Source organism: Thermomonas carbonis (assembly GCF_014396975.1).
Taxonomy (GTDB): domain Bacteria; phylum Pseudomonadota; class Gammaproteobacteria; order Xanthomonadales; family Xanthomonadaceae; genus Thermomonas; species Thermomonas carbonis.
In genome coordinates, this window is sequence record NZ_CP060719.1 from 57672 (window position 1) to 169368 (window position 111697).

Genomic DNA, 111697 nt, shown 5'->3' on the forward strand with positions numbered 1-111697 from the left:
CGCGGTGCGCTGGCCGGCGACCATGCGCAACGATTCCAGCGACGACGACAGCGCCTGCACCGGCACGTCCAGGCTGACCATGCCGATGCGCCTCGCGTCGCGGTCGCGCAGCGGCAGGTTGAGCGTGGTCATGTAGCGCCCGCCGGCGGTCTCGTTGAAGTACGGCTCCGACCACCATGGTGCAGTCGCCTGCAAGGTGCGCTGGTACCACTCACGGCCGGCCAGGTCGTAGCCATCGGCCAGCAGGTCGCGGTCGGGTACGCCGCGCGCAGCGATTCCGACGTACTGCGCCAGCGGCGCGCGGTCGGCCAGCACGCCCGGTTCCAGCGCGACCAGGCCGCCCACCGTGGCCGGGTTGGCGTCGAGCATCGCCTCCATCGCCTCCAGCAATTCGGCGCGGGTCAGGGTCACTCGATTGCTGAGTTCGATCATCGCCTCGCCGGAGACCCTCACCGAGCGCATGGTCGCGTCCAGCCGATCCGCCGCCTGCCGCGCCTCGTAACGCGTACGCGCCTCGGCATCGGCGATCACTCGCTCGCGTGCGGCGTAAAACGCGGTGGCGAACCCGGCCAGCAGCAGCAACGCCAGCAGCAGGCCCACCCAGAGCATCAGCCGCGTGCGCAGGCTGGCATGCCAGGGCACGCGCACATCCGCCGAGGAGGCGGGTGGCGCGGCCGGCATGGGCATGGGTTCCATCGCCGCAGCGTCCGATGCCCCCTTGCCCGCGTCAAGCGTCCGGCGCGGGCCTGCGTGACCTACGGCTCGGTATGGCCGGCCCGCTGGGCTAAACTTCGGCCGATGAACCCGAATTACCTCGATTTCGAACAGCCCATCGCCGACCTGGAAGCGAAGATCCAGGAACTCCGGCATGCGAGCAACGGCCCGGCGGTGAACGTCGACGCCGAAGTCCACACGCTGAAGGAAAAGCTGCGCAAGCGCACTGCGACCATCTTTCGCGACCTCACCCCGTGGCAGGTCTCGCAGCTGGCCCGGCATCCGGCGCGGCCGTACACGCTGGATTACCTGCGGGTGATCTGCGACGAATTCGAAGAGCTCGCCGGCGATCGTGCCTTCGCCGACGACAACGCGATCGTTGGCGGACTTGCGCGCATCGACGGCCGCCCGGTCATGGTCATCGGCCATGAGAAGGGCCGCGACACCAAGGCCAAGGTCCGCCGCAACTTCGGCATGCCCAAGCCCGAGGGCTACCGCAAGGCGCTGCGGCTGATGAAGATGGCCGAGCGCTTCGGCCTGCCGATCCTCACCTTCATCGACACCGCCGGCGCCTGGCCGGGAATCGATGCCGAAGAACGCGGCCAGTCGGAGGCCATCGCCCGCAACCTGCTGGAAATGGCCGAACTCAAGGTGCCGATCATCTGCACGGTGATCGGCGAAGGCGGCAGCGGAGGCGCACTGGCGATCGGCGTCGGCGACCGCACCCTGATGCTCGAGTACGGCACCTACTCGGTGATCACCCCGGAAGGCTGCGCCTCGATCCTGTGGCGCGATGCCGGCAAGGCCAAGGATGCGGCCGAGCAACTGGGCCTGACTGCCAAGCGCCTGCTGGGGCTGGGCCTGATCGACAAGCTGGTGCGCGAACCGACCGGCGGCGCGCATCGCAACCCGGTGCAGATGGCCAAGCGACTGAAGGCCGTGCTGCTCAACGAACTGGATGCGCTTGAAGGCATGCCAATCGACGACTTGCTGCAACGCCGCTACGAGCGCCTGCGCGGCTACGGCGCCTACGACACCGCTTCCTGACGCCGATGCGCGCGCCGTTGGCCGATGTGGTCCGGCGCGACGATCGTCGTGGCGTGCTGGTCGGCTTCAGCGGCGGACTGGATTCCACTGTCCTCTTGCACCTGCTCGCAGCGAATGCCGACATTCGCCGCAAGGGCCTGCGCGCGATCCATGTGCATCACGGATTGCATCCGCATGCCGAGGCATGGGCTGCGCACTGCCAGCAAACCTGCGATGCGCTGGGCGTGCCGCAGTCGATTTTCCAAGTCGAGGTAGATCGCGCATCGGGACTCGGGCTGGAAGGCGCGGCGCGTGACGCGCGCCATCGTGCATTCGCAGAGGCATTGGACGATGACGAAATCCTCGCCCTCGCCCACCATCGCGAGGACCAGGCCGAGACCTTCCTGCTGCGCGCCTTGCGTGGCTCCGGCGTGGACGGTCTGGCGTCGATGCGGCCGTGGCGCGCGCATGCGAACGGCTGGCTGTGGCGGCCGTTGCTGGATGTCCCGCGCGATGCGCTCACCGCTTATGCGCACGAGAACGGGCTGCAATGGATCGAGGATGCAAGCAACGGCGATCCACGCTTCGATCGCAACTTCCTGCGCCATGCGGTGATGCCGCTGCTGCGCCAGCGCTGGCCGCAGGCGAGCGACAGCCTGGCGCGCTGTGCGGGATTGAATGCACAGGCCGTCGAACTGCTCGACGCAGATGACGTATCCGCATTGCTGCGTACGATGCGCGATGAATACACGCTCGACATCGACGCGCTGCGTGCGATCCCGCGCGAGCGACGCGCACGCGTGCTGCGTCGCTGGATCGGCGGGCTCGGCTTGCCGCCGCTGCCGGGCAACGGCATCGCCCGCATCGAAGCCGACCTCCTCGACGCACGACGCGATGCCGAGGCCTGCTTCACATGGTCCGCCACGCGCATCCGTCGCTGGCGCGCGCTGCTGCATGTCGACTCCATGCGCGATCCGGTGCTCGCGCACTGGACGCAGCCATGGGACGGCGCGGTGCCACTGCGGTTGCCGACCGGCGACACACTTTCGCTGCTCGGCGCTGATCGCTTCGACCAGCCATTGCAGGTGCATGCGCGGCAAGGTGGCGAACGCATCGTGTTGCCGGGCCGCGACCATTCGCATGCATTGAAGAACGTCCTGCGGGAGGTCGGCATCCCGCCCTGGCAGCGCGAACGCCTGCCGCTGCTGTCAGCGGCCGACGGCACGCTGCTGGCCGCCGGCGACGCCATTCTCTCGGCCCCCTTGGCCGACTGGTTGCACGCACGCCAAGCGCGGCTGCACTGGTCGGTGCTGGCGTAAACTTCGCGCATGGCCCGCAAAACGACTCCGCCGCAAGACACCTCGCCGGTTGCCGACTTCGAGCAATCGATGCAGTCGCTGGAAGACCTGGTCGCGCGCATGGAAAGCGGCGAGATGACCCTGGAGGAATCGCTGGCCGCCTACGAGCGCGGCGTCGGCCTGTATCGCAGTTGCCAATCCGCGCTGGAACAGGCGGAACTGCGCGTGCGCCTGCTCAGCGACCCGGCCAACCCCGACGATGCCCGCCCGTTCGACGCCAGCGAAGATGCCTGACGCGGCGTTCGCGGCTTGGCGCGCGCGCGTCGAGGTCGCGCTCGACCTCGCCCTGCCCGATCCTGCGACCTCGCCCGAACGCCTGTACGCGGCGATGCGCCACGGCGTTCTCAACGGCGGCAAGCGCATGCGTCCGTTGCTGGTTTTCGCAACGGGCACGGCCTTCGATGCCGATGAAGCAGCACTCGACGATGCCGCGGTCGCGGTCGAACTGATCCACTGCTATTCGCTGGTCCACGACGACCTTCCGGCGATGGACGACGATGTTCTCCGTCGCGGCCAGCCCACGGTGCATGTCGCCTTCGACGAAGCCACCGCGATCCTCGCCGGTGATGCGTTGCAGGCACTCGCCTTCCAAGCGCTGGCCGACGCACCGCTGGCGGCGGATCGTCGTGTCGGGATGCTGGCTGAACTCGCGCGCGCGGCCGGCGTGGCCGGCATGTGCGGTGGGCAGGCGCTGGACATCGATGCGACGGGAAAGTGGGGTCAGAGTGGCCTTTCACAGGAGAAAGGCCACTCTGACCCCACTTTCCTTCTCGCCGACCTGGAACGCCTTCACGCGCTGAAAACCGGTGCTCTCCTGCGCGCATCGGTTCGTCTCGGCGTGATCGCCGCCGGGGCCGACGCCGCCAGCCGCGACGCGCTGGATCGCTACGCCGATGCCCTCGGCCTCGCCTTCCAGATCCGCGACGACTTGCTCGATGTCGAAGGTGACGCCGCCACCCTCGGCAAGACCGCGGGCAAGGATGCGGCGCAGGACAAGGCCACCTTTCCTGCATTGCTCGGCATCGACGCCAGTCGCGCGCGCCTGGCCTCGCTGGCGGATACGATGCAGCAGGCGCTGTCGACGCTCGATGTCGATACCACCGCGTTGGCCGCGCTGGCCCGCCTCGTCGTCGAACGCGACCGCTGAGCCGCCGGCATGGCACGCCGCGCCTTCAAGCACCTGCAGGACCGCATCGACGCCGTCATGGCATCGGCCGCAGTGTGGTTCATGGACGCGTGGACGGTGGTCGAACGCGGCTGGCGGCGGCCGTTGTCGAAACTCGCACTGCGGCTGAAGTTCGCCTTCTATCCATTGCTCGCGGTCGCCGCGCTGGGCTGGCTGGGCTGGGACTGGACTCACGGGCGCAGCCTGGACGCGGCGGAAGACAGCCTGTTCGACAGCGTGGTGAAGCTGCGGCCGGTCGAGCCGAAACCGTCCGGCAAGACCGTGGTGGTGGAGATCGACGAATGCTCGATCGAATGGACGCGCGCGCAGGGGCTGGGCGGCTGGCCGTGGCCGCGCTCGGTGCATGCGGATCTGCTGGATGCGCTGGACCGCGCCGGGGTCAAGGCCGTCGGTGTGGATGTGCAATTCATCGACCGCGATCCTGACGATCCCGACGGCGATGGCATGCTCGATGCCGTCGCTGCTGGTGGCGAAGGCCGCTTCCTGTTCGCCGCTGAGCGGCAATCAGCCGACTTCGATGAAGGTGCGCAACTGCGGGCCTCTGCAGTTCCCGGTGCATTCCCTCTGGGAACAGATCCGACGGCGCAAGCGCAAAATCCGCTGGTCGCCATCTTGCCTCCCTACGGTGAAGCGATGGCACGGCACTCCGCGCTGGCCAATATCAGCCGGGGGCAGGATGGCGTACTGCGCGATGTCCCCCTGCACGAGGTGGCCGGCGACTGGGCGTTGCCCACTCTGCCATCGCGGGTGGCTGCGCAGGTGCAGAACAAGCCCACCTCGATCTACCCCGCGAAGCTTCGGGTGAACTGGCGCAAACACAACCGACTGCCCTACATCAGCGCGGCCGATCTACTGGCTGGCGAAGCGGTGTGCGACAAGGGCGCGAAACTGCCCAATCTGCGCGGCGCAGTGGCTTTGGTGGGTTACACCGCCGCCGGCATCAGCGACAGCAAGCCGACCCCGCTGAACCCCGCGATGCCGGGTGTGGAAATCTGGGCCGAAGCGACCGAGGCCTTGCTGCAGGACAGTGCGATCTGGATGCCGCCAACGTCATTCAAGTACCTGCTCGCGGCGCTGCTGGTCCTGCTCACCAGCTACGCGTTCTGGCGCGGCGAACCGCACGAGGATGTCGATGGCGTGTTCGTGGCCACCAACGTCAGCCTGCTGCTGATCGCCTTCCTTGGCCTGAGCTTCTTCGGCGTGTTCGTGGACATCTTCGCCAGCATCGGCTTCGTCAGCCTGTGCTTCGGCCTGTGCCGGCTGTACGCCGCGGTGCAGCGTGGCCGCGCGATCGGCAACAACGACTACCGCGACGAATACAACCCGCAGCGGCATCCCTGGCTGCTGATGGCGCGCCTGCGTTTCGTGCCGAATGGCGACATCGGCGAGTTCGCCGCGGTGCGCGGCAAGCGCGAGTACCGCCGCCTGCTGCGCCGGCAGCTGTATGCCGGCGGCGAGGCGGTGATGATCGAGGGCATCGTCGAGCGCAAGAGCTGGCTGCACGACATCCTCGACGACCTGATGCTGCTGATCTGGACCGGCACCGAGCGCACCCAGGCGCTGCATGCGGCCAAGCGCGAACTCGACCAGCTGTATCGCGACCTGAACGAAGGCGACCTGCGGCTGGAGGATCATGGCCGGGTCATGGTCTGCATTTCCGTTGCCGAGATCGACGACGACAACGACCTCACCAACCGCGGCGAGCGCATGCGCCTGCGCGAGTTGCTGGGACAGGACCTGAACGCGACCGACGAATGGCTGCTGGTCGCGGACAATCGCTATATTCTGCATCCGTCGCACACGCTGGAATTCAGCGAGGACGCGACGGACACCACCCACGCGGAAGGGGAAGATCGATGACGCGCAACACGATGCGATGGAGTGCCGCCGCACTGGCGGTGGCGGTATCCGGCCTGCTGCTGGCCGCCGATCCGATCACCCCGGCGACCGTGGCCAAGCCCTCGATCGAGGCTCATGCCAAGCCGGATTTCGCCGCACCCACCGTGGCCACGTTCAAGAAGAACGCGCCGGTCAAGGTCAGCGGCCAGCAAGGCCTGTGGTTCCAGTTGGCGCTGGACGGCGGCAAGACGGGCTTTGTGCGAGTCAATGACGTGCGCGTCGCCTACGGCAAGACCGAGACCGGCGGCGCCGCGAAGGCGCTATTCACCGGCAAGGCGGGCAAGGGTCGCGTCAGCGAGACCGCCAGCGTGCGCGGCATCGACGAAAGCGATCTCAAGGCCGCCAGTTTCAACGCCGTACAACTGAAGCTGATGGAGTCCTACCGGGCCACCCCGGAAGCCGCCGAACAGGCCGCTGCCAAGCGCGGCTGGACCGCGACGCAGGTGCCCTACGCGATCGAATACCAGCCGGGCAAGTCGAAGGGCAAGGGCGGCGCCACCCAGGCCGAGAAGCGCGAGCGCTTCGGGATGGCGCGCGGGCTGCTGTCTTCGGTCGGGGGCAGGCTGGGCTCTACCGCCGCCGCATCCGGCGACAAGCTGATCGGCAAGTCGGAAGACGAAGTCGCCCAGGAAGAACTGGAACTGGGGCCGATGATCGCCGGGCGCATCCTCGGTGCCGCGCCGCTGGTCAAGGATCCGGCGATGCAGAAGCGGGTCAACCTGATCGGCCGCTGGCTGGCCTCGCGCAGCAGCCGCCCGGAACTGCCATGGACCTTCGGGGTGATCGAGGATGGCGAGATCAACGCCTTCGCCGCGCCGGGTGGCTACATCCTGATCACCCGCGGCCTGTACCAGCTGCTTGGCAGCGACGACGAAGTGGCGGCGGTGCTGGGCCACGAGCTCAGCCACGTGGTCCAGCGCGACCATTACGAAGTGCTGCGCAAGCAGGAACTGCAGGGCGCGGGGCGCGATGCCGCATTGAGCCAGGTCAACACCGGCGGTGGCGTGGCCGGCAGCCTGGCGCGCGGCTACATCGAACGCAACGGCGCGGCGATCATGCTCACGCAGCTCGACCGCAACGCCGAATATCGCGCGGACCAGGCCGCCGGGATCTACCTGGCGCGCGCCGGCAGCAATCCGCTGGTGTTCTACGCGGTGCTGCAGAAGATGACCTCGCTCGGGTCGTCATCGGAGCGGCTGACCCAGCTGTACAAGACCCATCCCTCGCTGGACAAGCGCCTGGATGCGCTCGACAAGCAAGGCTACAAGGGCATGGAACCGTATCTGGACCGCTGATCGCGGCATGCTTTGCGGATGCAGAAAGGCCGGCTTGCGCCGGCCTTTCTCATTTTGCAAGGCACCGGCGAACCGGCGCATGCCACTCATCACTGGAACAGGCGGATCGTGACTGGATAGCGGTACGACTGGCCGTCGTAGGCCCTGAACGCGGCGATCAGCGTGCAGACGATCCACACCAGCGCCAGGATCCCCCACAACGGCAACGCCACGATGATGCCGATTCCCAGAGTGAAGATCACCAGCACGGTCAGCATCGCCGAGTACAGGAACATGCTGAGGTTGAAGTTCAGCGCTTCCCGCGCGTGTTCGGCGGCGAAGGCCGACTTGTCGCGCACCAGCATCCACACCACCATTGCTGCCACCGCACCGGCCACGCCGGCGACCCAACTGGTCAACAGCGCAGCGAGCAATGCCGCGACATGCGCGGCGGCCGCCCACTGGCGGTCGGTGAGGCTCGGGGACAGGGTCTGCACGCCGGTGGCGTTGCCACTTGATTCGTAGGTGCTGGTTTCCATCGTCGACTCCCACCGGAAACAGTCCGGCATGGGAGGGATGATGGAGGCACCGCGAGGGGTTGCAAGCCATCCGATGGCCCAATGCGGGCCACCGGCGACGAATGGCCGCCGGCGCGCGACGAACCGCGCAACACCGGCGACGAACGCGGCTTACTTGATCAGCCGCAGCGCGAACGGGTAGCGATAAGCCACGCCTTCATTGGCCTTCAGGCCGGCCATGATGCTCAGGATGATGCAGGCGACCCACGCCGCCAGGTTGATCAGCGCGCCGATCAGGATCACGGTCAGCACGATGCCGATCACGTAGACGATCAACAGGGTGATCTGGAAGTTCAACGCTTCCTTCGCCTGGTCGTTGAGGAAGCCCTTGTCGGCCTTGTCCTTGTTCACCAGCCAGATCACCAGCGGCACGATGAAGCCGAGCACGATGCCGGACAGGTGGGTGATCAGCGCCAGCGTCCGGTCTTCCTGCGAAGCGGCAGAGCTCGGCGGCGGCGGCGGCGGTACGGCGGTGGCGTCGTTGTGTTCCATCTGGCTTCCCCGGTGTTGCGCGTGCGCGCGGTTCTCGAAGCATAACGCGGGTTCGCGACGCAGCCGGCCACTCAGGCAGCCGTTGCGCGGCGCAGCAGCCCGGTCATCGGCGCGGTGCCGCGGCTTTCAGGAAACACCTGGTCGACCAATGCGGCATCGGCAATGCCGAGATGGTCGCGGAGGACGCCCTTGAACAGGCTGCGCATGTCGGTGGTGGCACGCAGGTCGCGACCGTCGTTGAGCTGCGCTTTGGCGATGCCGGGCCAGTCGCCGGCAATGCGCCCGCCCTGCACCGCGCCACCGGCCAGGAATGCCACGCCGCCGGTGCCGTGGTCGGTGCCACCGGTGCCATTGATCGCGGCGGTGCGGCCGAATTCGGTGACGATGGCGACCACTGTGTTGTTCCAGGTCGACAGCGCGCCGTCACGGAATGCCTTCAACCCCGCATCCAGTTCGCCGAACTTGCGGTTGAGCACGCCGAGCGCGTTGTTGTGGGTGTCCCAGCCGGTGTCCTCGACGAAACCGATGCGCGGGCCGTCGGCAGCGGACATGAAGCGCGCAGCCGACGCCATCGCCTGCGGCAAGCGCAGGCCGGCCTGGCCACCGCGACCCGCGGCCATGTCGCCCACGTCGCTGTCGATCGCGGCAAACGTCGCGGCCAACGCCGGATCCGCTGCATACAGCAGTTGCAATTGCTGCCACAGGATCGGGTCGAGTCGTTCCGGCATCGGCGGCGACCAAGTGGCGACCTCGGCCTTGCCGCGCATCGCCAGCGGCAGCACCGACGAGATCGCCAGGCCCTTGCTGCCGGGCACGCCCGCCACGCAACGATTCAACCAACCGGTGCTGCCGCCGCTGCCGGACGTGCCGTTCTCCACGCAGTCCTGCGCCTCGAAATGCGAGCGCTGGCGATACGGCGGCGCAATCGCGACGACCGGCAGCAGCGACTTTCCGGCGTAAAGCTGCGCCATGAACTCGAGTCGCCCGTGAAGCGCGAAATCCGCATCCAGCCGGTGTGCCGCTGGCTGTCCGTCGGCACGCGCGAACGCGCCGCGCAAGGCCGCAAAGCCGGGATCGCCAAACGGTTGCAGCGCGTGCAGGCCGTCCATGCCGCCGCGCAGCAGCACCAGCAGGAACCGTGTGTCGGTGGTGGACGATGCCGCCAGCGCGAATCGCGGCAGCAACGAAAGCATCGCGACCGAGCCACTCAGTGCCAGGAACCTGCGTCGATCGAGGGTCATCTCATCGCCTCCATTGAAATGAGGGACTGGCCAGCAACAAGGCGACGCCCTGTTGCACGGATTCGGCACGGCGCAGGGCCGTGGCGGTTTCATCATCGAGTGCCGGACCCAGGGCAGCGACACCGAGCGCCTGCGGCGTTGCGTCCCGCGATGCGGGCAAGCGCTCAGCCAGCGCCTGCGCCGCCTGCACGCGCTTGAACAACGCATCCGGGCCGCCCCAGTCGGCAGCCACATCGCCGAACCCGGCCGGCGAACGCGGCTGGAACATGGGTTGCCCCAATTGCGCCTGCAAGCGCAGGCTCAAGGCGAGATCGCCGTCGGCGCCCAGCTGGCAGGCGCGCAAGGCGGAGACGATGAAATCCTCCGGCGACTTGAACTTGCCGGCGCTCGGCGACCACGCGGCATCGTCCTCGGCCATCGCCCGGTACAGGGCAGCGAGTTCGCCGCCACTGGCGAGGTAGGCCTTGGCCATCCGCTCCACCAAGGCCGGCGATGGCTGGTCGGCAACGAAATGCCGCGCGAGTTTCAGCGACAGGTGCCGGGCCGTTGCCGGATGCAAGGCAAGGTCGCGCAGGATCGCTTCGCCCTGTGCCTCGCCGGCTTCCGGATAGGCCTTGCCGAGCACGCGGCGCGCGCCCGGCTCGTGCGCGACGGCACGGAACACGAACGCATCATCGCGACGGCTGCGCTCGCGATCCGCGGGCCGCGCCACGCTCCAGCCGGTAATCGCGCGGGCCAACTCGGCGACATCGCCTTGTGCGTAACCGCCATCCACGCCGAGCGTGTGCAGCTCGAGGATTTCGCGCGCCAGGTTCTCGTTGAGGCCGCGCTTGCGCGCCTCCGGGTTGCGCTGCGCGCGCCGCGCGGACTGCGCGCCGAGCCGAGAGTCAACGCCGATCGACTGCGCATTGTCCAGGTAGACCAGCATGCCCGGATGGCGCTCGACCGCGAGCAACATGTCGGCGAAGCGACCGATCAGATGCGGGCGGATCGCCTCGCGCTCCATCGGCGCGGCGAACAGCGAGGCCTGGAACTTGTCGATCGAAATCGCGAAATGGTTCGACCAGAACCGCACCAGGCGTTCTGCGAATGGGCGCGTGGTCGTCGCCGCCACGCCTTGGCGAATCGCGAGTTCGCGTTGCAAGCCACGGCGCAAGCCACGTCGATCCATGGCGGGTCGCGCCTCTTCGGCTTTGCCCGCCTCGCGTTGCGCGCGCAGTTCGCGACGCTGCCGCAGATAGTCGTGGTACTGGTCGAGATAAGCGCCGCTGTCGGGCAAGCCAGCGAACGAATCGTCGCGTGCATCGCCCGCGATTTGCGCCAGCAACCAGCCGCGCGGATCGCCACCAACGACGGCAATCTCGTCGCCGCGCCCGCCCAATCCGAAGCGGTTCACCGCACTTGCCGCAGCTTGCGCCATCATCGCCACCCTTCGCCGATCACCGGACCGGTAACGTCGGGCAGCACGATGCGGTTGACGCGATCAGCCGCGCATTCAGCCGGTACCGGCCACGGTCATGCGTCCCAGCAACATCGAACCCATGCGCACGTGCGAGCGCGGGTCGATGTCGCCGCCCACCGCCTCGATCGAACCGAACATCGTTTTCAGGTTACCGGCAATGGTGATGCCATCCACCGGGTGGGCGATCCGCCCGCCCTCGATCCAGAAACCTGCGGCACCACGCGAGTAATCGCCGGTGATCGCGTTCACGCCCTGCCCCATCAACTCGGTGACCAGCAGGCCGCGGCCCATGCGCTGCACCAGTTCCGGCAGGCCGCCGGCATTCGCCCGCACCTGCAGGTTATGCACGCCGCCCGCATTGGCCGTGGTCTGCAACCCCAATTTACGCGCCGAATAACTGCCCAGTACGTAGCGCTGGACGATGCCGTCGCGGACCAGCGGCGACTCACGCGTGGCGACGCCTTCGGCATCGAACGCGGCGGAACGGAAGCCGCGCGGCAGGAACGGCAGTTCGTCGATGTCGAACCAGTCCGGAAATACCCGGGTGCCCACGCTGTCGAGCAGGAAGCTCGCCTTGCGGTAGAGCGCGCCACCCGACACCGCGCTGAGGTAATGGCCGATCAGCGAGCGCGCCATCTCGGCCGCGAACAGCACCGGCACCTCGCCGGTCGGCAGCGAGCGCGGGTCCAGCCGCTCCAGGGTGCGCTGCGCAGCCTTGCGACCGACCAACTCCGGCGCATCGAGATCGCCTTCGGCCAGCGCCACGCTGTACCAGCTGTCGCGCTGCATGTCCTCGCCTTCGCCGGCAATCAGCGCGCAGCCGATGCTGTACGAGGTGCTGCGTTCGGCACCGAGGAAGCCATGCGAATTGGCGTAGACGCTGATGGTCGCACCGGCATTCGCGGAAGCGCCATCGGAATTGCCGATGCGTGCATCCACTTCGCGGCCCGCGGCCTCGGCGGCCAGGGCGATGCCGATCGCGCGATCGGCGTCGAACGCGGCCGGATGCCAGCTGTCGAATTCGCGCTGGGTCTTGGCCATCAGTTCGGCGTCGGCCAGGCCGGACGCGGGATCGTCCTCGGTGTGGCGGGCGATCGCGCAGGCCTGGGCCACGGTCGCCTGCAGGCTGTCGTCGCGCAGGTCGGCGGTGCTGGCGCTGCCCTTGCGCGTGCCGAAGTACACGGTGACGGCGATGCCGCGGTCGCGGGTGGCCTCGACGGTTTCCACCTCGCCCATGCGCACGTTGACCGACAGCCCGCTGTCCTCGTTGCAGCTGACCTCGGCCTGGCTGGCACCGGCCGCGCGGGATTGGGCCAGCAACTGCTCCGCGATGGCGGACAGGCGCTGCATGCGCGCATGGCTGTCATCGGCAATCTGGGCGGCGCTCGCGATGGCGGAATCGTGGGTCGAAAGGCTCAATGGCTTATCCTGTTGCAATGCGTGGACGCGATGAAGACACCGGCGAATTCCTGAGCCCCAGCCGCAGCCAGAACCGGCGCGATGCGCTGGACGTGCTGGCGCTGGGGGAAACCCTGGTGGCATTGAGCGCCGCGCAACTCGCGCGGCTGCCGATCCCCGAAGAGCTGCTGCCGCATATCCGCGAGACCCAGCGCATGACCTCGTACGGCGCGCGCAAGCGGCAGCACGCGTTCCTGGCCAAGCAGATGCGCCGCCAGGACGACGAGGCGCTGGACGCGATCCGCGATGCGCTGGCGAAAGACGGCGATGCCTCCAAGCGCGAGACCGCCGCCCTGCATCGCGCCGAAGTGCTGCGCGACGCTCTGATGGGCGAGAACGGCGATGCCGCGATGACCGAGTTGCTGACCGCGCATCCCGATGCCGACCGCCAGAAGCTGCGCCAACTGGTGCGCAATGCGCACGAAGAACAGAAACGCAACAAGCCGCCGCGTGCGCATCGAGAATTGTTCCGCGAATTGCGCGAGCTGCTGGCGGGTGGCGAAGATCCGCTGGATGACGACGCACCCGCGAACGAATGACCCGGGCATCGTCCTGGCAGGCATCGCGCTCACGCCTGCGTCCCACCCACCGTCAATTCCGAAATCAGCAGCGACGGCTGGCCCACGCCGACCGGCACGGACTGCCCGTCCTTGCCGCAGATGCCGACGCCGTCGTCCAGCGCCATGTCGTTGCCGATCATCGCGACCCGCTGCATGGTCTCCGGGCCGTTGCCGATCAGGGTCGCGCCCTTGACCGGCGCGGTGACCTTGCCGTCCTCGATCAGGTAGGCCTCGGTGGCGGTGAACACGTACTTGCCGCTGGTGATGTCGACCTGGCCGCCGCCGAAATTCACCGCGTACAGGCCGCGCTTCACCGAGCGGATCATCTCCTGCGGATCAACGGTGCCGGCGCGCATGTAGGTATTGGTCATCCGCGGCATGGTCAGGTGCGCGAACGATTCGCGACGGCCGTTGCCGGTGGGTGCCATTCCCATCAGCCGCGCGTTGAGGGTGTCCTGCATGTAACCGACCAGGATGCCGTCCTCGATCAGCGTCGTGCACGAGGTCGGCGTGCCTTCGTCGTCGATGTTGAGCGAGCCGCGACGTCCGTCGAGCGTGCCGTCATCGACGATGGTCACACCCTTCGCCGCCACGCGCTGGCCCATGCGGCCGGCGTATGTCGACGTGCCCTTGCGGTTGAAGTCGCCCTCCAGCCCGTGGCCGACCGCCTCGTGCAGGAGCACGCCCGGCCAGCCGTGGCCGAGCACCACCGGCATCGTGCCGGCCGGTGCATCGATCGCATCGAGGTTCACCAGCGCCTGGCGCAGCGCCTCGCGCGCGAACTTTTCCGGCTTGTCGTCGGCCAACAACTGTTCGTAGGAATAACGACCACCGAAACCGGCGAACCCGGATTCACGCCGTCCGTTCTGCTCGACGATGACCTGGATGTTCATCCGCACCAAGGGGCGGACGTCGCCGGCCAGCACGCCGTCGCTGCGCGCCACCAGCACGGTGTCCACACCCGCGCTCACGCTCACCATCGCCTGTTGCACGCGCGGATCCAGCGCGCGCACCAGCGCATCCACGCGCCGCAAGAGCGCGACCTTGGCCTCGTTGGCGAAGGCATCGACCGGATCCAGTGCGGGATACAGCTGCCTTCCGCCAATCCGCGCCAGCGACTGCCCGGCATGCTGGCGACCATCGCGCGCGATCGCCCTCGCCGACTGCGCCGAAGCGAGCAATGCGCCGGCATCGAGATCGTCCGAGTAGGCGAAGCCGGTCTTCTCGCCGGAGATCGCGCGCACGCCCACGCCCTGCTCGATCGCATGCGCGCCATCCTTGACGATGCCGTCCTCCATGCTCCAGCTCTCGCGCCGCGAATGCTGGAAATACAGGTCGCCGAAGTCGATGCCCGGGCCCAGCAAGGTACCGAAGGCGCGTTGCAGCGCGTCGGTGTCGAGGCCGGTCGGCGCCAGCAAACGGGATTCGGCGATGGCGAGTGCGTTCATACGTCCTGCTATTGAAGTGCGTTGCAACGAGATGGCGGCGATGCGACCCGAATCAATGCAGCGCGCTCAATCCGGCGCGGCCGGCTTGGCGGCCGGTCGCGGCGGTGGACCGCCGCGCGCACTGACCTCGACCTTGGGCGACGCCCACGGCCCGGTGATGCGATAGGTCTTCGCACCGAGGCCCTGCAGCGGCTTCTCCAGTACCGCATTGGCGACCGCCCCCACCGCTGCGCCCACCGGGCCACCGGCAAGCGCACCGACCGCGGTCAGCAGGCCGCCGGACTTCGGCAGCACGTCCACGGTCTGGTCGAAACGCTGGGTGCGCAGGTCGGCGCTGCCGCGCAAGTGGATCTCCGCTGCAGGCCCCTTGATGGCGATGTTGTCGCTGCGCGCGCTGCCGTTGGCCAGGCGTACCTCGCCGGTGATGCTGTCGAAGGCGAAGCCCTTGTCGAAGAAGTCGCGGAAGTCCAGGGTCAAGCGCCTCGGCAACTGGCCGATGCCGAGCAGGCCGAGCACGCGGCCTGCGCCGGGTTCGATCTCCAGCAGCCGGCCATCGCGCGCATCCAGGCGCAGGTTGGCCTGCAGCGTGAGCGGATCCAGTGCATCCGGCCCACCGCGCCAGTCGGCATCGATCTGCAGCGTGCCCTTGCCGCCACCGACCTGGCCGCCCAACGACAGACCCGTCAGCAACGCGCCGATGTCGTCGCTGTCCACGCCCAGTGCCAAGCGCGTGCGCGCTGCCGTACCGCGACCGCTCCAGGTACCGGTCGCGGACAGCCGCTGCTTGCCGCCGCGGGTAGTGAATTCGTCCATGCGCAAGCCGCCCGCCACCGGCGTGCTGCGGAAGCGCGCCTGCCCGAGCGCGGCCTCGCCGATGCGCAGGTCGCCAACATCGAACAGCAACGGCGGCAGCTTGCCCGGATCGAATGCGGGAACCTCGGTGGGCGCATCGCTTGCGACCGTCGCCGATGGGCTGGCAGTCGCAGCGCGCAAACCGCCGAATCCGGGCCCGCTGCGCGGCGGCATCGTCCAGTGCAGGCGATCGAAACGACCGGCCACGGTCGCGCCCTCTTCCTTCGGCACCAGCAGCGATCCCGTCAGCGTGTCCGCCTCCACCAGGACGGCGGTGCCGCGCGGTGCCGGCACCACCAGCACGCGCGCATCCGCGAACTGGGTGCCGAGCAGGCGCAACTGCGCTGCATTGACATCGATCCGGCGCAGCGGCAGGCCATCGCCGCCGCGATCGCCGGCGATAACCCCGATCCAGTCCAGTGCATCCACGCGGGTGGCACGCCCGCCGACCATCAAACCCTCCGCAGGTGGAGCCTCGGCACGCGCGCCACCCAATTGCACGGCAACACCGGTCGAAGTCGCGCGCGTTCGGCTGCGCAGCGACAGCAGGTTGCCCAGGGTCACTTCGACCTCGCCTTCTTCCAGCGGCAGGCGCAAGTCGACGCTGGCCGCCAGTGCCTGGCCGCGCGGCTTGCGCATGGGTTCCGGCAGGTCGAGTTCGGTGCCGGCCAGGTTGGAGCGCAATTGCAGGCGACCGGCCATCGCGCCCTGCGCCGCATTGCGCGGAATGCCGAGGGTCACCGTCCATGCCGAACTGCCGGCCACGTGCGGCTTCAGCCAGGCCATGCTGCCGGCCTTGTCCAGCAGTCCGTCGATAGCGATTTGCGCGTCCAGCTCGCCCTCGAACGCGTGCGCCGGATCGCGCACATGCGGGCCCGCCCGCAGGGCCAGCACGCCGGGCGTGCCCTCGTGGCGCACCTGCAGGTCCTCGGCGGCGAACCCGCCCTTGTCGTAGCGAATGTTGCCGCGGACCTGGTCGAAAGCCAGCTTCCAGCGCTCGTCGCGCAGGGTCGCGCCGGCCAGCACCACGTCGCCATACAGCTCCTGCGGCGGTGGCTTGTCGCGGTGGAACGGCAGCCGCAGGTGGAACTGCGCCTGCGCCGGGCCGGCCACGCGCAGGCTGTCCATGCTCGCGCCGTAGGATTTCTGCAATGGGCTGGCGCGCAGCAGGCCGAGGAAGTCCCTGGCATCTCCCGCTGCCGCGGCATCCACGGTCAGTTCGGCCCGTCCGAAGCGGGTGATCCCGGCCTTGAACGCCGGCACCGGCACCCCGGCGATGCGGCTGCGCCCGGCCACCGTGAAACCGTCGGCCTCGAAGCGGATGTCGGCTTCGAGGTTCTCCGCTGCGGGCCATTCCGGCTGGAACTTGAGCACGCCGCCGCGCATCCGCGCATCGACCCGGAACACGCCGGCACCGTGGCGATCGCCCTCGGTGCGGAACGGCCAGTCGTCGAGGTCGCCGGCGACCACCGCATGGATGTCGTGCAGGCGTCCGCCCTGCAAGGCCGCGTCCAGCCACTTGACCGTCGATTTCGGCATCAGGTGGTGCACCCAGAACTCGTGCGCCAGCGAGACATCCGCCTCACCCAGGTCGGCAGCCAGGTCCATCCGCGGGCGGGTGCCATCATTCGGGAATCCCAGGCCGCCGCGCAGCTTGATTTGCAGGTCCGGATTGACCAGCGACAACCCGGGCGTGCGCACGCTCCAGCCCTTGCCGTCGCGCCAGGCCACAGCTTCGCCGTCGACGTTGAAGTCGTGGACCACGCCGAACCCGACCGGCCAGTCCAAGGCCAGCGTGGCCTGCGGGTCGAATCGCAGGCGCACGCCGTCGGCATCGCCTTGCAGCCAGCCATCCACGCCGCGCAGCCCCGGTGCGTTGCCGACCGGGGCGAAATGCAGGCCGCGGATGCGTGCAGTCGCCGAGACCACACCACCGCGCGCGCCATGCACGTCCACGTCTTCCAACACCGCACCGGCGGACGAGGCCTGCAACCAGGCGCGCATCCCCGCCGGTAACGCATCGCCCAACGCGAGGAGTTGCAGCAGCGGCGCCGCATCGATGCGCTGCGCCTGCAAGCCGAAACGTTGCCCGCCACTGACGGCGACACCGTCCATCACCTGTTCGGCATCGCCCGCACCCAGGCGCAGGCGTGCGGCGCGCGCCCGCCATTGGCGCACCGTGCCGCGCCAGCGCGCGTCCAGCGCGACCTTGCCCAAGCTTTGCGTCGGTGGCGGTTGGCCATTGGCCGATGCCGCGCCACGCACCACCACGTCCTCCAGCGCGGCATCGGCGCGGATGCCGACGATCCGGTGCGCCTGCAGCTGGCCCCAGGCCTGCAAGCGTCCACTGCCCGACGCCGGCACAACACCGGCCAGGTCGAAACTGCCGGCGAATTCGCGCAGGTCGGCACGGCGGGTGCCCGCGTACACCCGGCCATCACCGCTACCCCGGTCGTAATCCAGCGCTGCCGACAGCGGGGTCGCGCCGTTGCGCAACCAGGCCTGCGCGCCGACGCGGATACGCGCGCCATCCACGCGCATGCGCAGGTCGATGCGCGGGACCCGCAGGTCCAGTCCGAGCTCCGGTGCCGAGACATGCAGCCGCGCGTGCGAGACCTGCAGTTCGCCGAGTCGTTCAAGAGTTGCAAAGGGATCGCCGCCCGCCTGCTGCTGGCCCGGCAAGCCGCGCACGCTCCACGCACCGCCGGCATCGCGCTGCAGCAGCAGATCCAGGCCGCGCACCCGCAATTCGGTGAACGAACGCCCGGGCAATAGGCCCGCGTATTGCGCCACCAGGATTTCGGCATCGCCGATGCGCAATGGATTCGCTGCATCGCCGATGCGCAGATTGTCCAGTCGCAGCAAGGGGCCGCGACGGGTCCATTCGGTTTCGACCGCGTCGAACGCAACCTGGCTCTTCACCCGCACGCCAAGCCACGCGGCGATCTTGTCCGGATGTCGTTCGATCAGCGGCAGCAGCTGGCTGCCGATGCCGTTGCCCAGCGCCAACAGGACCAACGCCGCGGCCAGCGCATACCCGGCACCGCGGCGCAGCAGACGCCAGCGTCGGCGGATCGGTGTGGTCATCGATCTCGCCGATGTGACCGGAGCGACAGCGTGTCGCCGCCGCTCCGTCCAGTCATCCAGGACTGATCTCGCGGGCGCGGCCCATCCGTGGGCCGCTCGGCGACACGCTGTCGCACCACTCCCATCGGTCCGGCATTCATCGCGCCTGCGTCAAAGCAACACGACATCGAACTGCTCTTGCATGTACTGCGTGTCCGCCTGGAAGCGAATCGACTTGCCAAGGAACTCCTCCAACTCCGCAACCGCGGTGGATTCCTCGTCGGTGATGCGCGCGACGACTTTCGGCGAAGCGATCACCAGCAGCCGCGGGGCATCGAACTGGCGCACCGCGCGGACGATCTCGCGGAACACTTCGTAGGTCACCGTCTCCGCCGTCTTGACCGTGCCGCGTCCGCTGCATTCGTGGCAGGGCTCGCTCAACTGGCGCTCCAGGCTTTCCACCGTGCGCTTGCGGGTCATTTCCACCAGGCCCAGCGGCGAGAAGTCGTAGACCGTGGTCTTGGCGTGGTCGCGTGCAAGCGACTTTTCCAGCGTGCGCAGCACCTGCCGGCGATGCTCGGCATCCACCATGTCGATGAAGTCGATGATGATGATCCCGCCCAGGTTGCGCAGGCGCAGCTGGCGCGCCACCGATTGCGCCGCTTCCAGGTTGGTGCGGTAGACCGTCTCTTCCAGGTTGCGCTGGCCGAGGAAGCTGCCGGTGTTGACGTCGACCGTGGTCATCGCCTCGGTCTGGTCGATCACCAGGTAGCCGCCCGACTTCAGCGGCACTTCCTTCTCCAGCGCATGCTGGATCTCGTCTTCCACGCCGTACATGTCGAAGATCGGGCGCGCGCCGGAATAGTGTTCGATCTTCTCGGCCAGGCCAGGCATGTACTGCGCGGCGAATTCGCGCAGGCGCTCGCAGGTCTCGCGCGAATCGACCTTCACTTTCTCCACGTCGCGGCGGATCAGGTCGCGCACCGCGCGCAGCGGCAGGCTCAGGTCTTCGTACACGCAACTGCCGACCTTGGCGGTGGCCGACGTCGCTTCGACCAGATCCCATGCGCGCTTGAGGTAGGCGATGTCCTCGGCCAGCGCCTCGGCCGGCTGGCCCTCCGCATTGGTGCGCACGATGTAGCCGTAGCCACCGGGCCGGGCCAGTTCGGTCATCAAAGATTTCAGGCGGGCGCGCTCGTCGTCGTCCTCGATGCGCGCGGAAATGCCCAGCACGCGCGAACGCGGCAGCAGCACCATGTAGCGCGACGGAATGCTGATCTGGGTGGTCAGCCGGGCACCCTTGCTGCCGATCGGATCCTTGACCACCTGCACCACGATCTCCGCGCCGTCGCGCAAGAGCTCAGTGATCGGGATCTGTACCTGCATCGGGGGCGCGGCGGGCGGGTCGTCGACCTCACCGGCATCCAGCTGCGCACTGCGGAAGATGTCGTTGGCATGCAGGAATGCGGCGCGATCCAGGCCGATGTCTACGAATGCCGCCTGCATGCCGGGCATCACCCGCTGCACCTTGCCCTTGTAGATGTTGCCGACCACGCCACGCTGGCTGCCTCGCTCGATGTGCAACTCCTGCAGCATGCCGTTCTCGACCACCGCCACGCGGGTCTCGCGCGGGGTCACGTTGACCAGCAGTTCCTCACTCATGCGCAGGCGCTCACGCGGCGACGCCGAAGTCGCGCAGCAGCCGCGCGGTCTCGAACATCGGCAGGCCCATTACTCCGCTGAAACTGCCGGACAGATGCTGGATGTGCGATTCGAAGCGGCCCTGGATCGCATACGCACCGGCCTTGCCCTGCCATTCGTTGCTGGCGAGGTAAGCCACGATCGCATCCTCGTCCAATGCTGCCACCGTCACCTGCGAGCTCGAGACCGCCTGCACCTCGCGCGCGGCGGAGACCAGCGAGATCGCGGTGATCACTTCGTGGGTGCGACCCGACAGCGTGCGCAGCATCGATGCGGCATCGTCGGCATCGACCGGCTTGCCGAACACGCGACCGTCCAGGATCACTTCGGTATCGGCACCCAGCACCACCGCACCCGGCACCGAGACCACCTGCAGCAGACCGGCACCCGCCTTCTCGCGGGCGACCCGGCGCACGTAGTCGGCGGCGGCCTCTTCGGCGCCCTGGCGTTCGGGGATGTCGAGGTCGATGGTGCCGAAGTCCAGCCCGAGACGGGCAAGCAATTCGGCGCGTCGTGGCGAGCGCGAGGCAAGATGCAGCATGCTGGAAGTCTAACCCGCGGCCTTGTCGCGGCCACGCCTGCAACCCCGTTCCGGCTCACCACGCGTTCACTCCCGCCACGAGCGTTCACCTGGCACCCACCATGCCTCGCGCACGCTTCCCCCGCACCGATTCGGAGTCCACCATGATCCTGCGTCCCCTGTTCCTCGCCCTTTCCCTGGCCATCGCATTGCCCATGACCGCCAACGCACAGACGCCCGCCGATATCGCCATCGCCGCACCGCAGGGCACGCTGCTGTCGGTCTCGGCCTCCGCCGACGCCACCCGCGTCCCGGATGTCGCCACCATCTCCACCGGCGTGGTGACACAGGCCGCCGACGCCAACGCGGCGATGCGCGCCAACGCCGTGCAGATGGACAAGCTGATGGCCGCGATCCGCGCCGCCGGCATCGCCGAGCGCGACATCCAGACCGCCGGCATCAACCTCAACCCGCAGTACAAATACGTCGAGAACCAGCCGCCGAGCATCGTCGGTTACCAGGCCAGCAACACGGTCAACGTGAAGGTGCGCGACCTGTCCAAGCTGGGCAAGGTGCTGGATGCGTTCGTCGCCAATGGGGCCAACCAGATCAACGGCCCGAGTTTCGAGGTGGACAAGCCGGACGAGGCCTACGACGAAGCGCGCCTGGGCGCATTGAAGAAGGCGCAGGCACGTGCCGATACCTATGCCGCCGCGCTTGGCATGAAGGTGCGTCGCATCGTCAGCATCAGCGAGGGCGGTGCCAGCTTCCCGCGGCCGATGCCGATGATGCGTGCGATGGCCAGCGACGGTTTCGCCAAGGAGACCACGGTGTCGCCGGGCGAGGCCTCGCTGTCGGTGAGCATCGACGTGGTCTTCGAGCTGGGTCGCTGAGATGAGCACGCGCAAGGAGAACGAACCGTCCAGCGTGCCGACCGCGCATCCGGAGTCCGAGTGCAACACCGGCTATGCCGAACCGAAGCCGAAGGACAAGGCGCAGGCGCAGATCCCGGGGGCCAAGCCCGAACCGGATGCCGAGGAAGGCGGCCTGGAACACGATCCCGACCCGACGCCCTGATCCACTGACACGTCGCCGACGATGCCCGCCGCGTGCGGGCATCGTTGTATCCGGGGCAAAAACACGAACGAGAGTCATTGCCATTTGTCGGCGACACGCTGCCGGTCGTCGCCCGCCGATTGCCAATGCGCAGGCGTACGGCGCAGCGTCGAAGCGTGCATCGGATCGGCCTCGACCCCACTGCCGGCACTGGCCCGTTGCATGGACTACCCACCTGACAGGAGGTTGACCATGGCTCGCTCGCATTCCATCGCATCGTTCCGCCCGGCCGGTTTCGCGCTGCTGAAGCCCGCCTCCAAGCCGCAACTCGACACTGCCCGCATCCTCACCCTGAGCGGGACCATCGCAGTCAACACGCTGGCCTTGGGCCTGTTGATGATGCCGCTGACCTTGCCGGCCCCGTTGCCGTTGCCTGATGAAGCGCCGGTGACACCCCTCCCAGACTGGATCAGGCGGGATCCGCCACCGCCGATCAAGGTTCCGGTCGTCCAGCGGCAACCGACGCCTCCCACGGCGCAACCGGTGCGCCAGCGGACCGTCGCCGAGCAGCCGACCGCCATCGCGACGCCGGTGCTGACCGAAAATGCGACGGAACAGGCGATCGAAAGCACCATCGATCCCGGCCCGGCCATGGACATCGCGCCGGTTGCTATCGGGCCGGCACCGATGCAGTTGCAGTACCGCTCGGCCCCGGCACCGGTCTACCCGCGGATGGCCAAGCAGCGCGGCCTGACCGGCACCGTGCTGCTGCAGGTGCTGGTCGGGATCGACGGGCGTCCGCTGGACGTGACGGTGGCGCAGAGCAGCGGCCACCGCGAGCTGGATGAAGCGGCCCGCGCACAGGTGTTGAAGCGTTGGAGCTTCCAGCCGGCGACCAGGGACGGCCAGGCCGTGCAGGCGATCGGCATGGTGCCCATCGAGTTCGCGCTGCGCTGACCGCGCCGCCACGGAAGACAAGACGCCCGCATCATCGATGCGGGCGTCTTTCGTTCAGGCGCGATGGTAGGGATGGTTCGCCAGCAAGGCCGCCGCCCGGTACACCTGCTCGGCCAGCACCAGCCGCACCAGCATGTGCGGCAGCGTGAGCGGCCCCAGCGACCAGGTCTCGTCGGCGCGTGCGATGACCTCGGGCGCATGGCCCTCGGGACCACCGATCAGGAACGCGAGATCCTGGCCGCGCCCTCGCCAGTGTTCGAGGCGCACCGCGAGTTGTTCGGACGAATACGGCTTGCCGCGCCCGTCCAGCGCGACCACGAATGCATTCTTCGGCAGTGCCGCGAGCACGCGGGCACCTTCGTCGGCCATGGCTTTCGCGGTATCGCGGCCCTTGCCGCGTACGCCGGGCTCGACTTCGACCAGTTCCAGCGGCAGCCAGTGCGACAGGCGTTTCTGGTATTCGGCGAAGCCCTGGGCGACCCAGGCCGGTGCGCGCTCGCCGACGGCGATGAGGCGGGCTTTCATGTCCTGCAAAAACCCTTCAAGGGGAAGGATTCAAGAACGCTGCGGGTCTTACTCGTCCGACGCGATGTAGTCCGGGTGCTGGTCGCCGACGGTCCACAACCGCTCGAGCGCGTAGAACTCGCGCACCCGCGGCAGCATCACGTGGACAACCACATCGCCCAGGTCGACGAGCACCCATTCGGCCTCGCGCTCGCCTTCCACGCCCAGCGGCATCACGCCCAGCTTCTTGGCGAAGCGAACCACTTCATCGGCCACGGACTTCACGTGGCGGGTGGAGGTGCCGGATGCGACCACCATGTAGTCGCAGACGCTGCTCTTGCCGCGCACGTCGATTTCGACCGAGTCCTTCGCCTTCAGCTCCGCCAGCGCGTCGTGCACGGTCTTGAGCAGCGTTTCCACCGGCGGTGGCGGGGTGGGCAGGCTGGTCTTGATGACGTGGGCTGTGGTGGTCAAGGGTGCGGGCTCGATGAGGGGCGGAGGGGCTACGGCGGGCAGTATAACGGCGGGGTCGCGGTACAGGCCGTGACGGACGATATAGCCCGCGACTGCGGGCGCGACCCAGTCCGTCCAGACCTCCCCATTGGCGATGCGACGACGCAGCTCGGTCGAGGACTCCGGGCGCAGGCCCGGCAGCGGCAACATCGCGATGCCTCCATGCGGCGATTCCGCCAACTCCAGTGCCGGCCGCTGGCGCTGTTCGACCAGCGCCGCCACTTCGCGCGCGGCGGCGCGCAGGGCGGGCAGGTCGATGTCGGCACCGGGCCGCTGCACTACGAGCAGGTGGGCGCGCTCGAGCAAGTCGCGCCAGCGATGCCAGGTATGCAACTGGCGCAGCGAATCGGCGCCGACCAGCCACGCCAGCGGCGTTTCCTGGCCGATTTCGCCGCGCAACTCGCCGAGCGTATCCACGCTGTACGACGGGCCGTCACGATGCAGTTCGCGGCGATCCACGACAAGGCCGGGTTCGTCGGCGATGGCAAGCTCCAGCATCGCCGCGCGCTGGTCGGCATCCGCACCCGTCACTGCCTTGTGCGGTGGGTCGCGTGCGGGCAGCAGCGCGACCTCGGCCTGCAACGCATCGCGCGCAGCGCGGGCGATGGCGACATGCCCGTTGTGCACCGGGTCGAAGGTGCCTCCGTAGAAGATTCGCAGCGCTGGCGCGTTCACGACGCCAGCAGGCGCACTGCGCCCGGTTCGGCCACGGCCAGCAGCAGGCGTTCCAGCTGCTGCCAGGCATCGGTGGACTCCTCGCCGAGGCGGACCCGGCCCTTGGAGATGCGATCGACCTTGCCGGCTTCGACCAGCATGCGTTGCCAGCGCTCGGGCGGATGCCGCTTCAGCGCGCGCGTGTAGACCGCCTGTTTCGATTCCCACACGCGCTGCGCCTTGAACTCTGCGGCAAGGTTGCGCGCACGCGCCAGCGCCGCGACGGTATTGAGTTCCTTCACCACCATGCCCATCAGCGCGGGGATCGCCTCGCCCTCTGCGCGCAGGCCGGCGAGCATCCGCGAAACCTGCGCGGACTGACCGTTCAACGCGGCATCGGTGAGTCGGAACACGTCGAAACGCGCGGAATCGGCGACCAGCGATTCCATCTTCGCCACGTCGAGCACGGCAGGCGCACCGGCCTCGCGATCCAGCAGCAGGGCGAGCTTGTCGACCTCCTGCGCCGCAGCCAGCAGGTTGCCTTCGACCCGTTGCGCGAGCCGCGCCACTGCATCCGGCGCGGCCTTGACCCCGCGACTGCGCAGACGCTGGCCGATCCAGCCGGTGAGTTCGTGCGGCTTCACCGGCCAGGCAATGCACGCGTGGCCGGCGCGGGTGATCGCCTCGCTCCATTTGCCGCCATGCGAACGCGACCAGTCGCCGGCCACCACCAGCAGTACGACGTCCGACGGCGGCGATGCGCACAGCCCGGCGATCAGCTTCGCGCCTTCGGTGCCCGGCTTGCCGGTAGGCAGGCGCACTTCGACCAGGCGCCGGCTGGCGAACAGGCTGGGTGCGTTGATGGCCGCATCCAGCGCGTCCCAGTCGGCGTCGCGGCCTTCCATGTCGTGCACTTCGCGCTCGTCGATGCCTTGTCCGCGTGCGGCGCTGCGGACGGCGTCGGCAGCTTCGAGGACCAACAGGGTTTCGCTGCCGGCGACCAGGTAGGCAGGACGCAGCGGTTCGCCGGCAAGTTGCGCGGCGAAGCGATCGACGTTCAGTTCCATCGCATCAACCGCGCAACACGATCACTGCGCAGCGGCGGCCGGCTTGGAGGCGGCATCCACCCGGCGCAGGATCGCCGCGGCCATATCGCGGCGCAGCTCGCGCACCAGCAGTTCGCGCTCGCTGGCCTTGCCGATCGAATCGACGGCCGGGGCGAGATAGTCGCGCGCCAGTTCGACGGCCTGTTGCGGTACCGCCGCGCTGCCATCCGCGCGACGCATGCTGAAGATCACCGCGTAGCGCAGCGAGAACTCCTGCGCACGGCCGAACTGGTCGTGGCTGATCGGGGTGTCGGCCCACTGCTCGGAGATCACCTGCAGGGTCGCCACGTCGGCGGTGGCATCGGCCGCGGCGGCCTCCGCACCGGCGCGCTTGAGGCCATCGGCCAGCAATTCGCCCAGCGGGCTGTACGGATCGGAGGCCAATACCCGCACCGGCCCGAGGTCCTCCGGCAGGTTCAGGGCATTGCGCAGGTGGAAGCCGCAACCGGTGAGAAGAGTGGCGGCGAGTGCGAGTACGGCGAGGCGTCGGGTCATGGCGGCAGTCTAAGCGATCGGGTTGGCGAAGTCGGCGGGCCTCAGCCCGCCACCACGATATTGACGATCTTGCCCGGTACCACGATGACCTTGCGGACCTCCTTGCCTGCCACGAAGGTCATGACATGCGGGTCGGCCAGCGCCGCGGCCTCGACGACCTCACGCGCGGTATCCGGGGCGACCTCGATGGTGCCGCGCAGCTTGCCGTTGACCTGCACCGCGATGGTCAGTGCATCGCGGACCAGCGCGGCCGGATCGGCGTTCGGGAACGGCACGTCCTCCAGCAGCGTTTCCGGGTGGCCCAGCGCCTGCCACAGCGCATGGCTGACATGCGGGGTGATCGGATTGAGCAGCAGGACGATGGCCTCGAACGCCTCGTGGCGCACCGCGCGGCCCTGGTCACTCATGTCGGCGAACTTGTTGACCGCGTTGAGCAGTTCCATCAGCGCGGCGATCGCGGTGTTGAAGCTGTGGCGGCGGCCGTAATCGTCGCCGACCTTCTGGATCGCCTCGTGGATCTGCCGGCGCAGGGTCTTCTGCGCGGCATCCAGCGCATTCGCGTCCACTTCCGGATGGTCGGGCTGGGCCACGTGCGCGTGCACGTCGCGCCACAGCCGGCGCAGGAAGCGCGCCATGCCTTCCACGCCGGCGTCGCTCCATTCCAGCGACTGTTCCGGCGGCGCGGCGAACATCGAGAACAGGCGCACGGTGTCGGCACCGTACTTGTCGACCAACACCTGCGGATCGACGCCGTTGTTCTTCGACTTCGACATCTTCTCGGTGCCGCCGATCGAGACCGGCAAGCCATCGACCAGCGACTTCGCGCCGCTGACGCGCATGCGCTCGTCGTGCTCGAGTTCGACGTCGACCGGATTGATCCACTCCTTCGCGCCGAGTTCGTCCTCGCGATAGAAGGTGTCGGCGATGACCATGCCCTGGGTCAGCAGGCGCGTGGCCGGCTCGTCGCTTTGCACCAGCCCGGCGTCGCGCAGGAGCTTGTGATAGAAGCGGAAATACATCAGGTGCAGGATCGCGTGCTCGATGCCGCCGATGTACTGGTCGACCGGCAGCCAGTAGTTCGCGCGTTCGTCGACCATGTCGCTCGCGCCCGGCGAGGTGTAGCGCGCGTAGTACCAGCTCGACTCCATGAAGGTATCGAAGGTGTCGGTCTCGCGTTCGGCGGGTTTGCCGCAGTCCGGGCAGGTGGTCTTGCGCCAGTCGGGATCGGACTTGATCGGCGAATGCACGTCGCCGGAGGCGAAGGCATCGGCCACGTCTTCCGGCAGCAGCACAGGCAACTGGTCCTCCGGTACCGGCACGCTGCCGCAATCCGCGCAGTGGACCACCGGGATCGGGCAACCCCAGTAGCGCTGGCGACTCACGCCCCAGTCACGCAGGCGGAAGTTGACCCGGCGCGCACCGGTCCCGTCGGCCTCGAATTTCGCGGCCAACGCACCGAACGCGGCATCGAACTCCATGCCGTTGTAGTCGCCGGAGTTGACCAGGAAGCCGCGCTCGGTCTGCGCGCCTTCTTCATCGATGCGACGGAAATAATCGCGCACCACTTCGACCGCGGCATCGACCTCGACCACGTCGATCGCCGCGTGTCCGCCCAGCGCGACTGCCATCGGGTCGTCGTGCTCGGCCAGGTGCGACGACATTTCCTGCAGCGCGTCGCGCACGGCGGCATCGACGATCACCGGCTTCACCGGCAGGCCGTAGGTCTTGGCGAATTCCCAGTCGCGCTGGTCGTGCGCCGGCACTGCCATCACCGCGCCGGTGCCATAGCCCATCAACACGAAGTTGGCGACGTAGACCGGGACGTCCTCGCCGGTGACCGGATGGATCGCCCACATGCCGGTGGCCATGCCGCGCTTTTCCTGGGTCTCCAGTTCGGCCTCGGACACGCCGCCCTGCTTGAGGTCGGCCAGGAACGCAGCCAGTTCGGGATTGCCCTGCGCCGCCTTCAGCGCCAGCGGGTGCTCGCCGGCGACGCTGATGAAGGTCACGCCCATCAGCGTATCGGGTCGCGTGGTGAACACCGTCAATGGCTCAGCCTCGCCATCGACCTTGAACTGGATTTCCAGACCCTCGCTGCGGCCGATCCAGTTGCGCTGCATGGTCTTGACCGAATCCGGCCAGCCATCGAGCGTATTCAATTCATCCAGCAACTGCTGCGCGTAGTCGGTGATGCGCAGGAACCACTGCGGGATCTCGCGCTTCTCGATCAGCGCGCCGGTGCGCCAGCCGCGGCCGTCGATCACCTGCTCGTTGGCAAGCACCGTCTGGTCGACCGGATCCCAGTTGACCACGCTGTTCTTGCGGTAGGCCACGCCCTTCTTCAGCAGGCGCACGAACATGCGCTGCTCGTGGATGTAGTAGTCCGGCTTGCAGGTGGCGAACTCGCGGCTCCAGTCGATCGCGTAGCCCAGCGACTGCAATTGCGCGCGCATGTGCTCGATGTTGGCGTAGGTCCATTTCGCCGGCGCGGTCTTGTTCTTGATCGCCGCATTTTCCGCCGGCAGTCCGAACGCGTCCCAACCCATCGGCTGCAGCACGTTGTGCCCGGTCATCCGCTTGTGCCGGCTGATCACGTCGCCGATCGTGTAGTTGCGCACGTGGCCGACATGCAGCGCGCCGGACGGGTACGGCAGCATCGACAGGCAGAAATACTTCGGCTTGCTGCTGTCCTCGTTCACCTCGAAGGCACGGGTGTTCGACCAGAACGACTGGGCGGCGGTTTCGGTGGCGCGGGGATCGTAGGACACGGGTTCGGACACGGCGGAAAATCTTGCGAAAACGGGCCGGACAGCCTACCGCACCCCCCTTCCAGCCGCCATGCGTGGCACCATCCGGCAACGTCCAGGGGAACCGCCATGCGCCATCGACTGCTTGCCGCCGCCGTGCTGTCCACACTCGCCATGCCTGCCTTCGCCGAGGACTCAGCCCTGCACTGCGGCAAGCTGTTCGACAGTCGCAGCGGCAAGCTGCTGGGCGCGCATACGGTGGTCGTGCGCAACGGCAAGGTGGCCGAAGTGCTGGCCGGCCGCGTGGAAGCGGTCGCGAACGCAACCGCCATCGACCTCTCCGATCGCACCTGCATGGCCGGCTGGACCGACCTGCACGTGCACCTCGGCAGTCAGTCCAGCCCGGCAAGCTATTCCGAGGGTTTCCGCCTGGACGATGTCGATTTCGCCTTCCGCAGCGTGGGCTATGCCGAAAAGACCCTGATGGCCGGCTTCACCAGCGTGCGCGACCTCGGCGGCGAAGTGACCCCGCACCTGCGCGACGCTATCAACCAGGGGCTGGTGAAGGGACCGCGGATCTGGGCCGCCGGCAAGGGCATCGCCACCACCGGCGGCCATGGCGATCCCAGCAACGGCCTCAACGACCGGCTGGCCCACCTGATCGGCCCGCCCGGCCCGACCGAAGGCGTGATCAATTCGGTCGACGACGCCCGCCAGGCCGTACGCCAGCGCTACAAGGACGGCAGCGACGTCATCAAGATCACCGCCACCGGCGGCGTGCTGAGCTATGCAAAGTCCGGCGACGCGCCGCAATTCACCATCGATGAAGTCAAGGTCATCGTCGAGACGGCCAAGGACTACGGGTACAAGGTGGCCGCGCACGCGCACGGCGAGGAAGGCATGTACCGCGCCGTCGCTGGCGGCGTCACCAGCATCGAGCACGGCAGTTACATGAGCGATCGGGTGATGGCGCTGATGAAGCAGAAGGGCACCTGGTACGTGCCGACCCTGTACGCCGGCCGCTTCGTCGCCGACAAGGCGAAGATCGACGGCTACTTCCCGGAGATCGTGCGGCCCAAGGCGGCGCGCATCGGTGCGCAGATCCAGGACACCGCGGGCAAGGCCTACCGTAGTGGCGTGAAGATCGCCTTCGGCACCGACCAGGGCGTGGGCCCGCACGGCGACAACGCGCGCGAGTTCCAGTACATGGTTGAAGCCGGCATTCCCGCTGCGTACGCGCTGCAGGCCGCGACGATCCACGCAGCATCCGTATTGGGTGTCGACGACCAGGGCGTGGTCGAAGCCGGCAAGCGCGCCGACATCATCGCCATGCCCGGCGACCCGCTGGCCGACATCGGCAACGTGATGAAGGTCGACTTCGTGATGAAGGACGGCACCGTGTACCGGACGCCAACGCGATGAATCTGGAGTGGGTCGGCTTTCTCGCGGCCGCCTGCACCACCTTGTCGTTCGTGCCGCAGGCGGTGAAGACCATCCGCACCCGCGACACCTCCGGCATCTCGCTGTGGATGTACGTGGTGTTCACCTTCGGCATCGCCTGCTGGTTCGGCTACGGCGTGTACCTCATGTCGTGGCCGATGATCCTGTCTAACATGGTCACCTTCGTGCTGTCGTCGACGATCCTGGGCTTGAAGCTGAAATACAAGTAAGCCGCCAGGCGGCCAGCAGCCACCAGCCAAACCACAGCGCGAACGCGAACCGCTGGGCCAGGCCCACCCACGAGCCGATCGGCGCCAGCACCGCGATCACCGGCACCAGCACGCCTATCGCGAGGCTGCACAGCGCGAACCCGATACCGCGCCGCGCACCCGCGGCCAGCAACAACGCGCCCGGCACGAACGCGATCCACCACAACATCCAGGTCATCACGTGCAACCGGCTTGGGCGCGAATCCGCATCGCTCGGGTCCAGCGGCAACAAGCCCTGCGCGGCGAACGCCAGCGCCGACAACTGCGCCAGGACGATGCCGATCCGCGCGGGCCATCCTCTGCAGGTCAAGCCGTTTCGCAACGACACACCTGCGATTGCCAGCAACACACCTGGCAAGACGAAGGCCAGCAGGTTGAACGCGAACGCCCAAGGCAGGCCGGCGGTGCCGCGCAACGCGACCGGATGCACGCGATGCGAGTACTCGGGCACGCCGACGTTGGCGAGAAGCAGCGCCATCGCGAACAGCGCGGCAGCGGCGCCGGCGACGAAACGCACGTGCGGATCGAGCCTCACGTCGCCAGGCTTACTTGCCTTCCCAGCCAGTCGGCCCGCCCACCGCTTCGGACTGGTTCGCCTTGAGATAATCCAGCGACATCGACGCCGTGCGGATCAGCATGTTGTTGTCGGCCACGCCGAACGTCCACGCACCCGCCATCGCTTTCGCATGCTGGTAGAACTCCGGTTCGGCGATCACGGCACCGGTCGCCTGGTCGACGAGGCGCAACTTCACCAGCACCCGCGAACTGCCCGCGAATGCGCCAGCCCACACCCGCGCACCACCGCTGATGAAGCGGATCTTGTCGATGCGGGGCTCGATCACCAGCGTGCGCAGCGGGTCATGCCGCGCGGGCTTGGCATTCTGCTCGGCAACCCATGCGCCCACACGCTCGTCGAAGTTGCGCTGGAACGAGGCCAGCGCGGTCTCGTTGATCTCCTGGCCTGCATACACGCCGGTCAGCACCGCGGGTTTCACCTCGTAGCGGTCGAACCCCGACAGCAGTTCGGCAGGCGCAGGATTGGTCTTGCCTGCGGGCCTGATCTCGTCCTTGTCCTTGGCGAATGCCAGCGCGCACAACGTCGACAGCATGACCACGGCCAGGCACTTCCAGATGCGCATCTGCATTCTCCTGTTCTCCGCGGCGGCTGCCGCGCGGCGACGATATCAGACCCTCTTGTGGTTCAACCGCATTCCGCGCGGAAGCGACGCTGCAGGAAAGCCTCCATCTTCGGGAATTCATCCAGCGGCTCCGAATGTCCACCCTGAACCACCAGGTGCTCGAACGGATGGCGGAATCCGCTGGCCTTCAGCCGCTGCATCATCGCGTCGGCCATTTCGCGCGAGGGCCACATCTCGTCCTGCGCGGCGGACACGAACTGCACCGGGCCGTTGATCTTCTCCACCGCGATGGCCGCGCGTTGCATTGCTGGCTCGTCGCGCATGATCGTCTCGAATGCGCCACGCAAATTGCCGATCAGCAGGTCCGGTGTTGCGCCCCACGTCATCGGAACGAACGGTAGCGGCTTGTCGTGGTGCGAGAAGCCCGGCGTGGTCATCGCATCGGTCAGCGCCGGGAACACCGCGCTGCCGGGCACGATCGCGACCACCGCATCGATATCGGGATAGTGGCTGGCCAGCAACAACGCGAGTTCGCCACCGCGCGAACCGCCGATGATCGCGATGCAGCGGCCATCCACGCGTGGATCCTTCGCCGCTTGCATGATCGCCGCATGCACGCCATCCAGCGAAATGCGATCGAGCTTCTCCGGCGAATTCGGTGTGCCGAAATAGCCCAGCGCCAGCATCGCGTAACCCTGGTCGAGGAAGCGCTCGCGCTGCGGCTTCCAGCGGTCGCTGGCCCAGGCATTGCCACCCTCGCTGCCGCCCAGGCCGACGATCAGCGGATGCTTGCCGCCCTCGCGCGCGAACAGTTCGACATCGACCTGCCCGTGCCGTGGCGGCAACGTCTTGGTGTCGAAGCTTTCCACCACCCACCACATGTACACGGCGAGCAGCGCCACCAACCCGACCGCGATGCCCAATGTCCATCTGACGAACCGCACTCCCTTGCCCGTTGCCTTGCTCATTCCGGTCTGCTCCAGTGGAAAACGTCTTCGATGCGCACGCCGAGCGCGTCGGCGATGCGGAAACCGAGCTCGAGCGATGGCGCGTAACGCCCCGCTTCCAGCGCGATGATGGTTTGCCGGGTGACGCTGCATGCATCCGCCAATGCCTGCTGGGTCATCTCGCCGCGGGCGAAACGCAGGCGGCGGATTTCGTTGCTGATGGTGGTACGGGTCATGCCGCCGCGCGCCGATCCCGCCAATACAGCAACGCCGCGATGAGCTGGTCGAACCACAGGCCCCATAGCAGGGTCAGCATCAGCATCTGGGCGATGAAGGGGTAGCTGAATTCGCGCAAGCGGTCGGTATCGCTGAAGCCCAGCAGCACCGCGATGCCGATGACGGCGAACGCGGTCGCGCCGCGGCCCCACTGACTGGCGGCCAGTTCGATCTGCGCGTCGCGTTCGTCGGCCTGCACCTTGCCCGCCCAGCGCTGCCTGAGCACATGGGCAAGCACCAGCCAGGCCACGAACAAGGTGCCGATGGACTGGCCCGCCTTGTTGGTGTCCGGGTTTTGTCCGATCGGTACCTGCGGCAGAAACACGTCCGCGTGCAGCAAGCTGGCACCGATGATCGCGCCGACGAAGGCCACGCCGATCCAGGCCTGCCACTCGCCTGGCGCGACGAGTGCCTCTTCCTCGCTCGACGGAACGCGATACAGCGCGTCCACGCTGAACCAGGTCGCGACGACGAACAGGAACGTGCCGATCCAGCCCAGCGGCAGGTCGAGGTCGCGGTATTCGCCGGTGAAGAACAACGCCAGGCCGATGCCGGCGGCGAACAACCACAGGATGAGACGGGTGCGTGCCGAGAGCGCTGCCATCGATGTCATCTCCACCAGACCAGATGTAATGTGTAATTTACATCTACGAATATCGATGTCAAGTATTTTTTACATTGCCTTGTTAACCTGCTGATCAACCGCCATCTCGGCGACATCGCACAGAGCAAGCACGCCATGAACGACGCCCCCAATCCGCATGTGTTCGACGCCACCGCCGCCACTTTCGAGGACACGGTGATCCGCGCGTCGCTGGAGACCCCGGTGCTGGTGGATTTCTGGGCGACCTGGTGCGGTCCCTGCAAGACGCTGGGCCCACTGCTGGAGAAACTCGCGGCCGACTACAACGGGGCTTTCCGGCTGGCCAAGGTCGACGTGGACCAGGAGCAGGAGCTCGGCGCCGCGTTCCAGATCCGCTCGGTGCCAACGGTCATGCTGGTCAAGGGCGGGCAACTGGTGGACGGCTTCCCCGGCGCGTTGCCGGAAGGTCAGTTGCGCGAATTCCTCACCCACCACGGGATCGCTCCGGCCGAGCCCGCGATCGAGGACGAAGCGCCTGCCGAAGCAACAACGCCGATCGATCCGCACGCCGAAGTCATGCGCCTGCGCAAGGCGATCGAAGCCGAACCGGACAAGTCGGAACTCAAGCTGGATCTGGCGCTGGCGTTGTTGCAGACCGGCGCTGCAACCGAATCCGAACAGTTACTCGATGCCCTGCCCGCCAACTTGGCCACCGACGACCGCACGATCAAGGCGCGTGCGCGCCTCGGTTTCGCCGCTTTGCTCAAGGACGCACCACCGGCCGAGGTGCTGCAGTCCGCAATCGCCGCCGATCCCGCCGACCTGCGTGCGCGCCACTTGCTGGGCGTGCGCGAACTCGTATCCGGCGATGCCGAGGCCGGCCTGCAACATTTCATCGAAATGCTGCAGCGCGACCGCGCGTTCGGCGACGGATTGGCACGCAAGTCGCTCATCGACGCCTTCCGTGTCGTCGAGGATGAGGATCTCGTAAGCCGCTATCGCCGCAGGATGTCGTCGCTGCTGCTGGTGTGATCCGCCAAGTCAGACAAACCATACTTTTGCGTATGGTAGATTGGCCTGCCCAGCGATTTGCGCCTCGATGAAAGCCAGCACCCTCCGCATCGGCATGAACCTGTGGCCGCCCTTCCTGTTCAGCGGCATCCGCATTCGCGAGATCAGCCCGGACTGGAAGCGGGTGCGGGTGGAACTGCGCAGCCGGCCGTGGAACCGCAATTTCGTCGGCACCCACTTCGGCGGCAACCTGTTCGCGATGACCGATCCGTTCCGGATGATCCCGGTGCTGCAATGCCTGGGCCGCGACTACATGGTCTGGGATCAGGCCGGCAGCATCGAGTTCGTGAAGCCCGGGCGCGGCACCGTGCATGCGCTGTTCGAGCTGGACGACGCCATGCTCGACGAGCTGCGCACGGCGGCCGCAGGCGGCGACAAGGTGCTGCGCTGGTTCGACACCGACGTGATCGATGACCAGGGCGACGTGGTCGCGCGGGTAAGCAAGCAGCTGTACGTGCGTCGCAAATCGGGCCGCTGAGGTTCCATCGGCGGGGCTCTCCTCGTATGCTCGGGACGCACCTGCATGGGAGTTTTCCTTGTCCGGTAACGCGCACCCCGACGTCGACGGCTATCGCATCCACCGCGTGATCGGCCACGGCGGCATGTCCACCGTGTACCTGGCCGAACAGACGTCGCTGGATCGCAAGGTCGCACTCAAGATCATGCTGGCCGAAGCGCTGGCCGATGAAGTCAGCCGCGCGCGCTTCGAGAACGAAGCACGCACCATCGCCCGCCTGCAGCACCCGAACATCGTCGGCATCTACGAAGTCGGTCGCACCGAGGACGGCCTGCCGTTCTATTCGATGCCGTTCCTGGCCCGCGGCCACCTGGCGCAACGCCACCTGCGCGGCGACCAACCGAAGGTCGCGGCGATCGCGCGCCAACTGCTGCAGGCGCTCGACTATGCGCACGTCCGTGGCGTGGTCCACCGCGACGTGAAAGCCGAAAACGTGCTGTTCGACGAAGCCGAGCGGCCGATGCTGGCGGACTTCGGCATCGCCCTGCGCCGCGGCAGCAACCCGCGCCTGACCAATGCTGGCCTGGCGGTGGGCAGTACCGCCTATATGCCGCCCGAGCAGGCGCGCGGCCAGGAAGTCGACCGCCGCGCCGATCTCTACAGCATGGGCGTGCTGACCTGGGAAATGCTGGTTGGACGCCTGCCCTACAACGCCGGCGATGCGCTGTCGATGGCGCTCAAGCATGTGCAAGACCCGATCCCGCGCCTGCCCGCGCCGTTGAAGCAATGGCAGGACTTCATCGACCGAACCATGGCCAAGCGCCCGGAGGATCGCTACGCCAGCGCGCAGGACATGCTGGTAGCGCTGGATCAGTTGGAAGCACGCACCGGCAAGACCTTCGTCGCGGTGGAAGTGCCGACCGCCGTCGAGATGGATCCGCAGGCGAAGCCTCCGCGGAGCAGCTGGAAACCCTGGGCCGTGGCCGCCGCGGCGCTCGCAGTTGCCGGCATCGCCGCTTTCCGCTTCTATCCGGTCGAACGCGACGTGATCCACGCGCCCGCTGCAGGCACGGTCAGCGGCACGCCCGGCGGCGGCCTGCCGTCGCCGCAGGCAGACGCGCGCACCGGCCTGCTGGCCGGCATCGGCGAAGGCGAAGGCAACGCCGAAGGCCTGGCCGCCTACCTGGCCAACGCCGAACAGCAGATGCGCGACGGCAATTTGCTGTCTCCACCCAACGCGAATGCCTGGGATAGCCTGGATGCGGCATGGCGGGTCAATGCCACCCATCCGCAGACCCAGCAACTGACCGCGCAACTGTTCGACGCACTTGCCGAGGCCTCCGATCGCGCGCTGCGTGCGGGCGATGTCGCGATGTCGCGCACCTCGTTCGAACGCGCCCGCCAGCTCGACAGCCGTCGCGGCGGCGAAGGCAGCGCCATCGCCCTGCTGCGCAGGCGCCTGGATACTGCGCTGGACACGCGCCTGCAGGCCTTGCTCGGCAAGCGCGACATCCAGGGGGCACGCCAGTTGCTGGCGGACACCCGCTGGCTGGAACTGGATCCGCTGCGCAGTCGCGCCTTGCTTGCGCGCGTCGATGTCGCCGCCAAGTCGGCGCCCGCCGCGACAACCGCGGCGACCGTGGTCACCGCCACGCCTGCCGCGCCGCCCGCGCCGGTGGCGACCATCGCGGTCAGCAGGGAGGACTATGCACGTTTCGCCAATGCCACCGGGCGCGCTGCGGCGGACTGCGGCAAGGGCGTGTTCGGCCGCAAGCGCAGCTGGAACAACACCGGCAACGACCGCAAGCCAGTGGTCTGCGTCTCCGCGGCGGATGCGCAGGCATACGCCGCTTGGTTGGGCAGCCAGGATCAGCGTCGCTACCGTCTTCCCAGCGCGGGCGAAGTGCGGGCACAACCGACCACGCCGGTATCGGGCTGGCTGACCCTGTGCGCGAACCGCGAATGCAGCCAGCGCATGGCCAGCGGCAAACCACGTGCGCTCGACGCCGGCCGCGGCTTCGAGGACGTCGGCATCCGCCTGGTGCGCGCTGACTGACCGACCATGCTCCGCGCGCCCTAGAATGCGCGCATGTCGACATCCCCCACGCTCGGTCATCGCCTGCAACGCCTGTTCCTGACCGGCCTGCTCACCCTGCTCCCGCTGTGGTTGACCTGGGTGGTGGTGAAATTCCTGTTCGTCCTGCTGGGCGATCTCAGCAAGCCGCTGATCGGGCCCAGCCTGCAGGGCATCGCGGCGCGCAGCCCGCAGGCACTCGGCTGGCTGGGCGATCCGTGGGTGCAGAACGCATTCGCGCTGGTCGCGACGGTGGCGGCGGTCCTGCTGGTGGGCTGGCTGGCCCGGCGGGTGATCGGCCAGCGCCTGCTGGGCTGGTTCGAAGCGCTGGTCGCGCGGATCCCGCTGGCCAGCACCATCTACGGAAGCGCGCGCAAGCTGCTCGACATCCTGCAGACCAAGCCGGATGGCACCCAACGCGTGGTGCTGGTCGATTTCCCCCACGCGGAAATGAAGTCGATCGGCTTCGTCACCCGAGTGATCCGCGAACAGGGCACCGGGCGCGAACTCGCCGCGGTCTATGTGCCGACCACGCCCAACCCGACCTCGGGTTACCTGGAAATCGTACCGGTGGAGAAGATGACCCCGACCGACTGGACGGTGGATCAGGCGATGAGCTTCATCATCAGCGGCGGTGCAGTCGCCCCCGACACCATCCCGTTCACACCGCCGGTCCGCGAAGGCTGACGGCGAATCCAGCGCGCGGGCTCGGCAACCACCAGCGCAGCGCAGGCAACAAAAAACCCGCCATCGTGGCGGGTTTTTGCTGGGTACTGGTCGTGCTGCACCGGACCTCATGATTGGTCGGGACGGCCGGATTTGAACCGACGACCCTCTGCCCCCCAGGCAGATGCGCTACCAGGCTGCGCTACGCCCCGACATCGCGATCATTGTAACCGCTGCGATGGCGGTTTAGCGCCTCAGCAACTGCAGCACTTCTTCCAGCTCCATCCGCACCTGCTTGGCGATCTGGTTGCTCAGCGCGGACTCCTGCTTCGCGCCCTCGCCTTCCAGGCGCAGACGCGCGCCACCGATCGTGTAGCCCTGCTCGTACAGCAGGCTGCGGATCTGCCGCACCATCAGCACGTCGTGGCGCTGGTAGTAGCGGCGATTGCCGCGGCGCTTGGCCGGTTCCAGGCTGGGGAACTCGGTTTCCCAGTAGCGCAGCACATGCGGTTTGACGTCGCAGAGCTCGCTGACTTCGCCGATGGTGAAGTAGCGCTTCGCCGGGATCGGCGGCAGTTCGCGGTTGCTGCCCGGGTCAAGCATGCGCAGTTCCCATGGTGCTGGAGCCGCTGTACGCCTCGACGCGTTCCTTCAGCTTCTGGCCTGGCCGGAAGGTGACCACCGTGCGCGCAGAAATCGGGATCTGCTGGCCGGTCTTGGGGTTGCGCCCCGGCCGCTGGTTCTTGCGGCGCAGGTCGAAGTTGCCGAAGCCGGACAGCTTGATCTGGCGACCCTGCTCCAGCGCCTCGCGCAAGGCGTCGAAGAATGCGTCGACGAATTCCTTCGCCTCGCGCTTGTTCAGGCCCACGTCTTCGTAAAGACGCTCCGCCATTTCCGCCTTGGTCAATGCCATTGCCGCCCCCTTCAGCGCCGGATGGCCGCGCCGTGTGTCCCCTCCAGCGCGGCGACCACATCGGCCACCACCGCTTCCACGTCGCGGTCGATCAGGGTGCGTGATTCATCCTGCAAAATCAAGGCCATGGCGAGACTCTTGAATCCGTTTTCCACGCCCTTTCCGGCGTAGCGATCGAACAGCCGGAGGTCGCGCAGGACCTCGCCCGCGGCCTGTTTCGCAGTGGCGCGCATGGCATCCCAAGACACCCATTCCGCGACGACGAACGCAAGGTCCCGGCGGACGGACGGATACTTGGACAGCGCATTGGCGCGCGGCAATGGACGCGCCTGCAGGGCGTCGAGTTCCAGCTCGAAGCCGTACACATCGACATCGAGATCCAGCGCCTGCTGCAAGCGCGGATGCAATTGCCCGATCCAGCCGATGCAAACGCCGTCACGCATCACGTCCGCGGAACGACCCGGGTGTGCGAACGGATGCGTCGAGACGCGATATTCCAGCGTCGCATTCGACAACGCGGCCAAGCTGTCGAGGTCGCCCTTGAGGTCGTGAAAATCGAGCTTGCGCGCGGCCTCACCCCATTGCTCCGCGGCAGCATCGCCACAGGCAACCGCCGCGATGCGACGCGTCTCGATCGGCGCATCGTTCGATGCGGCGAAGGTCTTGCCGATCTCGAACAGGCGGATCCGCGATTGCTGGCGCGCGGCATTGCGGCCAAGCGCAGCGACCAAGCCCGGCAATAGGCGCGTGCGCATCACGCCCAGCTCCGCACTCAACGGATTGGCCAGTGCCACGCCGCCATCGGTCAACTGCCACTTCGCCAGCAAGTCGGCATCGACGAAGGCGTAGTTGATCGCTTCCAGGTAGTCGCGGGCGACCAGTTGCCGGCGCGCATCGTGCTCGCTGCTGCGGGTTTCGCTGGGCGACACCAGACGCGTGGCACCGCCCGGGAGCGTCGTCGGGATCGCGTCGTAGCCGTGGATCCGCGCGATCTCTTCAATCAGATCTTCTTCGATGGCGATGTCGAAGCGGCGCGCCGGCGGCGTCACACGCCATCCCTCCGCATTCGCTTCGACCGCAAGCCCAAGCGCATTGAGGATGCGCGATACCTCGGCTTGCGTGACTTGCGTTCCCAGCACGCGCGCCAGTCGTTCACGACGCAGCGGGATCGGCTGCGGCTGCGGCAGAAATTCGGGCAGCACCGCCTCGATGACAGGACCAGGCGCACCGCCGGCGGTATCCACGATCAAGCGGGTCGCATGTTCCACGGCGATGCGCGGCAGTTCCGGATCCACACCGCGCTCGAAGCGATGCCCGGCATCGGTATGCAGGCCGAGCTTGCGACTGCGACCGATGATTGCGGCGGGTGCGAAATGCGCGGCTTCCAGGAAGATGTTGCGGGTGGCATTCGACACCTTGGTGTCTTCCCCGCCCATGATCCCGGCCAGGCCGACCGCGCGGTCGGCGTCCGTGATGACCAGGAATTGCGCATCGAGGGTGGCGTCATCGCCATTCAGCAGCGTCAGGGTTTCCCCGGCGCGCGCATTTCGCACGCCGATCGGGCCCTTGAGCAGGTCGTGGTCGTAGGCATGCATCGGCTGGCCGAGTTCGAGCATCACGTATTGGGTGACATCGACCAGGAAACTGATTGGGCGCACGCCGCTGCGGCGCAGGCGCTCGGCCATCCACACCGGCGTAGCCACGGTTGCCTCCACGCCCGTGATCACGCGTCCGACGAAGCGCGGCGCATCCGCACCTGCATGCAATTCGACCGGCAACACGCCGTCGTGCGACGCCGGCATCGGCACAGCGTCGAGCGGCTCGACGGTGCTGCCCGTAGCAGCGGCAACGTCGAAGGCGATTCCGCGTACGCCGAAGCAATCCGCGCGGTTCGGGGTCAGCTTCAATTCGATGCTGGCATCCGGCAGGCCAAGGTAATCCGCCAGCGGCGTGCCCAGCGGCGCATCCGCCGCAAGCTCAAGCAGACCCGAGGCATCGGCATCCAGGCCCAGCTCCTTCGCCGAACACAACATGCCGTTGGACTCGACGCCGCGGAGCTTGGCGGCCTTGATGGTCAACGTGCCGACCTGCGTGCCGATGGTCGCCAGCGGCGCGACCAGGCCCGGGCGTGCATTCGGCGCACCACACACGATCTGCAACATGCCGAGAGCGCCGGCGTCGACCTGGCAGACCTGCAGCTTGTCGGCTTCCGGATGCTTGGTGCATTCGATGATGCGCGCAACGACCACGCCATCCAGCGCGTCGCCGAGCACGGTCATCTCTTCGACTTCCAGGCCGATCGCGGTCAGCGTCGCGGCGAGTTCATCGCGCGTGGCATCGGTCTTGACGTGCTGGCGCAGCCAGTTTTCGGAGAACTTCATCGCGAGACCTCAGGCGAACTGGCGCAGGAAGCGCACATCGTTGTCGAAGAACGAACGCAAGTCGTCGACGCCGTAACGCAGCATCGCGAAGCGTTCGACGCCTAGGCCGAAGGCGAAGCCGGTGTATTTCCCCGGATCGATGCCGACATTGCGCAGCACGTTCGGATGGACCATCCCGCAGCCCAGCACTTCCAGCCAGCGCGTGCTGCCATCGGCCTGCTGCCAGGCGATGTCGACTTCCGCGGATGGCTCGGTGAACGGGAAGTAGCTCGGACGGAAGCGCATCTCGAAATCGCGCTCGAAGAAGGCGCGCACGAATTCGGCCAGCGTGCCCTTGAGGTCGGCGAAGCTGGCGTGCTCGTCGACGAGCAGGCCTTCGACCTGATGGAACATCGGCGTGTGGGTCTGGTCGCTGTCGCTGCGATAGACCTTGCCTGCGGCGATCATGCGCAGCGGCGGCTGATGTTCTTTCATGTAGCGCACCTGCACCCCCGAGGTATGCGTGCGCAGCAGGCGGCCATCGCCGAAGTAGAACGTGTCGTGCATGGCGCGCGCCGGGTGGTGCGGCGGGAAGTTCAACGCCTCGAAGTTGTGGAAATCGTCCTCGATTTCCGGGCCGTCGGCGAGTTCGTAGCCAAGCCGGCCGAAGATCTCGGTGATCCGCTCCAGCGTGCGGCTGACCGGATGCACGCCACCGCGGGCGGCATCGCGGCCGGGCAAAGTGACGTCGATGGATTCGCCGGCCAGGCGCGCGTCCAGCGCGGCATCGTCCAGCGCGATCTTGCGTGCAAAAAGCGCTTCGCCGATCGCATCGCGGGCGCGGTTGATCGCCTCGCCCGCAGCCTTGCGCTGCTCGCCGGGCAACGCGCCCAAGGACTTCAGCTGGGTAGTGATGCTGCCGCTCTTGCCGAGCAGGCCCACGCGCAGCGCTTCCAGTGCATCGGGCGCGGTGGCCGCGGCAATCTCGGCCAGCGCCTGCGTGGACAACGATTCGATGTCGCTCATGTGTTTTCCGATCCCCATAAACACACATGGGGAAGGACTTGCGCCCTTCCCCACGTGATGGCGACCGAAGCCGCCGCTACAACTGCTGTGGAGTGACGGCTCAGGCCGTCAAAGCGCCCTTGGCCTTTTCGGTCAGGGCCGCAAAACCCGCCGCATCGTGCACGGCGATGTCCGCCAGCACCTTGCGATCCAGGGTGATGCCAGCCTTCAGCAGACCGTTCATGAAACGGCTGTAGCTGATGCCATTCGCACGCGAAGCCGCGTTGATGCGCGCGATCCACAGGGTGCGGAAATGACGCTTCTTCTGCTTGCGGCCGATGTAGGCGTACTGCAGGGCCTTGGTGACGGCCTGCTTGGCAACGCGGAACACCTTGCGGCGTGCGTTGTAGTAGCCCTTGGCCTGCTTGAGGATCTTCTTGTGGCGCGCGCGCGCCGTTACACCACGTTTGACTCGTGCCATTTCTTATCTCCTCACAAGTACGGAAGCATGCGATCCAGACGTCCTGCATCCTCGGCACGGACGTGGTTCGTCTGCCGGAGGTTGCGCTTCCGCTTGGTCGCTTTCTTGGTGAGGATGTGGCTGCGATTTGCGTGGCCGCACTTGTACTTGCCGGAAGCGGTCTTCCGGAAGCGCTTTGCAGCCCCGCGATTGGTCTTGATCTTGGGCATTGGGGATCCTTGCGAAATCTGCTGACTGGTCGAGGCGGCAGCTCTGCCTTACGGCTTTGCCACGCTTTCCATCCTGCCTGAGCCGGTGATAAGCCTTTGATTCATAACACTTGCGTGTTGAATCAAGGCGGGTCCTGGGTGCCACTGAACAACAAACCCGGCGAACCGGGCCGCGCATTATGGCGGGCCGGCACCGGGTTTGCAATGTTTGGCTGAAAAATCAGCCTCTTAGCACTTCTCCCGCGGAGCGGGAGAAGGAAAACGACTTACTTCTTCTTCGGCGCGATCATCATCACCATCTGCCGGCCTTCCAGGCGCGGACGCGATTCGATGACGATGTCCTCGCCGAGGTCACCCTCGATCCGGGCGGCCATCTCGCGGCCCAGCTCCTGATGGCTCATCTCGCGGCCACGGAAGCGGATGTTGACCTTGATCTTGTCGCCTTCGACCAGGAATTCGCGCATCTTGCGCAGCTTGATCTGGTAGTCGCCCTCGTCCGTGACCGGACGGAACTTCACTTCCTTGATCTCGACCTGCTTGGTCTTCTTCTTGGCCTCGTTGGCCTTCTTCTGCAGTTCGAACTTGAACTTGCCGAAGTCCATGATCTTGCAGACCGGCGGATCCGCGTTGGGCTGGATCTCGACGAGGTCGAGTTCCTCTTCCTCGGCCATGCGCAGCGCTTCGTCGCGCGTGAGCACGCCGATCATCTCGCCGTCGCTGCCGATGACCCGGACGCGCGGGACGCGGATTTCCTGGTTCCTGCGGTTTTGCTTTGTGTCGGTGGTACTGATGTTGCGATCTCCAATGGAGTGGCATCGTCGGATGCCGGATCGGCCACGATTCCGGAATCGTGGCCAGTGTTGAGCGATCGGCTGGGGTCAGCCGGCCTGCTCCTGGCGCAAACGCGTGGCAAAGTCGTCGACCGACATGCTGCCGAGGTCTTCCCCACCCCGCGTACGCACCGAAAGCATCCCGTTTTCCTTCTCGCGGTCCCCCACCACGAGCAGGTACGGCACGCGCTGCAGCGTGTGCTCGCGAATCTTATAGCCGATTTTTTCGTTGCGCAAATCGGAAACTACACGGAAGCCTTGATTCGCAAGGCTTTTCCGGGCCTCGGCGACGGCGTCGGCCTGGGCGTCGGTGATGTTCATGACGACCGCCTGCACCGGCGCCAGCCAGGCCGGGAAGTGGCCGGCATGGTGTTCGATCAGGATGCCGATGAAGCGCTCCATCGACCCGACGATGGCCCGATGCAGCATCACCGGATGGCGCTTCTGGCTGGTTTCGTCGACATATTCAGCACCGAGGCGGCCCGGCATCATGAAATCCACCTGCATCGTGCCCAGCTGCCAGGTGCGGCCGATCGCGTCCTTCAGGTGGTACTCGATCTTCGGGCCGTAGAAGGCGCCCTCGCCCGGCAGCTCCTGCCATTCCACCCCGGACGCGCGCAACGCGCTGCGCAGCGCGTCCTCGGCCTTGTCCCAGGTGGCGTCGTCGCCGAGGCGGGATTCCGGCCGCAGCGCGATCTTGATCTGGATCTCTTCGAAGCCGAAGTCCGCATAGACCTTGAGGGCCTGCTCGTGGAAGTCGCGGACCTCGGACTCGATCTGCGCCTCGGTGCAGAACACGTGGCCATCGTCCTGGGTGAAACCGCGCACGCGCAGGATGCCGTGCAGCGCGCCGGAGGGCTCATTGCGGTGGCAGCTGCCGAACTCGCCATAGCGGATCGGCAGGTCGCGGTAGCTGTGCAGGCCCTGGTTGAACACCTGCACATGGCCGGGGCAATTCATCGGCTTCACCGCGTAGGTCCGCTTCTCGGACTCGGTGAAGAACATGTTGTCCTTGTAGTTGTCCCAGTGGCCCGACTTCTTCCACAACTCGACGTCGAGGATCTGCGGGCAACGCACCTCGCCGTAGCCGGTGTCGCGGTAGACCCGACGCATGTACTGCTCGACCACCTGCCAGATGCTCCAGCCCTTCGGGTGCCAGAACACCAGGCCCGGCGCCTCTTCCTGCAGGTGGAACAGGTCCTGCTGCTTGCCGATCCGGCGATGGTCGCGCTTCTCGGCTTCCTCGATGCGCTGGATGTAGGCCTTCAGCTGCTTCTCGTCCGCCCAGGCGGTGCCGTAGATCCGCTGCAGCTGCTCGTTCCTGGAGTCGCCGCGCCAGTACGCGCCGGAGATGCGGGTGAGCTTGAACGCCTTGAGGAAGCGCGTGTTCGGCACGTGCGGACCGCGGCACATGTCCACGTATTCCTGGTGGAAGTACAGGCCCATCGCGGTGATGTCGGCGCTCATGTCGTCGATCAGGCGCAGCTTGTATTCCTCGCCGCGGCGCGCGAATTCCTCGATGACTTCCTCGCGGGGGTCATCTTCTTGACCACGTCGTAGTCCTGCGCGATCAGCTCGCGCATGCGCTGCTCGATCGCGGCCATGTCGTCCGGCGTGAACGGGCGCTCGGAATGGATGTCGTAATAGAAGCCTTCGTCGATGACCGGGCCGATCACCATCTTGGCGTCCGGGTACAACTGCTTCACCGCATGGCCGACCAGATGCGCGCAGCTGTGGCGGATGATCTCCACGCCCTCCTGGTCCTTCGGGGTGATGATGCGCAGGCCGGCGTCATGGTCGATGACGTCGCTGGCATCGACCAGACGGCCATCGACCTCACCGGCCACGGTGGCCTTGGCCAGGCCGGCGCCGATCGACTGGGCGACCTGCAACACGGAAACGGGGGCGTCGAACTGGCGCTGGGAGCCGTCGGGAAGGGTGATCGAGATCATGGGCATGGGTCCGGGAAACGAAAAAGGCGCCAAGGCGCCTTTCGATTGCTCACCACGAGGGAGCGCGATTGCGTCGGCAGGATTGCGGATTAGGCGATCGTAGTGCTCATGTCGCACGCTCGGCCGGCGTTGCCGCGGGCCACCTGCTCTCTATGTTGATTCGATGCCACGCTGCTGGAGCGTGGTGGGCGGTACAGGGTTCGAACCTGTGACCCCTACCATGTCAAGGTAGTGCTCTACCGCTGAGCTAACCGCCCGGTATCCCCAGTAGCACGGGGGCGCGAATTGTAGCCCGGCACCGGGGCCGCGGACAACCGCCGCGCCCAAGACCTACAAGATCGCTTCCCGCAACCGCCGGATCTGGTCGCGGACGCGGGCGGCGGCCTCGAATTCCAGATCGCGGGCATGTTGATGCATCTGCTGCTCCAGCGCCTTGAGCTTGCTGGCCTGCTGCGCCGGGCTGAGCCGCTGGTAGTCCAGCTCGGGCTCGGCCACCCGCTTCGCCTTGCCGCGGCCCTTGAGCTCGCCCGGCTCGAAGCGCGCGCCCTCCATCACGTCCATCACCGCCCGTTGCACGGACTGTGGAGTGATCCCGTGCTCGGTGTTGTGTTCGACTTGGCGCGCACGACGGCGATCGGTTTCGTCGATGGCTTTCTGCATCGAGTTGGTGATCCGGTCCGCGTACAGGATCGCCTTGCCGCGCAGGTTGCGAGCGGCGCGACCGATGGTCTGGATCAGCGAGCCGGTGCTGCGCAGGAATCCTTCCTTGTCGGCATCGAGGATCGCCACCAGCGACACCTCGGGCATGTCCAGGCCTTCGCGCAGCAGGTTGATGCCGACCAGCACGTCGAACAGGCCCAGGCGCAAGTCGCGGATGATCTCCACGCGCTCCACCGTGTCCACGTCCGAGTGCAGGTAGCGCACCTTGACGTCGTGCTCGGAGAGATATTCGGTGAGGTTCTCGGCCATGCGCTTGGTCAGCGTGGTGATCAGCACGCGATCGCCCCACGACACGCGCTCGCGGATTTCCGAAAGCACATCGTCCACCTGCGTCGCCACCGGGCGGATCTCCACCGGCGGATCGATCAGTCCGGTCGGGCGAACCACCAGCTCGATGATCTCGCCGGCGCCCTCTTTCAGTTCGTACGGCCCCGGCGTCGCAGACACGAACACGCTGCGCGGCGCGCGCGCCTCCCATTCCTCGAAGCGCAGCGGGCGGTTGTCGAGCGCCGACGGCAGCCGGAATCCGAAGTCCACCAGTGTTTCCTTGCGCGCACGGTCGCCCTTGTACATCGCGCCGATCTGCGGAATCGTCACGTGCGATTCGTCCACCACCAGCAACGCGTCCGCCGGCAGGTAATCGAACAGCGTCGGTGGCGGATCGCCGGGCGCCGCACCGGTCAGGTGGCGCGAATAATTTTCGATGCCGTTGCAGTAGCCGACCTCGGCCATCATCTCCAGGTCGAACTGGGTGCGCTGGCTCAGGCGCTGCACTTCGACCAGTTTGTTCGCCGCGTACAGTTGTTCCTGGCGCTCGCGCAACTCGGCCTTGATCGTCTCCACCGCGGAGATCGTGCGCTCGCGCGGCGTGGCGTAATGCGTCTTCGGATACACGGTGAAGCGCGGGATCTTGCGGAAGATCTCGCCGGTCAGCGGATCGAACATCGACAGCTGCTCGACCTCGCCATCGAACAGCTCGATCCGCAGCGCCTCCAGGTCGGATTCCGCGGGGAACACGTCGATGGTCTCGCCGCGCACGCGGAAGGTGCCGCGATCCAGCACCAACTCGTTGCGTGTGTACTGCAGGGTGGTCAGGTGCCGCAGCAGCTCGCGCTGGTCGATGCGTTCGCCGCGCGACAGGATCAGCCGCATCGACAGGTAATCCGCCGGAGCACCGAGGCCGTAGATCGCCGAGACCGACGCCACCACGATGGTGTCGCGCCGCGACAGCAACGCCTTGGTCGCCGCCAGCCGCATCTGCTCGATGTGGTCGTTGATCGAGCTGTCCTTCTCGATGTAGGTGTCGCTGGACGGGACGTAAGCTTCCGGCTGGTAGTAGTCGTAATAGCTGACGAAATACTCCACCGAGTTGCGCGGGAAGAACGCCTTGAACTCGCCGTACAGCTGCGCGGCCAGCGTCTTGTTCGGGGCCATCACCAAGGTCGGCTTCTGCACTGCCTGGATCATGTTGGCGATCGTGTAGGTCTTGCCCGAGCCGGTCACGCCCAGCAGCACCTGCTTGGCGACGCCGTTCTGGAAGCCTGCCACCAGTTTTTCGATGGCCTGCGGCTGGTCACCCGCTGGCTGGTAGGGCGACACGAGTTGGAAGCCGCCGGAGGCGGTGGTCAGGTCGAGGTCGGACGGCTCGGTCATGGGGGAATTCGCGAAGGCCAACCACTGAGTTTACGCCGCCCGTGTTCACGACCTGCGACGCAGGTTCAGGCTTTCCCTACACATGCCCGTGGATTGCCCCGATCCCGGATCACAGACCGCCGACCTAGCCTGCTTGCAAGCCATCCGGAGCCTTGCCATGCGTCGCAACGCCGGTTTCACCCTGATCGAACTGGCCGCCACGATGTCCGTGGTAGCCATCCTCGCCGGCATCGCCGCGCCTTCGTTCGCGGGCTTCATCGAACGCCAGCGTGCATCTGCGGCGATCACCTCGCTGATGACGCACATGTCGCTGGCGCGGGTCGCCGCGATCAGCCGCAACCAGCGCGCGGTACTTTGCCCAACCCCTGATGGCGTCGACTGCGAACCGGGCACCGACTGGAGCCAAGGCTGGATGCTGTTCCTGGACGAGGACGGCAACCGCAAGCCGGACAGTAACGACGAAATCGTGCGCATCGACCTGGAGCCCACCAGCCGCCATCTGCGCATGATCAGCACCTCGGGCCGGCAACAGTTGCGATACCTGCCAGACGGACGCAGTGCCGGCACCAACCTGAGCGTTTCCATCTGCAACAAGAGCGGCGAGCTGCTGGGCCAGGTGATCGTGAACAACATGGGGCGGCCGCGCAGCGAACGCCCGAAGGTGTCAACGCCTTGCCCAGCCTGAACCCCGGCGATCCGGCCAGGCTACGGCGAGGCACGCATGAGTGATAACGGCTTCACAGCTTGCCGGTCCGGATCGAGCCGTCTACAATGCGCTCCCCGCCCGAATAGCTCAGCCGGTTAGAGCACTTGACTGTTAATCAGGGGGTCGTTGGTTCGAGTCCAACTTCGGGCGCCAGATCAAGAAAAACCCGCCGAGAGGCGGGTTTTTTGTTGCCGAGGCAGTTGACTTGATGGACTACCAGCAGCCCGCAGTGCTGGGGCTCTTTGTGCCAGCCTGGTTGATGCTGAGCGTGCCGCACGAATCGCCAGCCTGTTTCCCCGTTGGGGAGGCCGACACCGTGAAGGTCTTGGCTCCTACCGTAGGCGCAGGAAAGCTGTAGAAGGTCAGCGTCTCCGGGTCGCAGATCGAGGTGAGCACGTTAACGGCAGGCGTGGCGGTGTTGTAAGTCAGCTGCCCCGCAGCGGTGTAATGGCGTTCAAGCTGCTGGGCGATCGCGGTTGCACATGCCGCACCCGCGGCACGCCGTGTCTTGCGCTGATGGTCGTTGTAACTCGGCAGGGCAATCGCAGCCAGTATGCCCATGATGGCGACCACGACCATCAACTCGATCAACGAGAACCCGGATGCCTTGCGAGCGTTGCGATACATGATCCTCTCCAGTACGGGTCGCATCAATCCTTCCTGATCTCGCGCCAGGACACACGGCCCCATGTCTTGCGCACGATACCACCGTCACCAGGCGCATCTGCCGCCGACGAATTGGTGCCGCCGACGATCAGCTTGCCATCCAGGAAGATCGGCAAGGTCGGCATGCCGACGCCGAAGTTCACGGATCCAACCGGCACCGCTCCGATCAGCGTGTCATCAGTCTTGCCATCGCCATCCAGGTCGAAGAAGGAGGACCCTGCGCTGGTTCCGGTAAACGCGTCCAATGCATTGATGTAGCCGGTACCGGAGGCATCACAGGCATCACCTTCCGGGATCATGCTGGCACTGACCAGGATGTTCGCCACGACCTGCGCATCCTGGACGATGCGTTCGCCCGCGCCCGGCAAGTTGACGAACCAGCCCTTCTTGCCCGAGGGCAGCGCGGCCTTGGCATCGAAACTGCGAACCGGATACCCATCCTGCATCGCGCCGGTGTTGTTGATATTGCGCTTCTGCAGGTCGGCGTAAGCCACCGCAGCTCCGTTATCGACGAATCCATACAGGCTTTGGGTGCCGGGCGTCTTGTCATCGGCTTCGGTGGTGGTGATGAAGCTGCCCGTACCGAACAGGACCCAACGCTTGTATGTCCGCGGATCCGTGGCCACGGTCACGCCACCGGTGATCGGTTGCAGTGCGCCGCTACCGTCATTGGAACGCGCGGTGAACAGCTTGGTTGCAGTCCAACTCGCCGGATTCGCATTGGTCATGTCGAACTTCCAGACATTGCCAAGACGATCGCCGGCATAGGCATACGCCAGGCTACGGCCGTCCGGACCCAGGATGCCGGTCGGTGCCGCCAGTCCATTGGGTGCCGCAGTGGAACCAGCGCCGGTATCGATCTCGCGAATGACCGCGCCGGTCTCCAGGTTGACCACGATCAGGACCGCCCTCTCGTTGGTGCTGTTGACGCCATTGCCGACGACCGCAGCCACCGCCCCGCTCTTGACCTTGGCCAGGATTGGGCGACCCGTCACCAGCCCCATGTTGTTGCCCGGCGTCTCGGCGAGCTCCCACTTGACGTCGGCCGCCGCGAAGGCAGCCGGGTTGGTGACATCCAGGCCAAACATGCCCTTGCCACCCTTCCCGAGCGCGCCGACCAGCAGATTCTTGCCTGTCGTCAAGGTACGGGTCGAAGCAACGACCGGGCCGTCGACCAGGAACTTGTGGGCGAAGTCACCGCGGCTGAGATCGCGCAGGCCAGCCATGTTGAGAATGCTTGGCACGTAAGCAAACAGCTCGATACCCGTCGTGGCATCGAATGCATGCAACATGCCGTCATTCGCACCCACATAGATGGTCTGGGTATTGTCGACGTAGTGCGGCGACGAGCCCACGATATCCCCAAGCAGCGTTGTCCGCACCCGCAGCTGGCCCAACGAGCCGCCTTCCAGGGATTGGTTGCCCTTGATGTAGGCCGCGTTGTCGGCACCGGACACCGGGTAGTCCACCAGATCGCCGGTTCGCTCCAGCGCTGTTGTCTGGCTTGAGGTCGGGAAGGTCGCACCCGCGGTGCCGCTGTAGGTGAACACTTTGCGACCGGTCGTCGGGATGGAAGCTTCCCACGCCAAGGTGCTGGGACTGTTGGTGGCATCCAGGTTCCAGGCCTTGACGGCACCGGTCCAGATACCGGACACGTAGCTGGCATTGAATACCTTGCCGCCGGTGCGGATGGATGCGGCGTTGGTCGCAACGTTGGAGAACGAACTGGTCCGTTGCTGGATCGCGGCCAGCGCTTCGCCCAGACCGGCGGCGAATTGAGTCGGGTTGGAGGCAGCGATAAAGCGGCCACGCCCATTCACTGCGGCATGCAACAGATCGTCGATGCGGTCGGCATCTTCCGCGTCACCCACATTGGGCCAAGTGATGTTGTCGGGCACGCTGGCAACGCTGGTATAGCCGGCATTGCCCTTCAGACCGATGGAAATCCCGAACGTCACCATGTGTTGCCAGAACGCGGGATCAGCAGCTGAGGTCGGGACGTTGTTCTTGTCCCTGCTTGCGGCATTACTCCCCATCTCAGCGATATCCGTGCGCAGATCTGTCTTCCAGTAATACATGGCGATATCCGCCAGCGTGCGCTCGTAGCCATCGCTGTAAGGACCGGTGGGGCTGTACTGGTAGGACTCCCCCTTGGCACCAAGAATGGTGCTGCCAGCCGAACCGTCCACATTGTTCCGATCCACGGTGCTGGTGTTCCAGAATCCGTCAGTCGTCAGAATCGTGAAATTCTGTCGGCATGAATACTGGTTGCTCCCGGATTCCGGCCCGTAGGGTCCCGTGGCAGCCGATTGGGAAAAATACTGGCCTGCCGAATCCAACGCCGTCTGCAATGGTGTACCGCTGCTGCTTTCCGCGGCATAGAGCCTGGAGTACCAGGTTGCACGGTTCGTGATGTTCGGGGTGACATCGTAGTCATTGATGAAACGGCCGTCGCCGCTATTGACGTTGATATCGAAGTTGTTGCGGTTATGGATGGTGCGATAGCCCACGCGCACGCGGTTGCCCTGCGGGCGGAACGCGCGGCCTGCACCGGCCTTCGCCGCCTTGCTGCGGGTGCGATGGTAGGAATACCAGGTGGCGAAATTGGTCTTTTCGCTGTCCACAGTCCTGCCGGTAGGCGTGGCGGACTCGGTGCAGTTGACGAAGTCGCGGTTCTCACCGGTACCCGGATAATCGCAGCGATTGGTATTGGCTACGATCCTGACCCGGAAATTGACATCCCGATACCGGGAATGTCCATTGATCTGCACGTACCAGGTTCCGGAATTGGGTGCATTGATCCTGCAGGTTTCTTCATTACCGTCACCGGTGCTCGTGCAATCCCGGGAAGAGTCACTGCTTGGCGCGTTGCTCCGGTTCACATACAGGTCTGCCCCCGTCCGCGACCATTTGTCCCCCACCAATCGTCCCCGTGGGTGCCACCGTAAGTAGTCACGTCCAGAACTGCCGTGCCTGCCGGCACATTGAAGCTGTAGGCCGTACCCCAACCCCCGTCCGAGTCCAAGTCGCTCCTGGGGAATCCCGACGGCACGGTGATCGTCTCGGACACCGTTCCCCACGGGCCACGCACGATGCCCCCGCCTGCGGCAGTTGTCCTGATCTCGTAGCGCCAGTAATTTTCAACGTTACCGATATACGCCGCCGTGTTGTCGGTAGTGTTCTTGGGAACGTAGAAAATCTGCTTGTTGTTGCCCAGGTTGATGCTGCCGCTCGCCAGGTCGACGTCGGTGTACGCGGACGTGTAGGACGTGCCCCCCGTCATGTCGCTACCGCCCGCCGTAACCCAGGGCTGATAGGTCAGCGTGGGGTTGTAGTAGAGCCCGTTGGTGCGGTAGTTCTGGTCGTAGATGCCGATCGGGTTCGAGTCGGTGTTGCCGTAGTCGGCATCACCGCCGCTCGCCAGGTTATCGGCAGTCTGCACGCTCTCGAAGTCGTTAGGCCCGGTGATGCGGGTGACATCCAGGCTGTACATGTAGCGCCATGCCATGGAGCCGGAGTCATCCAGGATGAACAGGATGTTCGGCGCGACCCGGTTGCCGGTCGTCAGTGGCTCGTCAGGCACCTGGATCCCGGCATTGACGGGCAATGCCATCAGTGTGGCCAAGAAGGCAGCCGGAGCCGCTCCCCACCAGGCACCGGGGATCGATAGTAGACGCTTGCGCGGGAAACGGGTCTTCATGAGTGCCTCACAACCGCGGCAAGCGGTAGATGACGTCGGTTTGCAGGGTGACATTGGCGCGGCCGGCGGCGGCGCTGCGTGCGGTAATGCGGAACAGCGGACCCATCGAGGTGGTATCCGAAGCAGGAATGACGCCGCCCGCTTCCTTGTGGGCCTGGTTCATGCCGAGATATTCGACCCAGTACCAGCTCTCCGTGTTCGGCACCTTGGGATCGGTGGCACCAAGCGTCGGGCCCTGCCGCCACGTCACCGTGGCATCAGACTGCAGCTTGTTCCAGTGGCAGATGCCGAAATTAGTGCAACTGGCATCGTCGGGCTCTTCCACGTCCCACCTTTTAGCGCCCACACCTGCATCAAGCTGCTCGCGCGCGAACAGCAATGCCTGCTCAGCCGCTTGCTGCGCCAGATTCCGGTCGTACATGTTGGCGCTCATGCGCTCCTGCATGGCGGAACTGCGCAGGACCGCAAGGCCAAGCAGCGACATCACGACCAGCAAGATCAGCACGACAAGCAGCGAGACGCCCGCCTGATGGCGCGCACCGGGGGCGAGCGAGTTGTTTTTACGAACTGCGTTCATGGAATCCGGCTCCTGACGCCAACCGTGGTCTGGGCATTTCGGGTGATCGAGTTGGAAGATCCGCCGACTTCCTGCAGCGTCTCGGCGCGAACCTGGAACGCAACACGTGCGGCGTCGACGTAGTTGAAATCAGTCGGTGCAGCCACGTATGCATTGGGATTGCCACCGGAGAACTGGTGGTAGCTCAGCGCAAGGTTCTGCACGCCCGTCGCAACCTGTTCGTTGGCACCGCCATTCCGCGATACCACCAAGGCATCGCCGGCGACCTGCCAGCGTGTGTTGCGGAAATGAGCGATGGAAATGCTGCCTGGCGCAGCGCGCTCGGTATCCGCAGGATTGAACTCGAGTGGAGTAGCGAAGTTCACGGTCTGGCCAGAGACCGAGCCGACCGTTGCGAACCCGGCCATCGCGCCATTGCAGACCATCACGACATCGTCTGCCTCGAACACATCGGAGGGGGTGAAGCCGGCAACGGTGACCAACGTGACGGAATTGGCGGTTGCGGCACTGACACGGTAGGACTGGTCCTCCGCAGAACGCGTCGTCACCGCTGTCGCGTTACCGGTCACCGGCGCGCGGTAATCGACGCTGTTGGCATCCGTCCCGAGAACCTGACCCTCGTCCGTGCATGCCGACGTGCCAGCCGAGCGGATGTCGCGGGACATCATCTCGTAGGCCACGCGCGCACCTTCCTGCACGCGGTTGAGGCCCTCATTGGAGCGGTAGGAGCGCTGGTTGGACTGGAACACGGCAATCGCCGCGCCCAGCACGATGAGACCCAACGCCATCGCAACCATGAGCTCGATCAGGCTGAAGCCGGCTGCCGGATGCCGCAACGAGGAAATGCGCGTCTTCACAGGATGCGTGCCTCCGTCACCAATTGCCGCGCGCTCAGACCACCGGCGCGCGAGTCGTCCCATTCCACCGTGATCACGCAGGCAGCCGGGCAACCGGTGATGGTGCCGCAGGTGCTGGCACCACCGCGGATGGTGCCCTGCAAGGCAGTGACCCAGTTATCCAGGTCATTTCCCGCCAAGGTGGCACCGCCGGTGGCGGAGCAACGCTTGCCCCCCGTGTTGTAACTGGCTGCGTTGGCCGAGTTGGCACGCATGGCTTCGATGATCGCATTGGTCTGCATCACTGCCTGGCTGGTCTCCAGCGAACTCTGACCACCCTGCAACGCTGTCGACTGCATGGCGGCAACCCCAAGCAGGCCGATCCCCAGAACCAGCACAGAGACCAGGACTTCGATCAGGCCCACGCCGCGCATGCGCGCCGGAGACGCGACTAGCGCTCCACAACGATTGGACCTGGATGGGATGTGGGATTTCATCAGCATGTACCCTTCGCATTGCTTACAAGGCCACTGACCATCACCGTGACCGCGTACTGGGAGTAGGAGTTGCTCAGCGGCACACAAGCCTGTGCGTTGATGACACCCGAAGGGCGGAACACGATGCCGTTAGCCGGCCCGGTGACCGACACGCCGCTCGAAGCCCCCGTGCTTCGGATGACTGCCGGGTCATCCGCAGTGGGTGCGGAGTGCACGACGACAATCTCGCTCCAATCGGTCGATGTACAAGCAGCGTTGCCGCACACACTCACCCGCGCATTGCGCCGCACCGCTTCCGACCTGGCGATCTGCAGCGCCGCGGTCAACTCACCGGCAGTACTGCTGACCCGGTAGGTATTGACCAAGGCAGTCATGCTGGGCGCTGCGACAACTGCCAGGACGCCCATGACCGCCACAGCGACCAACAACTCCACCAAGGTGAAGCCTTGCGGCAGCGGGCGTTGCTGTGGTGGAACGCGTTGACGCGACATGAAGCCTCCGGCACTAGGCGATGACAACCTTAACGATACCCTGTCTGCCGTCGCTATCGCCGACCGACGGGCGGAGCCCCCGCCTGCATGGGCGGCGGGTTCAACCACACAGAACCGGCCAAACTGGCTCACGGACACCTGCAACGGACCGACTTGGACAGCACCTCCCACCCGCTCAGCGCGCTCTGGCGCCCACCTGCCCTGATGGCCGTCGTGCTCGGCGGGGAAGCGCTTGCCTTGATCCTGGCGTTGGCACCCGCACAACCCGAAGGGGGACGACTGGTGCAGTTCGGGCTGGCCTCCTTTGGCATCCAATGGATCGGCCTTGGGACGCTCAGCCTTCTCTGGCTCCTGCGCAGGCCGTTGGGCATGCTTCCGCGATTAGCGCTTGCTTGGGCCTGCCTGGCACAACTGCTTCTGATGACGCTGTTGGTGGCGATGGCTGCGTGGAAGATACTTGGTGAAAGCGCAGTTATGGGAGGAGCAGGCCCCGTTCTGGTCTGGCGAATGCTTGCGATTGCGCTGGTGGTGGGCCTGATCGGCCTGATTGCATTCCAGAATTACTCGGAGGCGCGCAGACTCGCCGTCCGCGCCAAGCAACTTGAACTGGAAGCCCTGCAGGCGCGGATCCGCCCGCACTTCCTGTTCAACACCCTCAATACCGGCGCCGCGCTGGTGCACGCCAGGCCGGCTGACGCGGAACGGCTGCTGCTGGACCTCGCCGACCTGTTCCGCTGCGCGCTGCGCGGTCCACAGCAAATTCCTCTGGCCGAGGAACTGGCGCTCGCCCGCCGCTACCTGGAGATCGAGGCGTTGCGTTTCGGCGATCGCCTGCGGCTTGGCTGGGTCGTGCCGGAGACCATGCCGGAGGTGCTAGTGCCATCGCTATCGATTCAGCCGCTGGCGGAGAACGCGATCCGCCACGGCATCGAGCGAAGACCGGATGGCGGGGCGGTGGATGTGGCGGTGCACCTGCACGCAGACCGGGTGGAGATCACCGTCGCCAACGACATGCCCGGCACGGCGGGCGGCGGCGGCGGCCATGCCATCGGGCTGGCCTCCGCGCGCGAACGCGTGCATGCACTCACGGATGGACGCGGGCGGGTGGAATCCAGGATCGAGGACGGTCGCTATATCGCCAGCGTGCACCTGCCGCTGGCGTAGCGAAACACCAGAGGGGCTTAGGTCACCACCCGATAGCAGGGCTTGTAGTCACCGGCGATCTTCATCCGGCGCTGCTCGACAAACGCACGAAGCAGTGCGTCCAGCGCCTGCATGATGTCCGGGTCGCCATGTATCTCGAACGGTCCGTAGGCCTCGATCCGGCGCAGGCCGTCCTCCTTGACGTTGCCGGCGACGATGCCGGAGAACGCGCGACGCAGGTCGGCGGCGAGTTCGTGCGGCTTGCGGCCATGATGCAGGTCGAGCGCGGCCATCGCTTCATGGGTGGGCGCGAACGGCTGCTGGAACGCCAGCGGCACGTGCATCGCCCAGTTGAAGAAGAACGAATCCTTCTGCTCGACGCGCTGCTCGCGGACCTTGCGGATCCCGGCGGCCATGTGCTGCGCGACCGTGGCCGGGTCGGCGACGACGATTTCGTAGAGCTCGGCCGCGGCATCGCCCAGGGTCAGGCGGATGAACCTGTCGATCTGCTCGAAGTACGGCGCGGCACCGGTCGGGCCGGTCAGGATCAGCGGGAAGCGGCGGCCGGCGTTTTCCTCGCGCAGCAGGATGCCGAGCAGGTACAGGATTTCCTCGGCGGTGCCCACGCCGCCCGGGAACACGATGATGCCGTGGGCCATGCGGACGAAGGCCTCCAGGCGCTTCTCGATGTCCGGCATGATCACCAGGTGGTTCACGATCGGGTTCGGCGATTCCGCCGCGATGATCCCCGGTTCGGTGATGCCGATATAGCGCGTGCGCCGGCGACGCTGCTTGGCGTGGGCGATGGTGGCGCCCTTCATCGGCCCCTTCATCGCGCCCGGTCCGCAACCGGTGCAGATGTCCAGCCCGCGCAGGCCCAACTCGTAACCGACCTGCTTGGTGTAGACGTATTCCTCGCGGCCGATCGAGTGGCCGCCCCAGCACACCACCAGGTTGGGGTCGGTGGGATGCAGGACGCGTGCGTTGCGCAACAGGCGGAATACCGCATCGGTGATGCCGGCGGTGGTTTCGAGGTCGGCCTCGTATTCCGGGCCGAGCTCGATCGCGGTGTAGGCGAGGTCGCGCACCACCGCGAACAGCAGTTCCGCCACGCCGCGGATGATCTGGCCATCGACGAAGGCCATCGCCGGCGCGTTGAGCAGGTCGATGCGCATGCCGCGATCCTGCTGGTTTACCTGGATGTCGAAGTCGGGATAGAGCTCCTGCGCGGCGCGCGGATCATCGGACGCGCTGCCGCTGGTCAGCACTGCCAGCGCGCAGCGGCGCAACAGGTCGTGCATGCCTCCGGAGGCGTCGCGCAGGCGCGCGACCTCCTCGCGGGACAGGATGTCCAGCCCACCCTTCGGGTAGATCTGCGCATCGACGGTAGGAAGGGTGGAAACGGGGATTTGTACGGCCGCGCCCTGCGGCATGTGGTTGATGTCATTCATAGACCGCGCACTTTAGCGCAGCCGACCGGCATGGCGCACGCCGTACGCCACAAACGAAAACGGCCGGGTTTCCCCGGCCGTTTCGTCGATCACATCCTGACCGTGGAGATCAGAACTCGTACTTCAGGCCCACCTGGATCGACCACTGCGAGATGCCGTTGGTCTGGCGGTCGGCATCGGTTGGCACCACCAGCGCGCTGGCCTGGCCGAACTCGGTACCGCTGCGGTAGCCGTACACGTACTTGCCGTTGTAGATGCCACGCAGGCTGGCGACGGCAAGGTTCGCGTTGAAGCCATAGTCGATGATGTGGCCCCAATCCTTGTTCAGCAGGTTGCCGACGTTCTGGATATCGACCCACAGCTTGGACTTGTGGCCCTTGAAGAAGCCCGGCAGTTCCTGGCTGATGCGCAGGTCGAAGGTGTTGACCCAACCGGCGCGGAAGGCGTTCTCGGCTGCGTACGTCCCCTTGTAGCCCTGCAGGCCTTCCTGGGTCGCGAACCAGTCCCAATAGCGCTGTTCCATCACCGGATCCGCGGTGAACACGCCAGCCGAGCTTAGGTTGCCGAACAACACGTCGCCCGGGCCTGCGGGCACGTAGAACAGGTCGTTGAACGTACGGGCATCGCCGTTCGCGTCGCCGGCGAAGATGTAGCTGAAGGGGCGACCGCTGCGTCCTTCGTACACGAGGCCCACCTGGGTTTCGTAATCACCGAAGAACGCGTGCTTCCAGTTCAGGGCACCGGTGAAACGGTCCTTGATTTCGTAGCGAGCGGTGCTGACCGACTCTTCGTTGATGTTGAAGCCCAACTGGCCGCCGTAGCCGGAACCGGCGGTCGAACTGGTCAGCGCGCCCACTTCCTCGGCATTGGTGTAGGTGTAGCCCAGGGTCCAGGACCAGTCGCTATCCACAGAGAACGGCTTGCTCAGCGAGACGGTCAGCTGCTCGCTCCTGCCCATGCCGGTGTTTTCCAGCAGGTAGACGTCGCCGAAGTAGCTGTTGTTGCCGAAGCGCGAACCGGTGAACGGGCGGTTGTTGGTGGCCGGGTTCCAGTACAGGGTGCGGCCATCGGGACCGGTGAAGCCCGGGCCGACGTTGAGACTGCGATAGAAGATGCCGTTCTTGATGTTGCTCACCAGCACTTCCGCCGAACCCACGATGCCGTACCACGGCAGCTCATGCTCGAACGCCAGGTTGGCCTTCCACACCGACGGCAGGTCGAAGTCTTCCGTGATCACGTTGACGTTGCGGATGCCCCTGCCGTCCGGCGGAATCGAAGGATTCAGGCCATCCGGGCTGAAGTTGATGCCGTTGGCGCAACCGCCGGTCGGCAGCGGCACGCACTGGATCCGCGACGAGCTGCTCGCGGAGAAAGAGCCGGGGGTGCCGTAGGCGATGTAATTCAGGCCGGTGTTGCTGTAGGCATTGCCCACCCACACCTGCGGGGCGTCGCCCTGGAACAGGCCGATGCCGCCGCGCAGCTGGGCCGGACGCTCCCAGTCGAAGGTGTAGTTGAAGCCGAAGCGCGGCTGGATGATGAAGCCGCCACCGTAGGTCCGCGTGTTGTCCAGTCCGAAACCACCGTTCGGGCAGGCGGCCGGGCCGGTACCGTTGGCGACGCGGGCGGTGGCGAAGCACGCGTTGAAGGTCGGATCCGGCGAGGCCTTCGGGCGGTCGCCGCGCAGACCCATGGTCAGGGTCAGGTTGGAATTGACGTACCAGGTGTCCTGCACGAACAGACCGAGGCCCTTGTTGCTGTACTGCGCAGCAATTCCATCCGGATCAGCCGGGTTGGCCTGCAGGTCGTAATCGAAGTAGATGCCGTTGCGCAGGTTGCTGAAGTCCTGCACGCCATCGACGATCGGCACGTAGAAGCTGTAGTTGCCCCAGGCGTCCTGCAGGAAGAAGTTGTAGATCTCGTTGTCGTTGTACTCGAAGCCGAACTTCAGGTCGTGGTCGCCCAACGTCCAGGTGGCGGCACCGAAGTAGTTCCAGGTCTCGGTCTGCAGGGCGTTGCCCATCGAGCTGCGCTCGGTACCGAGGCGGATGAAATCGACCGAGGTGTTCGGCGCATCGACCACATTGTCGTTGTCGTCGAAGTACACGGTGATGGCAGGTGCCGTGGTCGGGTTGACGCGGATCGCGGAGTAGTCGCGATAGGACACCTTGAACTCGGTCGAGAAGGTGTCGGTCCAGTCGCTGAACACCTGGCCGACGTAGCTTTCCACCGACTTCACGTGGTTGTACCAGCTCGAGCTCAGGGCCAGGCCACTTGCGCTGGAACCTTCCGGGCGCACCCGGGTCTGCTCGAGATTGCTGTAGCGGAAGCTGGCGCGATGGTTGTCGTTGATGTTCCAGTCGAGCTTGACCGCGTATTCCTCGAGCTCGGTATCGCCATTGCCTTCAAGGCCGCCGGTGTCGATGCCCCAGACATTGCTGAAGATGTCCTGGACGGTCGCCAGGTCGGTGGCGTCGAAATCGCCACCGGAGAACAGCGGCGTATTGCTGATATCAGGCGTGGGCTGACCGCGCTTGTACTTCTCGTAGTTGGCGAAGAAAAACAGCTTGTCCTTGACGATCGGGCCACCCAGGGTAAAACCGTAGGTCTCTTCACCAGTGAACTCGGCGAAAGGCGCGCGGGTCTGCGGGTGGTCGCCGAACCAGTCGCCGTCGCGCATGTTGCCGTACAGCGAGCCATGGAACTCGTTGGTACCCGACTTGGTCACCGCGTTGACGTTCGCGCCGGCCGCGCCGGAGATGGTCACGTCGAAGTTCGACAGGCTGATGTCGAGGGCTTCGATGGCTTCCATCGACACCGGCTGGCGCATGGTCGGCATGTTGTTGCCTTCCAGGCCGAAGGTATCGCTGGCGGAAACGCCGTCGATGGTGACCTTGTTGAAGCGCGGGTTCATGCCACCGGCGCTGATGTTGCCCGAGGCGCGATCGGTGAAGGCCACGCGCGGGTCGAGGCGCATGAAGTCCTGGATGTTGCCGTTGATCGACGGCAGGTTCTTGATGTCGTTCTGGTCGACGCTGGTGCCCGAGCCCATCTTGGTGGCGGAGAACACCGAGGTGCCGGCGGAGGCAACCGCCTGCACGGTGCCGAGGGTGGTCACGCTGTTGTTGAGCTGGCCATCGACCGTGCTGATCTGGTTGAGACTCAGGTAAACGTTTTCTTCGCTGTCGCTGCCGGCACCGGCCTTGTTGATGACGATGGTGTACGGACCACCGACGCGCAGGCCACGCGCGTTGTAGCGGCCGGACGCATCGGTGACCGCGCGGCTGACCGTGCCGGATTCGGCATGGGTGATGGTGACTTCGGCGCCTGCCACCGGCTGACCGTCGCTACCGACGACCTGACCGCCGACACCGGCGGAGGTGCTCTGGGCGAAAGCGGGAGCCGCGGCGAGCGCGACCAACAAGCCAAGCGAGAGCTTCGACAGCCGCACGCGATTCGGGTGATTCATGGTGTTGACCTCGATGAACATGGAAAGAAACGACGGACAGTGAACGGCTCGGGCCGACACGTCCGTCCTGCGACGGTTGTCGGCGAATACTGGTGGCCCCCTGAACCCATACTGGAACGGATGGGTTCACTAAAGTTTAACACGGTATCTCTGGCGCATGACGGCTTCATGACAGCCGCAACACTGCGACAGGCGTCGAAGAATTCGAGCCTATTCAGGCAGTTGCGCGGAGGTATCCGGAGAAACCATCGAGCAACATCTGCACCGAGATCGCCACGATGACCATGCCCATCAGCCGCTCGATTGCGGTCAGCACGCGCGTCCCGAGCCACTTCTTCAAGTAGGTCGCGGAGAACAGGATCGCCGCGGTGGCGGCCCAGGCGATGCTGAGGGCCAGCATCCAGTCACCCATCCGGCCCGGCTCCTGGCTGCCCAGCAGCATCACCGCCGCCATCCCGGAAGGTCCGGCAATCATCGGGATGGCGATGGGGACAATGAAAGGCTCGCCATCGGGCAGCTCACCCATGATCCCGTCCACCGGCGGGAAGATCATCCGCAGGCCGATCAGGAACAGCACGATGCCACCGGCGATCGAGACCGACTCCTGGCGCAGGTGCATGAGTTCAAGCGCGTATTGCCCACCCCACAGGAACAGCATCAGCACGCCCAGCGCAATCAGCAACTCGCGCGCCAGCACGCGTCGCTGGCGTGCCGGCGGCAGATCCTTGAGCAGACCCAGGAATACCGGGATGTTGCCCAGCGGATCCAGGATCAGGAACAGCAGCAACGCGGCCGAGGCGATGGTCATGGGCGGGAATCAGGACGCGTCGACGATCCGGCCACGCGATGCGGAACCGACGGGCGACAGCAACTCGACGCATGCAGCGGCGTAGTCTGCGGGAGCGCGCGCTTCGGCATCGGCGTTCGGCTGGTAGGCCTTGCCGCGCAGTGCGGTACGCATCGGCCCGGGGCGGAAACCGCTGATGCACGGTCCGTGTTCGCCCAGCTCCGCCTGCAGCATCGACACCATGCTTGCTTGCGCCGACTGGGCCAGGCCATAGCCGCCCCAGAAGGCACCGTCGGTACGCGCCGGATCGTCCAGCGCGAACACCACCGCGCCGGCATCGGACCTGGCGAGGAGCGGCAGGCAGGCCTGGGTGAGCCACCAGCGCGCGGTCAGATCGACATGGATCGCGCGGGCGAAGTCGGCCGGGTCGGTATGCAGCAGCGGGGTCAGGCCCTTGAACTCGGCGGCGCAGTGGAGCATGCCGTCGAGGCGGCCCAGTTCGGTCTCGATGCGTCCCGCGAGCTCGTCGTAGTCGTCCGGCGTCGCACCCACCAGGTCGAGCGGGTATAGCACCGGCTCAGGGCCAATCGCTTTCACCGCGTCGTACACGCGATTGAGCGCTGCCACCTTGCGGCCAAGCAGCACGACCGTGGCCCCCGCCTGCGCGCAAGCCACGGACGCGGCCGAGCCGAGGCCGCCGGCGGCACCGGCGACCAGAACCACGCGCCCCTCGAGCGACGTGGTGTTGCTCACGCCTTGTGCGCGTCCGCGACGATGCGGGCGAGCTCGCCGGATTCGGACAGTTCGACGGTGATGTCGCAACCGCCGATCAACTCACCGTTGATGAAGAGCTGCGGGAAAGTGGGCCAATCCGAGAAGCGCGGCAGGTTCGCGCGGATCTCCGGCTCTTCCAGCACATTTACCGTATGCAGCTGCGCGCCGGCCGCCTTCAGCGCCTGCACCGAGCGACTGGAAAAGCCGCACATCGGGAACTGCGGCGTGCCCTTCATGAACAGCACGATGGGATGGCCTTCGATCTCGGCCCGGATGCGGTCTTCCACGGACATGGTGCAACTCCTGCAGCGTTCGCCGGTCGCGGGCTTTGACGGCCTGGCGACGGGCGGTGGGGATAGAATGCGCGTTCAGCGACACGCGCATTGTAAGTCTTCGCGCGGCCCCGGCCGCACCCCCGCCACTTCCGACAGGAGCCCGCCCATGGCCATCGAACTGCCAGCCCTGCCCTACGACCGCACCGCACTGGAGCCGCATATCTCCGGCGAGACCATCGACTTCCACTACGGCAAGCACCACAAGACCTACGTGGACAACCTCAACAAGATGATCGAGGGCACCGAGTTCGCCGACATGCCGCTGGAGGAGATCATTCGCAAGTCGCAGGGCGGGATGTTCAATAACGCCGCGCAGATCTGGAACCACACCTTCTACTGGAACTGCCTGAAGCCCGCCGGTGGCGGCGAGCCGACCGGCAAGCTGCTTGATGCGATCAACGCCGCGTTCGGCGACTTCGCCAAGTTCAAGGAACAGTTCACCGACACCTCGATCAAGACCTTCGGTTCCGGCTGGGGCTGGCTGGTGCAGCGCAAGGACGGTTCACTGGCGCTGGCCAGCACCTCCAATGCGGCCACTCCGCTGACCGGCGAAGACACCCCGCTGCTGACCTGCGATGTGTGGGAGCACGCCTACTACATCGATTACCGCAACGCCCGCCCGAAATACCTGGACGCGTTCTGGAACCTGGTGAACTGGGACTTCGTCGCCGGCAACATGAAGTAATCGATCGCGGCTTGTTGTCGTGTCGCCAGAACGGCCGGGGCAACCCGGCCGTTCTGCGTTTACGGGCGACCGGAATTTCCTGTGCACGGGATGAACATCCCAGTCGCCGCCGTCAACGATGCGCGCGCCGGCACCTTTCCGGGGACGTGGTTCCCATCCCGGAAAGGAGTTTCGACATGAGCATGCGCCACGTGATATCCGCCAGCCTGTGCGTCCTCGCCCTCGGTGCAGCGACGACGGCCGATGCCGCGCAACGCCGCGACCGCGACCACAACCCGCCCGGCCCCGCCGGTGGACGCGGTACCAACTGGGAGAACCCGCCGGGCTGGAAGGGCGGACCCGGTGCCTCGCCGGATCGCCGCTGGTACAAGCACCGCGGCAAGCGCTACGAATTCAAGGTCGCCAGGAACGGCTACTACTTCAGCCAGAACTACGGCTACTGGCATCCCCAGCACGGCCTGTGGAACCAGACACGTCGCTGCTGGCTGGACCTGGACAACAATCCGCCCGGTCCGATTGGTGGCCGCGGCACCAACTGGGAAAACCCGCCGGGCTGGAAGGGCGGCCCGGGCGCGTCGCCGGATCGCTATCGTCGCTGCCGCTGAGGCGTTGCCCGCAACGCGACAACGGCCGGATATCCGGCCGTTGTTTTTACGTTTGCCTGATCGCGCGGTCAGTCGCGCAGGCGTGCTATCACCGGCGCGACTTGCGCGTGCCGATCCAGCGCCGCACCAACGCGCATCAGCGCTTCCGCGAGTTCATGGGCAGTGTCGGCACGCAACGTGGCATGCCCAACCTTGCGGCCCGCGCGCGGTTGTTTGCCGTAGTCGTGCCAGTGACCACTCGCTTCGCCGAGCACCGCAGCGGCATCGGGCATCGCACCGATCCAGTTGAGCATGCAGGCCACACCGAGCATGCGCGTGTCACCCAGCGGCAAGCCGAGCACCGCGCGCAGATGGTTCTGGAACTGCGAAGTCTCGCTGCCTTCGATGGTCCAGTGGCCGGAGTTGTGCACGCGCGGCGCCAATTCGTTGGCCAGCAACACGCCATCGCGACAGAACAGCTCCAGCGCGAACACGCCCACGTAGTCCAGCGCCTCGGCGAGCTTGCGTGCATGTGACATCGCGACGGCATTCATCGCGTCATCCACCCGCGCCGGGGCCAGGCTGGCCGATAGCACGCCATCGACATGCCAGTTTTCGGTCAACGGCCAGGCACGGAATTCGCCATCCTGCCCGCGCACCGCGACCACGCTCAACTCGCGCTGGAAGACGACGAAGCCCTCCAGAATCAGGCCGACGGTCCCGGCCTGCGCGCCCAATGCATCCCACGCGGCATCGACATCCGCCGGCGACTTGATCCGGAACTGGCCCTTGCCGTCGTAGCCGAGACGACGCGTCTTCAGGATGCAGGGCGTGCCCAGCTTCACTACGGCCGCATCGAGCGCGGCGCGCGAGTCGATGTCGGCGAAATCCGGCACCGGGATACCGAGTTCGCGGAACAGGGTCTTCTCGGCGAGCCGGTCCTGCGCGACGGCGAGCGCGCGCGGGCTGGGGAACACCGGCACGCGCGTGGCCAGCCACTGCGCGGATTCCGCCGGGACGTTCTCGAAATCGAAGGTGGCCACGTCGATCTTCGACGCGAATTCGGCCAACGCGGCTTCATCGGTGTAATCGCCAACGACCATCGGCGCGAACTGGCCGGCGCAGGCATCGGCCGCGGTATCGAGGACCAGGAAACGCAGACCGAGCGGCGCGGCGGACAGCGCCATCATCCGCGCCAATTGCCCACCGCCGAGGATGCCGACCGTCTTCATGGATGCGTGCGCCCTACTTGCGCGGATCGTCGTTGCGGGCGACGTCGTCGGTCTGCTGCGCGCGGAACGCGTCGAGTGCGTCGCCGATCGCCGAATAGTCGGCCGCGAGCATCGCCGCCGCGAACAGCGCCGCGTTGGCCGCGCCGGCATTGCCGATGGCGAAGGTCGCCACCGGGATCCCGGCCGGCATCTGCACGATCGACAGCAGCGAGTCCATGCCGTTGAGCGCCTTGCTCTGCACCGGTACGCCCAGCACCGGCACCGCGGTCTTGGCGGCGAGCATGCCCGGCAAATGCGCCGCGCCGCCGGCTCCGGCGATGATCGCCCGCAGCCCGCGCGACTTCGCGCTGGCCGCGTAGTCGAACAGCACATCCGGCGTGCGATGCGCCGAAACCACGCGCACCTCGTGCGCAACGCCGAGCGCCTCCAGCCGCAAGGCTGCGTGCTGCATCGTCTCCCAGTCCGAGCGCGAGCCCATCACGATGCCGACGAGTGGCTTGCCTTGATCGATTGCGTCCGCAGTGACTGTCATCTCGATGCCCGGCGCAATCGCGCGTGATTCAAGACGCTATTCTAGCGATCCCACCCGTCATCGGCGCGCGTCGCCCGGAACCGCATGGACCGCAAGCTGCTCGACATCCTCGCCTGCCCCGCCACCCGCATGCCGTTGGCGATGCTGGAAGCCTCCGGATTGGACGCGCTGAACCGCGCGATCGCTTCCGGCAACGTGCATCTCAACGACGAAAGCGTGCAGGCCACGCCGCTCCGCCAAGCACTGGTGACCCGCGACCGCAAGACCGTGTACCGCATCGACGATGGCATCCCGGTGCTGCTGGCCGAGGAAGGCATCGCCACCTCGCAGGTCGCCGATTTCCCCAAGGCATGAGCGCCGGCAACCAGTTCGCAGCGCCCGCGGATGCCGTGATCGCCGCGAATGTCGCCGCCGCGCTGGCTGAGGACATCGGCCCCGGCGACGCCACCGCATCGCTGCTCGATGACGCACCGGATCGCGCCTACCTGCTGTGCAAGGAAGATTGCGTGGTGGCCGGCCGGCCATGGTTCGATGCGGTCCACCACGCACTGGATCGCGCTGCGCGCATCGACTGGCGCTGCAGCGAGGGCGACCGCATCGCCAAGGGCACGGTGATCGCGACGCTGCAGGGCCACAATCGCGCGCTGGTCAGCGCCGAGCGCGCCTCGCTCAATTTCCTGCAGACCTTGAGCGGCACCGCCACCGTCACCGCCCGCTACGTCGACGCCGTGCGCGGCACCGGCACGAAGATCCTCGACACCCGCAAGACCATTCCGGGCCTGCGTTCGGCGCAGAAATACGCGGTCCGGGTCGGTGGCGGCAGCAACCATCGCATCGCCCTGTACGACGCCGTGATGCTCAAGGAAAACCACATTCGCGCATTCGGCTCGGTGGCCGCGGCCATCACCCGCGCCCGCGCGCTGCACCCGGAATTGCCACTGATCGTGGAAGTGGAAACCGTGGCGCAATTGCGCGAGGCCCTGGACACCGGCTGCAGTCGTATCCTCATCGACGATTTCGATGCCGACACCCGCCGTGAAGCAGTGCGCATCGCCAAGGGTGCGCGCTACTCGGGGCGCATCCCTCTGGAAGTCTCCGGCGGCGTGGACATGACCACCCTGCGCGGCATCGCCGAGGACGGCGTGGACTGCATCTCGATCGGCGGACTGACCAAGCACGTGCACGCGATCGACTTCTCGCTGAAGCTGGGCCCGCCGCCGGGCGGTTGATCCCTTAGAGGATCAACCAGGTCGCCAGTGCCGCGCCGGCGAGGAGCGCCGCCAGCAGCCACGGCCAACGCGTACTGCCCACGCGCCTGGAACGCTTGGGCATCACCACCGGCTGTCCGGGCACCAGCAACTGGAAGCGCTCCTTGTCGAAGCTGATCTCGTCGCCGTGCGCGGCGCTGGCGCGGGTGATGCGCTTGCCGTTGATCCACGTGCCATTGGCGGACCCCAGATCCTCCACCAGCACTTCATTGCCCGCAGGCGTCAGGCGCGCGTGTTGCCGGGAGATGCAGTCCAGCGGGATCCGCAGGCCGGCCTCCTCGGCGCGTCCGACCGTGAGGCTTGCCTGCAACGGAAGGCTGCGGCCGAACATGCTGCCGGATACGGCACGCAGGGCGAACTTCGGGATCACCGGGCGCACCATCGTGGCGTTGAGTTCGCCGCGCTCGATGCTGGCCTGACCCAGCAAGGCACGTGGCGATTGGTCACCAACATCGACCAGCCTGATCCGCACGCCGGCCAATCCGAGCACGTCGTTCTCGCGCAGCGCGATCAGCCCGTCCACCGGACGATCGTTGACCAGCACCCGCACACCCGCAGGCACATGCAGCCTCACCCCATGCGACCCGACCAGCAGTTCGCAATGGAGCGGCTCGATTCCCTCCTGCCCCAACGGGATGTCGTTGTCGAGCGCCGAGCCGATCGAGCAACTCCCGTCGTGCAACGTGTACTGCGGCCCTTCGCCGCCCTGGAACACCAGCTTCATTGCCATTTGTGCGCATTCCCCCTGTCCATGCTTGCGCTACGGTCCCGGCACCACCACATTGTGTGGATGCCGACCTTGCTGATTTTAATGATTGTGGGCGTCATCGCCTTCTTCACGTTCTCCGCGGCACGCGCGGCGGCGGAGCGTGCCGCGGAGATCGGGCGCGATGCCTGTCTGGCGGCTGGAGTGCAATGGCTGGATCAGTCGATGCACGCCACCGGCATGCGCCTGCGCCGCAAGGAGGATGGCTGGCTCGGGTTCGAGCGCAGCTATCGCTTCGACTACTCCGAAGATGGCCAGGATCGGCACATCGGCCGGATCGTGCTGCTGGGCGACAAGCTGATCGGGTTCAGCGGTCCCAGTCGCGCCGCGCAGGCGGTGGTGCGGAGCTTTCCGGGAAATTGATCCATCCGGGCCACGTTGGTGCAACCCCTCGTTGCGCAGGTGCCCCCCCTCTGGTTGCCCGCTTCTTCCGGCAAGAGCCAAGGCAGGCACGGGAGCCTGCCCCTACGTCATTTCACGATGCGCAGGTGGCCGCCGCGCTTGGGCGGTTCCGGTGGCGTCTCGGGGGTCTCGGTTGCATCGCCGGACGGGGTCTCCGCGGCCTGTTCGATCTCGACCGCATCCGCCTGTGCCGCGGGTGGCGTGCGCGGCTCGTCCGGCATCGCCATGCCCTGTCCGGTTTCGCGTGAATAGATGGCAATCACCGCTTCAAGCGGCACCATCACGGACTGGCTGACGCCGGCAAAACGGGCGGTGAAGCGAATCGAATCGTTGCCCAGTTCCAGCTTGGCCACGGCACGTTCGGCGATGTTGAGCACGATCCGGCCATCCTTGACCGCATGCGCGGGCACGCGCACGCCGGGCATGCGCGCATCCACCAGCACGTGCGGGGTCATGCCGTTGTCGGCAATCCATTCGTACAGCGCGCGCAACAGGTACGGGCGCTGGCTGGACATCGCGGGCGGGGCCGTTTCGCCCATCTCAATCTTCCGTCACAACGGGAGGTCGCGCAGGGCCTTTTCCTGCTCGGTCAGGCTGCGCAGGAAGCCGGGGTTGCGGAAGATGCGGTTGCCGTAGTCCTCGATCGCCTTGCCGTCCTTCGGCAGCGGGATGCCGAGCGACTGCAGGCGCCAGATGATCGGGGCCATCGCGCAGTCGGCCAGGCTCATTTCCTGGTTGAGAAAGAACTTGCTGGCCTTGAACAGCGGGACCGAGGCGGTGAGCAGTTCCTTCAGCCGCTTGCGCGCGGCCTCCACCTGCTGCTTGTTGCCCATCCGGATCGCCTGCACCTGCGGCACCCAGTCGTGCTCGATGCGCAACATCGCGAGGCGCAGCCGCGCGCGCGACAGCGGATCGACCGGCATCAGCGGCGGATGCGGATAGCGCTCGTCGAGGTATTCGCTGACCACGCTGGCTGCGTACAGGACCAGATCGCGCTCGACCAGGGTCGGCACCGAGTGATAGGGGTTCAGGTCGATCAGGTCTTCCGGCGGGTTCTGCGGATCGACCGAGACGAAGTCGTAGGTGACGCCCTTGGCCGCCAGGACCAGGCGGACGCGGTGGCAAAGGACATCGTCGACCGAGGAAAACAGGGTCAGTGCGTTACGCATCCGCGGACTCACAGCCATCATCAGGACCACTCCTGCGCCCGGGTATCCCGGTCGCACCTGCGCCGCCCGCACGATGCGGACAGCCGCAAAGCGTACTTCACCCTGTTCGTCGCACCTGCCGCCGCCGTGTCAGTGGACGTCCTGCCAGTACTCGTTCTTCAGCAGCCAGGCGAGGAACGCCAGGAAGACCAGGAACAGGATCACCCACACGCCCAGGCTTTCGCGCTTGAGCGCGGCGGGCTCACCGGCGTATTCGAGGAACGCGGTGATGTCGCGCGCGGTCTGGTCGAATGCCTGCGCATCCTGCGTGCCCGCCTGGCTGATGGTGAAGCCCTCGACCGGCAGTTCGCCCGTCGCGGTCTTCTTGCCATGCACCGGCTGCTGCAGGCCCTGCAACTCCCACAACGGGTTCGGCATCGAGGCATTGGCGAAGAGGGTGTTGTTCCAGCCGACCGGACGCGATTCGTCGAGGTAGAACGACTTCAGGTAGGTGTAGATCCAGTCGCTACCGCGCACGCGCGAGATCACGCTCAGATCCGGCGGTGCCTTGCCGAACGCCGCCACGCCCATCGCCGCGGTCATCGGCGAGATCACGTGGTCGCCGATCTTGCCGCCATTGAAGTTGAGGTTGGCCTGCACGTCTTCCTCGGACAGGCCCAGGTCCTCGCCGATGCGGGCGTAGCGCACGTACTTCAGCGAATGGCAGCTGCTGCAGTAGTTCATGTACAACGCCGCGCCGCGCTGCAGCGAGGCCTTGTCGCTCAGGTCGGTACCGGCCTGCTGCACCTTGCCGCCGCCAGCGGCCAGCGCTGTGACGGAAAGCAGGACGCCGGCAGCGAACACCGCCAGGCGGGAAACGAACGCCCGCTTCTTGGAAGGCAAGTTAGTCATGCATCGTCACCCGTTCCGGCACCGGCTTGGTCTTGTCGAGCTTCGTCCACACCGGCATGGTGATGAAGAAGGCGAAGTAGAGGAAGGTCAGCACGCGGCCGATGATGGTTTCAGTTGGATCCGTACCCGGACCGGCACCGATCTTGCCCAGCCACAGGAAGCTGACCGCGAACATCAACAGCATGGACCAGCTCAGCCAGCCGCGGTAGCGATACGACTTCACCGGCGACTTGTCGAGCCAAGGCACCAGGAACAGCACCGCGATGGCACCGAACATCACCAGCACGCCCCACAGCTTGATGCCGAAGAACGACGGCACCACGCGCAACATCGCGTAGTACGGGGTGTAGTACCAGACCGGCTTGATGTGCTCCGGGGTGACCAGCGGGTTGGCCTCGGTGAAGTTGTCGTGCTCCAGGAACCAGCCACCGAATGCCGGTGCATAAAAGATGATGAAGGCCGCGATGACCAGGAAGCAGCAGACGTAGAACGTGTCCTTGACCGTGAAATACGGGTGGAACGGCACGCCGTCGGCGGGTGCGGTCGGCGACCAGCGGTTGCCCTTCGGGCCCTTCTTGATCTCGACGCCGTCCGGGTTGTTGGACCCCACTTCGTGCAGCGCGAAGATGTGCAGCACCACCAGCAGCAACAGCACCAGCGGCAGCGCGATCACGTGCAGCGCGAAGAAGCGGTTGAGGGTGGCATCGCCCGGGTTGTAGTCGCCCATGATCCATTCGGTCAGGCCGGTGCCGATCACCGGGAACGCGCCGAACAGCGAGATGATCACCTTGGCGCCCCAGTAGGACATCTGACCCCACGGCAGCACGTAGCCAAGGAAGGCCTCGGCCATCAGCACCAGGTAGATCAGCATGCCAAGGATCCACACGAGCTCGCGCGGCTTCTTGTACGAGCCGTACATCAGGCCGCGGAACATGTGCAGGTAGACCACGATGAAGAACAGCGACGCACCGGTGCTGTGCATGTAGCGGATCAGCCAGCCCCACTCCACGTCGCGCATGATGTATTCGACCGATGCGAAGGCTTCCGCCGCGCTCGGCTTGAAGTGCATCGTGAGGAAGATGCCGGTGACGATCTGGTTGACCAGCACCACGCTGGCCAGGATCCCGAAGATGTACCAGATGTTGAAGTTCCTCGGCGCGTAGTACTCCGACATGTGCTTGCGGTAGAACGGCATCATGCCGGGCGCGCGCTGGTTGACCCAGTCCATCGCGCCGTTGGCGGCGTCTGTTGCAGTGCGGATCAGAATGTTCGCCATGGCTTACGCGGCTCCCTGCGGATCAACGCCGATGACCACGGTGCTGTCGTTCTCGAAGTAGTACGGCGGTACGGGCAGGTTCGCCGGCGCCGGCTGCGCCTTGTACACGCGACCGGCGAGGTCGTAGCGCGACTTGTGGCAGGGGCAGAAATAGCCGCCCTTCCAGTCCGGGTCGAACGGCTGCGGCTTGACCTCCGGCAGGTGCTCCGGTGCGCAACCCAGGTGGGTGCACACGCCGACCAGCACGGAAATCTCCGGCTTGATCGAGCGCGAGGCGTTCTGCGCGTACTTCGGCTGCTGGTCGGCGTTGGCCGAACCCGGATCCGCAAGCAGGGAATCCAGTGACTTCATGGTGTCCAGCATCGCCTTGGAACGCTTGGCGATGAAGATCGGCTGGCCACGCCAGTTGATCACCATCTGCTGGCCTTCGACCAGAGCGCTGAGATCCTGGCTCACCGGCGCGCCGGCGAAACGGGCCCGCGCACTGGGGCTCCACGACTTGATGAAAGGCACCGCGGCGAACCCGGCTCCGACCGCACCGACCACTGCCGTGGTCGCGGTCAGGAACCTGCGCCGGCCGGTGTTGACCTCATGATTGGTCATCCCGCACTCCGAAAATAAGCAAATACACGGCTGCGGCGCCTGGCGACGCGCTGGCGCACGCTGGCCGGCCGCAAAAGACGGGGAAGTGTAACGGAACGCTTAACGAGCCGACAATCCGCCCTGCGCCGGCGCGGCCACGGGATTGGCCAGACCGCGGTAGCGATCGGCCAGCAGGCCGACTCGCTCCACGTAGCGCCGGGTCTCGCTGTAGGGCGGCACGCCGCCGTATTTGGCCACCGCGCCCGGCCCGGCGTTGTAGCCGGCCGCAGCCAAGGTCAGGTTGCCGTTGAAGCGCTTCAGCAGCATCGCCAGATAGCGCACCCCGCCGCCGATGTTCTGCACGGGATCGAATGCATCACTGACGCCGACCTCGCGGGCGGTGCCCGGCATCAGCTGCATCAGCCCCTGCGCGCCAACCCGCGACAGCGCGTTCGGGTTGAACGCGGATTCCGCATGAATGATCGCGCGGACGATGGACTCGTCGACCCCGTGCTCGCGCGCGGCGGCTGCGATCTCGGCCTGATACGCGGTGGTGTTCAGGCGCAGGGTGCGGAAATTGACCCCGGGCTTGGTCCCGCAGGCGTAGCAGGTTTCCATGTAGCTGTACTTGATCGTCCGCACCGAAGCCACCGCCATCCCGCGCGGGCGGGCGCTGCTGTAGGTGCGCACGCCGTCCTTGATGTACGAATACACTTGGCCGTGGACGCGGCGCGGTGCAGCCGGGGTGGAGGATGCCACCACGGGAGCAGCCGGTACGCGGGCTTCCGCCGCGGTTGGCACCGACATCCGGGCAGGCTGTGAAGCGGCCATCGTCGCCGGCGGCACGCCGCCGAGCGGCGGGGACTCGCTACTGCGGGACGACGTCCTGGATGGCGCAGCAACGGCCTTGGGCTTGGGCGCGCGCTGCGCCTTGTAGCTGCCGACCAGCTTGCAACTGGCACCGGCGACCTTCTTGTTCGCGTATGTGGTGACGCCATCGCTGCCCTCGCAGCGATAGACATTCCCCGCCAGTGCGGGCGCACCCAGCAACAACGTCGTGAACAGCAGCGCGGGCCAAGCCTTCATCGGCGCAGTCTCGCCCCTTCAATTTGCGATGACAAGTCCTTGATTTTCCTGAACGCGACAGCCCGCAGCGCGCGGCCAATGGCGACGTGCCGGGTGTTTGCTAAGCTCGCGCCCCCAACCCGGCCCGGATTAACCGCCGCGCCCCGGAGAACACCATGAGCCAGCCCGAACCGCAGGTCGCGGACGCGCCCGCCCGCAAGAAGCTGTTCATCGAGACCCACGGCTGCCAGATGAACGAGTACGACTCGGCGCGCATGGCCGATGTGCTGGCCGCGACTGACGGAATGGAATTGACCACGATCGCCGAAGAAGCCGACGTGATCCTGGTCAACACCTGCTCGATCCGCGAAAAAGCCCAGGAAAAGGTGTTCAGTCGGATCGGCCGCTGGAAGTCGCTCAACAAGAACGGCGAAAAGGTCCTGATCGGGGTGGGTGGCTGCGTGGCCAGTCAGGAGGGTGCCGCCATCGTCAAACGCGCGCCCTACGTCGACCTGGTGTTCGGGCCGCAGACCCTGCATCGGCTGCCGGACCTGATCCGCGAGCGCCGCAGCACCGGCCGGCCGCAGGTCGACATCAGCTTCCCGGAGATCGAGAAGTTCGACCGCATGCCGGAACCGCGCGCCGATGGGCCGTCGGCCTTCGTGTCGATCATGGAAGGCTGCAGCAAGTACTGCAGCTTCTGCGTGGTGCCCTACACCCGCGGCGAGGAAGTCAGCCGGCCGTTCGAGGACGTGCTGGTCGAAGTCGCGCAGCTCGCCGCGCAGGGTGTGCGCGAGGTCAACCTGCTCGGCCAGAACGTCAATGCCTATCGCGGGCCGTATGGGGATGGCGAGGTAGCCGACCTCGGCCTGCTGATCCGCACCATCGCCGAGATCGACGGCATCGGCCGGATCCGCTTCACCACCTCGCACCCGCTGGAGTTCAGCGATTCGCTGGTCGAGGCCTACCGCGACGTGCCCAAGCTGGCCAACTACCTGCATCTGCCGGTGCAGGCCGGCAGCGACCGCATCCTGGCGGCGATGAAGCGCGGCTACACCGCGATCGAGTTCAAGCAGAAGATCCGCAAGCTGCGCGCGGTGCGGCCGGACATTTCGATCAGTTCGGATTTCATCGTCGGCTTCCCCGGCGAGACCGACGCCGATTTCGACAAGACCATGAAACTGATCGAGGACGTCGGCTTCGACCAGAGTTACAGCTTCATCTATTCGCGTCGCCCGGGCACGCCGGCCGCGGATCTGCAGGACGACGTGAGCGATGCCGAGAAACACGCACGCCTGAATCGCCTGCAGCAACACATCAATGCGCACGCACTGGCGATCTCGCAGGCGATGATCGGCAGCGTGCAGACGGTGCTGGTGGAGGGCCCATCGAAGAAGGATCCGAACGAGCTCACCGGCAAGACCGAGAACATGCGCCCGGTGAATTTCGCCGGGCCGAAGCGACTGATCGGGCAGTTCGTCGATGTGGTGATCACCGAGGCGCTAAGCAATTCGTTGCGCGGCCGGGTGGCGACCGTCGACGCCACCTGATGGACTCGAAACGCCGCGCATGGCTGTCGCGGCATGCCCTGGGACTGTGGTTCCTGGGCATCGCCGCGATCGGCTTACTGCGCTGGTGGATGAAGACGGTACGCGATGGCGGATCCGCACACACGCCCGATGCCATGTTGTGGCTGGCCGGCTCGATCGCGATGGCCGCGATCGGACTGGTGGCCTTATGGCGCAGCCGCTGAGGCCTTGCCCGTCGCTTCGTACACCGGCTCGCCGTCGACATACGTGGCCAGCACGCGCAGCGCCCTGAGCGCCTCGCCCGGCACCGCCAGCGGATCCTCCGCCAGCACCAGGAAATCCGCGCGTTTGCCGGCTTGCAGGCTGCCCACTTCGGCCTCTGCGAAACCGGCATGGGCCGCATCCAGGGTGAAGCCGCGCAAGGCTTCATACGCGGTCAGTTTCTCGTTCGGATACCAGCCACCCACCGGCAAGCCGTCGGCATCTGCGCGGGTCACCGCTGACGCCAGGCCCAGCCGCGGATCGACGCGCTCCACCGGGAAATCGGAACCGAGTGCGAGGCGCGCGCCGCTGTCGCGCAGTTGCCGCCAGGCGTAGGCGCCGACGATGCGCTCCGGCCCGACGCGATCCTGCGCCCAGGGCATGTCGCTGGTCGCGTGGGTCGGCTGCATCGAGGCGATCACGTGCAGGCCGGCAAGCCGCGGCAGGTCCTGCGGCGCCAGCACCTGCGCGTGCTCGATGCGCCAGCGGTGGTCGCCGGCGGCGTCCGCGCCGAGCGCCTTGGCATAGACATCCAGCGTCTCGCGATTGCCGCGGTCGCCGATCGCATGCGTTGCCGCCTGCACGCCGCAACGTTTCGCCTTCGCTGTCGCGGCCGCCAGTTGCGCCGGCGACATCACCATCAATCCGCGGTTGCCGTGGTCGTCGCTGTAGTCCTCCAGCATCGCCGCGCCGCGACTGCCCAGCGCGCCATCGGCATACAGCTTCACCGCGCGCATCTGCAGGCGACCGGACGCATGTCGATAGAGTCCATTGCGGCACAGCGATTCCAATGCCTCACCGTCGCCATCCGCCATCGCGGTGATCCGCAGCGGCAGTTGTCCGCGGTCGGCCAGGCGCTGGAAGCGACGCAGTTCGGCCAGGCTGACGCCGGCATCGTGCACGCCGGTCAGGCCCTGCGAGGCGGCGGCGCGCATGGCGGTGCGCAAGGCGTGTTCGATGGTCGTTTCGGACATCGGTGGACGCGCCTGTTCGAGCAGCAGCATGGCGTTGTCGATGAACAGGCCGGTCGGCTCGCCGGCGGCATCGCGGTCGATGCGCCCGCCATCGGGTTGCCAGGCACCAGCCAGGCTGCGACGCACCGCACGCATCGCCGCGCTGTTGGCCCAGCCGGCATGACCATCGACCCGCGACAACCACACCGGGCGATCCGGGAACGCGGCATCGAGGTCGGCAGCGCTCGGGAACACTTTTTCCGGCCAGTCGTTCTGGTCCCAACCGCCGCCGATCAACCACTCGCCGGGCTTGAGCGTCTTCGCATGCGTGCGCAGGCGCTGCAGGATCTCCACCTTGTCGCGCGTCCCGACCAGGTCCGCGGTGATCATCGCCAGCCCCAGGCCACCAACGTGCGCGTGCGCATCGATCAGTCCCGGCACCAGCGTCGCCTTGCCCAGATCCTGGCGACGCGCCTGCGGGTAGCGCTTCGCCAACGCATCGACATCACCCACCGCCAGGATGCGTCCGTCCTTGTCGTAGGCCATCGCCGACGCCACCGGCTTCGCCACGTCCATCGTGTGGATGCGCGCGGCGGTGACCAGGGTCACCCGGTCGTCGGCAATGACCTGTCCCGCCGCCAGCAGCATCGCCGGCACCACCCATGCAAGCTTGCGCATCCCCATTCCCCTTGCGTTACGAAGCGTGGACATTGGCGCAAGCGCTGGCGGCAGGCAAGCCGCGTTGCGACACCATCACCCATGGCGCGCTACCCTTTGCGGCATGCAGACACAACACGATTTCACCCTGGAACCCGACGACATCGAACGCTTGGCCAACATGAGCGGCCCGTTCGATGCCCACCTGCGCTTGATCGAACTGCGACTGGGCGTGGAGATCGCCAATCGCGGCAACGTATTCCGCGTCGAGGGACGCAATGCGGATGTCGTGGCGCGCGCCGAACGCCTGCTGCGGCAGTTGTACGACGATGCCGCCGGCGAGGCGCTGGACGAACACGCCATCCACCTGCGCCTGGGCGCATTCGCCGATGCCGATGATGGCGCGTCCGCAGCGTCGAGCAACGCGCATGCGTCGCAGGAAATCGCCGTGCGGGTCAAGCGCGGCACCCTGCGCGGGCGCGGCGCCAACCAGCAGAAATACCTGCAGGCGATCGCCAGCCACGACATCAACTTCGGCGTGGGCCCGGCCGGTACCGGCAAGACCTTCCTCGCGGTGGCGATGGCGGTGGATGCGCTCAACCAGTCGCGCGTGCAGCGGGTGATCCTGGTGCGCCCCGCAGTGGAAGCCGGCGAGAAGCTCGGCTTCCTCCCCGGAGACTTGACCCAGAAAGTCGATCCCTACCTGCGTCCGCTGTACGACGCGCTCTACGAGATGCTCGGCGTGGAGAAAGTCGCGCGGCTGCTGGAGAAAAACGTCATCGAGATCGCCCCGCTCGCGTACATGCGCGGGCGCACGCTCAACGACGCCTTCGTGATCCTCGACGAAGCGCAGAACACCACCATCGAGCAGATGAAGATGTTCCTGACCCGGCTGGGCTTCGGCAGCACCGCGGTGATCACCGGGGACATGACCCAGACCGACCTGCCCAAGCACGTGAAGTCCGGCCTGCGCGATGCCACCGAGGTACTGCGTGGCGTGGACGGCGTCAGCTTCACCTTCTTCGAGTCCCGCGACGTGGTCCGGCATCCGCTGGTGGCGCGCATCGTCAATGCCTACGAGGCCCGCGATGCGCGCGATGCGGCGAGCGGGCCGGCGTAGACTGCGGCCTCACGCACCGCGCGGCGACCACATGCACACGATTTCCCCACGCACGTTCATCGCCATCGCGCTGGCACTCGGGTTCGCGTTGCCTGCGCATGCGGGAAAACCCGATGCGCCCGCGGCCGCCGATGCAGCAGAACGCCCGCTCATCGAAACCAGCTACCTGATCGCACCGGAGCGGATCGGCGACTTCGTGCTGGAAGGCAGCCGTTACGACGACAAGAACAAATACGCCGGTGCCGGATTCCGCTACGCGTTGAAAGACCATCAGGAAACCCGTTTCGACGTGTTCGTCTATCCGTCCGGGCGCGCGCCGCAGGCGGAAGCGACCGCTTCTGGCATGGTCGATTTCCGCGGCAGCCTCGAACATGCCCGGCAGGCAGGCCATGTGCGCGACCTGCAATTCCTGTCCGACGAGGATTTCCCGCTGGAAGCGCCAGAGCCCGCCAAGCCGGCTGCCGCTTCCGATGCCAAGCTCGATGCGGCGTTGCTGCAGGCGATCGCGTCGACGAACACCGTTGGCAAGCGCTTGCGCATGCACAACACGATGGTCAACGGCGGATTCCCGATGGCCTCGAACGGCTATCTGTTCCATCGACAGTTGTATTTCTTCAAGGTGCGGGCATCGGCCGCGCGCGACCGCATCGACCAGGCCGCGTTCGATGCGCTGACTGACCTTGCGGCGCGCACGCTGGTGCCGGCGATCGAAGTGGCGAATGTGGGCGGTTGCGCGAACGCGGACATCGTCATCGACACCGACGCCAATCCCGACGGGATGGCCGCGGCCCTGGTCCGTCGCGCGGCCGAGATCCAGGGCGAGAACTGCTTCAAGGACGCAGCCAGCGCCAAGCTCGACGAGAAATCGGAAGGCGCTCGCGTCGTGCGCATCGACTTCAACGCCAGCGAGTGGAAATCCCGATGACCAAGGGCCCCATCCGCCTGGATGTCGCCGTGGGTTACGCCGCGCCGCGCGCGGGGATTCCCGCGGCGGTGAGTTTCCGCAAGTGGGTGGCGGCGGCACTGGCCGGGCGCATCCGCGAGGCCGACCTGGCGATCCGCATCGTCGACGAGAAGGAAGGCCGCTCGCTCAACCACCATTACCGCGGCAAGGACTACGCCACCAACGTGCTCAGCTTCCCGGCGGAATTGCCGGAAGGGCTGCCGGAAGGCGTGAAGCTGCCGCTGCTCGGCGACCTGGTGTTGTGCGCGCCGGTGATCGCGCGCGAGGCGCAGGAACAGGGCAAGCCGCTGGCCGCGCATTACGCGCACCTGACCGTGCACGGTGCCCTGCACCTGCTGGGCTGGGACCACGAGGACGCGCGCGAGGCCGAGGCGATGGAACAGCTGGAACGCGAGATCCTGGCCGGCATGGGCCTGCCCGATCCCTATCTGGAATCCTGAGCCCGGCGTTGCCTGCGGTCAGGGCGTGTTGCCGCCCGCGGGCTTGGCCAGCGGCGCTTTCGCCGTCTCCTGCACCAGGTCGAGCTCGCGCAGCAGGGCGATGAAGCGCGGGTCTTCCGCATAGCGCGACACGAACGGCATGTAGCGGATCTCCACGATCCCGGGATCGCCGGCGTCGCGGGCCGCTTCCAGCCATTTGAACATCGCCGCTTCGTCGTCGCGCTGCGCGTAGATGCCAGCGATCTGGGTCGCCGCGCCCTCCGGGTTGTCGCGGATCAGCCGCTGCAATTCCGCATCGGACAGGTCGCGCTGGCCATTCGCCCAATGCGCCATCGCCAGCGCATACGCCTTCCACAACGGATCCGGTTCCTGTTGGGCGATGGCGATCGCTTCGGGGGCGCGGTTCTGCTGGAACATCGCGAGCGCCTGGAATGCACGCACCACCGAGAGGTCGGGCCGCAACGTCAACGCCTGCCCGAGCACGTGTTCCGCTTCGGCGTAATCGTTCATGCCCAGGTAGATGCCGCCCAGGTTGTACAGCGCCGTGGCCGACAACGGGTTCAGCCGCAGCGCGCGTCGCAGGGTGGCCGCCGCGTCCTCCAGCCGGCCGAATGCGGTCTGGCGGATCGCCAGACTGTGCAGCAACGAGGCATCCCGCGGACTCAGCGCCAGCGCGCGCTCGGTCTCGGCCAATGCACCGGCCTGGTCCAGCGCGATGCTGCCCAGCCACGCCGCATTGGCCGCATGCGCCTCGGCGCTATCGGGTGCGAGCCGAAGCGCGGTGGCGGCCTCGCGGCGGGCCTTCTCGCCGGCTTCGCGGACATCGCCGGCCTGCACCGGGAACCGCGTGGCCAGCTGGATGCGCGCCAGCGCCAGCCGTGCATGCGCATATCCGTAAGCGGCATCGAGACCGATCGCGCGCTCGTAGTCGGCAATCGCGGCCGTGACGCTGTCCGCATCGCCGCCCTTCAGGGCCGCATCGCCAGCGAGCAGCGCCTCGTAGGCTGCCAGGTCACCGCCCGGTGGCCGCTGGTCTTGCTCGCCCTGCGGTGCAGGCAGGCGCTTGACCTTCAACGCCGAGCCGATCGCCGCAGCCATCTCGTCCTGCACCTTGAACAACTCGGCGTACGGGCGCTGGTAGCGGTTGAACCAGACCGTGCTGCCATCGGCGACGCTGACCAGCGCGGCATCGATGCGTAGCGTCTCGCCCTCGCGGCTGGCAGTGCCTCGCAGCAGATGTGTGGCACCCAGTGCCTTGCCGAGCGTTGCCGGCAACGATTTCGGATCGCGTTGCTGGAAGGACGATTCCGGGCTGGTCACCGCGACCCCGTCGAATTGCGCCAGCGCGCCGACCAGCTGCGCGGACAGGCCATCGTTGAACGCCTGGCCGACATCGCTGCCGCCCTTGAGCGCATCGACCAGGTGTTGGGATGAATCCTCGGCAGCGGCCGGTGTGGCGGTATCGCTCGCTTCCAGCGCCAGCGGCAGCACCGCGATGACGATGGCAGGCAACTGGTCGGTGGTTGCGGCGACCGGCTCTGGCGATGCCGCCGGCACTGCCTCCCCCGGTTTCGGCTTCCCGGCCAGTCCGAAGGCGACGTATCCGCCGACCAGCACGGCCAGCACCCCCGCGGCGACGGCCAACTTCACCCACGGCTTGCGCGGTTCCGGCTTGATCAGAAGGCCGTCGTCTCTTGCCAAGCTGCACCCCGTGCATGGCCGGCGCGATGCCGGCTCCCCGTTGCCAGTGTCCGCAATGGCCCGTGGCCACGCAACCGGACGGGCAGCCTATGCCGCCGCCCGGCGCACGCGATTCACCGCCATGCCGCGCCGATTCGCTAGACTCGCCGGGTACACCCACAGGCAACCCCGCGCACCATGTCCGAGGACGACAGTCGGCAAGACGCCGATTCCGCTGAACGCAGCGGCGACAAACCACGCCGCTCCTGGCTGGACCGCATCAGCGCCGCCCTGTCGGGCGAGCCCACCACCCGCGAGGACCTCGTCGAGTTGCTGCGCGATGTGCAGGCCGACGGCCTGATCGCCGCCGACACCCTGCGGATGATGGAGGGTGCCATCGCGGTGGCCGACCTCACCGTCGGCGACGTGATGGTCTCCCGCGCGCAGATGGTCGCGCTGCCGGCCGACGGCAAGTTCCTAGACCTGATGAAACAGGTGGTCGAATCCGGCCACTCGCGCTTTCCGGTGCATGGCGAGGACAAGGACGAGATCCTGGGCATCCTGCTGGCCAAGGACCTTCTGCGCGGCGTGGTTGCCGACAACGGCCCCGGCACCATCCGCGAACTGCTGCGCCCGGCGGTGCTGATCCCCGAATCGAAGAAACTCAACGTCTTGCTGCGCGAGTTCCGCCAGTCGCGCAACCACATGGCCATCGTCATCGACGAATACGGCGGCGTGGCCGGACTGGTGACCATCGAGGACGTGCTGGAGCAGATCGTCGGCGACATCGACGACGAGCACGACGAGGCCGAGGACGATTCGCAGTTGATCGCGGCGCAGGACGACGGCCAGTTCGTGGTCGATGCGCTGACCCCGATCGACGACTTCAACGAGCGCTTCGGCGCCGATTTCGACGACGACGAATACGACACCATCGGCGGCCTGGTCACCGATGCCGTCGGCCACCTGCCCGAAGTCGGCGAGGAATTGGCCCTGGGCCGCTTCGGCTTCCGGGTGGCGCGTGCGGACGCGCGACGCTTGCTGACCCTGCACGTGACCGTGCATGCGGATCACTGAGCGCCTTGCCCCTTCCCCTGCTCGCAGGGGAGCGATGGGGTGGGGTCTGCTGTTCGCGCTGCTGCTAGCGCTTTTCATGGGCGGTGCCCAAGCGCAATCGCCCACACCCGATCAACAACCCGCGCCGCGCATCGGCGTGGTCACCATGGGGCCCGGCGAGGTCTTCTGGGAACGCTTCGGCCACAACGCCATCGTGGTCGATGACGGCGCGGCCGCCGGGCCGACCAGCTACAACTTCGGATTCTTCGACCTGGCCGAAGACGGCTTCATCGGCCGCTTCGTGCGCGGCGAGATGCAATACATGCTGGTGGCGCTGCCGCTGGAGGAAGACCTGCACTACTACCGCGAGGTCGGCCGCGGCGCGACCCTGCAGTGGCTGGATCTGGATCCCGCACAGGCCCGTGCGCTGGCTGACGCACTCGCGGAGAACGCGAAACCCGAGAACGCCCGCTACCGCTACGACTACTACACCGACAACTGCGCCACCCGCGTGCGCGACGCGATCGATCGCGCGCTGGGCGGGCAGTTGCGCCGACAACTTGAAGTGCGTTCGAGCGGCGATACCTACCGCGGCGAATCGGTGCGGCTGGCCTCGCCGGCTGCGTGGATGCGGGTCGGTTTCGACCTGGCTCTGGGCCCAGTCGCCGACCGGCCGCTGACCCGCTGGCAGCAAGCGTTCCTGCCGCGCCGACTGGCCGACGACCTCGGCGAAGCCAAGCGTGCCGATGGGCGTCCGCTGGTCGCATCGGCGATCGAACTGCTTCCACAACGGCAGGCCGCGGAGCCGATCGGCCGTGCGCCGCGGTTGTGGCCGTGGCTGCTGGCCGGTGCATTCGCAGGCATCGCAGTGCTGTGGCTGGCCGGCCGGCGTCCGCGCCTGCTGGCGGGATTCGCGGCGGGATTCTGGCTGACCTGCGGGTTGCTGGGGCTGGTGCTGTTGCTGAGCTGGATCTTCACCGAGCATCGCGCGCTGTGGGCCAACCGCAACCTGCTGCTGCTGAATCCGCTGTGCCTGCTGCTGTTGCCCGGTGCCTGGTCGCTGCTGCGCGGGCGCTCGCCATCGATGCGCTTCCGCAACGTGCTCATCGTGGTCGCGGTGCTGGCGGCATTGGCCTGCGTGCCGCTGTGGCTGCAGGTACTGCCGCAGCGCAACGGCCACTGGATCGCACTGCTGCTGCCGATCCATGCCGCATTCGCCTGGGCCTGGTCACGTCCGCGCGCACCTGATCGCAATCGCACGGGTTGATGGCGACGCCGGTGGCGTGCAGGATGCCGCGATGGATGCCGACACCCGAATCGCCCTGCCCGACTGCGTGGTCAACTGCGCGGCGTACGACCGCAGCGGCCGCCGCCGCGACATCGGCCTGGACGCGATCAGCGACGTGCTGGCGGTCGACGATGGCAGCTTCGTCTGGGTCGGCCTGTACGAACCCGAGGCCTCGCTGCTCGACAAGCTGCAGGAGGAATTCAACCTGCACGATCTCGCCATCGAGGATGCCCAGAACGCGCACCAGCGGCCCAAGCTGGAGAGCTACGGCAATTCGCTGTTCATCGCCGCCCACACCGCGCAGCGCGTGGATGGCCACGTGCGCTTCGGCGAGACCCACCTGTTCGTCGGCCCGCGCTTCCTGGTCACGGTGCGCCACGGTGCCTCGCTGAGCTTCGCCTCGGTGCGCCAGCGACTGGAGCGCGAGCCGGACATGCTGGCGCAGGGGCCGAGCGCCGCCTTGCACGCGGTGCTGGATTTCATCGTCGACAACTACCAGCCGATCGTCTCCGACTTCGAACAGGAACTGGATGCGCTGGAACACGAGGTGTTCGCCGAGAGCTACCGGCGCGGCACCATCCGCCGGCTGTACGAACTGCGCAAGGAACTCACCCAGATGCGCATGGCGGTGGCGCCGATGCAGGACATCCTGTCGCAGCTGATGCGCAACCCCGGCCTCGCCATTCCGGATGAAGTGAAGCCGTATTTCCGCGACGTGCTCGACCATGCCGCGCGGGTCGGCGACACCATCGACACCCTGCGCGAAATGGTGACGGCGGCGATGAACGTGAACCTGTCGCTGGTCACCGTGGCGCAGGGCGAAGTGGTCAAACGCCTGGCCGGCTGGGCCGGCCTGCTGGCCGCACCGACCCTGATCACCAGCTGGTACGGCATGAACTTCGAGCACATGCCGGAACTGCACGGGCGCTACAGCTACTGGATCCTGATCGGCGGCGTGGCGCTGTTCTGCATCGGCCTGTACAGCTACCTGCGCAAGGTGCGCTGGCTCTGACTCAGCCGCCCGCCATCGCCTGCAGCATCAGTCCGGTCAGGTAGGCGCAGTAGGTTCCCAGCACGTAGCCCAGCACCGCGAGCAACACGCCCACCGGTGCCAGCGCGGGATGGAAGGCGCTGGCCACCACCGGTGCACTGGCCGCCGCACCGATGTTGGCCTGCGACCCCACCGCCATGAAGAACAGCGGCGCGCGGATCAGTCGCGCGACCAGCAGCATCAGGCCGGCATGCACCGAGATCCAGATCAGGCCCAGCAGCAGCAGGAACGGCTTGTCGGCCAGCGCCTTCAGGTCCATCTGCATGCCGATTGTCGCGATCAGCACGTACAGGAACACCGTGCCGATCTTCGACGCGCCGGCACCCTCGAGTTCGCGCGCACGCGTCAGGCTGGCCACGATGCCGATGGTGGTGGCGATCACCACGATCCAGAAGAAGCGCGAATCCAGGCTGTAGTCCTGCAAGCGCCACTCGAGCGGCAACGACTTGATCCACGCCACCAGCGGCTCCGCCAGGAAATGCGCCAAGCCGGTGGCACCGATGGCGACCGCGAAGATCATCACCAGGTCGGTGGTCGAGGCGATCCGCGCGTGCTGGGCCTGGTAGCTCGCCATCCGTTGCTTGAGCGTTTCGATGGCGGAGGTATCCGCCTTGAGCCAGCGATCCCATGCCTCCGCGCGCGAGGCCATGAACAGCAGCGTGGCCATCCACAGGTACCCCACGATCACGTCGACCGCGGCGAACTGCCCGAACAACGTGGCATCGACTTCGAAGACTTCCTTCATCGCCGCCTGGTTGGCCCCGCCGCCGATCCAGCTGCCGGTCAGCGTGGTCATGCCGCGCCAGGTCTCCCCGGCGACGGTCTCCGGGTGGATGACGCCCATCGCGGTGAACGACACCAGCGCGCCCAGCATCACGCCGACAGTGCCGGTCAGGAACATGATCAAAGCCTTCGGCCCGAGCTTGGCGATGCCACCGATGTCCATCGACAAGCAGAACAGCACCAGCGATGCAGGCAGCAGGTAATCGCGCGCCATCGGATACAACCCCGAGCCTGCGCCATCGATCAGGCCGAAGCTGTTGGCGATCGCCGGCAGCAGGTAGCAGGGCAGGATCGCCGGCACCACCGCGTAGAACTTCTTCCAGAGGCCGCGCTCGCGCGAGGCGCCCCAGAACACGAAGCCGAGGATGATGGCCAGCAGCCCGAGGACGGCGGCATCGTTGCTGATGAATGCTTGCGGCGCGGCGGCGACGGTCATGGCTTCTCGCGATGTTGCGGTTGTGTTGGAACGACGGCGAGACCGTCGGGTGATTCGCGTAGCGGCATTTCGAGCCGCGTAGCGAACGCACGACGGTAGGCGCCGTCGAGCAGGATCATTGCCCGATGTGCTGCTTCAGCCAGCCGTTCACCGTGTCATGCCATTGCACGCTGTTCTGCGGCTTCAGCACCCAGTGGTTCTCGTCCGGGAAGTACAGGAATTTCGATTCGATCCCGCGACGCTGCAACGCAGTGAACACGGCGATGCCCTGCTCCGCCGGGATGCGGTAATCCAGCTGGCCGTGGATGACCAACATCGGCACCGTCCAGTCCTTGACGTGGTTGACCGGGTTGAACTGTTCGTAGTTCTCCGGCACGCCGTACGGCGTGCCGCCTTGTTCCCACTCGGTGAACCACAGCTCCTCGGTGGCATAGCCCATCGCGCGCTGGTCGAACACGCCATCGTGGGAGACCAGGCACTTCCACGGCTTTTGCCAGACGCCGGCGATCCAGTTGACCATGAAGCCGCCGTAGCTCGCGCCGAGCGCGCAGGCTTTGTCGCCATCGAGGAAAGCGTACCTCTGCTGCGCCGCGGCCCAACCTTTCTGCAGATCTTCCAGGGGGCGGTCGCCCCAGTGCCCGCTGATCGAATCGGTGAACTTCTGCCCGTAACCGGTGCTGCCGTGGAAGTCGATCATCACCACCGCGTAGCCTTGTCCCGCATAGGTCTGCGGGTTCCAGCGATAGCTCCAGCCATCGCCGAAGCTGCCCTGCGGGCCGCCGTGGATCAGGAACGCGACCGGGTATTTCTTGCCGGCCTCGTAATTCCAAGGCTTCACGACGTAACCGTGCACGGTCTCGTTGTTCCAGCCGATGAAATTGAACTGTTCGTACTCGCCCCAAGCCACGTCCGGCAGCATCTCGCCCGCGCTCGGAGTGATCGCGCGCAAGGGAGCCTTGCCGTCGTCGCTGCTGGTGTAGATCACGTCGCCGCTCTTCATCGAATTGCGCGAGATCGCCAGCGTCGGCCCGGCGAGGTCGAACGACGACACGCTGCCGTCCTTGACCACGCTCTCCACTTCGCCGTTGGCTAGCGAGACGCGGAACAGCGGATGCCGTCCGAGTTCCTGCGCAGTGGTGTAGATCCACTTGCCGTCGGCGGACAGGGTGATGCCGTCGGCGGAAGCGTCCCACTTCGATGCGATTTCCTTTGTGCTGCCGGAGACAAGATCCATCGCCATCAATGCGAACCGATCCGCCTCGAAGCCCGGGCGCTGCATCGCCCGGTAATAGAGCGTCTTGCCGTCGGCGCTGAACACCGGGCCGGCATCCCAGGCAGGATTCTTCGCGGTGAGATTGCGCGCGGCGCTGCCGTCCGCGTTGACCAGCCAGATGTCGAAGTTGGTGCTCCACGGCTCTTCGCGATTGGCCTGGCGCACGCTCATCGCGACCTGCCTGCCATCCGCCGACCAGGCGAAATCTGAGAGATCACCGAATGGCTTTGACGGGATGTCGCCGGCGATATCGCCGCTCAACAACGTCGCGTTCCTGACCATGTCGCCGCCGAGCTTCGCCGCGAACACGCGGTTGAGGCGGCCGTCGTTCCACGTGTCCCAGTGGCGGATGAACATGCGGTCGAAGACCTTGCCGGTGGTCTTCAGCGCTTCGACCTCGTCGAGCTTCTTCTTCGTGCAATCGAGGTCGGCCTTGCAGTCCGGGAACACCGCCAGCGCCAACGCGACATGGGTGCCATCCGGCGACAGCTTGTAGCCGTCGACGTCGACCGCGGTATCGGTGAGTCGCTTCGGTTCGCCACCCGCGAGCGGCATCGAATACAGCTGCATCGAGCCCGACTTCGCGCTCATGAAGTAGACCGTCTTGCCGTCCGCCGAGAACCCCGGCGAATTGACGTTCCAGCCGTCCGGCGTGAGCCGTGACGGCGGGCGGATGTCGCGCGTCACCAGGTTGCGCATCCACAACGACGTGCTGGCCTTGTTGGTCGACTCGTCGACCACGCGCTTGGCGAACACCAGCACGCGGCCATCCGGCGACAACGTGGGCGAGGAATGGCGATCGAGGTAGGCCATGTCGCGCACCTCGAAGCCGCGCGCAGCGTCGGCGACGGCGGGCAGCGACAGCGCAAGGGCGAGCGGCAGGATGGCGTGGCGAAGGTTCATGGCGGTTGTCCGTGTCTCGAAAAGACGTGCTGAAAAAAAGCGCCCGCGACAATGCGCGGGCGTGGGTGGATCAGGCGGCGTTCGGGTTGGCCTTCGCACCGGTGCGATACAGCAACCAGGCGACCACCGCGAGGATGGCCAGGCCGACATACTTGCCGAACTGCAGGTTCTCCGGCAGCGCGATCACGTCCGGACGGCCCGTCGCCACAATCGGAATCGCGATAAGGATGCCCATCAGCGCTTCGCCGGTGATCAGGCCTGCGGCGAACAGCGTGCCCGGGCGATGCAGGCGATCGCGCGCGGACTCGTCGGCGCTGCCGACCATGCCGTGGCGACGCTCCACCAGGTACGCGAGCAAACCACCGAGGAAGATCGGCACCATCAATTCCAGCGGCAGGTAGATGCCGATCGCGGCGGCCAGCACCGGCACCCGGAAGGTCTTGCCGGTCGCCTTCAGCCATTCGTCGAGGGCGATGATCACGGCACCCACGCCGGCACCGATGGCGATGATGCCCCAGGGCAATTCGCCGCCGAACATGCCCTTGGCCACCGATGCCATCAGCGTGGCCTGTGGTGCGGACAGCGAATTCGGATGCTCCGCGGTCGGTGCACCGATGCCGTACGCCTGCGCGAGGAGGTTCAGCACCGGCGCCATGATCAGCGCGCAGGAGAACGCGCCGATGCCGAGCATCAACTGCTGCTTCCACGGGGTAGCGCCGACGATGTAGCCGGCCTTGAGGTCCTGCAGGTTGTCGCCGCCGACCGCCGCCGCGCAGCACACCACCGCGCCGATCATGATCGCGGCGACGGCGCCGATCGGCGACTCGCGCCCGAGCAGCAGCATCAGCACGACGGAGGCGAACAGGATCGTCGCAATGGTGATGCCGGACACCGGGTTGTTGCTGGAGCCGACGAGACCCGCGAGGTACGCGGACACCGACACGAACAGGAAGCCGGCGATGATCATGATGATGGTCATCAGGATGCCGATCGCCCACGGGCTGGTCACCGAGGGATCCGCCGCGACGATGGCGTGGTACAGCAGCGCCAGCGGCAACACGAAGATCACCAGCGCGATCAGCATCCACTTCATCGGCAGGTCGCGATCGGTCTCGGCGATGTTGGTGTCGGCGCCCTTGCGCGCGGCGGCGATGCCGCTGCGCACGCCGGACAGCAGCGACTTGCGCAGCGAGAACAACGTCCAGATACCACCGATCAGCATCGCGCCGACGCCGAGGTAGCGGATCTTGGTCGACCAGATCGCAAAGGCCGCTTCTTCCGCGCCGGCGGTCGCGATGCTGGCGGCAAGCGCGGGATCGGTGCCCTGGAACATCGCGTGGTAGATCGGGATCGCTATGTGCCAGGACAGGATGCTGCCGGACAGGACCACGATGCCGATGTTCAGCCCGACGATGTAGCCGACGCCAAGCAGTGCCGGCGACAGGTTGGTGCCCATGTAGCCGAGGTACTTGCCGAAGAAGCCGGCGCCTGCGGCGGTATCCGGGATCAACTTCATGCCACTGGCGGCAGCGGCCTTGATCAGCGCGCCCAGCGCGGCGGAAAACGCGAGTATCTTCAGGCCCGGACCGGGGTTCTCGCCAGCTTTCAGGACTTCCGCAGCGGCCTTCCCTTCCGGGAACGGCAGAGGATCCTCGACGATCATCGAGCGCCGCAGCGGCACCGAGAACAGCACGCCGAGCAGGCCACCGAGGCCGGCGATGGCGAGCACCCATGAATACCGGAAGTCCTGCCAGTAGCCGAGGATGATCAGCGCGGGGATCGTGAAGATCACGCCGGCGGCGATCGATGAACCGGCGGATGCGCCGGTCTGGACGATGTTGTTCTCGAGGATGGTGCCGCCACCAAGCAGGCGCAGCACGCCCATCGACACCACCGCTGCGGGGATCGCGGTGGCGATGGTCAGGCCGGCGAACAGGCCCAGGTACGCATTCGCGGCGGACAGGATCATCGCCAGCACCACCGCAAGGATCACTGCGCGGACCGTCAACTGCGGTGTACCGGGACCTGCTGCTTTCACGCCGGAACTCGACATCGTCACCCCTCCCAGGGCCATGCAATCGACGAAACCTAGCGGCTGGGGCTTGGCAAGTCCAGTGCGCGAACTCCTTCATACTCCTCGCCGACCAAGGGAAGCTGCGCATGTCCGCCATCATCGACAACACGCGCGACGACTTCCTGGGCCATCCCAAGGGTGTCTACGTCTGCTTCTTCACCGAGATGTGGGAGCGCTTCTCGTTCTACGGGATGAAGGCGCTGCTGCTGCTGTACCTGACCAAGTACCACCTGTTCAGCGACACCGGCGGCCTGAACCTGCTGGGCGCGTACGGCGGGCTTGTGTATTGCCTGCCGGTGTTGGGCGGTCTGCTGGCCGATCGGTGGCTGGGCATGCGCAAGGCGGTGGTCTTCGGCGGCGTGCTGCTGGTGCTGGGCCATCTGGGCATGGCCGTGGAAGGCGAGCAGGCACGCAAGGTCGGCGACACCATCGTCCGCGACGATGCCGCGTTGCTGGTGTTCTATGGTTCGCTGGCGCTGATCATCATGGGTGTGGGCTTCCTCAAGCCCAACATCTCGGTGATCGTCGGCAAGCTGTATGCCGATGACGATCCGCGCCGCGATTCCGGTTTCTCGCTGTTCTATGCCGGCATCAACCTGGGCGCGATGCTGGCCTCGCTGGTCTGCGGCGTGCTTGGCGAAACCTATGGCTGGAAGTACGGCTTCGGTGCCGCCGGCGTCGGCATGCTGGCCGGGCTGGTCATGTTCCTGTGGGGCCAGAAATACCTGAACGGCATGGCCGAACCACCATCGCCCGAACGCCTGCGCGATCGCGTCGCCGGCATCCAGCGCGAATGGGCGATCTATCTCGCCACCCTGCTCGGCCTGCTGCCGATCGCCGGCCTGATGTGGGCCACCGGCAACGATGCCTTCACCCTGTCCATCGGCGTCGATCTCACCCTGGCGCAATTGCTGATGCTGGCCGTACTGGCGGTCGTGCTGGCGTGGTTCACCCGCTTCGTCCTGCGCGACTGCAGCCCGCGCGAACGTGGGCAGATGCTCACATTGATGGCGCTGATCTTCATCGCGCTGCTGTTCTACACGCTGTACGAGCAGACCTATGGTTCCTGGGTCATATTCACCGACCGCCTGCTGACCAAGGACTTCTTCCCGTCGCTGGTCATGGCCGATGGCTTGCCGTTCGCGTACTTCGTCGTCTGCACGCTGCTGCTGCCGGCAGCCTTCATGCTGGCCATTCGCTGGCAGTCACGCAGTCCCGGTTCGCGCCTGCCCACGCTGGTATTTCTTGGCGCGGCCGCGGTGACCCTGCTGATGGTGATCGGGATGGTGATCCTGCGGCCGCAGACGGCCGGCTCGCTCACCTTCATTTCCGGCATCTTCATCCTCTGCTTCGCACCGTTGTTCTCGTGGCTGTGGAGCTGGCTGGACCGGCGCGGCCGCAATCCGGGCAAACCGCTGAAGAGCGTGCTGGGCCTGCTGTTCGGCGCGCTGTCGTTCCTGCCGCTGTATCTGGCCGCGCAGGGCGCGGGCGATGCCGGCACGTTCGCCAGTGTGTGGTGGCTGGTGCTGGCGTATGCGCTGCTGCAGGTGGGCGAGATCTGCCTCTATCCGGTCGGCCTGTCCGCGGTCACGCAACTTTCGGTGCCGCGGGTCGCCAGCCTGATGATGGGCACCTGGTTCCTGGCCACTGCATTCTCGGAGTTGCTGGCCGCCAAGCTGGGCACCCTGGCGTCGATCGATGACCCCGGCGCAATCGCCGAACACTCTTCGGCATGGACCAGCGCGGCATCGACCTATGGCGAGTATTTCTGGAGCCTGGCATTGGGCGGGCTGGCCTGCACCGTGTTGGCTGCGATCGCCCTGCCCTGGCTCAATCGCGGGATGCACGGCGTCAAGTAACGCGCTGCGGATGCCGTCCGCCGATCAGCGGTCGCTTACCGGGCCGCTGCTACACTCGGCCACCCGTTCGATCCGAGACCCGCTGCATGCCGACCACGCGCCCGCTTGCCTTCGCCCTGATCGTCGCCCTCGCCGCCGGCAGTGCCGCGCCCGACAGCCTCGCCGCGAAGAAGCCGGCCGCAAAGAAGAAAGCGCCTGCGGTCGCGCTGGCCTGCTCGGATTTCCATGCCGAGGCCAACAAGGCCTGGCTGACCGCGAATCCGATGCCGCCGTCCGGCGCGATTTCCGCGCTCGGGCAGCTGACCGCACGCGCGCAACAGCAGCAGCGCGAATTGCTGGACGCCGCGATGCAGTCGCCACAGGGCAACGTGCAGAAACTGCTTGGCGATTTCTGGGCCAGTGGCCTGGACGAAGCCGCGGTCGAACGCGACGGCGCCAATCCGGTCGCACCGCTGTTGCAGCGCATCGACGGCATCCGCAAGCCGAAGGATGTGGCACCGGCGATCGCCGCGCTGCACCAGGTCGGCATCCCGGCGCTGTTCAATTTCAGCGCCGACCTCGACCTGCGCGCGCTGGATCGCCACGTGGGCTACTTCAGCCAGGGCGGCCTCGGCCTGCCCGACCCCGCGTACTACTCGCGCAGCGACGCCGACACACAGGCGTTGATCGCGCGCTATGCGGATTACATCCGCAAGATCCTGACCCTCACCGGCATCCCCGCGCAGGACCTGGAGCGGGAAACTGCGTTGGTACTCGATCTCGAGAAGCGCATCGCCGCCAGTGCGCGTCCATTGGTAGAACTGCGCGATCCGAGGACCAATTTCGCGCCGGTCGCCACGGCCGGGCTGGGCAAGCAATACCGCAACCTGCAACTCGACGCCTTCCTCAAGGCACAGGGCGTCAATGACGACACCGTGTCGATGGCCAACCCGGCGATGTTCGCCCAGCTCGATACGCTGGTCGGCAGCCTCAAGCCCGCGCAGTGGAAGACCTACCTGCGCTGGCGCGTGGGCGATGCGATGGCACCGCACCTGGCCAAGCCCTGGCGCGATGCGGCCTTCGATTTCCGCGGCAAGATCCTGCTCGGCCAGACCGAACCCGCGCCGCGCTGGCAGCAGGTGCTGGACGCGATCAACCTGGCCGCCGGCCCGATGCTGGGCCGCGAGTACGCCGCACGTTACCTGCCCGATGCGACCCGCCAGCAGGCGATGGCCGTCGCCAGCCAGGTCCGCGATGCGCTGCAACGCAACGTCGATAACAGCACCTGGCTGGGCGAAACCGCCAAGCAGGAAGCGCGCAAGAAGATCGGCAAGATGGGTATCGAGATCGGCACGCCCAAGCGCGACCTCGACTACACGGTGCAACCGATGGGCCGCGGCAGCTTCGGCAGCAACATGCTGATCGCCTCGACCTGGCGGCATCGCGAGGAAATGAAGCGGATCGGCCGCGGCAATGCGGAACGTCGCTGGGACGTGCTGCCGCAACAGCCCGCGCTGGCCTACGATCTGGCCCACAACCGGCTGATCGTGACCGCGGCGATGCTGCAGGCACCGGTGTTCGACCCGGCGATGCCGCTGGCCAACCAATACGGCGCGTTCGGCGCGCTCGTCGGCCACGAACTCAGCCATGCCGTGGACGGACGCGGCAGGATGATCGACGCCGGCGGCAACGTGCGCGATTGGTGGACCGGCGCGGAAGCGGCCGCCTGGGATGCCACCGCACAGCGCGTGATCGCGCTGTACGACGGCCTGACCTATCCGCAACTGCCGGCGATCAAGGTCAACGGCAGGCTCACCCGCGACGAGAACGTGGCCGACCTGGCCGGCCTGGAACTGGCGCGCGCCGCCTTCGTGACCGCCGAGCCGACCGGCGGCACTACCGCGGACAAGGCGTTCTACACCGGCTGGGCGCAGGTCTGGGCGCAGCAGGTCACCGCCGAGGAAGCGCAGCGTCGCTCGCTGCAGGACGTGCGCGCGCCGGGGCAGTGGCGCACCAACGCCCCGATCATGCAGCAGGCTGCGTTCGGCAGCGCTTACGGCTGCAAGGTCGGCACGCCGATGCAGCCGAAACCGGAAGCGCGGATCAGCGTGTTCCACTGATTCGCAGCATGTTCCGCTGATCGCTTGCCGCAACAAAAACGCCACGTGGAAACGTGGCGTTTTTCATGGCGAGTCGAAGCGCACTATTTCACGATGCGCATCCGAGGCGGGGCGGCTTCGGACGCCCCCCAAACGGCGGTTGCCCGCGCCAGTAGCGGATCAGCAACCAGCCGAACAGCATGCCGCCGAGATGGGCGAAATGGGCCACGCCGGGCTGCAAGCCGGTCAGGCCAAGCGACAGCTCGAACACGCCGTACAGGATCACCAGTGTGCGCGCCTTCATCGGGATCGGCGGGAACAGCAGCATTACCCGCTGGTTGGGGAACAGCATTCCGTATGCCAGCAAAAGGCCGAATACGCCGCCTGACGCACCAACGGTCGCATACGGTTCTTGCCCCTGCGACACCGCCATCGAACCGACCAGCAACTGGCACAGGCCGGCACCCACAACACAGACCAGGTAATAGGTCAGGAAGCGCCGTTCGCCCCAGGTGTATTCAAGCGGCGCACCGAACATCACCAGCGCCAGCATGTTGAACGCGAGGTGGAAGAGATTGGACGGATCGTGCATGAAACCGTAGGTCAGCAATTGCCACGGCATGAACGATGGCGCGGCACCTGACGGGTCGTACAGGCTGTCGCCCAGCGGCCACAGCTCGAACAGCTGCATCCGCGCGTCGCCGAGCAACCACTGCAGGACGAAGCCCGCGATGTTGGCGATCAGCAACAGCTTGGTGATTTTTGGCAGGTTGAACGGCATCCGTGCGCGCTTCGATTTCGTTGCAATGCATCATACGCGGCGACTCAACGCGGCCGCCATACCGCCGCATCCAGCGAATCATCCGATTCGGCGATGCGCACGCGCCCGTTGCGCACCTCCACCCCTTCCGCACGCAAGCGCCGGGACTGCTCCTCGAAACCCGGCGATCGCGCCGGAAACGCGATGCGTCCATCCGAGCGCAGGATCCGGTGCCAAGGCAGTGCGGAATCTTTGTTCTGGCCGAGGACGCGGGCCACCAGCCGCGCGCGCCCGGGCAGGCCGGCACGTTGCGCGATATGGCCATAACCGGCCACCGATCCATGCGGCACCGCGCGGATCGCGGCCAGGATGCGATCCGCCGCGGGCGCATCCGTAACAGTCGTGTCTCGAGCAGGCTTGTCCGGCATCCGGGTTAGCATAGCCACATCCCCCGACACCGACCCGCGATGGACAACTTCGAACAGATCCGCAGCCACCTGGTCTCCTCCGGCTACAAGCTCACCCTGCAGGATCCCTTCCTGGCCTGCGTCGAGCTGTCGCTGTCGAAAGGCCGCCGCCACCAGGCGATCTTCCTCTCCGAACTGCAGGACGATGACGGCCGCAACTACCTGCGCGTCAGTACCGCGCTGGCCCCGATCACCGGCATCGACGCGCGCCGTGCGCTGGTATTCAACTGGGAAAACCGCGTGGGCTACCTGGCCATCGGCGAACTCGACGGCGTGCCCTACCTGCAGCTTTGCGAGAACCGTCCCTACGACTGCGTGGACGCCGCCGAGATCGACCGGCTGGTGCTGGAGATCGGCGGCACCGGCGACGAGATGGAACGCAAGATGTCGGCGAACGGCGACTTGCTGTAACGCAGGCTCGCACGATCGCGCTGCAACGAAAACGCCGGCCATTAGCCGGCGTTTTTGATTGCCGATGTCACGCAGCCCGCATCAGGACCAGCCCACCGCATCCAGCAAACGCCACAGTCCATAGGCGATCCCGCCCGCAGCCGGGATGGTCAGGATCCACGCCCACACGATCCGCTCGATCACGCCAAGCTTGAGCTTGCGCGGGTTCTTGGCGAAGCCGACGCCCATGATCGCGGTGGAAATGCTGTGCGTGGTCGACACCGGCATGCCGAAGTGCGCCGCGGTCACCAGGATCGTGGCCGAGGCGGTTTCCGCGGCGAAGCCGTCGATGGTCTGCAGCTTCACCATCTTGTGTCCGAGCGTCTTGATGATCCGCCAGCCGCCGGCGGCGGTGCCGGCGGCCATCACCAGCGCGCAGGTCGCGATCACCCAGCTGTCGATGTCGTCCTTGCCGCCATCCGGATGCAGGAACGACAGCCATGCCGGCAGGTTGTCGAGCGTGCCTGCCGCCTGCGCGCCGAAGATCGACAGGGCGATGATGCCCATCGTCTTCTGCGCGTCCTGGCGGCCATGCGCGAAGCCCATGTAGGCCGCGGAGACCAGCTGCGCCTTGCCGAAGAAGGCGTTCACCCAGCGCGGTTTGGCCAGCCTCGACAGCGGCCGCCCGGCCTTCATCAGCGAGGCGATGATCAGGTACAGCAGGGTGATGATGCCCACGCCAAGCAGGAAGCCCGCCAGCGGCGAGGTCACCATCGGCACCACCACCTTCCACAGCAGGCCCTTGTTGCTGGCCCAGTCGCCATCGCCCGCCTTCGACCAGATCAGCGACGCCCAGTCGTTCTGCGAGGCCGCGAACGCCGCGCCGCACAGTCCGCCGATCAGCGCATGCGAGGACGACGAGGGCAAGCCGCGCCACCAGGTGATCAGGTTCCAGATGATCGCGCCCAGCAGGGTGCAGATCAGCACCTGCGAGGTGACGTTGACCACCTCGGTATCGACCAGGCCGGATGCGATGGTCTTGGCCACCGCGGTGCCCATGAAGGCACCGATCAGGTTGGTGGTGGCGGCGAGCATGATCGCCTGCCCCGGGGTCAGCACCTTGGTGGCGACCACGGTGGCGATGGAGTTGGCGGTGTCGTGGAAACCGTTGATGAATTCGAACACCAACGCGGCAACGATCACCACCAGCACGAGGGTCAACATCGCGGCGGCCCGTCAGCTGTTCTTGAGGACGATCTGGTAGGCCACCACGCCGGCCTCGCGGCAACGGTCGATGGCCTTCTCCAGGATCTCGAAGAACTCCTTGAGCAGGAACATCTGCAGGCTGTCCAGCTTGCCGGAATAGATTTCCCGGTACAGCTCCAGCATCAGGCGGTCGGCTTCGTTCTCGATCGAGCGCAGCTTGTCGTTGAGCGCGGTCATCCGGTCGATGTCGAGGCGTATCAGTTCATGGACCATTTCCACTACCACGCCCGCGGCCTGCTCCAGCATCGCCGCACGCGGGGCGAAATCGATCTGCTCCAGGTGCTGGGTGGCCAGCGCGTAGCGATCGGCGAACTTCTCGACCTGCTTGGGGATCTTGTACAGCGCCGAACCCAGTGCTTCGATGTCCTCGCGCTCGATCGGGGTGATGAAGCTGTCGACCAGGGCCTGGCCGATCTTGTCCGACGCGGCGCGCTCGCGCTGCCTCGCAAGCTTGAACTCGTCCAGCGCGGGTTGGCGGTCGGCCGCTTTCATCATCACGTGCAGCGCCTTGGCGCTGTCGTAGGCGGCCGAGGCCGCTTCGTCCAGCAAGAGGTAGAACTGCTTGCCGGAACCGAAAATCGTCTGCAGGGAGAACATGGTGGAGCCTGCGCTGGGGCGAATGGGCGGAATTATGACCGCTCGGTGACAGTCGTGCGTACCCGCGGCCCTGATATGATGCCGGCGCGCTCCGGCGCATCCCATGGACGACACTCCCCCACGCCCGCCGCCGATGACCCACCGTGCCCGTCCAGGGGCGACGTGGCAGGCATGCGTCGGTGCTGCCCGCAACCCCGGGATTGTCCATGGTTGAGTTGCTGGTCGTCCTTTTCCTGATCCTGCTGAACGCCTTCTTCGCGCTGTCGGAGATGTCGGTCGTGACCTCGCGCAAGGCGCGGTTGAAGCAGCGCGCGGAGGACAGCGCCGGCGCGCGCAAGGCGCTGGAGCTGGCCGAACACCCCGAGCGCTTCCTGTCGACCGTGCAGGTCGGCATCACCACCATCGGCATCCTCACCGGCATGTTCGGCGGCGATGCGATCGGCGCGGCGATCGGCATCTGGCTCAGCGAACACGTGCCCTCGGTCGGCAAGTACGCCGGCACCATCGGTACCGTGCTGGCGGTCGGCCTGATCACCTACCTGAGCATCGTGCTGGGCGAGTTGCTGCCGAAGCGGCTGGCCCTGCTGGCACCGGAGCGGCTGGCCGGGATCGTCGCCCTGCCGATGCATACGTTGTCGCGAATCGCCAGTCCGGCGGTGTGGCTGCTCAGCGCTACCGTGCGCGGCCTGCTCAGGCTGCTGCGGGTCGATCGCACCGACAGCTCGCAGGTGACCGAAGAAGAGATCCACATGCTGGTGAGCGAAGGCCACGAGCAAGGCGTGATCGACCTCGACGAACGCAACATGCTCAACCGGGTCATGCGTCTGGGCGACCGCACCGCCGAAAGCCTGATGACGCCGCGCACCCGCATCGCCTGGCTGGATGCCGCCGCGCCGCTGGGCGAGAACCTGGCGACGATGCAGGAACACGAATTCTCGCGCTACCCGGTCTATCGCGGCAACGACAGCGACGTGGCCGGCGTGCTCGAGGTCAAGACCTTGCTCGACGAGTTGGGCAAGGAAGTGCCGGCGTTGTTCGAGGACCTGCGCGAACCGGTTTTCGTGTCGGAATCCACGCATGCGATGAAGCTGCTGGAAATCATGCGCGAGGAACAGCAGTCGATGGCACTGGTGGTCGACGAATACGGCGACATCCAGGGCATCGTCACCATCACCGACATCATGGACGCGGTGCTGGGCCGCCTGCAGGCCGGCGAAGGCGACGGCGACGAGGCGCTGGTGGTCGAGCGCGAGGACGGCTCGCTGCTGGTCGATGGCGGACTGCACATCGACGAACTGCGCGAACTGACCGGTGAACGCCTGGCCGATGCCGACGAACACGGCTACAACACCACCGCCGGTCTGACCATTGCCCATTTCGGGCGGATCCCGCACGTTGGCGAATATTTCCAGTTGGGCCAATGGCGGGTCGAAGTAGTCGATCTGGACGGCCAGCGAATCGACAAGCTGCTGTTGCAGCGCATGCCCGACACCCTGGTCGATGCCCTCGACACCTGACCCCACCACCGGCACGGGTCCGCGCGAGGCCGGCACGCGGGCGATCCTGGACGCCCTGCTCGACGGCGACCCCGCGCAATCCCTCGACTTCGACACCCTGCTGGACGGACTGGGGCGGCGCGCGTTCGGCATGCTGCTGTTCGTGGCCGCCCTGCCCGCGTTCATCCCGATCCCGATCGGCGGCGCGCTCAGCGGCCCGCTGATCATGCTGGTCGCCGCGCAGTTGCTGGTCGCCATGCAACATCCGTGGCTGCCCGGCTTCATCGCCCGGCGCGGGCCGAAGCGGCAGTCGCTGGCGCGCTTCGAGCGCTTGGTCGATCCGTGGCTGGCGCGCCTGGAACGGATCGTCCGACCGCGCTTCACCGCGGTGCTGGATCATCCGCTGGCCACTGCCTTCACCGGCCTGCTGCTGCTGCTGTTGGGCCTGTTGCTGGCGCTGCCGATCCCGCTGACCAATTACGTGTTCGGCGGGCTGATCCTGCTGTACGCGCTCGCCCTGCTGGAACGCGACGGCGCGCTGATGCTGGCCGCATGGGGCCTCGGGATGGTGGCGCTGGTGACCACCGGCGCGCTGTCGGGTGGGCTGATCACGGCCTTGCAGGCCTGGATCGAAACGACGTTCTGAGACGGGCGAACGGTCTTGCCGCAGCCGCTCAGTCGAGCAGCCGGGCGAATTCCAGCGCACTCATCGGATGACCCAGCCAGTAGCCCTGGGCGAGGTCGCAGTCGCGCTCGCGCAGCAGGTCGAACTGGCCCTGGCGCTCGACCCCTTCGGCGACCACGGTGATCCCCATCGAATGCGCCATCGCGATGATCGCGCTGGTCAGGGCCAGGTCATCGGGGTCGCGCAGCAGGTCGGTGATGAAGCTGCGGTCGATCTTCAGACCATCGACCTGCACGCGGCGCAGGTGGCTGAGGCTGGAATAGCCGGTGCCGAAATCGTCCAGCCAGACGCGCACGCCGATGTCGCGCAGGCGCGCCAGCAAGGCGGTGGCATTCGCTTCGTCGCTGATCACCGCGGTTTCCGTGAGCTCCACGTGCAGGCGCTCCGGGGCCATCCCGCTCTCGACCAAGGCATCGGTGACCTGCTGGACCAGGTCGCCGCTGCGCAACTGCCGCGGCGAAACATTGACCGACACGAACGGCGGTTCGCCGGCGCCACGCGGGGTCGGCCAACCGGCCGCTTCGGCGCAGGCGCTGCGCAGCACCTCCGGCCCGATCGCCTCGATCAGGCCGCTCTGCTCGGCCACTTCGATGAAGACCGACGGCGCGATCGCGCCGTCTTCCGGATGGTTCCAGCGCAACAGGGCTTCGGCGCCGACCAGCACGCGGTCGCGGGTGCGGAAGATCGGCTGGTAGGCCAGGCTCAGCTCGCCACGGCCCCACGCCCCGCGCAGGTCGTGCTCCAGGCGCACCCGGCGCTCCACCGCCTGATCCATGGTCCGGCTGTAGAAGCGATAGCAGTTCTTGCCGGCCACCTTGGCCTGGTACATCGCGATGTCGCCGTTCTTCATCAGCAGGGAGGCGGTATTGGCATCGTCGGGGAACAGCGCCACGCCCACGGAGGAGCCCAGGAACACCTGCCGCCCATTGAGCATCATCGGCTCGCCGAGTTCGCGGACCAGGGTTTCCGCAAGCCGGGTGACCATCGTCCGCACGTCGCCCTCCGGCTCGTTGTCGGCAGCCTGCAGCAACACCACGAATTCATCGCCGCCGAAGCGCGCCACCATCGCGTCGGCGCCGCGGATCGCCTGCACGGCGCGATCGATCCTGGTCGCCACTTGCAGCAGGACCTCGTCGCCGGCCTCGTGGCCCAGGGTGTCGTTGACCCGCTTGAAGTCGTCGAGGTCGGCGAATACCAATGCGAGTTGCCGCCCCGCGCCCTGCAGCGCACGCAGGCGCTGGTCCAGCGATTCGCGGAAGGCCAGCCGATTGGACAGGCCGGTCAGCGCATCGCTGTAGGCGACCCGGCGAATGTCGCGATCATGGCGGGCCACGCTTTCGCGCATGCGGCCGAAGGTGCGGATCAAATCGCCGAGTTCGTCCTGGCGTTTGCTCACCGGCACCGGCGAGGAGAAGTTGCCGGCCTCGATCTGCCGCGCGGCATCGCCCAACACCTGGATCGGCTGCACCAGCAGGCGCTGTACCACCGCCGCCGCCGCGACCGCGATCACCGCCAGCGCCGCGCTCAACAGCAGCAGCCAGAGCAGGCTGCGCCGGCCGACCTCATCGATCCTGCCGCGCAGCGCCTCCATCGCCGATGCCTCGTCGCGGGCCATCCCGGCCAGCGAGTAACCGATGCGCACGCCCCCCAGACGCTCGTCGCCGATCATCACCGGCCGCGACACATCCAGCAGCTGCCCGCGGGTCAGCGCATGCGGACCGGTGGCGGCGATCACCTGCTTCGCCAGCGGGTCGTTCATCGGCTGGCCGAACGCGGCGATGTCGCCGGAGCCGTCGTGCAGGATCCGGCCCTGTGCGTCGTAGACCAGCACGTAGTCGACGTCGGCCTCGCGCAAGGCGGCACGCGCCAGCGCACCGACTGCGTCCAGGTCGAAGTAGTACAGCGGGTTGGCCAATCCATCGGCCAATTGGCGCACTTCCGCCTCGCCGTCGATGCGCACCAGTTCGGACAGCAGGCCGTGCATGGCCTGGCGAGTGACTTCACTGACTTCGTGCTGGCTGCTCTGCTGGCGCTGCCAGAGCAGCACCATGACCAGGACCACGATCGCCAGCAGGGCCAGGATCGCGGCGTAGAAGCGCGACTGCAGGCTGAGTCCCGGCCGCTTCACTCGACCTCCGTGCGCACGCGCTGCACGCCGACACCAAGCCGGTCGAGGGCGCGCCGGTCCTCATCGGTGATCGGCACGAAGCGCGAGGTGTCGATGAAACGACGCAGCACCTCGCCGGCATCGGGGTCGGTCGAGGCCTCCATCAGCACCTCGCGCAGCCGCGCCTGAACCTTCGGATCCATCCCGTGGCGACTGAGCATCAGCGCTCGCGGGACGTCGGCGCTACGGCCGATGATGCGGAAATCCTGCACGAACGACGGCGGCATCCGCCGCGGATTCGACCAGTCCAGGTTGCTGAACACGCCGGCATCGACCAGACGCTTGTGCACCCAGGTGGTGATATTGAGCTCGGTCCGCGCGAACAGGTAACTGACCGTGTCCGGTGCCGGCTTGTCCATCGGCGACAACAGCAGTTCCAGGGTCATGCCCTGGTCGAGCAACTGCGCTGCCGGGAGGTAATACGCGCTGGTCGAATACGGATTCTGGAAGGCCACGCTGCGCCCGGCCAGTTCCTTCAGCGAGCGCACCGGACTGTCGCGGCGGACGAAGAACACGCTGTGGTAGCGGGTCGCGCCTTCGCGCTCGGTGACAAGGAAGGATTCCGCCACCCCACGGCGTTCCAGCAGGGCGGCGTTTCCGGCGGTCTCGTTGACCCAGTCGACCCGGCCACGGCGCAGGTAACTGGCCATCTGCTGCAGGTCCTTGGCCATCAGGATGCGCCCGCTGCGGATGCCGACCGAGGCCATCCGCGGTACCACATAGTCGAGCAGCGGCTTGAGCTGGTCGTAATGCGCCTTCGGGTCGTCGCTGACCCGGCCGAGTACCAGCACGGTGGCATCGCTCTCGCCGCTCGCCGGGGTGGCTGCTGCGGCATGCGTCTGCGCCTGGGCAACCGGTGCGAGAACCAGCAACGTGCAGAGCAGGCCGGCCAAGCGTGGCAGCAAGCGGCACATCGTTAGCGGCACGTGGCGGATCCCCTGGTTGCCTTGGCGAGCCTACTCGATTTTGCCGTCACTGAAACCCTGACCGGCCAGCCTTGCCATCCGCTGGGTGTCGGCGAGCACGCCGCGCAACAGGCGCACCTCCGCGCTGTCGAGGTTGGCCCGCAGGTACAGCCGGCGCAGCTTGCGCATCGCCGACGCCGGCGCACGTCCCTTGTGGAAGTCGATCTGGTCCAGCGCCTCCGCCAGCTGGCCGAACAGGCCTTCCAGTTCGGCGTGGCTGGCCACGTTTTCGCCCGGCGGCAGCGTGCGTCCAGCGGGCGTTTCGCCGCTGCCGGCATCGCCAAGCAGCGCGCAACGCAGCTCATAGCTCAGCACCTGCACCGCGGCGGCCAGGTTGAGCGAACTGAACGCCGGGTCCGAGGGAATGTGCACCGCCGCGTGGCAGAGCTGCAGTTCCTCGTTGTCCAGGCCGGTACGTTCGCGGCCGAACACCAGCGCCACCGGCCCGCCCGCGGCGGCCAGCACAGCGCGGCCGGCCGCATCGCGCGGATGCAGTTGTTCCAGTTGGATCCGCCGGCTGCGCGCGGTGCAACCGAGCACCCAGCGGCAATCGGCCACCGCCTCGGCCAAGGTGGCGAAGACCGGGGCGGCTTCGATGAGGTCGTCTGCACCGGCCGCCATCGCGTGGGTGTCGCGATCCGGGGCTTTCTCCGGGGCCACCAGCACCAGCTTCGACAGGCCCATGGTCTTCATCGCCCGCGCCGCGGAACCGATGTTGCCCGGATGCTGGGTGCCGACCAGCACGATGCGCAACTGGGCAGCAGCAGGGTGTGCGGCCGTTACGTCATCGCCCGTGGCGGAATTGGATGGATCACTCATGCGGCAATGGTAAACTTCGTGCCCGGCCCGCGCGCCGGGTTCGCTCTTTTTCGCCGTTGCCCCGCTCCCCGCGAGCCTTCCTCATTCCCTTCGAGGCGCTTCACCATGCAGAAACCCGTGGTCAATGTCATGGTCAAGGCGGCCCGCTCGGCCGGCGGGGTACTCCTGCGCAGCATGCACAAGCTCGATGCCATCAACGTGGTCGAGAAAGACCGCATGGACTACGCCAGCGACGTCGACGAGCAGGCCGAGAAAGCCGTGATCAAGGAGCTGCGCAAGGCCTACCCGGATGCCGCGTTCCTGGGCGAGGAAGGCGGTGCGCAGGGCACGGGCAACGCGGTGTTCGTGATCGACCCGCTCGACGGCACCAGCAACTTCCTGCACGGTTTTCCGCACTGGTGCGTGTCGATCGCCCTGGTCGAGAACGGCGAGCCGCAGCACGGCGTGATCTTCGACCCGCTGCGCAACGAGCTGTTCACCGCCAGCCGCGGCAGCGGCGCGGTGCTCAACGACAAGCGCATCCGCGTCAGCGAGCGCAAGGACGTGGCCGGTGCACTGCTGATCACCGGCTTCCCGCCGCGCGAGCGCGAACGCGCGCCCGCCCACCTGGAATGCGTGCGCGAACTGCTGCGCAGCGCCGAGGACATCCGCCGCACCGGCTCCGCCGCCCTCGACCTGGCCTACGTGGCCTGCGGCCGCAGCGACGGCTACTTCGAGGCCGGGGTGAAGCCGTGGGACATCGCCGCCGGCGTACTGCTGGTGCGCGAGGCCGGCGGTCGCGTCTGCGATTTCCGCGGCGCCGCCACCGGGCCGATGGACGGCCGCGGCGTGCATGGCCGCCATCTGGTCGCCGGCAACCAGAAGCTCAGCGCGGAATTGCAGAAGGCGATCGTCCAGTCCGGGTACGCCGCCGTCTTCAACTGAGGCGCTACGTTCCCGCCAACGAAAAGGCCGCGCAGTGCGCGGCCTTTTCGTTTGGGATCCGGTTGGGGCAGGCACGGGGGCCTGCCCCTACGGGCCATTACGGCCTGCGGGCCAGGGCTTCTTCGTCGCGCGCCTTCGGCAGCAGGTCCTGCTTGCTCACCTTCAGCAGGCCCATGGTCAGCAGCGGGCAGGCCACGAAGATCGAGGACAGGGTGCCGATGATGATGCCGATGATCATCGCCTCGGCCATCCCGCGCAGCGAGTCGCCGCCGTAGATGTACAGCGAGAGCATGCTCAGGAACGCGACGAACGACGTGATCACCGTGCGCGACAGGGTCTGGTTGACCGACTTGTTGAGGATCGTCACCGGGTCGGCGCGCATGCCGCGGAAGTTCTCGCGGACGCGGTCGAACACCACGATGGTGTCGTTGATCGAGAAGCCCATCACCGACAGGATGCCGGCCAGCACATTGAGGTCGAATTCGTGGCCGCTCAGCGCGAACCAGCCCACGCAGATCAGCACGTCGTGCATCGTGGTGATGATCGCCGCGACCGCGAACTTCTTCTCGAAGCGCAACGAGATGTAGCCCAGGAAGCCGATGATCACGAACAGCACGGCATAGATGCCCTTGAGGGCGAGATCCTTGCCGACCTGCGCGCTGATCACCGAGCTGCTGCGCTTCTCCGCAGGATTGCCCGCCAGCGAGGCCGCCTTCGCCACCGCATCGCCGATGCTGCTGGCCTTGTCGGCACCACCTTCCTGCTTGCCGTCGGCCTGCAGGCGCACCAGCAGGTCGTTGCCAGCCCCGAAGTTCTGCACTTGCGCGCCGTTGAAGTTGGCGGCCTCCAGCTGCTCGCGGACCTTGTCGACATCCGGTGCCTTCGCGTAGCGCAGCTCAACGCCGACGCCACCGGTGAAGTCCAGCGAGAAATTGAAACCACGCGCGCCCATCGCCCCAAGCGCGACCACCATCAGCAACAGGGCGACGGTCAGCGACACCCAGCGCATGCGCATGAAGTCGATGTTGCTGTCGTACGGGAAAAGATTGAACGGTTTCATGTGGTCGTGCCCCTCAGATGGCCACGGACTTGAGCTTCTTGCGCCCGCCGTAGATCAGCGTGGCAATGCCGCGCGAGACGGAGACCGCGGTGTATGCGGAGGTCGCGATGCCAAGCATGGTGGTGATGCCGAAGCCCCTCAACGGGCCAGTGCCGAACGCAGCCATCGCCAACCCAGCCAGGAACGCGGTGACGTTGGCGTCCAGGATAGTGCCGGAGGCGCGGTCGTAGCCTTCCGCGATGGCCTTCTGCGGCGGCAGCCCCATCCGCAACTCCTCGCGGATGCGTTCGTTGATCAGCACGTTGGCGTCCACCGACATGCCAACCGTCAACGCGATGCCCGCCAGGCCCGGCAGGCTCATCGTCGCCCCCAGCAGCGACATCAGCGCGAACACCATCAGCAGGTTGATCAGCAGCGCCAGGCAGGTGATCAGGCCGAACATGCGGTAATACACCAGGAAGAACAGCAAGGCGAAGATGAAGGAGAACGCCACTGCGGTGAGGCCGCGCTCGATGTTTTCCTTGCCCAGGCTCGGACCGATGGTGCGTTCGTCGACGAAGTCCATGGGTGCCGCCAGCGCGCCGGCGCGCAGCAGCAGCGCCAAGTCGGCACCTTCCTTCATGCTCTCCAGGCCGGTGGTCTGGAAATCCTTGCCCAACGTGCTCTGGATGGTGGCAACCGAGATCACCTGCTCGCTGGTGCGGTTGCTCCGCACTTCCTTGCCGTCGACGATCCTCACTTCGGGCACGCGCTCGATGTAGACCACCGCCATCGACTTGCCGACGTGCGCGCTCGAGTACTCGAACATGCGCTGGCCGCCGATGCTGTTCAGGCGCACGCTTACCGCCGGGGTACCCGACTGCGAATCGAAGAACGACGAGGCACTCTGCAACTGCTCGCCGGAGGTGATGATCCGCTTGTTCAGCAGGATCGGCAGCGGCTTGCCGTCAGGACCGAGTTCCTTGCGGTAGTAGATGCGCGCTTCCGGCGGCACATTGCCGGTGTCGCGCGCCTCGATCGCATTGCCTTCGATCACGCCGCGGTATTCCAGGGTCGCGGTCGCGCCGAGGATGCGCTTGGCCTGGGCGGTGTCCTGCACGCCGGGCAGTTGCACCGCGATGCGGTCCGCGCCCTGGCGCTGGATGATCGGCTCGGCAACGCCAAGTTCGTTGATGCGGTTGCTCAACGTGCCGATGTTCTGCTGGACCGCGTCGGTCAGCATTTTTTCGAGCTCGGCATCCGGGATGCGAATGGTGATCGAGTCGTCGGTCGAGTTGATCTGGTAGGTCGGCATGTCGCGCGCCAGCAACGGGCGCACCTTGCTGATGTCCTGCCCGGGACTCAGGCTGGCGACCACGCTGTTGCCAGACGCCGGCTCGACCGAGGTGTAGCGGATCTGGTTGTCGCGCAGCAATACCCGGGTGTCTTCGGCAGTCGCCTCGAAACGCTTGGCCAGCGCGGCCTCACGATCGACCTGCATCAGGAAATACACGCCACCGCGCAAGTCGAGGCCCAGCGACATCGACTTGGCGCCAAGCGCTTGCATCCAACCCGGCAACGTGGAGGCCTGGTTGAGCGCGACCACGTAGCCGCCGCCGAGCTCGGCGCGCATGACCTCCGCCGCCCTGGACTGGGCGTCGTCATCGGCGGTCCGGAGCATCAGGTTGCCGTCTTTCTCGATCGCGCTGGACTTGAACGGCACCGACGCCTTCTTCAGCGCGGCCTCGACCCGCTGCTGCATCGCGGCGTCGACCTTCGCACCGCGATTCGCGGTCACCTGCACGGCGGGATCCTGCGGGAATGCATTGGGTATGGCGTAGAACACGCTCAGCACCAGCACCAGCAGGATGACAAGGTATTTCCAGCGGGAATATTCGAGCATCACGACACCCCGCGCACGGCCATCAAGGCCGGCGCTTGTTGCTTCAGAAAAAGGATCAAACCGACTTCAGGGTGCCCTTGGGCAGCACGTTGGCGATGGCGGCGCGCTGCACGCGCAGCTGCACGCCATTGGCGACCTCGACGGTCACGAAGCTCTCGCCGATCGCGGCCACGGTGCCGGCGATGCCGCCGCTGGTGATCACTTCGTCGCCCTTGGCCAGCTTGTCCAGCATGGCGCGATGGTCCTTCTGCCGCTTCATCTGCGGGCGGATCATCAGGAAATACATGATCACGATCAGCAGGATCGGGAACAGCAGGGTGGACATCATGCTGGGCGCGGCGGGAGCGGCGCCGGCGGCCTGGGCATGTGCGACGGGAATCAGGAAATCGAGCGGGTTCATGCGGGAATCCGTGTTTGCGAAGCGGATGGGTTGGCCAAGGCCAGCCGGGAATTATGCCACGTGGGCCGCCGGGAGGCCTTTCAGGGCCGCCGGGCCGCGTAAAAGGACTCCCGGAACGCTGAAAAGGTTCCTTGCCCGATGGCATCCCGCATCCGCGCCATCAGGCGCTGGTAGTGGCGCAGGTTGTGCAGGGTGCCCAGGATCGATCCCAGCATCTCGTTGCAGCGGTCCAGGTGGCGCAGGTAGGCGCGGGTGTAACCGCCGGCACAGGCCACGCAGTCGCAGCCCTCCTCGATCGGCCGCAGGTCGCGCTCGTACTGGGCGTTGCGCACGCGGACGATGCCGGCATCGGTGAAGAAGTGGCCGTTGCGCGCGTTCCGGGTGGGCATCACGCAGTCGAACATGTCCACCCCGCGCGCCACCGCCTCCACCAGGTCCTCGGGCCGGCCCACGCCCATCAGGTAGCGCGGGCGATCCACGGGCAGTTGCGGGGCGGTGTGTTCGAGCATCGCGTTGCGCTCGGCTTCGGTCTCGCCCACCGCGAGGCCGCCGATCGCATAGCCGTCGAAGCCGATCTGCTGCAGGCCTTCGGCCGAGCGCGACCGCAGGTCGTGGTGCACACCGCCCTGGACGATGCCAAACAATGCCGCATCGTTGCCCGCATGCGCGATCTTCGAGCGTTCGGCCCAGCGCAGCGACAATTCCATCGAACGCTCGATCACGCGCTTGTCGACCGGCGCGCCATCCACCGTCACCGGAGGGCACTCGTCGAAGATCATCACGATGTCGCTGCCCAGCACCTTCTGGATGTGCATGGATTCTTCGGGGCCGAGGAATACCTTGCTGCCGTCGGTGGGCGCGGCGAAGGTCACGCCGGCCTCGGTGATCTTGCGGCGATGGGCCAGCGAGAACACCTGGAAGCCGCCGGAATCGGTGAGGATCGGGCCATCCCAGCGGGCGAAGCCGTGCAGGCCGCCGTGTGCCTCGATGACCTCCAAGCCGGGCCGCAGGAACAGGTGGAAGGTGTTGCCGAGGATGATCTGCGCACCGAGGTCGCGAACCTGGTCGGGCAACACGCCCTTGACCGTGCCGTAGGTGCCGACCGGCATGAACGCCGGGGTCTCGATGTTTCCGCGCGGGAAGGTGATGCGGCCGCGGCGCGCGGCGCCGTCGGTGCCGAGCAGTTCGAAATCCATTCGGCTCATGCGTAGCACCACGCAAGTTCGGGGCACGCGTGGCGGGCGGCGGGGGCTTCGGAAAGCGCGCCATGGGTGAGCACGCTTGGCTTGCATCGCATGCGATGCAAGCGTGCGAACGCCCGGCACCCTGTGCCGGGCCGGGCCGCAAAGCGGGCGCGCGGCGGCGCATCGAACAAGGACGTTCGTATAAGCCGGGTAGAAGCCCCCGCCGCCCGCCGCGTGTGCTTCGGGAATCCGCACTTGCTCATGTCTGATCCTGCGCCGGGAACAACAACATCGCATCGCCATAGCTGAAGAAACGATAGCGCTCGCGCACCGCGTGCTCGTAGGCGGCGAACACGCGTGCCTTGCCGGCGAACGCGGACACCAGCATCAGCAGCGTGCTTTCCGGCAGGTGGAAGTTGGTCAGCAGCGCATCGATGCTGCGGATGCGATAGCCGGGAAAAATGAAGATGTTGGTCTCGCCGGCAAACGGCTGCAGTTCGCCATCGACCAGCGCACTCTCCAGTGCGCGCAGCACCGTAGTGCCGACCGCGATGACGCGGCCGCCCGCAGCGCGTGTGCGGCGCACCTGCTGCACCAGTTCCGCGCCGACATTCAACCACTCGCTGTGCATGCGGTGGTCGCGGAGGTCGTCGACCCGCATCGGCTGGAAGGTGCCGGCGCCGACATGCAGGGTGACGTGGCCGAACTGCACACCGCGTTCGCGCAAGGCATCCAGCAGCGCGTCGTCGAAATGCAGGCCGGCGGTGGGCGCGGCGACCGCGCCGACCTCGCGGGCGAACACGGTCTGGTAGCGCTCGGCATCGTCCACGCCCGGTTCGCGCTGGATGTAGGGCGGCAACGGCAGCCGGCCCGCGTGCTGCAGCCACTGCTCCAGTGACTCGCCCACATGGAAGCGCAGCCGCCAGAAACTGTCCTCGCGCTCCAGCACTTCCGCTTCGCCGCCCGCGTCCAGCGTTATGCGGCTGCCGGGTCGTGGCGGCTTGCTGAAACCGAGTTGCGCACGCGCCTCGTTGCCGGGCAGCAGGCGTTCGATGAGGAACTCGACGCGGCCGCCGGTCACCTTGGTGCCGAACAGTCGCGCCGGGATCACCCGGGTGTCGTTGAACACCAGCAGGTCGCCGGGCTGCAGCAGCGATGGCAGATCGCGCACGCCGACGTCGGAAAAAGCCGCATCGCCCGGCGGCACCAGCAGCAGGCGACTGGCGGAGCGCTCCGGCAGCGGTGCCTGCGCGATCAGCGCCTCCGGCAATTCGTAGTGGAAATCGGACTTCTTCAAGGATGTCGCAAGCCTCGTGGGGCGCGCATTGTAGGCGAGCCGCAACTACCGCTCGAACTTGGTCGACAGGATGATCGAGGTGGTGGTGCGTTCCACCCCGTCGATCGCGCCGATGCGGTCGGTGAGCACGTCCATCTCGCCGACGTTGGCGGCCACCGCGAAGGCCACCAGGTCATGGCCACCACTGACCGAATGCAACTCGCGGACCTGGTGCATCGCCTGCAGGGATTTGACCACTGCGGCCATCTGCTTGGGCTGCAGCATGATCAGGATGTGCGCGCGGATCCGGCTGCGCTCCAGTTCGTCATCCACGCGCACGGTGTAGCCGCGGATCACGCCCTCCTGTTCCAGGCGGGTGATCCGGTTCTGCACCGTGGTCCGCGACAGTCCCACTCGCCGCGCGATCTCCGCAGTCGACGCGCGGGCGTCCTCGCGCAGCAGGGAAAGCAGCAGCTCATCGGCCTTGGAAATGCGCATATCGCCGGATCATACCGTCGATCCGCCGGATATTGCCGGCGAACTGGACGAATCCGCCCTTTCGACTGGCAACGATCCCGCGATAATGATCGTTTGCACAGCGTCCGGCTGCGGACGTGCACTCGCTGGAGGACTCGCCATGACCCTGCTCGACACCCTCGCCCCGCTGCGCTCGCACGGCCACGTCCGTACCCACGGTCTCGACGACGCCACCATCCTCGACTTCGCCGGCCGCGACGCCAGCCTGGCCGAAGCGATCACCGCCGCGGCGGACGAGTACCAGCGCGTGAGCAACGAGTTCCCGGCGCTGCTGGAACTGGACGAGGACGCGCAGGTGCGCGAGGTGCAGTCCGGCTTCGTCAATTTCTACGCCGAAGACGCCGCCAATCCCTATGTGGCGCTGGCCGCGCGCGGCCCGTGGATCGTGACCCTGAAGGGCGCGGTGATCTACGACACCGGCGGCTACGGCATGCTCGGCCTGGGCCATGCGCCGGCCGCGGTGATCGAGGCCATGGCCAAGCCGCAGGCGATGGCCAACATCATGACCCCGCACGTCTCGCAGCTGCGCTTTGCCCAGGCGATGAAGGCGGAGATCGGCCAGACCCGCGGCTCTTGTCCTTACAGCGCCTTCCTGTGCCTGAACTCCGGTTCCGAATCGGTGTC

105 protein-coding genes, 3 tRNA genes and 5 pseudogenes (2 of these 113 only partly in view) are annotated in these 111697 nt (G+C 66.5%); 39 read left to right on the top strand and 74 right to left on the bottom strand.

The window, feature by feature from the left end:
* A protein-coding gene (locus tag H9L16_RS00270) for a SpoIIE family protein phosphatase (protein ID WP_187552648.1) crosses the window boundary here: on the bottom strand, window positions 1-696 show its 5' portion. It extends 1701 nt beyond the left edge of the window; the window shows 696 of its 2397 coding nt (coding positions 1-696); its start codon is at window positions 694-696; the stop codon falls past the left edge of the window.
* Between the two features lie 102 nt (window positions 697-798).
* Here H9L16_RS00270 and H9L16_RS00275 point away from each other — a divergent pair, with 102 nt between their 5' ends.
* Genes H9L16_RS00275 through H9L16_RS00300 form a run of 6 tightly spaced genes read left to right on the top strand, consistent with a single transcriptional unit; the run spans window position 799 to window position 7478 of the window.
* Window positions 799-1761: an acetyl-CoA carboxylase carboxyltransferase subunit alpha gene (locus H9L16_RS00275; protein ID WP_187552649.1), complete on the top strand. Its 963-nt coding sequence runs from the start codon at window positions 799-801 to the stop codon at window positions 1759-1761.
* A gap of 5 nt (window positions 1762-1766) precedes the next feature.
* The gene (tilS, locus tag H9L16_RS00280; protein ID WP_187552650.1) at window positions 1767-3059 is read left to right on the top strand and encodes a tRNA lysidine(34) synthetase TilS; all 1293 of its coding nucleotides are present in this window, start codon (window positions 1767-1769) and stop codon (window positions 3057-3059) included.
* 9 nt (window positions 3060-3068) lie between these two features.
* Window positions 3069-3332 (top strand): exodeoxyribonuclease VII small subunit, encoded by a 264-nt coding sequence (locus tag H9L16_RS00285; RefSeq protein ID WP_187552651.1) that lies wholly within the window; start codon window positions 3069-3071, stop codon window positions 3330-3332.
* On the top strand, window positions 3325-4245 hold the full coding sequence (locus H9L16_RS00290; RefSeq protein WP_187552652.1) for a polyprenyl synthetase family protein: 921 nt from the start codon (window positions 3325-3327) through the stop codon (window positions 4243-4245). Before H9L16_RS00285 ends, H9L16_RS00290 begins: the two co-directional genes overlap by 8 nt.
* A 9-nt stretch (window positions 4246-4254) precedes the next feature.
* Window positions 4255-6144 (top strand): CHASE2 domain-containing protein, encoded by a 1890-nt coding sequence (locus H9L16_RS00295; RefSeq protein ID WP_187552653.1) that lies wholly within the window; start codon window positions 4255-4257, stop codon window positions 6142-6144.
* Complete coding sequence (locus H9L16_RS00300) at window positions 6141-7478, top strand: M48 family metalloprotease (RefSeq protein WP_187552654.1); 1338 nt, start codon at window positions 6141-6143, stop codon at window positions 7476-7478. Before H9L16_RS00295 ends, H9L16_RS00300 begins: the two co-directional genes overlap by 4 nt.
* A gap of 89 nt (window positions 7479-7567) precedes the next feature.
* Here the strand turns inward: H9L16_RS00300 and H9L16_RS00305 are convergent, their stop codons facing one another.
* From H9L16_RS00305 to pmbA, 5 genes are all read right to left on the bottom strand, one after another.
* Window positions 7568-7996: a DUF4870 domain-containing protein gene (locus H9L16_RS00305; protein WP_187552655.1), complete on the bottom strand. Its 429-nt coding sequence runs from the start codon at window positions 7994-7996 to the stop codon at window positions 7568-7570.
* Between the two features lie 150 nt (window positions 7997-8146).
* The gene (locus H9L16_RS00310) at window positions 8147-8527 is read right to left on the bottom strand and encodes a DUF4870 domain-containing protein (protein ID WP_187552656.1); all 381 of its coding nucleotides are present in this window, start codon (window positions 8525-8527) and stop codon (window positions 8147-8149) included.
* Window positions 8528-8598: 71 nt separating this feature from the next.
* On the bottom strand, window positions 8599-9768 hold the full coding sequence (locus H9L16_RS00315) for a DUF1501 domain-containing protein (RefSeq protein WP_187552657.1): 1170 nt from the start codon (window positions 9766-9768) through the stop codon (window positions 8599-8601).
* Between the two features lies 1 nt (window position 9769).
* Entirely contained in the window at window positions 9770-11188 is a 1419-nt protein-coding gene (locus H9L16_RS00320) for a DUF1800 domain-containing protein (RefSeq protein WP_229796490.1), read from the bottom strand.
* A gap of 75 nt (window positions 11189-11263) precedes the next feature.
* Window positions 11264-12580 (bottom strand): metalloprotease PmbA, encoded by a 1317-nt coding sequence (gene pmbA / locus H9L16_RS00325; protein WP_187553970.1) that lies wholly within the window; start codon window positions 12578-12580, stop codon window positions 11264-11266.
* Between the two features lie 86 nt (window positions 12581-12666).
* Between pmbA and yjgA the strand changes: the two genes are divergently transcribed.
* Window positions 12667-13227 (top strand): ribosome biogenesis factor YjgA, encoded by a 561-nt coding sequence (gene yjgA, locus H9L16_RS00330; protein ID WP_187552659.1) that lies wholly within the window; start codon window positions 12667-12669, stop codon window positions 13225-13227.
* Window positions 13228-13256: 29 nt separating this feature from the next.
* On the opposite strand, the gene tldD is transcribed toward yjgA, so the two are convergent.
* The 4 genes from tldD to H9L16_RS00350 form a co-directional block, all read right to left on the bottom strand.
* Window positions 13257-14696: a metalloprotease TldD gene (gene tldD, locus H9L16_RS00335; protein WP_187552660.1), complete on the bottom strand. Its 1440-nt coding sequence runs from the start codon at window positions 14694-14696 to the stop codon at window positions 13257-13259.
* A 66-nt stretch (window positions 14697-14762) separates the two neighbouring features.
* Window positions 14763-18635 (bottom strand): YhdP family protein, encoded by a 3873-nt coding sequence (locus H9L16_RS00340; protein WP_187552661.1) that lies wholly within the window; start codon window positions 18633-18635, stop codon window positions 14763-14765.
* A 150-nt stretch (window positions 18636-18785) separates the two neighbouring features.
* Window positions 18786-20276, bottom strand: a complete 1491-nt coding sequence (gene rng, locus H9L16_RS00345) for a ribonuclease G (RefSeq protein ID WP_187552662.1) — start codon at window positions 20274-20276, stop codon at window positions 18786-18788.
* Between the two features lie 10 nt (window positions 20277-20286).
* Window positions 20287-20856, bottom strand: a complete 570-nt coding sequence (locus tag H9L16_RS00350) for a Maf family protein (protein ID WP_187552663.1) — start codon at window positions 20854-20856, stop codon at window positions 20287-20289.
* A 143-nt stretch (window positions 20857-20999) separates the two neighbouring features.
* Here H9L16_RS00350 and H9L16_RS00355 point away from each other — a divergent pair, with 143 nt between their 5' ends.
* The 3 genes from H9L16_RS00355 (at window position 21000) to H9L16_RS00365 (ending at window position 22848) form a co-directional block, all read left to right on the top strand.
* Window positions 21000-21728 carry an SIMPL domain-containing protein gene (locus tag H9L16_RS00355; RefSeq protein WP_187552664.1) on the top strand — a complete coding sequence of 243 codons (729 nt, stop codon included), beginning with the start codon at window positions 21000-21002 and terminating at the stop codon, window positions 21726-21728.
* A 1-nt stretch (window position 21729) separates the two neighbouring features.
* Window positions 21730-21912, top strand: coding sequence for a hypothetical protein (locus tag H9L16_RS00360; RefSeq protein WP_187552665.1), 183 nt, complete (start codon window positions 21730-21732; stop codon window positions 21910-21912).
* 231 nt (window positions 21913-22143) lie between these two features.
* Window positions 22144-22848 carry an energy transducer TonB gene (locus H9L16_RS00365; RefSeq protein WP_187552666.1) on the top strand — a complete coding sequence of 235 codons (705 nt, stop codon included), beginning with the start codon at window positions 22144-22146 and terminating at the stop codon, window positions 22846-22848.
* A gap of 54 nt (window positions 22849-22902) precedes the next feature.
* Here H9L16_RS00365 and rlmH read toward each other — a convergent pair whose 3' ends face one another.
* The 6 genes and pseudogenes from rlmH to leuS form a co-directional block, all read right to left on the bottom strand.
* Window positions 22903-23373, bottom strand: a complete 471-nt coding sequence (rlmH, locus tag H9L16_RS00370) for a 23S rRNA (pseudouridine(1915)-N(3))-methyltransferase RlmH (protein ID WP_187552667.1) — start codon at window positions 23371-23373, stop codon at window positions 22903-22905.
* Window positions 23374-23421: 48 nt separating this feature from the next.
* A complete protein-coding gene (gene rsfS, locus H9L16_RS00375; RefSeq protein ID WP_187553971.1) occupies window positions 23422-23826 on the bottom strand; it encodes a ribosome silencing factor in 405 nt (134 codons plus the stop codon).
* Between the two features lie 45 nt (window positions 23827-23871).
* A pseudogene (gene nadD / locus H9L16_RS00380) lies at window positions 23872-24540 on the bottom strand (nicotinate-nucleotide adenylyltransferase); the annotation flags it as partial.
* Window positions 24537-25586: a DNA polymerase III subunit delta gene (gene holA, locus H9L16_RS00385; RefSeq protein ID WP_187552668.1), complete on the bottom strand. Its 1050-nt coding sequence runs from the start codon at window positions 25584-25586 to the stop codon at window positions 24537-24539. The gene holA and the pseudogene nadD, both read right to left, overlap by 4 nt.
* 21 nt (window positions 25587-25607) lie before the next feature.
* Complete coding sequence (locus tag H9L16_RS00390; RefSeq protein ID WP_187552669.1) at window positions 25608-26120, bottom strand: LPS-assembly lipoprotein LptE; 513 nt, start codon at window positions 26118-26120, stop codon at window positions 25608-25610.
* A 41-nt stretch (window positions 26121-26161) separates the two neighbouring features.
* Window positions 26162-28900, bottom strand: coding sequence for a leucine--tRNA ligase (gene leuS, locus H9L16_RS00395; protein ID WP_187552670.1), 2739 nt, complete (start codon window positions 28898-28900; stop codon window positions 26162-26164).
* Between the two features lie 96 nt (window positions 28901-28996).
* Here leuS and H9L16_RS00400 point away from each other — a divergent pair, with 96 nt between their 5' ends.
* Window positions 28997-30289 (top strand): metal-dependent hydrolase family protein, encoded by a 1293-nt coding sequence (locus tag H9L16_RS00400; RefSeq protein ID WP_187552671.1) that lies wholly within the window; start codon window positions 28997-28999, stop codon window positions 30287-30289.
* Entirely contained in the window at window positions 30286-30537 is a 252-nt protein-coding gene (locus H9L16_RS00405) for a SemiSWEET transporter (RefSeq protein WP_187552672.1), read from the top strand. Before H9L16_RS00400 ends, H9L16_RS00405 begins: the two co-directional genes overlap by 4 nt.
* Here the strand turns inward: H9L16_RS00405 and H9L16_RS00410 are convergent.
* From H9L16_RS00410 to H9L16_RS00430, 5 genes are all read right to left on the bottom strand, one after another.
* Window positions 30485-31111, bottom strand: a complete 627-nt coding sequence (locus H9L16_RS00410; RefSeq protein ID WP_187552673.1) for a DUF998 domain-containing protein — start codon at window positions 31109-31111, stop codon at window positions 30485-30487. The two genes, H9L16_RS00405 and H9L16_RS00410, sit on opposite strands and share 53 nt — an antisense overlap.
* A 10-nt stretch (window positions 31112-31121) precedes the next feature.
* Window positions 31122-31715: a hypothetical protein gene (locus H9L16_RS00415; protein WP_187552674.1), complete on the bottom strand. Its 594-nt coding sequence runs from the start codon at window positions 31713-31715 to the stop codon at window positions 31122-31124.
* A gap of 62 nt (window positions 31716-31777) precedes the next feature.
* Window positions 31778-32683 carry an acyl-CoA thioester hydrolase/BAAT C-terminal domain-containing protein gene (locus H9L16_RS00420; RefSeq protein ID WP_187552675.1) on the bottom strand — a complete coding sequence of 302 codons (906 nt, stop codon included), beginning with the start codon at window positions 32681-32683 and terminating at the stop codon, window positions 31778-31780.
* Window positions 32680-32898, bottom strand: coding sequence for a helix-turn-helix transcriptional regulator (locus H9L16_RS00425; RefSeq protein WP_187552676.1), 219 nt, complete (start codon window positions 32896-32898; stop codon window positions 32680-32682). Before H9L16_RS00425 ends, H9L16_RS00420 begins: the two co-directional genes overlap by 4 nt.
* A complete protein-coding gene (locus H9L16_RS00430; protein ID WP_187552677.1) occupies window positions 32895-33542 on the bottom strand; it encodes a hypothetical protein in 648 nt (215 codons plus the stop codon). The genes H9L16_RS00425 and H9L16_RS00430 overlap by 4 nt, the downstream gene beginning before the upstream one ends.
* 135 nt (window positions 33543-33677) lie before the next feature.
* On the opposite strand from H9L16_RS00430, the gene trxA reads away from it, so the two are divergent.
* From trxA to H9L16_RS00450, 4 genes are all read left to right on the top strand, one after another.
* Complete coding sequence (gene trxA / locus H9L16_RS00435) at window positions 33678-34553, top strand: thioredoxin (RefSeq protein WP_187552678.1); 876 nt, start codon at window positions 33678-33680, stop codon at window positions 34551-34553.
* A 67-nt stretch (window positions 34554-34620) separates the two neighbouring features.
* On the top strand, window positions 34621-35070 hold the full coding sequence (locus H9L16_RS00440) for a DUF4442 domain-containing protein (RefSeq protein WP_187552679.1): 450 nt from the start codon (window positions 34621-34623) through the stop codon (window positions 35068-35070).
* A 58-nt stretch (window positions 35071-35128) separates the two neighbouring features.
* Complete coding sequence (locus H9L16_RS00445) at window positions 35129-37105, top strand: serine/threonine-protein kinase (RefSeq protein WP_187552680.1); 1977 nt, start codon at window positions 35129-35131, stop codon at window positions 37103-37105.
* A 33-nt stretch (window positions 37106-37138) separates the two neighbouring features.
* Window positions 37139-37810 (top strand): DUF502 domain-containing protein, encoded by a 672-nt coding sequence (locus tag H9L16_RS00450; protein WP_187552681.1) that lies wholly within the window; start codon window positions 37139-37141, stop codon window positions 37808-37810.
* A 114-nt stretch (window positions 37811-37924) separates the two neighbouring features.
* Here the strand turns inward: H9L16_RS00450 and H9L16_RS00455 are convergent.
* The 11 genes and pseudogenes from H9L16_RS00455 to uvrB form a co-directional block, all read right to left on the bottom strand.
* Window positions 37925-38001 (bottom strand) — tRNA-Pro (locus H9L16_RS00455).
* Between the two features lie 34 nt (window positions 38002-38035).
* Window positions 38036-38392 (bottom strand): MerR family transcriptional regulator, encoded by a 357-nt coding sequence (locus H9L16_RS00460; RefSeq protein WP_139717243.1) that lies wholly within the window; start codon window positions 38390-38392, stop codon window positions 38036-38038.
* On the bottom strand, window positions 38385-38702 hold the full coding sequence (locus H9L16_RS00465; RefSeq protein ID WP_187552682.1) for an integration host factor subunit alpha: 318 nt from the start codon (window positions 38700-38702) through the stop codon (window positions 38385-38387). Before H9L16_RS00465 ends, H9L16_RS00460 begins: the two co-directional genes overlap by 8 nt.
* 11 nt (window positions 38703-38713) lie before the next feature.
* The gene (pheT, locus tag H9L16_RS00470; RefSeq protein WP_187552683.1) at window positions 38714-41083 is read right to left on the bottom strand and encodes a phenylalanine--tRNA ligase subunit beta; all 2370 of its coding nucleotides are present in this window, start codon (window positions 41081-41083) and stop codon (window positions 38714-38716) included.
* Between the two features lie 9 nt (window positions 41084-41092).
* Window positions 41093-42088, bottom strand: coding sequence for a phenylalanine--tRNA ligase subunit alpha (pheS, locus tag H9L16_RS00475; protein WP_187552684.1), 996 nt, complete (start codon window positions 42086-42088; stop codon window positions 41093-41095).
* Between the two features lie 100 nt (window positions 42089-42188).
* On the bottom strand, window positions 42189-42548 hold the full coding sequence (rplT, locus tag H9L16_RS00480) for a 50S ribosomal protein L20 (protein WP_187552685.1): 360 nt from the start codon (window positions 42546-42548) through the stop codon (window positions 42189-42191).
* 11 nt (window positions 42549-42559) lie between these two features.
* A complete protein-coding gene (rpmI, locus tag H9L16_RS00485) occupies window positions 42560-42757 on the bottom strand; it encodes a 50S ribosomal protein L35 (RefSeq protein WP_187552686.1) in 198 nt (65 codons plus the stop codon).
* A 266-nt stretch (window positions 42758-43023) separates the two neighbouring features.
* The gene (infC, locus tag H9L16_RS00490) at window positions 43024-43563 is read right to left on the bottom strand and encodes a translation initiation factor IF-3 (protein ID WP_187553972.1); all 540 of its coding nucleotides are present in this window, start codon (window positions 43561-43563) and stop codon (window positions 43024-43026) included.
* Between the two features lie 72 nt (window positions 43564-43635).
* A pseudogene (gene thrS, locus H9L16_RS00495) lies at window positions 43636-45539 on the bottom strand (threonine--tRNA ligase).
* A gap of 182 nt (window positions 45540-45721) precedes the next feature.
* Window positions 45722-45796, bottom strand: a tRNA-Val gene (locus H9L16_RS00500).
* A gap of 73 nt (window positions 45797-45869) precedes the next feature.
* A complete protein-coding gene (uvrB, locus tag H9L16_RS00505) occupies window positions 45870-47912 on the bottom strand; it encodes an excinuclease ABC subunit UvrB (protein WP_187552687.1) in 2043 nt (680 codons plus the stop codon).
* Between the two features lie 157 nt (window positions 47913-48069).
* Between uvrB and H9L16_RS00510 the strand changes: the two genes are divergently transcribed.
* Together H9L16_RS00510 and H9L16_RS00515 are read left to right on the top strand one after the other, a co-directional pair.
* A complete protein-coding gene (locus H9L16_RS00510) occupies window positions 48070-48597 on the top strand; it encodes a GspH/FimT family pseudopilin (protein WP_187552688.1) in 528 nt (175 codons plus the stop codon).
* 97 nt (window positions 48598-48694) lie between these two features.
* Window positions 48695-48771: transfer RNA gene (locus H9L16_RS00515), tRNA-Asn, on the top strand.
* Window positions 48772-48831: 60 nt separating this feature from the next.
* On the opposite strand, the gene H9L16_RS16345 is transcribed toward H9L16_RS00515, so the two are convergent.
* From H9L16_RS16345 to H9L16_RS00550, 8 genes and pseudogenes are all read right to left on the bottom strand, one after another.
* Entirely contained in the window at window positions 48832-49245 is a 414-nt protein-coding gene (locus H9L16_RS16345; protein WP_187552689.1) for a type IV pilin protein, read from the bottom strand.
* Between the two features lie 23 nt (window positions 49246-49268).
* Complete coding sequence (locus H9L16_RS00525) at window positions 49269-52055, bottom strand: pilus assembly protein (protein WP_233449399.1); 2787 nt, start codon at window positions 52053-52055, stop codon at window positions 49269-49271.
* 48 nt (window positions 52056-52103) lie between these two features.
* Window positions 52104-52205, bottom strand: a pseudogene (locus H9L16_RS16415) (hypothetical protein); the annotation flags it as partial.
* Window positions 52163-52984, bottom strand: coding sequence for a hypothetical protein (locus tag H9L16_RS00530; RefSeq protein ID WP_187552691.1), 822 nt, complete (start codon window positions 52982-52984; stop codon window positions 52163-52165). The gene H9L16_RS00530 and the pseudogene H9L16_RS16415, both read right to left, overlap by 43 nt.
* A 7-nt stretch (window positions 52985-52991) precedes the next feature.
* Entirely contained in the window at window positions 52992-53561 is a 570-nt protein-coding gene (locus H9L16_RS00535) for a pilus assembly PilX family protein (RefSeq protein WP_187552692.1), read from the bottom strand.
* A complete protein-coding gene (locus H9L16_RS00540) occupies window positions 53558-54418 on the bottom strand; it encodes a PilW family protein (protein ID WP_187552693.1) in 861 nt (286 codons plus the stop codon). The genes H9L16_RS00535 and H9L16_RS00540 overlap by 4 nt, the downstream gene beginning before the upstream one ends.
* Entirely contained in the window at window positions 54415-54831 is a 417-nt protein-coding gene (gene pilV / locus H9L16_RS00545; protein WP_187552694.1) for a type IV pilus modification protein PilV, read from the bottom strand. Before pilV ends, H9L16_RS00540 begins: the two co-directional genes overlap by 4 nt.
* 62 nt (window positions 54832-54893) lie before the next feature.
* Window positions 54894-55385 carry a GspH/FimT family pseudopilin gene (locus H9L16_RS00550; protein ID WP_187553973.1) on the bottom strand — a complete coding sequence of 164 codons (492 nt, stop codon included), beginning with the start codon at window positions 55383-55385 and terminating at the stop codon, window positions 54894-54896.
* Between the two features lie 87 nt (window positions 55386-55472).
* Here H9L16_RS00550 and H9L16_RS00555 point away from each other — a divergent pair, with 87 nt between their 5' ends.
* Entirely contained in the window at window positions 55473-56549 is a 1077-nt protein-coding gene (locus H9L16_RS00555) for a sensor histidine kinase (protein WP_187552695.1), read from the top strand.
* 17 nt (window positions 56550-56566) lie between these two features.
* On the opposite strand, the gene ppnN is transcribed toward H9L16_RS00555, so the two are convergent.
* From ppnN to grxD, 5 genes are all read right to left on the bottom strand, one after another.
* Window positions 56567-57961 carry a nucleotide 5'-monophosphate nucleosidase PpnN gene (gene ppnN, locus H9L16_RS00560; protein ID WP_187553974.1) on the bottom strand — a complete coding sequence of 465 codons (1395 nt, stop codon included), beginning with the start codon at window positions 57959-57961 and terminating at the stop codon, window positions 56567-56569.
* Between the two features lie 127 nt (window positions 57962-58088).
* The gene (locus H9L16_RS00565; RefSeq protein ID WP_187552696.1) at window positions 58089-61445 is read right to left on the bottom strand and encodes a TonB-dependent receptor; all 3357 of its coding nucleotides are present in this window, start codon (window positions 61443-61445) and stop codon (window positions 58089-58091) included.
* A 214-nt stretch (window positions 61446-61659) separates the two neighbouring features.
* The gene (locus H9L16_RS00570; RefSeq protein ID WP_187552697.1) at window positions 61660-62253 is read right to left on the bottom strand and encodes a MarC family protein; all 594 of its coding nucleotides are present in this window, start codon (window positions 62251-62253) and stop codon (window positions 61660-61662) included.
* Window positions 62254-62262: 9 nt separating this feature from the next.
* Window positions 62263-62985, bottom strand: a complete 723-nt coding sequence (locus tag H9L16_RS00575; RefSeq protein ID WP_187552698.1) for an SDR family NAD(P)-dependent oxidoreductase — start codon at window positions 62983-62985, stop codon at window positions 62263-62265.
* Window positions 62982-63299, bottom strand: coding sequence for a Grx4 family monothiol glutaredoxin (gene grxD / locus H9L16_RS00580; RefSeq protein WP_187552699.1), 318 nt, complete (start codon window positions 63297-63299; stop codon window positions 62982-62984). The genes H9L16_RS00575 and grxD overlap by 4 nt, the downstream gene beginning before the upstream one ends.
* A 148-nt stretch (window positions 63300-63447) precedes the next feature.
* Between grxD and H9L16_RS00585 the strand changes: the two genes are divergently transcribed.
* Window positions 63448-64026, top strand: coding sequence for a superoxide dismutase (locus H9L16_RS00585; protein WP_187552700.1), 579 nt, complete (start codon window positions 63448-63450; stop codon window positions 64024-64026).
* Window positions 64027-64202: 176 nt separating this feature from the next.
* Complete coding sequence (locus H9L16_RS00590; protein ID WP_229796492.1) at window positions 64203-64631, top strand: hypothetical protein; 429 nt, start codon at window positions 64203-64205, stop codon at window positions 64629-64631.
* Window positions 64632-64699: 68 nt separating this feature from the next.
* Here the strand turns inward: H9L16_RS00590 and H9L16_RS00595 are convergent, their stop codons facing one another.
* Together H9L16_RS00595 and purE are read right to left on the bottom strand one after the other, a co-directional pair.
* A complete protein-coding gene (locus H9L16_RS00595; protein WP_187552701.1) occupies window positions 64700-65842 on the bottom strand; it encodes a 5-(carboxyamino)imidazole ribonucleotide synthase in 1143 nt (380 codons plus the stop codon).
* 13 nt (window positions 65843-65855) lie between these two features.
* Entirely contained in the window at window positions 65856-66374 is a 519-nt protein-coding gene (purE, locus tag H9L16_RS00600) for a 5-(carboxyamino)imidazole ribonucleotide mutase (protein ID WP_187552702.1), read from the bottom strand.
* A gap of 84 nt (window positions 66375-66458) precedes the next feature.
* Here purE and H9L16_RS00605 point away from each other — a divergent pair, with 84 nt between their 5' ends.
* Both H9L16_RS00605 and nadC read left to right on the top strand, forming a co-directional pair.
* Entirely contained in the window at window positions 66459-66728 is a 270-nt protein-coding gene (locus tag H9L16_RS00605) for a Trm112 family protein (protein WP_187552703.1), read from the top strand.
* The gene (gene nadC / locus H9L16_RS00610; protein ID WP_187552704.1) at window positions 66725-67603 is read left to right on the top strand and encodes a carboxylating nicotinate-nucleotide diphosphorylase; all 879 of its coding nucleotides are present in this window, start codon (window positions 66725-66727) and stop codon (window positions 67601-67603) included. The genes H9L16_RS00605 and nadC overlap by 4 nt, the downstream gene beginning before the upstream one ends.
* A 4-nt stretch (window positions 67604-67607) precedes the next feature.
* On the opposite strand, the gene H9L16_RS00615 is transcribed toward nadC, so the two are convergent.
* The gene (locus H9L16_RS00615; RefSeq protein ID WP_187552705.1) at window positions 67608-68372 is read right to left on the bottom strand and encodes an FHA domain-containing protein; all 765 of its coding nucleotides are present in this window, start codon (window positions 68370-68372) and stop codon (window positions 67608-67610) included.
* Between the two features lie 60 nt (window positions 68373-68432).
* On the opposite strand from H9L16_RS00615, the gene H9L16_RS00620 reads away from it, so the two are divergent.
* Window positions 68433-68771 carry a DUF3301 domain-containing protein gene (locus tag H9L16_RS00620; protein ID WP_187552706.1) on the top strand — a complete coding sequence of 113 codons (339 nt, stop codon included), beginning with the start codon at window positions 68433-68435 and terminating at the stop codon, window positions 68769-68771.
* Window positions 68772-68878: 107 nt separating this feature from the next.
* Here the strand turns inward: H9L16_RS00620 and H9L16_RS00625 are convergent, their stop codons facing one another.
* From H9L16_RS00625 to H9L16_RS00650, 6 genes are all read right to left on the bottom strand, one after another.
* A complete protein-coding gene (locus tag H9L16_RS00625) occupies window positions 68879-69349 on the bottom strand; it encodes a ClpXP protease specificity-enhancing factor (protein WP_229796493.1) in 471 nt (156 codons plus the stop codon).
* Between the two features lie 12 nt (window positions 69350-69361).
* Entirely contained in the window at window positions 69362-69997 is a 636-nt protein-coding gene (locus tag H9L16_RS00630) for a glutathione S-transferase N-terminal domain-containing protein (protein ID WP_187553977.1), read from the bottom strand.
* Between the two features lie 111 nt (window positions 69998-70108).
* Window positions 70109-70870: a cytochrome c1 gene (locus H9L16_RS00635; RefSeq protein WP_187552707.1), complete on the bottom strand. Its 762-nt coding sequence runs from the start codon at window positions 70868-70870 to the stop codon at window positions 70109-70111.
* Window positions 70863-72146, bottom strand: a complete 1284-nt coding sequence (locus tag H9L16_RS00640; RefSeq protein ID WP_187552708.1) for a cytochrome b — start codon at window positions 72144-72146, stop codon at window positions 70863-70865. Before H9L16_RS00640 ends, H9L16_RS00635 begins: the two co-directional genes overlap by 8 nt.
* A gap of 3 nt (window positions 72147-72149) precedes the next feature.
* The gene (gene petA / locus H9L16_RS00645; RefSeq protein WP_187552709.1) at window positions 72150-72749 is read right to left on the bottom strand and encodes a ubiquinol-cytochrome c reductase iron-sulfur subunit; all 600 of its coding nucleotides are present in this window, start codon (window positions 72747-72749) and stop codon (window positions 72150-72152) included.
* Window positions 72750-72848: 99 nt separating this feature from the next.
* Window positions 72849-73814: a lytic transglycosylase domain-containing protein gene (locus H9L16_RS00650; protein ID WP_187552710.1), complete on the bottom strand. Its 966-nt coding sequence runs from the start codon at window positions 73812-73814 to the stop codon at window positions 72849-72851.
* 155 nt (window positions 73815-73969) lie between these two features.
* Here H9L16_RS00650 and miaB point away from each other — a divergent pair, with 155 nt between their 5' ends.
* Window positions 73970-75343, top strand: a complete 1374-nt coding sequence (gene miaB / locus H9L16_RS00655) for a tRNA (N6-isopentenyl adenosine(37)-C2)-methylthiotransferase MiaB (RefSeq protein WP_187552711.1) — start codon at window positions 73970-73972, stop codon at window positions 75341-75343.
* Complete coding sequence (locus H9L16_RS00660; protein ID WP_187552712.1) at window positions 75343-75546, top strand: hypothetical protein; 204 nt, start codon at window positions 75343-75345, stop codon at window positions 75544-75546. Before miaB ends, H9L16_RS00660 begins: the two co-directional genes overlap by 1 nt.
* On the opposite strand, the gene H9L16_RS00665 is transcribed toward H9L16_RS00660, so the two are convergent.
* A complete protein-coding gene (locus tag H9L16_RS00665; RefSeq protein WP_229796494.1) occupies window positions 75529-77214 on the bottom strand; it encodes an amidohydrolase in 1686 nt (561 codons plus the stop codon). The genes H9L16_RS00660 and H9L16_RS00665 overlap by 18 nt on opposite strands.
* A gap of 103 nt (window positions 77215-77317) precedes the next feature.
* Between H9L16_RS00665 and H9L16_RS00670 the strand changes: the two genes are divergently transcribed.
* From H9L16_RS00670 to ybeY, 3 genes are read left to right on the top strand one after another with little or no spacing between them, the layout of a single operon-like run.
* Window positions 77318-78313 (top strand): PhoH family protein, encoded by a 996-nt coding sequence (locus tag H9L16_RS00670; protein WP_187552714.1) that lies wholly within the window; start codon window positions 77318-77320, stop codon window positions 78311-78313.
* A 31-nt stretch (window positions 78314-78344) separates the two neighbouring features.
* Window positions 78345-79238, top strand: coding sequence for a hypothetical protein (locus H9L16_RS00675; protein WP_187552715.1), 894 nt, complete (start codon window positions 78345-78347; stop codon window positions 79236-79238).
* Window positions 79235-79717, top strand: coding sequence for an rRNA maturation RNase YbeY (ybeY, locus tag H9L16_RS00680; protein ID WP_187552716.1), 483 nt, complete (start codon window positions 79235-79237; stop codon window positions 79715-79717). The genes H9L16_RS00675 and ybeY overlap by 4 nt, the downstream gene beginning before the upstream one ends.
* 18 nt (window positions 79718-79735) lie before the next feature.
* Here ybeY and H9L16_RS00685 read toward each other — a convergent pair whose 3' ends face one another.
* Window positions 79736-81418: a tetratricopeptide repeat protein gene (locus H9L16_RS00685; protein WP_187552717.1), complete on the bottom strand. Its 1683-nt coding sequence runs from the start codon at window positions 81416-81418 to the stop codon at window positions 79736-79738.
* 177 nt (window positions 81419-81595) lie between these two features.
* On the opposite strand from H9L16_RS00685, the gene H9L16_RS00690 reads away from it, so the two are divergent.
* From H9L16_RS00690 to corA, 3 genes are read left to right on the top strand one after another with little or no spacing between them, the layout of a single operon-like run.
* Window positions 81596-82474, top strand: a complete 879-nt coding sequence (locus tag H9L16_RS00690; RefSeq protein ID WP_187552718.1) for a CorC family transporter — start codon at window positions 81596-81598, stop codon at window positions 82472-82474.
* 34 nt (window positions 82475-82508) lie between these two features.
* Complete coding sequence (locus H9L16_RS00695; RefSeq protein WP_187552719.1) at window positions 82509-83720, top strand: lipoprotein N-acyltransferase Lnb domain-containing protein; 1212 nt, start codon at window positions 82509-82511, stop codon at window positions 83718-83720.
* A gap of 31 nt (window positions 83721-83751) precedes the next feature.
* Window positions 83752-84753: a magnesium/cobalt transporter CorA gene (corA, locus tag H9L16_RS00700; RefSeq protein WP_187552720.1), complete on the top strand. Its 1002-nt coding sequence runs from the start codon at window positions 83752-83754 to the stop codon at window positions 84751-84753.
* Between the two features lies 1 nt (window position 84754).
* Here corA and H9L16_RS00705 read toward each other — a convergent pair whose 3' ends face one another.
* The 4 genes from H9L16_RS00705 to H9L16_RS00715 form a co-directional block, all read right to left on the bottom strand.
* Window positions 84755-86011 (bottom strand): DUF819 family protein, encoded by a 1257-nt coding sequence (locus tag H9L16_RS00705; RefSeq protein ID WP_187552721.1) that lies wholly within the window; start codon window positions 86009-86011, stop codon window positions 84755-84757.
* Window positions 86008-86130 carry a hypothetical protein gene (locus tag H9L16_RS16320; protein ID WP_267904690.1) on the bottom strand — a complete coding sequence of 41 codons (123 nt, stop codon included), beginning with the start codon at window positions 86128-86130 and terminating at the stop codon, window positions 86008-86010. The genes H9L16_RS00705 and H9L16_RS16320 overlap by 4 nt, the downstream gene beginning before the upstream one ends.
* A complete protein-coding gene (locus tag H9L16_RS00710) occupies window positions 86127-88187 on the bottom strand; it encodes an alpha/beta hydrolase family protein (protein ID WP_187552722.1) in 2061 nt (686 codons plus the stop codon). Before H9L16_RS00710 ends, H9L16_RS16320 begins: the two co-directional genes overlap by 4 nt.
* Window positions 88188-88257: 70 nt before the next feature.
* Window positions 88258-90240 (bottom strand): OPT family oligopeptide transporter, encoded by a 1983-nt coding sequence (locus H9L16_RS00715; protein ID WP_187552723.1) that lies wholly within the window; start codon window positions 90238-90240, stop codon window positions 88258-88260.
* A gap of 107 nt (window positions 90241-90347) precedes the next feature.
* Here H9L16_RS00715 and H9L16_RS00720 point away from each other — a divergent pair, with 107 nt between their 5' ends.
* Both H9L16_RS00720 and H9L16_RS00725 read left to right on the top strand, forming a co-directional pair.
* Window positions 90348-92120 (top strand): peptide MFS transporter, encoded by a 1773-nt coding sequence (locus H9L16_RS00720; protein ID WP_187552724.1) that lies wholly within the window; start codon window positions 90348-90350, stop codon window positions 92118-92120.
* Window positions 92121-92206: 86 nt separating this feature from the next.
* Window positions 92207-94219 (top strand): M13 family metallopeptidase, encoded by a 2013-nt coding sequence (locus H9L16_RS00725; RefSeq protein ID WP_187552725.1) that lies wholly within the window; start codon window positions 92207-92209, stop codon window positions 94217-94219.
* A gap of 88 nt (window positions 94220-94307) precedes the next feature.
* Here H9L16_RS00725 and H9L16_RS00730 read toward each other — a convergent pair whose 3' ends face one another.
* Window positions 94308-94979, bottom strand: a complete 672-nt coding sequence (locus H9L16_RS00730) for a rhomboid family intramembrane serine protease (protein ID WP_187552726.1) — start codon at window positions 94977-94979, stop codon at window positions 94308-94310.
* Window positions 94980-95023: 44 nt separating this feature from the next.
* Window positions 95024-95386, bottom strand: a complete 363-nt coding sequence (locus H9L16_RS00735) for an MGMT family protein (RefSeq protein WP_229796572.1) — start codon at window positions 95384-95386, stop codon at window positions 95024-95026.
* 39 nt (window positions 95387-95425) lie between these two features.
* Between H9L16_RS00735 and H9L16_RS00740 the strand changes: the two genes are divergently transcribed.
* Window positions 95426-95836 carry a hypothetical protein gene (locus H9L16_RS00740; protein ID WP_187552727.1) on the top strand — a complete coding sequence of 137 codons (411 nt, stop codon included), beginning with the start codon at window positions 95426-95428 and terminating at the stop codon, window positions 95834-95836.
* Between the two features lie 81 nt (window positions 95837-95917).
* Here H9L16_RS00740 and H9L16_RS00745 read toward each other — a convergent pair whose 3' ends face one another.
* Together H9L16_RS00745 and H9L16_RS00750 are read right to left on the bottom strand one after the other, a co-directional pair.
* Window positions 95918-97039 carry an inorganic phosphate transporter gene (locus H9L16_RS00745; protein WP_187552728.1) on the bottom strand — a complete coding sequence of 374 codons (1122 nt, stop codon included), beginning with the start codon at window positions 97037-97039 and terminating at the stop codon, window positions 95918-95920.
* A 12-nt stretch (window positions 97040-97051) separates the two neighbouring features.
* The gene (locus H9L16_RS00750) at window positions 97052-97678 is read right to left on the bottom strand and encodes a DUF47 domain-containing protein (protein WP_187552729.1); all 627 of its coding nucleotides are present in this window, start codon (window positions 97676-97678) and stop codon (window positions 97052-97054) included.
* Window positions 97679-97884: 206 nt separating this feature from the next.
* On the opposite strand from H9L16_RS00750, the gene H9L16_RS00755 reads away from it, so the two are divergent.
* Complete coding sequence (locus tag H9L16_RS00755; protein WP_187552730.1) at window positions 97885-99195, top strand: hemolysin family protein; 1311 nt, start codon at window positions 97885-97887, stop codon at window positions 99193-99195.
* Window positions 99179-99820 (top strand): exopolysaccharide biosynthesis protein, encoded by a 642-nt coding sequence (locus tag H9L16_RS00760; protein WP_187552731.1) that lies wholly within the window; start codon window positions 99179-99181, stop codon window positions 99818-99820. Before H9L16_RS00755 ends, H9L16_RS00760 begins: the two co-directional genes overlap by 17 nt.
* Window positions 99821-99848: 28 nt before the next feature.
* Here the strand turns inward: H9L16_RS00760 and H9L16_RS16420 are convergent.
* From H9L16_RS16420 to H9L16_RS00775, 4 genes and pseudogenes are all read right to left on the bottom strand, one after another.
* Window positions 99849-100592: pseudogene (locus tag H9L16_RS16420) on the bottom strand (putative bifunctional diguanylate cyclase/phosphodiesterase); the annotation flags it as partial.
* A 117-nt stretch (window positions 100593-100709) separates the two neighbouring features.
* Window positions 100710-101909: pseudogene (locus H9L16_RS16425) on the bottom strand (diguanylate cyclase domain-containing protein); the annotation flags it as partial.
* A gap of 74 nt (window positions 101910-101983) precedes the next feature.
* Window positions 101984-102940, bottom strand: coding sequence for a phosphate/phosphite/phosphonate ABC transporter substrate-binding protein (locus H9L16_RS00770; protein ID WP_187553980.1), 957 nt, complete (start codon window positions 102938-102940; stop codon window positions 101984-101986).
* 42 nt (window positions 102941-102982) lie between these two features.
* A complete protein-coding gene (locus tag H9L16_RS00775) occupies window positions 102983-103810 on the bottom strand; it encodes an RNA methyltransferase (protein ID WP_187552732.1) in 828 nt (275 codons plus the stop codon).
* Between the two features lie 105 nt (window positions 103811-103915).
* Between H9L16_RS00775 and H9L16_RS00780 the strand changes: the two genes are divergently transcribed.
* The gene (locus tag H9L16_RS00780; protein ID WP_187552733.1) at window positions 103916-104734 is read left to right on the top strand and encodes an inositol monophosphatase family protein; all 819 of its coding nucleotides are present in this window, start codon (window positions 103916-103918) and stop codon (window positions 104732-104734) included.
* 97 nt (window positions 104735-104831) lie between these two features.
* Here the strand turns inward: H9L16_RS00780 and secF are convergent, their stop codons facing one another.
* The 6 genes from secF to H9L16_RS00810 form a co-directional block, all read right to left on the bottom strand.
* On the bottom strand, window positions 104832-105794 hold the full coding sequence (secF, locus tag H9L16_RS00785; RefSeq protein WP_187552734.1) for a protein translocase subunit SecF: 963 nt from the start codon (window positions 105792-105794) through the stop codon (window positions 104832-104834).
* A gap of 13 nt (window positions 105795-105807) precedes the next feature.
* Window positions 105808-107676 carry a protein translocase subunit SecD gene (gene secD / locus H9L16_RS00790; RefSeq protein WP_187552735.1) on the bottom strand — a complete coding sequence of 623 codons (1869 nt, stop codon included), beginning with the start codon at window positions 107674-107676 and terminating at the stop codon, window positions 105808-105810.
* Window positions 107677-107731: 55 nt separating this feature from the next.
* Window positions 107732-108076, bottom strand: coding sequence for a preprotein translocase subunit YajC (gene yajC / locus H9L16_RS00795; RefSeq protein WP_187552736.1), 345 nt, complete (start codon window positions 108074-108076; stop codon window positions 107732-107734).
* Between the two features lie 80 nt (window positions 108077-108156).
* Window positions 108157-109281: a tRNA guanosine(34) transglycosylase Tgt gene (gene tgt / locus H9L16_RS00800; RefSeq protein ID WP_187552737.1), complete on the bottom strand. Its 1125-nt coding sequence runs from the start codon at window positions 109279-109281 to the stop codon at window positions 108157-108159.
* A 238-nt stretch (window positions 109282-109519) separates the two neighbouring features.
* Window positions 109520-110557 carry a tRNA preQ1(34) S-adenosylmethionine ribosyltransferase-isomerase QueA gene (queA, locus tag H9L16_RS00805; RefSeq protein ID WP_187552738.1) on the bottom strand — a complete coding sequence of 346 codons (1038 nt, stop codon included), beginning with the start codon at window positions 110555-110557 and terminating at the stop codon, window positions 109520-109522.
* Window positions 110558-110602: 45 nt separating this feature from the next.
* A complete protein-coding gene (locus H9L16_RS00810; protein WP_187552739.1) occupies window positions 110603-111034 on the bottom strand; it encodes an Lrp/AsnC family transcriptional regulator in 432 nt (143 codons plus the stop codon).
* Between the two features lie 139 nt (window positions 111035-111173).
* Between H9L16_RS00810 and H9L16_RS00815 the strand changes: the two genes are divergently transcribed.
* On the top strand, window positions 111174-111697 hold the beginning of the coding sequence (locus H9L16_RS00815) for an aminotransferase class III-fold pyridoxal phosphate-dependent enzyme (RefSeq protein WP_187552740.1). It continues 979 nt past the right edge of the window; only the first 524 of its 1503 coding nucleotides appear in the window; it begins with the start codon at window positions 111174-111176; its stop codon lies beyond the right edge, outside the window.

What these genes read in the sequence shown, in the direction of transcription:
- H9L16_RS16320 (WP_267904690.1), bottom strand. Translation starts at nt 86,130, where the DNA reads ATGATCCTGCTCGACGGCGCCTACCGTCGTGCGTTCGCTACGCGGCTC.
- H9L16_RS00590 (WP_229796492.1), top strand. Translation starts at nt 64,203, where the DNA reads ATGAGCATGCGCCACGTGATATCCGCCAGCCTGTGCGTCCTCGCCCTC.
- H9L16_RS00755 (WP_187552730.1), top strand. Translation starts at nt 97,885, where the DNA reads ATGGTTGAGTTGCTGGTCGTCCTTTTCCTGATCCTGCTGAACGCCTTC.
- H9L16_RS00615 (WP_187552705.1), bottom strand. Translation starts at nt 68,372, where the DNA reads ATGGCAATGAAGCTGGTGTTCCAGGGCGGCGAAGGGCCGCAGTACACG.
- petA (WP_187552709.1), bottom strand. Translation starts at nt 72,749, where the DNA reads ATGACCAATCATGAGGTCAACACCGGCCGGCGCAGGTTCCTGACCGCG.
- H9L16_RS00730 (WP_187552726.1), bottom strand. Translation starts at nt 94,979, where the DNA reads ATGCCGTTCAACCTGCCAAAAATCACCAAGCTGTTGCTGATCGCCAAC.
- H9L16_RS16345 (WP_187552689.1), bottom strand. Translation starts at nt 49,245, where the DNA reads ATGTATCGCAACGCTCGCAAGGCATCCGGGTTCTCGTTGATCGAGTTG.
- nadC (WP_187552704.1), top strand. Translation starts at nt 66,725, where the DNA reads ATGAGCGCCGGCAACCAGTTCGCAGCGCCCGCGGATGCCGTGATCGCC.
- rplT (WP_187552685.1), bottom strand. Translation starts at nt 42,548, where the DNA reads ATGGCACGAGTCAAACGTGGTGTAACGGCGCGCGCGCGCCACAAGAAG.
- purE (WP_187552702.1), bottom strand. Translation starts at nt 66,374, where the DNA reads ATGACAGTCACTGCGGACGCAATCGATCAAGGCAAGCCACTCGTCGGC.
- H9L16_RS00635 (WP_187552707.1), bottom strand. Translation starts at nt 70,870, where the DNA reads ATGACTAACTTGCCTTCCAAGAAGCGGGCGTTCGTTTCCCGCCTGGCG.
- H9L16_RS00275 (WP_187552649.1), top strand. Translation starts at nt 799, where the DNA reads ATGAACCCGAATTACCTCGATTTCGAACAGCCCATCGCCGACCTGGAA.
- H9L16_RS00450 (WP_187552681.1), top strand. Translation starts at nt 37,139, where the DNA reads ATGTCGACATCCCCCACGCTCGGTCATCGCCTGCAACGCCTGTTCCTG.
- H9L16_RS00750 (WP_187552729.1), bottom strand. Translation starts at nt 97,678, where the DNA reads ATGTTCTCCCTGCAGACGATTTTCGGTTCCGGCAAGCAGTTCTACCTC.
- H9L16_RS00355 (WP_187552664.1), top strand. Translation starts at nt 21,000, where the DNA reads ATGATCCTGCGTCCCCTGTTCCTCGCCCTTTCCCTGGCCATCGCATTG.
- H9L16_RS00365 (WP_187552666.1), top strand. Translation starts at nt 22,144, where the DNA reads ATGGCTCGCTCGCATTCCATCGCATCGTTCCGCCCGGCCGGTTTCGCG.
- H9L16_RS00305 (WP_187552655.1), bottom strand. Translation starts at nt 7,996, where the DNA reads ATGGAAACCAGCACCTACGAATCAAGTGGCAACGCCACCGGCGTGCAG.
- H9L16_RS00415 (WP_187552674.1), bottom strand. Translation starts at nt 31,715, where the DNA reads ATGCGCATCTGGAAGTGCCTGGCCGTGGTCATGCTGTCGACGTTGTGC.
- H9L16_RS00690 (WP_187552718.1), top strand. Translation starts at nt 81,596, where the DNA reads ATGTCCGAGGACGACAGTCGGCAAGACGCCGATTCCGCTGAACGCAGC.
- H9L16_RS00710 (WP_187552722.1), bottom strand. Translation starts at nt 88,187, where the DNA reads ATGAACCTTCGCCACGCCATCCTGCCGCTCGCCCTTGCGCTGTCGCTG.
- H9L16_RS00715 (WP_187552723.1), bottom strand. Translation starts at nt 90,240, where the DNA reads ATGTCGAGTTCCGGCGTGAAAGCAGCAGGTCCCGGTACACCGCAGTTG.
- H9L16_RS00530 (WP_187552691.1), bottom strand. Translation starts at nt 52,984, where the DNA reads ATGAAGACCCGTTTCCCGCGCAAGCGTCTACTATCGATCCCCGGTGCC.
- uvrB (WP_187552687.1), bottom strand. Translation starts at nt 47,912, where the DNA reads ATGACCGAGCCGTCCGACCTCGACCTGACCACCGCCTCCGGCGGCTTC.
- corA (WP_187552720.1), top strand. Translation starts at nt 83,752, where the DNA reads ATGGATGCCGACACCCGAATCGCCCTGCCCGACTGCGTGGTCAACTGC.
- H9L16_RS00660 (WP_187552712.1), top strand. Translation starts at nt 75,343, where the DNA reads ATGGACTCGAAACGCCGCGCATGGCTGTCGCGGCATGCCCTGGGACTG.
- H9L16_RS00440 (WP_187552679.1), top strand. Translation starts at nt 34,621, where the DNA reads ATGAAAGCCAGCACCCTCCGCATCGGCATGAACCTGTGGCCGCCCTTC.
- H9L16_RS00400 (WP_187552671.1), top strand. Translation starts at nt 28,997, where the DNA reads ATGCGCCATCGACTGCTTGCCGCCGCCGTGCTGTCCACACTCGCCATG.
- secD (WP_187552735.1), bottom strand. Translation starts at nt 107,676, where the DNA reads ATGCTCGAATATTCCCGCTGGAAATACCTTGTCATCCTGCTGGTGCTG.
- H9L16_RS00605 (WP_187552703.1), top strand. Translation starts at nt 66,459, where the DNA reads ATGGACCGCAAGCTGCTCGACATCCTCGCCTGCCCCGCCACCCGCATG.
- H9L16_RS00810 (WP_187552739.1), bottom strand. Translation starts at nt 111,034, where the DNA reads ATGCGCATTTCCAAGGCCGATGAGCTGCTGCTTTCCCTGCTGCGCGAG.
- H9L16_RS00640 (WP_187552708.1), bottom strand. Translation starts at nt 72,146, where the DNA reads ATGGCGAACATTCTGATCCGCACTGCAACAGACGCCGCCAACGGCGCG.
- secF (WP_187552734.1), bottom strand. Translation starts at nt 105,794, where the DNA reads ATGAAACCGTTCAATCTTTTCCCGTACGACAGCAACATCGACTTCATG.
- H9L16_RS00705 (WP_187552721.1), bottom strand. Translation starts at nt 86,011, where the DNA reads ATGACCGTCGCCGCCGCGCCGCAAGCATTCATCAGCAACGATGCCGCC.
- H9L16_RS00310 (WP_187552656.1), bottom strand. Translation starts at nt 8,527, where the DNA reads ATGGAACACAACGACGCCACCGCCGTACCGCCGCCGCCGCCGCCGAGC.
- H9L16_RS00775 (WP_187552732.1), bottom strand. Translation starts at nt 103,810, where the DNA reads ATGAGTGATCCATCCAATTCCGCCACGGGCGATGACGTAACGGCCGCA.
- H9L16_RS00585 (WP_187552700.1), top strand. Translation starts at nt 63,448, where the DNA reads ATGGCCATCGAACTGCCAGCCCTGCCCTACGACCGCACCGCACTGGAG.
- pheT (WP_187552683.1), bottom strand. Translation starts at nt 41,083, where the DNA reads ATGAAGTTCTCCGAAAACTGGCTGCGCCAGCACGTCAAGACCGATGCC.
- H9L16_RS00390 (WP_187552669.1), bottom strand. Translation starts at nt 26,120, where the DNA reads ATGACCCGACGCCTCGCCGTACTCGCACTCGCCGCCACTCTTCTCACC.
- H9L16_RS00565 (WP_187552696.1), bottom strand. Translation starts at nt 61,445, where the DNA reads ATGAATCACCCGAATCGCGTGCGGCTGTCGAAGCTCTCGCTTGGCTTG.
- rpmI (WP_187552686.1), bottom strand. Translation starts at nt 42,757, where the DNA reads ATGCCCAAGATCAAGACCAATCGCGGGGCTGCAAAGCGCTTCCGGAAG.
- H9L16_RS00295 (WP_187552653.1), top strand. Translation starts at nt 4,255, where the DNA reads ATGGCACGCCGCGCCTTCAAGCACCTGCAGGACCGCATCGACGCCGTC.
- H9L16_RS00510 (WP_187552688.1), top strand. Translation starts at nt 48,070, where the DNA reads ATGCGTCGCAACGCCGGTTTCACCCTGATCGAACTGGCCGCCACGATG.
- pilV (WP_187552694.1), bottom strand. Translation starts at nt 54,831, where the DNA reads ATGCGCGGCGTGGGCCTGATCGAAGTCCTGGTCTCTGTGCTGGTTCTG.
- H9L16_RS00300 (WP_187552654.1), top strand. Translation starts at nt 6,141, where the DNA reads ATGACGCGCAACACGATGCGATGGAGTGCCGCCGCACTGGCGGTGGCG.
- H9L16_RS00350 (WP_187552663.1), bottom strand. Translation starts at nt 20,856, where the DNA reads ATGCTGCATCTTGCCTCGCGCTCGCCACGACGCGCCGAATTGCTTGCC.
- H9L16_RS00725 (WP_187552725.1), top strand. Translation starts at nt 92,207, where the DNA reads ATGCCGACCACGCGCCCGCTTGCCTTCGCCCTGATCGTCGCCCTCGCC.
- ppnN (WP_187553974.1), bottom strand. Translation starts at nt 57,961, where the DNA reads ATGCCGCAGGGCGCGGCCGTACAAATCCCCGTTTCCACCCTTCCTACC.
- H9L16_RS00425 (WP_187552676.1), bottom strand. Translation starts at nt 32,898, where the DNA reads ATGACCCGTACCACCATCAGCAACGAAATCCGCCGCCTGCGTTTCGCC.
- H9L16_RS00665 (WP_229796494.1), bottom strand. Translation starts at nt 77,214, where the DNA reads ATGCGCAAGCTTGCATGGGTGGTGCCGGCGATGCTGCTGGCGGCGGGA.
- H9L16_RS00340 (WP_187552661.1), bottom strand. Translation starts at nt 18,635, where the DNA reads ATGACCACACCGATCCGCCGACGCTGGCGTCTGCTGCGCCGCGGTGCC.
- H9L16_RS00465 (WP_187552682.1), bottom strand. Translation starts at nt 38,702, where the DNA reads ATGGCATTGACCAAGGCGGAAATGGCGGAGCGTCTTTACGAAGACGTG.
- trxA (WP_187552678.1), top strand. Translation starts at nt 33,678, where the DNA reads ATGAACGACGCCCCCAATCCGCATGTGTTCGACGCCACCGCCGCCACT.
- H9L16_RS00570 (WP_187552697.1), bottom strand. Translation starts at nt 62,253, where the DNA reads ATGACCATCGCCTCGGCCGCGTTGCTGCTGTTCCTGATCCTGGATCCG.
- H9L16_RS00315 (WP_187552657.1), bottom strand. Translation starts at nt 9,768, where the DNA reads ATGACCCTCGATCGACGCAGGTTCCTGGCACTGAGTGGCTCGGTCGCG.
- pheS (WP_187552684.1), bottom strand. Translation starts at nt 42,088, where the DNA reads ATGAGCGACATCGAATCGTTGTCCACGCAGGCGCTGGCCGAGATTGCC.
- H9L16_RS00695 (WP_187552719.1), top strand. Translation starts at nt 82,509, where the DNA reads ATGGGGTGGGGTCTGCTGTTCGCGCTGCTGCTAGCGCTTTTCATGGGC.
- H9L16_RS00630 (WP_187553977.1), bottom strand. Translation starts at nt 69,997, where the DNA reads ATGGCTGTGAGTCCGCGGATGCGTAACGCACTGACCCTGTTTTCCTCG.
- H9L16_RS00535 (WP_187552692.1), bottom strand. Translation starts at nt 53,561, where the DNA reads ATGAACGCAGTTCGTAAAAACAACTCGCTCGCCCCCGGTGCGCGCCAT.
- H9L16_RS00735 (WP_229796572.1), bottom strand. Translation starts at nt 95,386, where the DNA reads ATGCCGGACAAGCCTGCTCGAGACACGACTGTTACGGATGCGCCCGCG.
- H9L16_RS00360 (WP_187552665.1), top strand. Translation starts at nt 21,730, where the DNA reads ATGAGCACGCGCAAGGAGAACGAACCGTCCAGCGTGCCGACCGCGCAT.
- H9L16_RS00740 (WP_187552727.1), top strand. Translation starts at nt 95,426, where the DNA reads ATGGACAACTTCGAACAGATCCGCAGCCACCTGGTCTCCTCCGGCTAC.
- rng (WP_187552662.1), bottom strand. Translation starts at nt 20,276, where the DNA reads ATGAGTGAGGAACTGCTGGTCAACGTGACCCCGCGCGAGACCCGCGTG.
- tgt (WP_187552737.1), bottom strand. Translation starts at nt 109,281, where the DNA reads ATGAGCCGAATGGATTTCGAACTGCTCGGCACCGACGGCGCCGCGCGC.
- miaB (WP_187552711.1), top strand. Translation starts at nt 73,970, where the DNA reads ATGAGCCAGCCCGAACCGCAGGTCGCGGACGCGCCCGCCCGCAAGAAG.
- grxD (WP_187552699.1), bottom strand. Translation starts at nt 63,299, where the DNA reads ATGTCCGTGGAAGACCGCATCCGGGCCGAGATCGAAGGCCATCCCATC.
- H9L16_RS00760 (WP_187552731.1), top strand. Translation starts at nt 99,179, where the DNA reads ATGCCCTCGACACCTGACCCCACCACCGGCACGGGTCCGCGCGAGGCC.
- H9L16_RS00285 (WP_187552651.1), top strand. Translation starts at nt 3,069, where the DNA reads ATGGCCCGCAAAACGACTCCGCCGCAAGACACCTCGCCGGTTGCCGAC.
- H9L16_RS00675 (WP_187552715.1), top strand. Translation starts at nt 78,345, where the DNA reads ATGCACACGATTTCCCCACGCACGTTCATCGCCATCGCGCTGGCACTC.
- H9L16_RS00720 (WP_187552724.1), top strand. Translation starts at nt 90,348, where the DNA reads ATGTCCGCCATCATCGACAACACGCGCGACGACTTCCTGGGCCATCCC.
- H9L16_RS00650 (WP_187552710.1), bottom strand. Translation starts at nt 73,814, where the DNA reads ATGAAGGCTTGGCCCGCGCTGCTGTTCACGACGTTGTTGCTGGGTGCG.
- holA (WP_187552668.1), bottom strand. Translation starts at nt 25,586, where the DNA reads ATGGAACTGAACGTCGATCGCTTCGCCGCGCAACTTGCCGGCGAACCG.
- H9L16_RS00555 (WP_187552695.1), top strand. Translation starts at nt 55,473, where the DNA reads ATGGGCGGCGGGTTCAACCACACAGAACCGGCCAAACTGGCTCACGGA.
- H9L16_RS00550 (WP_187553973.1), bottom strand. Translation starts at nt 55,385, where the DNA reads ATGTCGCGTCAACGCGTTCCACCACAGCAACGCCCGCTGCCGCAAGGC.
- H9L16_RS00625 (WP_229796493.1), bottom strand. Translation starts at nt 69,349, where the DNA reads ATGGGCGAAACGGCCCCGCCCGCGATGTCCAGCCAGCGCCCGTACCTG.
- H9L16_RS00430 (WP_187552677.1), bottom strand. Translation starts at nt 33,542, where the DNA reads ATGGCAGCGCTCTCGGCACGCACCCGTCTCATCCTGTGGTTGTTCGCC.
- pmbA (WP_187553970.1), bottom strand. Translation starts at nt 12,580, where the DNA reads ATGCAGCGCCTGTCCGCCATCGCGGAGCAGTTGCTGGCCCAATCCCGC.
- yajC (WP_187552736.1), bottom strand. Translation starts at nt 108,076, where the DNA reads ATGAACCCGCTCGATTTCCTGATTCCCGTCGCACATGCCCAGGCCGCC.
- tilS (WP_187552650.1), top strand. Translation starts at nt 1,767, where the DNA reads ATGCGCGCGCCGTTGGCCGATGTGGTCCGGCGCGACGATCGTCGTGGC.
- H9L16_RS00770 (WP_187553980.1), bottom strand. Translation starts at nt 102,940, where the DNA reads ATGTGCCGCTTGCTGCCACGCTTGGCCGGCCTGCTCTGCACGTTGCTG.
- H9L16_RS00595 (WP_187552701.1), bottom strand. Translation starts at nt 65,842, where the DNA reads ATGAAGACGGTCGGCATCCTCGGCGGTGGGCAATTGGCGCGGATGATG.
- H9L16_RS00420 (WP_187552675.1), bottom strand. Translation starts at nt 32,683, where the DNA reads ATGAGCAAGGCAACGGGCAAGGGAGTGCGGTTCGTCAGATGGACATTG.
- H9L16_RS00405 (WP_187552672.1), top strand. Translation starts at nt 30,286, where the DNA reads ATGAATCTGGAGTGGGTCGGCTTTCTCGCGGCCGCCTGCACCACCTTG.
- H9L16_RS00290 (WP_187552652.1), top strand. Translation starts at nt 3,325, where the DNA reads ATGCCTGACGCGGCGTTCGCGGCTTGGCGCGCGCGCGTCGAGGTCGCG.
- H9L16_RS00620 (WP_187552706.1), top strand. Translation starts at nt 68,433, where the DNA reads ATGCCGACCTTGCTGATTTTAATGATTGTGGGCGTCATCGCCTTCTTC.
- rlmH (WP_187552667.1), bottom strand. Translation starts at nt 23,373, where the DNA reads ATGAAAGCCCGCCTCATCGCCGTCGGCGAGCGCGCACCGGCCTGGGTC.
- H9L16_RS00320 (WP_229796490.1), bottom strand. Translation starts at nt 11,188, where the DNA reads ATGGCGCAAGCTGCGGCAAGTGCGGTGAACCGCTTCGGATTGGGCGGG.
- tldD (WP_187552660.1), bottom strand. Translation starts at nt 14,696, where the DNA reads ATGAACGCACTCGCCATCGCCGAATCCCGTTTGCTGGCGCCGACCGGC.
- ybeY (WP_187552716.1), top strand. Translation starts at nt 79,235, where the DNA reads ATGACCAAGGGCCCCATCCGCCTGGATGTCGCCGTGGGTTACGCCGCG.
- H9L16_RS00670 (WP_187552714.1), top strand. Translation starts at nt 77,318, where the DNA reads ATGCAGACACAACACGATTTCACCCTGGAACCCGACGACATCGAACGC.
- yjgA (WP_187552659.1), top strand. Translation starts at nt 12,667, where the DNA reads ATGCGTGGACGCGATGAAGACACCGGCGAATTCCTGAGCCCCAGCCGC.
- H9L16_RS00780 (WP_187552733.1), top strand. Translation starts at nt 103,916, where the DNA reads ATGCAGAAACCCGTGGTCAATGTCATGGTCAAGGCGGCCCGCTCGGCC.
- H9L16_RS00460 (WP_139717243.1), bottom strand. Translation starts at nt 38,392, where the DNA reads ATGCTTGACCCGGGCAGCAACCGCGAACTGCCGCCGATCCCGGCGAAG.
- H9L16_RS00745 (WP_187552728.1), bottom strand. Translation starts at nt 97,039, where the DNA reads ATGTTGACCCTCGTGCTGGTGGTGATCGTTGCCGCGTTGGTGTTCGAA.